Here is a 114047-nt window from a genome sequence, read left to right as displayed (position 1 = left end):
TGGTCGTGATTCCACGAGCGCTGTTTGCCGACATTAGCGGGCTAGAGTCGCCCGCGCAGATGGGTTACATCATGGATTCGCCCAGCACCCCCGCCGTGCTGCCCGATGCCCCCACCGTGGTGCTAGACCGGGTACAAGATGCAGGCAATGTAGGCTCTATTTTACGTAGCGCTGCGGCCTTTGGTTTTATCCAAGTGCTGGCGCTCAAGGGGACAGCGGCATTGTGGGCACCCAAGGTGCTGCGCGCCGGTATGGGCGCGCATTTTGGTTTGCGCCTGATTGAAGGGCTGCAACCCGAGGCTTTAGAGGCTTTGCAGTTGCCTTTGATTGTCACCAGCTCGCACCAAGGCGCTTTGATTCAGCAGCAAACCCTGCCTTGGCCCTGTGCTTGGGCCTTGGGCCACGAAGGCCAAGGCGTGGGCGAGGCCGTGGCGGCCCATGCGGCTTTGTCGGTACGCATTGGCCAACCGGGCGGCGAAGAATCGCTCAATGTGGCTGCTGCTGCCGCCATTTGCTTGCACGCCAGCGCGGTGGCTGCGGTTGCCGCTGCTTCAGCCACTTGAGGCCACGGGTTTTCCCTGAAAGTGCCATTCAGAAACCACGGCCATTGGCTATAATGGGCGGCTTTTACGCATCCTCTACGCCTAGCGCAGCTTCATAGCCGACCCCCACAAGAGCTTTTGCATGAGACTCCATCCTGTCTCCTGCTCCGCTGGGCGTACCCGTAACCAAACCGGAGAACCCAGTGCTATTGTCTCTACAGGGAACCTTCCCGCCCGCCATTCTGGCGCTCGCAGACGGCACGGTCTTTATCGGCAATTCGATTGGTGCCACCGGCACTACCGTTGGTGAAGTGGTGTTCAACACCTCTATCACCGGCTACCAAGAAATCCTGACAGACCCCAGCTATTGCCAGCAGATCGTGACCCTCACGTATCCGCACATTGGCAACTATGGTGTCAATGCCGAGGATGTCGAAGCCGACAAAGTCCATGCCGCAGGCCTCATCATCAAAGACCTGCCCTTGCTGGCCAGCAACTTCCGCGCCACCGAAACGCTGTCACAGTATTTGGTGCGCGAGAACACCGTGGCCATCGCCAATATTGATACGCGCAAGCTCACGCGCTTGTTGCGTAGCCAAGGCGCACAAAACGGTGCTATCGTTGGTTTGGCTGTGGGTGAAGCGGTTACGCAAGCGCGTATTGACGAAGCCATTGCCGCTGCCAAAGCTGCCCCGCCCATGAAGGGCTTGGATTTGGCCCAAGTCGTAACGACAAGCGCCGCCTACCCGTGGGAACAAACCGAGTGGAAACTGGGCCAAGGTTACGGCCAGCAAACCGCGCCCCGCTTCCATGTGGTGGCCTATGATTTTGGCGTGAAGAAAAACATCCTGCGGATGCTGGCCGAGCGTGGCTGCAAACTCACCGTCGTGCCCGCCAAGACACCCGCTGCCGAAGTGCTGGCAATGAACCCCGATGGCGTGTTCCTGTCCAACGGCCCTGGCGACCCACAGCCGTGCGATTACGCCATTGCCGCTGCCCAAACCATCATCGAATCCGGCGTGCCCACCTTTGGCATTTGCTTGGGCCACCAAATCATGGCGCTGGCCTCGGGGGCTAAAACCTTCAAGATGGACAACAGCCACCACGGTGCCAACCATCCGGTCAAAGACTTGGACAATGGCCGTGTCAGCATCACCAGCCAAAACCACGGTTTCGCCGTCGAGCTGGAATCGTTGCCTGCGAACTTGCGCGCCACGCACATCAGCTTGTTTGATGGCACGCTGCAAGGCTTGGAGCGCACCGACAAACCCGCCTTCTGCTTCCAAGGCCACCCCGAGGCTTCGCCCGGCCCGAACGACATCGCTTACCTGTTTGACCGCTTCACCGCGCTCATGCAGGCTGCTCAAGCCACGTCCTAAGGCGCACGCCATTGCACCCAGAGCTGCCCCATGAAACTGTTTAGCTTCCCCACTGCATCGCTGGAGAAAGCCATCTTCAAGCGCATTGCTACCTTGCCTTCGCCGCACAAAGAATGGTTTGTAGAGCGTTGGCAGCAAAAGCCTTACAAAAAGGCTTTCATCGACAACAAGGCCCTGCCTTTGGTGACTTTGGTGGCCAAAGGTAAAACTTGGGATGATGCGACCTTTGCCGAAGCGATGCAAGATTGGGAGGTAGCGTTTTATGAGGCCGAAGCCGAAGTTCTGCGCCCCCTGATCCAAGGCGATGGCCTATTGCAGTTGATGCAAAAGAACCTCCCGCCTGAACGGGCGCAGGCCTTGATAGACAAGTTGAAGCTGCGGCGCGAGGCCGCCCAGCCTCCCTCCAGCCCCCTGGCCGCCGAAACCACGATCGACTGATCGACGCACCATGCCAAAACGTACAGACATAAAAAGCATTCTCATCATCGGCGCTGGCCCGATCATCATCGGCCAGGCTTGCGAGTTCGATTATTCCGGCGTGCAAGCCTGCAAGGCGCTGCGCGAAGAGGGTTACAAGGTCATTCTGATCAACAGCAACCCTGCCACCATCATGACCGACCCGGCCACGGCGGATGTCACCTATATTGAGCCGATTACCTGGCAAACGGTAGAAAAAATCATTGCCAAAGAGCGCCCCGATGCCATTTTGCCGACGATGGGTGGCCAAACGGCGCTCAATTGCGCGCTGGATTTGTGGCACCACGGCGTGCTAGAAAAATACAAGGTCGAGTTGATTGGTGCCACCCCCGAGGCTATCGACAAGGCCGAAGACCGCCTCAAGTTCAAAGATGCCATGACCAAAATTGGTCTAGGCTCGGCCCGTTCTGGCATTGCCCACAGCATGGAAGAGGCTTGGGCGGTGCAAAAGAGCGTCGGTTTCCCGACCGTGATTCGCCCCAGCTTTACGCTGGGTGGCACCGGCGGCGGCATTGCCTACAACCCGGAAGAGTTTGAAACCATCTGCAAGCGCGGTTTAGAAGCCTCGCCCACCAATGAGCTGCTGATTGAAGAATCGCTGCTGGGTTGGAAAGAGTACGAGATGGAAGTGGTGCGCGACAAGGCGGACAACTGCATCATCATCTGCTCGATTGAAAACTTGGACCCGATGGGCGTGCATACCGGTGATTCCATCACCGTGGCCCCGGCCCAAACCCTGACGGATAAAGAGTACCAAATCCTGCGTAACGCCAGTTTGGCGGTGCTGCGCGAGATTGGCGTCGATACCGGCGGCTCCAACGTGCAGTTCTCCATCAATCCCAAAGATGGCCGCATGGTGGTGATTGAGATGAACCCGCGTGTCTCGCGCTCCTCGGCGTTGGCTTCCAAAGCCACGGGCTTCCCGATTGCCAAGGTGGCGGCCAAGCTGGCGGTGGGCTACACGCTCGATGAGCTGAAGAACGAAATCACTGGCGGTGCCACCCCGGCCTCGTTTGAGCCGTCGATTGACTACGTGGTCACCAAGATTCCGCGTTTTGCCTTCGAGAAATTCCCGGCTGCCGACAACCGCCTGACCACGCAAATGAAGTCGGTGGGCGAAGTGATGGCGATGGGTCGCACCTTCCAAGAATCCTTCCAAAAAGCCCTGCGCGGTTTGGAAGTGGGCGTGGACGGCATGAACGAAAAAACCCAAGATCGCGAAATCTTGGAAAAAGAACTGGGCGAACCCGGCCCCGAGCGTATCTGGTACGTGGGCGATGCTTTTGCGATGGGCTTGTCGGTGGATGAAGTCCACGACCTGACCAAAATCGACAAGTGGTTCTTGGTGCAGATTGAAGAAATCGTCAAGATTGAGCTGGAACTAGACCAACTCACCGCCAGCCATGCGGATGCCGCTTTGGCCCAATTGGATGCGGCTACCTTGCTGGCGCTGAAAAAGAAAGGCTTTTCAGACCGCCGCTTGGCCAAGCTGCTCAAAACCACCGAAAAGGCCGTGCGCGACCAGCGCCGCGCCCTGAAGGTGCGCCCGGTCTATAAGCGTGTCGATACCTGCGCCGCTGAATTTGCTACCAACACCGCTTATCTGTATTCGACCTACGAAGAAGAGTGCGAGGCCGAGCCTACCGATAAGAAAAAAATCATGGTACTGGGCGGTGGCCCGAACCGTATCGGCCAAGGGATTGAGTTTGACTACTGCTGCGTGCACGCCGCTTTGGCGATGCGCGAAGATGGTTACGAAACCATTATGGTCAACTGTAACCCCGAAACCGTCTCGACCGACTACGATACCTCCGACCGCCTGTATTTTGAGCCGGTGACGTTGGAAGACGTGCTGGAAATCGTCGACAAAGAAAAGCCGGTGGGCGTGATTGTGCAGTACGGTGGCCAAACGCCGCTCAAGCTGGCGCTGGGCTTAGAGGCCGAAGGCGTGCCGATTATCGGCACCAGCCCCGACATGATTGATGCCGCCGAAGACCGCGAACGCTTCCAAAAGCTGCTGCATGAACTCAACCTCAAGCAGCCGCCCAACGCCACGGCCCGCACCGAAGCCGATGCGCTGGAAAAAGCCGCCGCGCTGGGCTACCCGCTGGTGGTGCGCCCCAGCTACGTGCTGGGTGGCCGCGCGATGGAAATCGTGCATGAGCAACGCGATTTGGAGCGTTACATGCGCGAAGCCGTGAAGGTGAGTAACGACAGCCCGGTGCTGCTGGACCGCTTCTTGAGCAACGCCATCGAGTGCGATGTGGACTGTGTGCGCGACAACACCGGCCAGGTGTTCATCGGTGGTGTGATGGAGCATATCGAGCAAGCGGGCGTGCATTCGGGCGATTCGGCTTGTTCCTTGCCGCCGTACTACCTCAAGGCCGAAACCGTGGCTGAAATCAAGCGCCAAACCGCTGCGATGGCCCAAGGCTTGAGCGTGGTCGGCCTGATGAATGTGCAGTTTGCGATTCAAGAAGCCGACGGCCAAGACATCATCTATGTGTTGGAAGTGAACCCGCGTGCTTCGCGCACCGTGCCGTTTGTTTCCAAGGCTACGGGCATCCAGTTGGCCAAGGTAGCAGCACGCTGCATGGCCGGTCAGACGCTGGCCAGCCAAGGTATCACCAAGGAAGTGACCCCGCCCTATTTCAGCGTGAAAGAAGCGGTGTTCCCGTTCGTCAAATTCCCCGGTGTGGACACCATCCTCGGCCCCGAGATGAAATCGACCGGCGAAGTCATGGGCGTGGGCAAAACCTTTGGCGAAGCCTTCGTGAAAAGCCAACTGGGTGCAGGCACCAAGCTGCCTACCGCAGGCAAGGTGTTCCTCACGGTGCGTAACAGCGACAAACCGCGTGCGATTGCGATTGCGCGCGAACTGGTGGCAATGGGCTTTACCCTGTGCGCTACCAAAGGCACGGCTGCCGCGATTGCCGAAGCCGGTGTGCCGGTGCAAACGGTGAACAAAGTGGCCGAAGGCCGCCCGCACATTGTCGATATGATCAAAAACAATGACATTGTGATGGTGATTAACACGGTCGAAGAGCGCCGCAACGCGATTGCCGACTCGCGCGCTATCCGTACCAGCTCGCTGTTGGCGCGTGTGACTACCTTTACCACCATCTTCGGTGCCGAAGCAGCGGTAGAAGGCATGAAATACATCGACCAGCTGGATGTGATTTCGGTGCAAGAGATGCACGCTCAATTGCAAGCGCAAGCCGCCTAAGTTGCTGCTAACGCGATAAAAAAACCCCGCCAAGCATTTGGCGGGGTTTTTTATGGGCTAAAACCGCACAGCAGGTTTAGGCGGCAATCACCTTGGCGATGGCTTGGCAGACATAATCAATGTTCTTGCTGTTGAGCGCGGCCACGCAAATGCGGCCGGTGTCGGTGCCATAGACACCAAACTCGCTACGCAGGCGCACCATTTGGTCTTTGTTCAGGCCCGAGTAGCTGAACATGCCGATTTGCTGCGTCATGAACGACATATCTTGCTGCACGCCAGCAGCCTTGAGGCCATCGACCAGCGTTTGGCGCATCGCCTTGATACGCACGCGCATTTCGCCCAGTTCCTTTTCCCACAGGGCGCGCAGTTCGGCATTGCCCAGCACGGCTGCCACGACCGCGCCACCGTGGGTGGGGGGGTTGGAGTAGTTGGTGCGAATCACGATTTTCAGCTGCGACAACACGCGGTCGGCTTCTTCTTTGCTTTCGCACAACACGCTCAGGCCACCCACGCGCTCGCCATACAGGCTGAAGCTCTTGGAGAAGCTGGTCGAGACAAAGAAGCTCAAACCGGCAGCGACAAACTTTTGAATTACGGCACCGTCTTCGGCAATGCCGTGGCCAAAGCCTTGGTAGGCCATGTCCAAGAAAGCCGTCAAGCCTTTGGCCTTGACCACGGCCACCACTTGGTCCCACTGCGCGGGGGTGATGTCGTAGCCGGTGGGGTTGTGGCAGCAGGCGTGTAGCACAATGATGGTGCCGGGGGCGGCAGCGTTCAAGCTGGCCAACATGCCGTCAAAGTTCACGCCGCGTTTGTCGGCATCGTAGTAGGCATAGGTGTCCACCACAAAACCGGCGTTGGTGAACAGGGCGCGGTGGTTTTCCCAGCTCGGGTCAGAAATCAATACTTTGGCATCGGGGCTGATTTTTTTCAGGAAGTCGGCACCGATTTTCAGGCCGCCGGTGCCGCCAATGGCTTGCACCGTGGCTACACGGCCATTTTTGACGGGTTCAGAGTCGGCACCAAACACCAGCGCCTTGACACCATTGTCGTAAGCGGCCAAGCCGTCAATGGGCAGGTAGCCACGGGCGGTGGGTTTGGCCATCAGCGCGGCTTCGGCTTGTTGCACGCATTGCAGCAGCGGCAGTTTGCCGTTGTCGTCGAAATACACGCCCACGCCCAAGTTGACCTTGTTGGGGTTGGTGTCGGCGTTGAATTGCTCATTCAGGCCCAAAATAGGGTCACGGGGGGCCATTTCGACGGCGGTGAACAGAGACATGTGAGTCCTTGGAAGGGGGGTAAAAACAGAAAAGTACCAACCCCCGATTTTAGCGATGCAACACAGATTTGCCCAAGCCATGCCCGATGGTTTGCCAAGCGATGTAGAGTGTGTAAGCTTCAGGCCGCCAGTGCTTCTAGCTGGAGGGCGGCTTGGCCGTCGTTGCACGATGTAGCCCGCTGGGTATGGCGCGCTGGCCGTCCTAGCAGCCAGCCTTGGCCATAGGGAATCTCCAGTTCACGCATGGCCTGCAAATCAGCGGTGGTTTCTATCCCTTCGGCAATCAAGGTGGTGCCAAACACTTGGGCAATCCCTTTGATGGCTTGCACCATTTGCCAGTTTTGGGATTGGGCGCTGATGTCGCGCACAAAGTATTTGTCGATTTTGACAAAATCGGGCTTGATTTCAGACCACACGCGCAAGCTGGAGCGGCCATCGCCAAAATCATCTAAAGCCAACTGCATTCCGGCGGCACGCACGCTTTGCACTGCATGGCACAGGCGTGCCATATCGGCGACGCGCTCATGCTCGGTAATTTCTAGCACCACCATGCGCGCTTTAACCCCCCAGCTACGCACTACGCTGGCCAATCTGGGGGTGCTAGACAAGCTAAGCGCTTGTACCAAGGCATTGGCACTGATGTTGACGAACAAACGCCCACCTGTCCCCAGCTGGCCCCAAGTCTGCAAGGCGGTATAAGCGCAAAACAATTCAAACTCTTGCAGCAGCTGCTCGCGCCGGGCCAAGTCCAACAGCACATCGGGGGCGTAGCAAGCGCTGCCTTCGGGGCCGCGAATCAGAGCCTCGTGGGCATGGATGTTGCCGGAGCGTAAATCGACCAAGGGTTGAAAGACACAATGCAGCCGTCCAGAGCGTACCAACTTGGCCAGCAGCCCTTGGCCGTGGCGCAAGGCCGGTGACAGAAAGGTGAGCACTTGTTCACAAGCTATGGGTGCGATAGAAGCCATGTGCTGGTGTCCTGCGTGTTGCCAATACCATACAGCTTAGCGCAGTTGAATGACACGGCTGTTACAGCACAATCATCCCCAGCAAAAGCCGGAAAAGCACGGCAAAACTACCGAATTTCATCCCTTACATGCAAAAAAATTTCAATGATGTGGAGTTGGGTCTGGCTGGCCCGAAGCAGAACTATTGGTTACTGAGGCACTTTGCGGCGTTTTGTGTGCTGTTGGTTCATTCCTTTGCACTGAGCAACAAGCCGCCGCATGATTTGTTGCGAGTGTTTCCGGCCTTGGGTGGCATTGCTGGTTTGGGGGTGATGGTGTTTTTCATCATCAGTGGCTATCTGATTACCCAAAGTTGGCACCGCCACCGCAGTGTGGCCGTTTTTGTTTGGCACCGTTGTTTACGCATCATGCCGGGCATGTGGGGCTGCATGGTGTTTGCCTTGTTGCTGGGGTGGATGGTCTCTGTTTTGCCAACAGCTGCTTATTGGTCGCATCCACAAACGGCCAACTATGTGGTCGGCAATTTGTTGCTGCGTAATGTGCTGGATTTGCCGGGGGTGTTCCAAGGCAATCCGCTGATGGCGGGCGTGACCGGAACCTTTTGGACTTTGCCGATTGAACTGACCTGCTATTTGGGCGTGTTGCTACTCGGGAGCTTAGGGGTGTTGAAATCCCCTCGATGGAGCATTCTGCTAGGTATCGCTGCTTTGCTGGCCGCTACGCTCTGGGGCAGCGCGCTTAATTTGTTTGGTGCAAGCATTTTGTCTGAGGCCCTGCCGCGCTATTACGCGGCTTTTATCTGTGGCATGTTGCTCTACCAAGGGCGGGTCTGGTTGCCACTGGGATGGATGTTGCCCGCCGTGCTGGTGCTGGTGGCCAGCGTTGCCTTGTGGTACACGCCGCCGAGCAGTTTATTTTGGCCTTGGTTGGATTTGTTGCGTGTGGCCACCTTGGCGTGGTTCTTGATCAGTGCGGTGATGGCATTTAGCCCAGTGTGGCCTGAACCAGAGGGATGGCCCGACCTGTCGTATGGTGTGTATTTGTATGGATTCCCGATTCAGCAAGCCGTGGTGCATTTTTATCCCGACTGGAATGGTTGGGCGGTGCTGGCGGCCTCGGGGGTGCTGTCGGTACTGGCGGCCTTGATTTCTTGGTACGCGATTGAATCGAAGGCCCTGCGCTGGAAAAATGCCCTACGCACACACCGATAGAGCTTGTAAGCTGGTGCTGCCGGTAGATACTACCGTCTAGGGGGTAGGGGTGATGGCGCGGCTCAGTTGCGCGGCGTAGTCTTGCAAAATAGCTGCATCGGGGTCTTTGCGCGGCCAGCTCAGGGCGATGCCGTCTTGGGCATGGCGTGGTACCACATGCAAATGGAAGTGGAACACGGTTTGGTCGCCCTCGCGCCCATTGGCCTGCAATAGCGTGATGCCGGGCGGGTCAAAGGTGGCTTGTACCGCACTGGCTACGCGCTGTGCGGTTTGCATCACGGCGGCAGCTTCTTCAGGGGTGATGTCCAGCAGCGTGGCAGCATGGCGTTTGGTGGCTACCAGCACATGACCGGGATTGACTTGGCCGATGTCCATAAAAGCAATCGTCAGGGCATCTTCATAGACACGGGCAGCGGGAATTTCTCCGGCCACCAGACGGCAAAAAATACATTGACCGGGCGGCGAGGTATCGACAAACATTGGCATAAAAGAACTCCTATCAGTGGTTTCAGTGTAAGCATACGCAAAAAACCCGGCACAGAGGCCGGGTTGGTGCGTTAACGCCGCGCAGGGCTTAGTTGGTACGGGCCAACTGCTCCAAGATGTGCGGATTTTCCAGTGTGGAAGTATCTTGCGTCAGGGTCTCGCCCTTGGCAATGCCGCGCAACAGGCGACGCATGATTTTGCCGGAACGGGTCTTGGGCAGGTTTTCGCCAAAGCGGATTTCTTTCGGCTTGGCAATCGGGCCGATTTCTTTGCCCACCCAGTTACGCAGCTCGTTAGCCAAGGCCTTGGCGGCATCGCCGGTAGGCACGGGGCCTTTGAGCACCACGAAGGCCACGATGGCCTCGCCGGTCAGGTCGTCGGGGCGGCCCACCACGGCGGCTTCGGCCACGATGTCGCTCTTGGCAACCAAGGCCGATTCGATTTCCATCGTGCCCATGCGGTGGCCGGAAACGTTCAATACGTCGTCAATACGGCCAGTGATGCGGAAGTAACCTCGGTCAGCACTGCGTACTGCGCCGTCGCCCGCCAAATAATAGCCCTTGAGTTCTTCGGGGAAGTAGCTCTTCTTGAAGCGCTCGGGGTCACCCCAGATGGTGCGAATCATGGAGGGCCAAGGCTTCTTGACTACCAAAATACCACCGGAGCCGTTGGGCACGTCGTGGCCGGTTTCATCGACAATCGCTACTTGGATACCGGGCAGCGGCAGGGTGCAAGAACCGGGCACCAGCGGGGTAGCACCAGGCAGCGGCGTGACCATGTGGCCGCCGGTTTCGGTTTGCCAGAAGGTATCCACAATCGGGCAGCGCTCACCGCCGACGTTCTTGTAGTACCACATCCAGGCTTCGGGGTTGATGGGTTCGCCCACCGAACCGAGGATACGCAGGCTGCTCAGGTCAGAGCGTGCGGGGTGGATGCTCTCGTCGCTGTCGGCGGCCTTGATGAGTGAACGGATAGCGGTGGGTGCAGTGTAGAAAATGGTGCACTTGTGCTTTTCGATCATCGTCCAGAAACGATTGGCCTTGGGGAAGGTGGGCACGCCTTCAAAGATAATTTGCGTGGCACCCGCAGCCAAGGGGCCGTAGGCGACATAGCTGTGGCCGGTAATCCAGCCGATGTCGGCAGTACACCAGAAAACATCGCTGTCTTGCAGGTCAAACGTCCAATCCATCGTGAGCTTGGCCCACAGCAGGTAGCCGCCGGTGCTGTGCTGCACGCCCTTGGGCTTGCCGGTAGAGCCGGAGGTGTAAAGCACAAACAGCGGATGCTCGGCACCGACCATTTCGGGCGGACAATCGGTGGATTGGGCGGCCATTTCTTCGTGCATGAAGGTGTCGCGGCCAGCCACCATGTTGACGGCAGTGGGAGTGCGCTGGAACACCAGCACGCTCTTGACGGACTCGCAACCGCCGGTAGCCAAGGCTTCATCGACGATGGACTTGAGCGGCAGCTCTTTGCCGCCACGCATTTGGTAGTTGGCAGTGACCACGGCCACGGCACCGGCATCATGGATGCGCTCGTGCAGGGCTTTGGAGGAGAAGCCGCCAAACACGACGCTGTGGGTGGCACCGATACGGGCGCAAGCCTGCATGGCAATCACGCCTTCAATCGTCATGGGCATGTACAGGACCACGCGGTCGCCCTTTTGCACACCCTTGGATTTGAGGACGTTGGCAAATTGGCTGACTTTGTCTAACAGCTCTTTGTAGGTCACTTTGGTGACTTCGCCGCCGTCGGCCTCAAAAATGATGGCGGTTTTGTTTTCGGTGGGCGTGCCAATGTGCTTGTCGAGGCAGTTGGCCGAGGCGTTGAGTTCGCCGTCTTGGAACCACTTGTAAAACGGAGCGCTGGACTCGTCCAGGGTTTGCGTGAAGGGCTTGTTCCACACCACGTTTTCGCGCGCCAGACGGGCCCAGAAGCCTTCGTAGTCTTGTTCTGCTTCGGCGCACAGGGCTTCGTAGCCAGCCATGCCAGAAATGCGAGCGGCAGCCACGGTGGCATCAGAGGGCGGGAAAACGCGGTTTTCGACCAAGGTGGATTCGATGGCGTTAGAGGGTGCAGTCATGCGGGTTGTCTCCTGAAGTTGACTGTCGGAAATATCAATCTACTTTGGACGCTTGCACTTACAGGTCACTGACTGACCACGGGCTGACGTCCAGGGTGCTAAGTATGGCACCTCGGTATGATGCCTGCGTCATGCAAACCCCTTATTCTGATTCTGCCTCTGCTGCCTCTGCTGCCTCTGCTGCCCCTGCTGCCCCTGCTTCTTCTGGCTCCTTGGCATCGCCTGCCTTGGTGGTAACCACTGCCGGAGTGCATCACAGCCGCCGCATTGCGGTGGTGAGCCTGTTGCTGCTCATTTTTTTGTGCTTGGCTTGGGAGTTATTCTTGGCCCCGGTGCGTCCTGGGGGTTCGTGGCTGGCGCTGAAGGCACTGCCGCTGTGCATTCCGCTGGCCGGGCTGCTGAAAAACCGGATGTACACCTACCGTTGGCTGAGTTTGATGGTGTGGTTGTATGTAACGGAAGGCTGTGTGCGCGCTTGGAGCGACCGCCCACCCGGCAATTTTTTGGCGCTGCTAGAGGTCATTTTGTGCTTGGTGCTGTTTACCGCCTGCACTGCCCATATCCGTTTGCGTCTGCGCAGTGCCAAGCTGGCCGCTGCCCAGAGCAATCCCCCAGTGCCGAGCTAAACGATGGAGGCGGCCATGTCTTCTGAACTGTTAGCGCAATTGCGCCATGCCGTAGGCCCGGCCCATGTGCTAACGGGTGACGGCCTCGGCGCTTGGGAGCAAGACCGTCGCCAGCGTTGCCCCCCAGGCCAAGCGTTGGCCGTGGTGCGCCCGGCCAATACGGCTGAAGTGGCCGCCGTGGTGCGTAGCTGTGCTGCCACTGGCACGCCCATCGTGGCGCAAGGGGGCAATACCGGCTTGTCTTTGGGTTCGACCCCCGATGCCTCGGGGCGCGAGTTGGTACTCAGTTTGGCGCGCATGAATGCGGTGCGCGCCATCGAACCGCACAACCTGAGCATGACCTTAGAGGCTGGTTGCATTTTGCAAAACGCCCAGCAGGTGGCCGCGCAGGCCGGGTTGTTGTTTCCGCTGTCCTTGGCCTCGCAGGGCAGTTGCACCTTGGGTGGCAATTTGGCTTGCAATGCCGGAGGCACGCAAGTGTTGCGCTATGGCAATGCGCGTGAGCTGTGCTTGGGGCTGGAGGTGGTGACAGCGCAAGGCGAAGTGTGGGACGGCCTGCGCGGTCTGCGTAAAGACAACACCGGCTACGACTTGCGCCACCTGTTCATTGGCAGCGAGGGCACCTTGGGCATCATCACTGCGGCCACGCTCAAACTGTTTCCGCCGCCAGCAGCACAGCTCACGGCATGGGCGGCAGTGCCGACGCTAGAGCAAGCGGTGGTGTTGCTGGATTTGGCGCAGCGCTATTTGGGCGCGGGCCTGACCGGCTTTGAAGTCATGGGTCGCCCAGCGTTGGATTTGGTGGCGCGGCACATGCCGATGTTGCGCGTGCCTTTACTGGCCGAACTGGATGCACCGTGGTTTGTGCTGCTAGAAAATGCCGATAGCGAATCCGAAGACCACGCCCGTGACCGGTTCGAGGCCCTGATGGAGGCCGCCTTGGCGGCAGAGTGCATCCAAGATGCGGTGGTGGCACAAAATCAAATTCAGGCCCTGATGCTGTGGCAGGTGCGCGAGAGCATCTCTGCCGCACAAGCCCGCGAAGGGCTGAACATCAAGCACGATATTGCGCTGCCGATTGCGCGTATTCCGGCCTTTGTGGCCCATACCGACGCTTTGTTGGCGCAAGCGATTGCCGGGGTGCGGGTGGTCAATTTCGGCCATTTGGGCGATGGCAATTTGCATTACAACGTACAAGCCCCGCTGGGCTATGACGCAGCGCAATTTCTGCGCGAACAAGAGCCGCGCGTCAATCAGCTGGTCTATGACGCGGTGGCGCAGTTTGGCGGCAGCTTTTCTGCCGAGCATGGCGTGGGCGCACTCAAAGTGGCGCAGTTAGAACGCTACCAATCGCCGGTGGCTTTGGGGCTGATGCGCTCCATCAAGCAGGCTTTAGACCCGCAAAATTTGTTCAATCCGGGGCGGGTGTTGCGGGCCTAAAATCGCCCTCTTTTGCCCGTTTCCATTTTTTTGTGTCTGTTTGTTCCATGTCCAGCCCTCAGGTTCGCTCCCCATACGAAGACTTTATGCGCCATGTGTATCAACATGGGGTGAGCAAGGCCGACCGCACCGGCACCGGCACCCGCAGCGTGTTTGGCTACCAAATGCGTTTTGACCTGAGTGAGGGTTTCCCACTGGTCACGACCAAAAAGGTGCATCTCAAGTCGATTATTTTGGAATTGCTGTGGTTTTTGCGCGGCGATAGCAATGTCCAATGGCTGCAAGAGCGCGGCTGCACCATTTGGGATGAGTGGGCGCGTGCCGATGGCGATTTGGGGCCGGTGTATGGCGTGCAGTGGCGCAATTGGCCCACGCGCGCTGGCGGCCATATCGACCAAATCGCCCAGGTGCTAGAGCAGCTCAAAACCAACCCTGATAGCCGCCGCATGGTGGTCAGTGCTTGGAATGTGGCCGATTTAGACCAAATGGCGCTCATGCCCTGCCATGCGCTGTTCCAGTTTTATGTGGCCGAGGGCAAATTGTCGTGCCAGTTGTACCAGCGCAGCGCCGATATTTTCTTGGGCGTGCCGTTCAACATTGCCAGCTATGCGCTACTGACGCACATGGTGGCGCAGCAATGCGATTTGCAGGTGGGTGACTTTATCTGGACGGGTGGCGATTGCCACATTTACGACAACCATACCGAACAGGTACAAACCCAGTTGGCGCGCCAGCCCTTTGCCTACCCTAGCCTGCACCTGCGGCGCAAACCCGAGACCTTGTTCGACTACACCTTGGACGATTTTGAGGTGCAAGGCTACCAACACCACCCGGCCATCAAAGCCCCCGTCGCGGTATAAAGCAGCTATGCGCCTGCACCTGATTTACGCCCGCGCCGAGAACGGCACGATTGGCCTGAACGGCCAAATGCCTTGGCATCTGCCCGAAGATTTGGCCCATTTTCGCCAGCAAACCCAAGGTTGCCCAGTGATTATGGGGCGCAAAACCTGGGATTCATTGCCGCCGCGTTTTCGGCCTTTGCCGGGGCGGCAGAACATCGTGATTACGCGCCAGCCAGATTGGTCGGATGCTGGGGCCGTGCGTGCCGCCAGTTTGCCCGAGGCGGTGGCTTGGTGCGCTGAGGCTGCCGTGGTTTGGGTGATAGGTGGCGCGCAAATTTACGCACAGGCGGCCCCCTATGCCCACGCGGCGGTGGTGACCGAAATCCACCAAAATTTTGTCGGCGATGCGCTGGCCCCAGTGTTAGGGCCGGGCTGGCACGAGGTAGCACGCCAGCGCCAGCGTGCCGCCAGTGGCTTGGAATACAGCTTGGTACATTTAGAACAGGCACAACCGCTACCATTACCGGCTTGAGCCTCCCACCCCATCCATGAAATTCATCCACGCCGCCGACATCCACTTAGACAGCCCCCTGCGCGGTTTGGCCGCTTACCCCGATGCCCCAGCGCAGCGCCTACGCAGCGCCACCCGCGCCGCGTTAGAGCAGTTGGTCAGTCGGGCCATCGACGCGGCAGTGGATTTCATGGTGATTGCGGGGGATTTGTACGATGGTGATTGGCGCGACTTTAATACCGGGTTGTTTTTGGTGCGCCAAATGGGGCGTTTGCGCCAAGCGGGCATTGCGGTCTATCTCCTGTATGGCAACCACGATGCCGAGCATGAAATCACCAAACGCCTAGAGCTGCCCGACAACGTGCGGGTGTTTCCTGGCAACAAGGCGCACACTTTTCGCATCGAGGCCCTGCGCGTGGCATTGCATGGACGCAGTTTCAAAACGGCGGTCACCACCGATAACTTAGCCGCCAGTTACCCGCCACCGGTGCCCGGTTGGTTCAATATCGGGGTGCTGCACACCGCCCTAGAAGGCCATGCCGCCCATGCCAGCTACGCGCCGTGTTCCATTGCCGAGTTGGATGCCAAAGGTTACCAGTATTGGGCGTTGGGCCATGTGCATACCCAATGGATACGCCACGGCCAGCCCACCATTGTCTTTGCGGGCAATTTGCAAGGCCGCCATATCCGCGAAACCGGCGCGCACGGCGCATTGCTGGTCACGCTGGAAGACGGCGATTTGCTCGCCATCGAGCCACTTTGGGTGGACGTATTGCGTTGGGCAGAGCTGGCAGTAGATGTCAGTAGCCACAGCGATTGGGCCGCTGCCATGCGTGCCGTCGGTCAAGCCCTGCACCAACTGCTGTTAGAGCAAACTGACCACCAGCGTCCGCTGGCGGTGCGTGTGCGCCTGTGTGGTACTAGCCCATTGCACCACGCCTTACTGGCCCAACAAGCCCATCTGCGCCAAGAAGTGCTGGCCCAAGCCATTGGCTTGGATGCCGAACGGCTGTGGATTGAAAAAGTGCAGATAGCCACCCAAGCCATCGCCCAAACTACGCCAGCATTAGGTGATGCACTGGCCGCCTTAGACACCTTGCACGGCTTGGCCCAAGAAGCCTTGCACGATGCCGAATTTTTGGCCGATGTGCGCCACAGCCTTAGCCCGCTGCTGAGCAAACTACCGCCCGAGGTGCTGGCCGCCAGCCCCGAGCTGCAAGCCGCGCGCGATGGCCCACCCGCTGCTTTGCTGGCCGAGGCCCTGCCGCTGTTGTTGGCACGGGTGCAACAAGCACAGGACTGAGGAAACATCCCCCATGCGTATCCGCCAGCTGCAATTGATTCGCTACGGCAAATTTACCCACCACGTGCTGGACTTGCCCGCACCGCTGCCCGGTACGCTACAAGATGCGCCACAAAATCCCCCCCCCGACATCCACTTGATTGTTGGCCCCAACGAGGCCGGCAAATCCACCACCCGGGCCGCTTTGGGCGATTGGCTGTTTGGCATCAAAACGCACACCAGCATGGCCTTTTTGCACCCCATGCCCGAGTTGCGTTTGGCCGGGGTTTTAGAAGTGCAAAGCCAGCAATTGGCATTTCAGCGCAGCAAAGGCAACAAAAACACCCTGCGCGATAGCAACGACCAGCCGCTGCCCGACACCGCCTTGCAGCCGTGGTTGGGCGATGTGCAGCGCCCGCTGTTCGAGCAAATGTTCTCTTTAGACCACGCCGCGCTACTGGCGGGCGGAGCGGGTATTTTGTCGGCGGCAGACGATGTCGGGCGCATGTTGTTTCAATCGGCCTCGGGATTAGAGCAATTGGGCAAGGTATTGCAAGGTTTAGAAGACGAAGCCGATGGCCTGTGGGCACCGCGCAAATCCGAAAAACGGCTGTATTACCAAGCGCACAGCGATATGGACGCGGCCCAACAAGCCCTCAAGCAAGCCACAACCCGCGCTCATGGCTGGAAAACCCTGCGCGATGCGCTGGCCGACATCGAGCAGCAACTGCTGGCCGTGCGTACCGAACGCGACCAAGCGCAGCGCCAGCGCCAACAACTAGAGCGCGTGCGCCGTGTCGCCCCTTATTTGCAGCGCCTCGATGCTGCCGTGCAGGCGGTGCAAGCACAGGCCAGCTTGCCCGCAGATACCGCTTGTCTGGCCTTGGCTATTGAAATCCAAGAGCTGGACGCGCGCCGGGTGCAATACCGCGCCCATCGCCCCGACATAGAAAAACGCGCCGCCGAGTTGCACAGCCATTGGCTCAAAGTGCAAGCCAGCGCGCACACTTTGGCTTGGCCCAGCAGCAACCCCGAGGCCGTGCGCCAGCGTTTGCCCACCCCGGCCATGCGCGCCCGTTTAGCCGCCTTGCTGCAAAGCCACGGCCTGCTGCAACAACAGTGCCAATTTGCCCAGCAGCAACTGACAGCGCAACAACAAGCCTTGGCCCACACCCAAGCCCAATTGCAAGCACTGACCGTCCACAGCGATACCACCGCCCTGCAAGTGGCGCTAGAGCAGGCCCAGCAAGGCAGCCAGCACGCCAACCAATGGCAAGCCCTGCAAGAGCAATTGGCCGAGAGCCAAAGCGCCTTGGCGTTGGCATGGCAAGCGCTGGGACCGTATGCCCTGCCCTTGCCGCAATTGCAAGCCCTGTTGGTGCCCGATGCCACCGAAGTGCAAGCCCTGCTGCTGGCCCAGCGCCACGACCAAGCCGCGCTAGAGGCCGCCCAAAATCAACAACAAACCCAACAAGCCGAACTAGAGCAGCAGCAAGCCGCACTAGCGCAATCGGTAGCGCAGTGGCAGCCCATTGGCCAGCAACAGGTGCAACAAGCCCGCCAAGCGCGCGATGCCTATTGGCAACAAATCTGCGCCACATCTCTCGCCTCCACCACTCCTACCCCTACTGCCCCCGCTGATGCGCCCCAGTGGCTGCACTACCAGCGCCTACTGCTCCAAGCCGATGCTTTGGCCGATGCCCGCCTAGAGCGCATCGAATACGAAGCCCAATACCAAGCCCAAGCCCAGCACCTAGAGCGCTTGGCGCTAGAGTTGGCGCAGCAAGTGCAGCGCCGCCAACAGCTAGAGCAACGTTTGCAAGCGCGGCAACAACAATGGCAACAACTGGTACAAGCCTGCCGATTGCCCGCTGGCCTGCCCTTGGCCGCTGCTGGCCCTTGGTTAGAGCAGCGCAACCAAGTGTTGGCCTTGCAACAAACCATCGAGCGCTGCCAGCGCCAAAGCCAGGCCACGCAGCAAGCCCAGCAACAGGCCCACAGCGCCTTGCTGGCGCTGTTATGGCCTAGCACGCCAGCAGCAGCACTAGCGCCAGCGCAGCCGCCAGCGGCGGCCCTCCCCAGTTTGGCCGAGTGCATTGCCCAAGCGCGCCAGCGCCTAGCTGCCGCCGAGCGCCTGCACGGCCAGCGCGCCAGCCTAGAGCAGCAAGCCAGCAGCGCTCGTCGTACCTTGCAGCAACTGCAAACCGAGAGCCAACAAGCCCAACAGCAATGGCACGACTGGCAACAGCAATGGCAACAGGCACTGCAAGCGGCCCATTACCCCAGCGACACCCCAGCGGACGTGGTGCGTAGCGCCCTCGACACGCTGGAGCAAATCCAACAAGGGCTAGACAAAATAGACAGCATCCGCACCGAGCGCATCGAAGCCATGCAGGCCGATTTAGATGCCTTGGCCGTGGCCGCGCACGCGCTGTGCCAGCGTTTGGCCCCCGAACTGCAAAGCCAAAGCCCCGAAGACCAAATACTGGCTCTGCACCAGCGTTTAAGCGCCGCCCAAGAAAACCAACGCCAGCAGCAACAGGTCCAACAAACCTTGGCGCAAGTGCAAGCCCAATTGCAGGCCCAAAGCGATGGCCTGCCCCTGGATGCCCTGCGTGCCGAAGTGCAGACGCTGGCCAGCACCGACATCCCGTCGGCCCTGCAAGCACTCGATGCCCAAGACCAACAATGGCAAAGCCGCACCGAAGCCCTTAGCGCCAGCGCCCAAGACAAGCGCAGCCAACTGACCGCCTTTGACGGTGGCGACCGCGCCGCCCAAGCCGAAGGCCAACGCCAAGAGGCTATTACCCGCATGGCCGATGCCGCCCAGCGCTACGTGCAACTGCACACCATGATGCGCTGCCTGCGCTGGAGCATCGCCCGCTTCCGCGAAACCCAACAAGGCCCCATGTTGGCGTTGGCCAGCCAAATTTTTGCCCAACTCACGCTGGGCGCGTTTGAGCGCTTGGTCGTCGATAGCGAAGGCGACAAGCCGCGTCTGTACGGCTGCCGCCCGCTAGGGGGCGGGCCATTGGTGGGGGTAGAGGGCCTAAGCGAAGGCAGCCGCGACCAACTCTATCTGGCTCTGCGTTTGGCCGCCCTGCACATGCACTTGCAGCCGGGCCGGGCCATGCCCTTTGTGGCCGATGACCTGTTCATCAACTTTGACGACCAACGCACCAGCGCTGGCTTGCAAGCCTTGGGCGCACTGGCGCGTAAAACCCAAGTCATCTTCTTAACCCACCACGCGCATTTGGTGCCACTGGCGCGCCAAGCCTTAGGCCCGAACCTCAATGTGCTGCACCTGCCCCCCTGAAAACCCTAGGCCTTGACCTGCATCATGGCCACGCCAAGAGGCTGAACGCACAATCAGTACCTCTTTTTTGTGTGCATCCCCATCACCCCGGAGCTTTGCATTTATGTTGTCTTTATCTTTGTTTTCCCAACTTTCTTCTGGTTCCGGTGTGTCTGCTTTGCCACAAATGCCACGCCGCGACCTCTTGCGCGCAGTGGGGGTTTGGGGCCTGTGTGCGAGCACTGGGGCGGTGTGGGCGCAACTGCCCGGCCCTAACGCCAGCGCTTGGCTGCACCGCGCCAGCCGGGTGGGTGCCTTGGCGCAGCGTTTGGCCAAAATTCACTTGCAACTGCACCTCAAAGTGCAGCCCGACGATGCCAAACTGGCTTTAGAGCCTTCGCAGCGACTGGTGCAGTCCACGCTAGAAGAAATGGCCAAAGTGGCTTGGCCCGCCGATATTGCTGGCCATGTGGCGCAGTTGCGTAAACACTTCGAGGTCGTCGATCAGCTGGTGCAGGCCCCGCCCACGCGCGAAAGCTCTATCACCATCAGCAGCCAAGCCGACCAGATGCTGGCCGCCGCCGAGGTACTGTTTCATGGCCTAGAGCGGCTGGGCAAAGCCGGGATGCACCCGCTGATTCAGGCTTGCGCGGGTTTGCGAATGCGCTCGCAGCGGCTGGCTAAAAATTATTTTTTACAAGCCGCTGGACAAGATATGGCTGCCCTGCGCGAGCAGCGCCAAGCCGATTTGGACGAGTGCAAACGCATCTTCAGCACCTTAAATACAGCCCCGGTGAGCAACAGCAGCTTACGCACCGAACTCATGGCCGCCGATATGCAATGGGTCTTTTTTACTGCCTCCTTTGGCCGCGACCCAGACCCGCGTGGTTTGCGTGCGATGGCTGGGGCCAGCGAGCGTTTGCTAGAAATTGCCGATAACCTGACTTTGCAATACGAGGTAGCCCTGAAAGACCAGCGCAGCCCCAGCACTCTCCCCGCGCCCTAAATTCTCTGTATGCGAACCCTTTTTACTCTCGTGGCTTTGGTGCTGGCGCTGGCGGTGGTCGGGCTGTTGGCGCGTCAACAGCTGGCCCGTGTTACGTCGCCTGTCAACGGGACTATGCCTAGCGCACCGGGTGTAGCTCCGCCTATGCCGGGTGCCGTCTCGGCCCAGCCACCCGCCCAGCAGGTACAGCAAGTACAACAAGCCGTAGAAGTGCTGGTACAACAGCCACGCAGCTTGCCCGACGAGGCCAAATAGCGCTTTCCCTTGAGGGTGCATACGCTGCTTGCAGCAGCCACTGACCGAAGATCGGAGGAGAGATGAATGCCACACCATGCAATGCAGTGAACCCCACCCTTGCTCTGCAATCGGCCATCGCAAGCAAAAAGAACATAAGCACGGTACAGGAGTTACTAGAGCAAGGAGCAGACCCAAACTGTAAAGATTCCTCGGGGTACTCTGTGTTCAACAGAGCTGTGACCAACAAGAGTCTGAAGATTGTTCAACTCATGCTAGAGCATGGTGCCAATCTTCATGTGCACCACAGAAGCTACCCGCATCTGTACGAAGCGTGCCGGTTTGAGGCCCCCAAGATAGTCGATCTACTGCTCAAGCATGGGGCCGACCCGAATGTGCGTGCGCGTAGCACGATGCCTTTGCAGTATCCGATAGAAATAGCCATGTATGTGCGGCACCCAAAAATCGTGCAGTCTTTGTTGGCGCACGGTGCCAAGGTGCGTGATATGCCAGGCATGGGTAATTTGCTAAAAATCAGTGTCGATGGGCTGGGGCACGAGTTTTCCCGCCGCGGCGGTCAACTCGATAAAGTATGCGCTATTCTCAAAATGTTAATAGCGCACGAGCCCACATACCAAGCCATCTTGGCACAGCAGCGCGACCAGCTAGTCAGGTTGATGGTGGATGGTTTTCCGAAAATGCAACGCGACGCTTTTAAGAGCGAAGCAGCCAAGAATCAGAAGGACTTTGAGGCCTTGTTAGACTTCATCGGATGACCCTGCACGATGATGCCCATTGGATGCGCTTGGCCTTGGCACAAGCCCAAGCTGCTGCCCAAGCGGGCGAGGTGCCGGTGGGTGCCGTGGTGGTGCGCGCGGGTCAGTGCATTGCCAGCGCGCACAACGCGCCCATCCACCGCCATGACCCTACGGCCCACGCCGAAATCATCGCCTTGCGCGCCGCAGCGCAGCAATTGGGCAATTACCGGCTAGAAGACTGCACCCTGTACGTAACGCTAGAGCCTTGTGCCATGTGCAGCGGGGCCATGTTGCACGCACGCCTGCCAAGGGTGGTGTTTGGTGCTGCCGATGCCAAAACCGGCGTGGCGGGTTCGGTGCTGAACCTGTTTGCCCAAGCACAACTGAACCACCATACCCAAGTGCAAGGCGGCGTGCTGGCCGACGAATGCACGCAACTGTTGCAAGATTTTTTCCGCCAGCGTCGCCAGCAACAACGCATGGCCGCCTTGGCAGCACATCCCTTGCGTGAGGATGCCCTGCGTACCCCCGATGGGCGTTTTGCCCAGCTGACCGATTGGCCGTGGCCCGCCCAGTATTGCAGCCATTTGCCCAGTTTGGCCGGTTTGCGTCTGCATTATGTGGATGCTGGCCCGCCCGAGGCCAGCACCCTCTGGCTGTGTTTGCATGGGCCACAGCGTTGGGGCTATAGCTACCGCCATCTGCTACCGGCACTCGTCGCTTTAGGGCAGCGTGTGGTGGTGCCCGACCTGATAGGCTTTGGCCGCAGTGACAAGCCGAAAAAAGAGCGCTGGCATACTCCGGCGCAGCACGCGCAGGTGCTGTCAGAATTGCTGCAAGCCCTGTCTTCAGCGCAGGGCGGCCGATGGGTGTTAGTCACCGAAGGTTTTGCGCCCGTGCTGGCCGAATTATCCGGTAGGCTGTCCAGCTTGCACCCTGTGGGGCAATTGCTGCTCGATGAACTTTGTTCCGCAGAAGAGAGTCCCAACCCTTGGCAAGCCCCCTTCCCCGACCGGGGTTTCCAAGCCGGGCCACGGGCTTGGGCGCAGTGGCCTGTGGCAGCCACCTTGCCTGAGCAGCACCGTGGCTTGCGCCTGTTGCACGGCCAGCAGCAACACCGCCAAGCCGAATCCGCCCGCAAATTGGCCGCGCAGGCTGTGGAATACTTTGCCGCTTGATTTTTCTTCTTTTCCTGCGTTTTTACGGAGCAGACCTTTACCGGGTCTGAAAGTTTTTGTCTTCTCACGCTCCTTCTTGCCATTGCGGCCACGACCACGGCGCTGGCCCCAAGCATATTTACATCTATTCGCCCTCTAGCGCGGTGCGCGATAAAGCGGGGTTTCGCCGGGCCATCAAGCGCTTGCAAGCCATGGGCCATCAAGTAGAAATAGATGCCGATGCCTTATCGCGCCAGACCCGTTTTGCCGGAGACGATGCTACGCGCTTGGCTGCGATTGCCCGTGCTGCGGCCAGTGGGGCCGATATAGCGCTGATTTCACGCGGCGGTTATGGTCTCACGCGCATTTTGCCGGGCTTGCCCTATGCGGCCATTGCCCAAGCGATAGAGCGCGGCACCCAGTTTGTCGGGGTGAGCGATTTCACGGCGTTTCAGTTGGCGGTGCTGGCACAAACCGGGGCGACCACTTGGGCGGGGCCAGCGCTGTGCCCAGACTTTGCTGGCACCGAGCCGCCCGACGACATCATGCAAGCCTGTTTTGAAGATTTGTTGTTCGGCCACGGCGAAGGCTCGGGCTGGCGCTTGCCCGCGTGCAAAAAATCGTCCACCGCACCAGCGCCGCTGCCCGATGAACTGCATATCGAGTCGGCCAAACTCTGGGGCGGCAACCTGACGGTGCTGTGCGCCTTGCTGGGCACGCCGTATTTCCCACAGGTTCCCGGTGGCATCTTGTTTTTAGAGGATGTGAACGAACACCCTTACCGTATCGAGCGCATGTTGACGCAACTGCACCACGCCGGGGTATTGGCGCAGCAGCAGGCCATCGTATTGGGCCAATTTACCGGCTACACCTTGGCCGCCCACGACAAGGGCTTCAAGCTGGCCAGCGTGGTGGAGTGGCTACGCAGCCAACTCACTATCCCGGTACTGACGGGCCTGCCCTATGGGCATGTCGAAACCAAGGTGTTGTTGCCTGTGGGGGCCACGGTGGAGTTATCGGTGCAGGGGCGGGATGCACTGCTGTATTGGGGCCACCTCGACTGAGATACCGCCACTGCGGCGATGGTGTGTTAAATATCCACTTCCACGCTATCGCCGTGCAATTCCATCAACTCGCGGCGTGATGCTGCCTCGCCCTTGCCCATTAACTTGGTCAACAAAGCAGCAGTGGCGGTAAAGTCCAGCCCGCCCAACTGCACCGGCATTAAACGGCGGGTATCCGGGTTGAGCGTGGTCTCCCAGAGCTGGTCGGCGTTCATCTCGCCCAAGCCCTTAAAGCGGCTGATGGTGCATTTGTCGCGCGGCACGCCCTCTTTGGCGCATTTGTCCAAAATCGCGCTCAATTCGCCTTCGTCCAGTGCATAGACTTTGCTGGCCGGTTTTTTACCGCGTGCGGGCACATCGACGCGGAACAACGGTGGCCGCGCCACAAACACATGGCCGGTGTCAATCAACTTGGGGAAATGCCGGAAAAACAGCGTCAGCAGCAGCACTTGGATGTGTGAACCATCCACATCGGCATCGGACAAAATACAAATTTTGCCGTAGCGCAGGCCCGACAAATCGGGGGCATCGTCTGGGCCGTGGGGGTCAACCCCAATCGCCACGGCAATGTCGTGGATTTCGTTGTTGGCAAACAGCCGGTCGCGCTCTACTTCCCAGGTATTGAGTACCTTGCCGCGCAGTGGCAGCACGGCTTGGTTTTCTTTGTCGCGGCCCATTTTGGCGCTGCCACCAGCCGAGTCGCCCTCCACCAAAAAGAGTTCGTTGTAGACAATGTCGCGGCTTTCGCAATCGGTGAGTTTGCCCGGCAGCACCGCCACGCCCGAGCCTTTGCGCTTTTCTACCTTTTGCCCGGCGCGTTGGCGTGTTTGTGCGGCTTTAATCGCCAATTCGGCCAGTTTTTTGCCGTATTCGACATGCTCATGCAGCCACAGTTCTAGCGCTGGGCGCACAAAGCCCGACACCAGCCGCACTGCATCGCGCGAGTTCAGGCGTTCTTTGATTTGGCCTTGGAATTGTGGGTCTAGCACTTTGGCACTCAGCACATAGCTGGCGCGGGCAAACACATCTTCGGGCATCAGCTTGACCCCTTTGGGCAGCAGGCTGTGTAGCTCAATAAAGCTTTTTACGGCTTGGAACAGGCCATCGCGCAAACCGGACTCGTGCGTGCCCCCGGCACTGGTGGGAATCAGGTTCACATAGCTTTCGCGCACGGGTGCGCCTTCGTCGGTAAAAGCCACTGCCCAGGCTGCGCCTTCGCCCTCGGCAAAACTATCGTGGCTGCTATCGGCAAAACCTTGGCCCTCCCAGAGCGGAATGACCGTATCAGCCACCAGCGTTTGCAGCAGGTAATCACGCAAGCCGCCTTTGTATTGCCAAGTTTGGCTGTCGCGGGTTTTTTCGTTGGCCAGCGTCACGGTCACGCCGGGCATCAGCACCGCTTTGCTTCGCAACAAATGCACCAATTCGGCCATCGGCAATTGGTTCGATTCGAAGTATTTGGCATCGGGCCAAACGCGCACTGTGGTGCCTTGTTTGCGCTCACCGGCTTGCAAGGGGCGTAGCTGCAAGGCTTCAACCACATCGCCGCCAGAAAAAACCAAACGGGCGCTTTGGCCTTCGCGGTGGCTGGTAACTTCTAGGCGGGTGGACAGCGCATTGGTGACGCTCACGCCTACGCCATGCAGGCCGCCGGAGAAGCTGTAAGCCCCACCTTGGCCCTTGTCAAACTTGCCGCCCGCGTGCAGGCGGGTGAATACCAGTTCCACCACGGGGGCATTTTCTTCCGGGTGCAGGCCAAACGGAATACCCCGGCCATCGTCTTCGACACTGATGGAGCCATCGAGGTGCAAACTCACTTTGATTTTTTTGCCATACCCAGCTAAGGCTTCGTCGGCGGCGTTGTCCAACACCTCTTGCACAATGTGCAGCGGGTTGTCGGTGCGCGTGTACATGCCGGGGCGCTGCTTGACAGGCTCTAGCCCCTTGAGTACGCGGATAGAACTTTCAGAGTAGGCAGGCAGAGCGGTAGAGGGAGTAGGTTTAGCGGACATGGGGGCGGATTCTAGGCGTTGCAGCCTTCAGCAAAATAACGCGCTTGGCGCTACAGTTGCCCCCATGTCTTCTGCTTCTTCTGCTTCTTTGTCGTCTTCTGCTGCGCCACGCCCGCTGTCGATGTTTCAGATACTGGCCTGTGGTGCGGCCATTGTTACCCTGTCGATGGGCATTCGCCACGGCTTTGGTCTGTGGCTGCAACCCATTACCCAAGAAATGGGCTGGACGCGCCAATCCTTTGCCTTCGCCTTGGCGGTGCAAAACTTGTCTTGGGGTTTGATTGGCGTATTCATGGGCATGGCCGCAGACCGCTTTGGAGCCTTCAAGGTGCTGGCCGGTTGTGCGCTGTTGTATACGCTGGGGCTGGCAGGCATGGCTTGGTCGCCCAACCCGACTTGGTTTGCCCTGACTGCGGGGGTGTTGATTGGTGCCGCCCAAGCGGGCACCACCTATGCCGTGATTTATGGTGTGGTGGGGCGACAAATTGCCCCTGATAAGCGCTCGTGGGCGATGGGGGTAGCGGCAGCGGCAGGCTCTTTTGGCCAGTTTTTGATGGTGCCGGTGGAGGGATTTTTAATCAGCAGCTTGGGCTGGCAGCAATCTTTGCTGGCTTTGGGGGTGATGGTGTTGTTCATTGTGCCGTTGGCACTGGGCCTGCGCGAGCCGGGTTTTCAGGGGCATGCGCCAGCACAGCGGCAGCAAAGCATTGCCCAAGCCTTGGGCGAGGCCTTGCGCTACCCCAGCTTTTTGCTGCTGACGGGGGCTTATTTCGTCTGTGGCTTTCAGGTGGTGTTTATTGGCGTACACATGCCCAGCTACCTGCGCGATCATGGGTTTTCGCCCGAGGTAGGCAGCCATGCGCTGGCGCTGATTGGCTTGTTTAACGTGATTGGCTCGTATCTCACGGGTAGCTTGGGCCAGCGTATGCCCAAGCGCCATATTTTGGCGACGATTTATTTCACGCGCTCGGTGGCGATTGTGCTGTTTTTATGGGCACCTTTGTCGGCGTGGTCGGTGTATGTATTCTCGGCGGTGATGGGTACGCTGTGGCTTTCTACCGTGCCGCCCACCAATGCCACAGTAGCGCAAATTTTTGGCGTGCAGCATTTGTCGATGTTGGGCGGCTTTGTCTTTTTTAGCCACCAACTGGGCAGTTTTATGGGCGTGTGGCTGGGCGGCTATTGGTACGATAGCACCGGCAGCTACAACATGGTTTGGAACATTGCGGTGGTGTTGGGCATCGTGGCCGCCTTGGTCAGTTTGCCGATTAAGGAGCAGGCCATTCAACGTCCGGCACTGCAAACACCATGACCTCTTCGAGCCGTAAAAATTGGCTGCGCTGGCTGGCGTGGCCTGCTATCTTGCTGATTTTGCTGGCAGTATTTGCCCTCTATACCCAGCCTGATTTCATGGTCATGGTGGCCGATCAGGTCTGGGCTTGTTTTTGATGAGGTACTTATGGGGTAGATGCGGCTGTCGCACCACCCGGCCTCTAGTTAGAATGCCCTTTTACCCGTTTACCTCTGCGGACATGACCACCTCTAGCGTCTCCCTCACCGGCAGCATTGTCGCCCTCGTCACCCCTATGCACGAAGACGGCAGCGTCGATTACCCCACCCTGCGTAAACTCATTGATTGGCACATTGCCGAAGGTACCGACTGCATCGGCGTGGTCGGCACCACAGGCGAATCGCCCACCGTGAATGTGCAAGAGCATTGCGAAATTATCCGCGTGGCGGTAGAGCAAGCGGCCAAGCGCGTGCCCATCATGGCCGGTTGCGGGGCCAACTCCACCGCAGAGGCGATTGAGCTGGCCAAGTTTGCCAAAAGCGTGGGTGCCGATAGCCAATTGCAAGTCGTGCCCTATTACAACAAGCCCACGCAAGAAGGCCAATACCAGCACTTCAAGGCGATTGCCGAAGCTACGGGTGATTTGCCCATCATCTTGTACAACGTGCCGGGGCGTTCGGTGGCCGATATGCAGCACGACACCGTGTTGCGCTTGGCCCAAGTGCCCGGCATCATTGGTATCAAAGAGGCCACCGGCAACATTGAGCGCGCCCAGTGGCTGATTCGCGATGTGCCCGCAGGTTTTGGTATCTATTCGGGCGATGACCCTACCGCTGTCGCGCTGATGCTGTGCGGTGGGCATGGCAACATCAGCGTCACGGCCAACGTGGCCCCGCGCCTGATGAATGAGCTGTGCGTGGCCGCACTGGCAGGCAACATCAGCCGCGCCATGCAAATCCAATTGCAACTCATGCCGGTACACAAGCACTTGTTTATCGAGGCCAACCCCATCCCAGTCAAGTGGGCCATGCAGCGTATGGGCCTGTGCGGTGGCACCCTGCGCCTACCCATGACCCCCCTAAGCGCCAGCAACGAAGCCGTGGTCGAAGCCGCCTTGCGTAGCGCCAGCTTGCTGTAATCCCTCAGCCTGCCTGCCTGTTGTTTGTTTTCGAGGATTTTGTGAAACCAACCCCTATTGCACGATTGGGCCTGCTGGGCCTGACGATTGCGCTGTCGGCCTGCTCGGCCCTAGAGAGCGACAAAATCAACTACAAAAGTGCCACCAAGGCGGCCTCGCTAGAGGTACCGCCCGATTTGCAGCAACTCGCGCGCGATAGCCGCTATGCCACGCCCGGCGGTGTGGTGTCGGCCAATGCCTTGCAAACCCAACAAACGGCACAACCCGTAGGCCCGACCACCGCCATCAACAGCTTGGGCGATGTGCGTATGGAGCGCGACGGCAGCCAGCGCTGGTTGGTGGTCAAGCGCCCAGCAGAGCAACTGTGGGAGCCAGTACGCGATTTTTGGCAAGAAAACGGCTTTGTGCTGGTGCAAGACGATGCCAAAGTGGGCATCATGGAAACCGATTGGGCCGAAAACCGCGCCAAACTGCCGCAAGACTTTATCCGCTCGGCCTTGGGCAAAATCCTCGATTCGGTGTATTCCACCGGCGAGCGCGACAAATTCCGCATTCGGCTAGAACGCAACGCCAGCGGCGGCACCGAAATTTATGTCACCCACCGGGGCATGGCAGAGGTGTATAGCAACAGCAGCAAAGATGCTACCCACTGGCAACCCCGCCCTGCCGACCCCGAGTTAGAAACCGAGTTTTTGCGCCGCATCATGGTCAAACTGGGGGCCAGCAAAGAGCAGGCCCAAGCCATTACGGCCAATGCAGCACCCCAGCAGCAGCCCAGTGCGCGCATACAAACCATCAACAACAGCCCCGTGCTGCAACTCAACGATGGCTTTGACCGCGCTTGGCGCCGTGTTGGGCTGGCGCTAGACCGCACCGGCTTTACCGTCGAAGACCGCGACCGCAGCCAAGGTTTGTATTTTGTGCGCTATGTGCCCAGCAACACCGGCAAACCCGAGCCGGGCTTTTTTGGCAAACTATTTAAAGGCGACCCTGTCATCGCGCCAGAAAAATACCGCATTTTGGTCAGCAGCCAAGGCGAAAGCTCTAGCGTTTCGGTGCTCAACGCCAGCGGTATCGCCGAGACATCGGCCAGCGCTGCCAGCATGGTGCGCGTATTGGCTGATGAGCTGAAATAAGCCAAAAGCGCCAGCTACAAAAAAGCCCCGTTGCGTTAGCACGGGGCTTTAACTATTTTGTGGTGCCACAGGCACCACAAAAGCATCAATTACTTGGCAGCAGCAGGTGCGGCAGCAGCGGCGGCGGCATCAGCAGCAGCCTTAGCGGCATCGCCCACTGCGGCAGCAGCAGCACCAGCGGCCTTAGCAGCATCGCCAGCAGCATTGGCGGCACCAGCAGCAGCATCGCCAGCAGCCTTAGCGGCATCGCCAGCAGCGGCAGCAGCACCAGCAGCTGCGTCAGCAGGAGCAGCGCCGGGGGCGGCCGCAGGAGCAGCTGCGCCATCAGCGGCAGGGGCAGCAGCAGGAGCAGCTTCAGGGGCTGGTGCTGGAGCAGGAGCAGGAGCGGGTGCTTCTACGGGAGCAGGTGCGGGTGCAGGGGGAGGGGTTTCTTTTTTACCGCAAGCGGCCAGAGCGGCAGCTGCAATCAGCGAAGCGATGACGAGGGTCTTGTTCATTACAGGTTTCCTAGTTGGACAGTCAAAAACGGTTTTGCCACCACGTCAAGCCAAGTTTGGCCAAGATACGCTTTGGCAAAAGAGCGCAAGTTTTTTTGCGCTTACTTTATTACAATCCGCGATTATATTGGGATTTCGTCAATAGTGGCTAACGCTAAGCTGTGGCTCCACATCTGCAACGTTGCAATAATCTGACCGGCCTGTTCGCGGCAAGCCTCGGGGTTGCGCCCGAGGTTCGAGCGAACGGGCCGGTACGGCCTGTGGTTTTTTTGTGCTGCATCGCCTATGACAATGTCCATTGTGAGTACCAGAACCCTTCAACTCCGCATCAAAGATAAGCACGCCAAAGTGCTGCGTCAGATGGCACGCGAGGTCAATCAGGTCTGGAACCACATCAACGAAATATCGGCCAAAGCGGCGCGGCCTTTTCATGGCAAGTCCAAGTATCTGTCGGGCTACGACCTGCAAAAATACACCGCTGGTTATAGCAAGTGTGATGGCGTAAGCGTAGGCAGTGGCACGGTGCAATTGGTGTGCGTCGAGTACGCCACGCGGCGTAAGCAATTCAAGAAAACACGGCTCAATTGGCGCGTCTCCAATCCCAATTCGTCTAAGTATTCGCTGGGTTGGGTGCCATTCAAAGGCGGGCACGCCAACTACAAAGCTGGACAAATCCACTTTGCAGGCCAGAAGTTCAGCCTGTGGGACAGCTACGGTCTGTCCAACTATGAGTTGCGCGCTGGTTCGTTCACGGAAGACAGCCGGGGCCGCTGGTATTTCAACGTCACAGTAGAGCTTCCAGAATTCATTGGCCCCCGACTGCCTGCACCAGCCGTGGGCATAGACCTCGGACTCAAAGACTGCGCCACGGCATCCAACGAACAACAATTGCACGGACGTTGGTATCGTGAGTATGAATTAGAACTGGCCAAAGCACAGCGGGCCAACAAGAAAAAGCGCGTCAAGGCGATTCACGCCAAGATAAAGAATCAGCGCAAAGACGATATGCACCAGTTCAGCACAACGCTGGTGCGAAAAAATGCCGCCATCTTCGTGGGCGACGTGGCCAGTGCCAAACTGGTCAAAACCAAGATGGCCAAGTCCACGCTGGATGCGGGCTGGTCATCACTGAAGACGATGTTGGAATACAAGAGCCATCAGGCCGGTATCGTCTTTATGGAAGTGAACGAAGCGTATTCAACCCAGACTTGCTCGTGCTGCGGGGTCATACCTGCCAGCAGTCCGAAAGGTAGGGCAGGACTTGGAATAAGAGCATGGACGTGCAGCGATTGCGGGGCGGCACACGACCGCGACGTGAATGCAGCACGGAACATTCTCGCGGCGGGCCATCGTCGTCTAGCAGTAGGAATCTCCGGGGTTTAGCCCGGAGAGGATGTCAAAGACTAAAAGCGCCGCTGCCGCTGTTTTGCTTACAAACCCAAGGTGCTGGCCGGAAATCCGGGCGTACTTTTGTTGTATAGCCACTCGTTCAGGCTTTCGCGTAGCAGCACGCGCCGCTCTGGCTCGGCGCCCGTGATGCCATTGCAGCGTTCGGGGTCTAGGCGGTGCAACACCCAAGCGGGCGACCAAATCACGCTGGGCAAATCCAGCCGGTCTGCTGCCGGGCTGCGGCGACAAGTCAGAATGTGGTCCCAAGTGCGCCGCCACTGCACAAAGCGGGCATGGCGGCGCACCACTTCATCGTAGTTGCTGGCCAACACTGTCATGCGCCGCCCACTGCCAGCCCATGCTTGCAAAGAGGCTTGCACAGCCCGCTCGCCCAAGGGCCAATCATGAAAGTCCGCATCACTGAGGATGATTTCACGCCAGCCTTGGGCCGCAGCGGTGGCCAAGGCATCGCGCACCAGTTGCTGAAAGGCTTCGCGCCCGACAAAGCGCCCTTCGGGCAAAGGGGCCAACATGGTTTAACGCTCCGGGGTGATAGTTTGGGGATGCAGCCAACCGGCATCGCACCAAGAGGAGAGCAATTCCAGCGCATCGTCGCTGGCGCTGGCCAAAGCTTGGCCATCTAAACGGCGGGTGTTGGCCAATTGGCGCATTAATTGGGCATCCTCGCCGCCAGCGCGGTAGCTTTCGCCGTTGATAAAGATGTGTTCTGCGTCGTACATCATGCGCGTGCGTCGGTCTAACACCACCTGCTCTAGCATCACGCCTTGGGGGCCGGGTTCAAACCAAACATTCGCTTTGGGTTCGGTCAGGTATTCGCCCAAGGCGCGCTCCAGGGTTTGCGGCTGTTGCAAGGCCCACGCCAGCGCTTGGCGGGCAAAATCGTGCAGTTGGGTTGGAATTTCGGCGGCCTCGGTCACGGCGGCTTGTTTCGGGTCTTGGTACAACAGCCGTTCGGTCTCGCTTTCGTCTTCGTCGGCCAAGCGCACCAGCAGTTCTTGCGCCAAATCGACGCGCTCGGGCACCCGAAAGCCCACCGAATAGGTCATGCAGTCGCCCCCTTCGGCGATGCCATCGTGCGCCCAACGCGGTGGCAGATAGAGCATGTCGCCCGGCTCCAAGATGTATTCTTCTTCTGGCTCAAACTGGGCCAAGATTTTCATGGGTACATCGTCGCGCAGGGTCAGGCTTTTTTGCCGTCCAATGCGCCAGCGGCGACGGCCTTGGGCTTGCAGCAAAAATACATCGTAGCTGTCAAAGTGTGGGCCGACACCCCCACCCGCGCTGGCGTAGCTGATCATCACATCGTCTAAGCGCGCATCGGGCACAAAACGAAATTGCTGCAGCAAGGCATGGATGCCATCGTGGTGCAAGTCCACCCCTTGTACCAGCAGCGTCCAATCTGGGCGTTGCAAGGGGGGTAAAGCGCGCCGTGGCACGGGGCCGTGGCGCAGCGTCCACACCCCGGCTTGTTGCTGTACCAAACGCGATTCAACCCCTTCTTGGGCCGCCAGCGCGAACAATTCGGGGCGTGATAACAGTGCCTTAAAACCCGGAATGGCTTGGCGCACCAGCAGAGGTTTTTTCTGCCAGTGTTGGCGCATAAACTGTGCTGGGGTCAGACCCGCTAATAAGGCAAGGGCTTGCTTGGTATCCATAAAAATTCTCCAGCCCGGTCAGGGCTTGTTGCTCAAACTGCGACAATTCTGCTATGGAAATCACAGAACAATGCGTAGTCGCACTTACTTGGACGCTCACCGACACTTTGGGTGAGGAGTTGGACGTGCTGGACGAGCCAGTAGAGTTTTTGGTCGGTGGCGATGATTTATTGGCCCGTATCGAAGAAGCCTTGCAGGGCCACAGCGTCGGGGCCAGTTTGTCTTTGCACCTAGAACCCGAAGAGGCTTTTGGCGACTTTAATGACCAACTGCTGTTTTTAGAACCGCGCCAACTTTTTCCGGCTGAAATCGAAGAAGGCATGGTGTTTGACGGCAGCGCTTTGCCCTCTGGCTGCAACCCGGACATGCCACAAAATGTAGTCTATACCGTGGCCGAACTCTACCCCGACCATGTGGTGCTGGATGGCAACCACCCGTTGGCGGGCATTGCTATCCGCTTGCAGCTCAAAGTGTGTGGCGTGCGCGAGGCCACCGAAGCAGAAATTGGCAGCGGCACCACCGGCACAGGGTTTTTTCGGGTGCAGCCTTTGGTTCCGGGTAACCCGTTGTTGCACTGAAAAAATTCAATAGCGGGAAATTTCACCCTGATAGACCTGCACCCGGTCTCCGGGGCGCAAATCGCCGGGCGAGCTGACATCAAACGCCCGTGTGGTATTGCGGTCGGTGCGGATGGTGATGCGGTACACCAGCGAATGGCCTGCGCCTTGGTTGCCGCCGCTTTCTACGGCATCGCCCAAGACGGCACCACCGATAAAGCCCAAACCTGCGGCAGCTGCACTGCCACCACCACGGCCCACTTGGCTACCAATCAAGCTACCAAGCACGGCACCGGCCAAAGCGCCTAAGCCCGAACTTTGGCGCTCGGTGGCGTAGTTGAGGCGCTCAATGCGCGTGATGCGCCCAAACTCGGTACCGGGGTTGGGGGCCACGGCAGGCCCATAGCTGTTGGCCGGATCGGCATAGACCGGTTGTCCGGGCGGCGGATAGACCGCACAGGCGGTCAGGGCGGCACAAGTAATGACCAAAACGGCGCTGCTGGCGCGCTGTAACAGGCGGGACATAAACAACTCCTCAACAAAAACAGCATGCAGCCATGCCACTGGATGGATGAACTAGGCGTTTAGGCGTTTAGGCGCTTAGGCGGTGCCAGTGGAGCCATATCCCCCTACGCCACGCACACTGCTGGCCGCAAACTCTGACACCACCTGAAACTGTGCTTGCACCACCGGCACCACGACCAATTGTGCTAAACGCTCCATCGGTGCTATGGTAAACGCCTGCGTGCTGCGGTTCCAAGCACTGACCATCAATTGGCCTTGGTAGTCGCTGTCAATCAGGCCGACCAAATTGCCCAACACGATGCCATGTTTGTGCCCTAACCCTGAGCGCGGCAAAATCAGCCCAGCATAGCCCGCATCACACAAATGGATGGCCAAGCCGGTGGGGATGAGTTCGCAACTGCCGGGCTGCAAAGTCAGGGGGGCCTCTAGGCAGGCGCGCAAATCTAAGCCTGCACTGCCGGGGGTAGCGTAGGCGGGCAATTGCTGCGCTAGGCGCGCATCCAAAATTTTGACATCAATCTTCATGGTGGGAACGGGCCTTTGAGGCAACAAAAAAGCCCCATTGCGTAAACAATGGAGCTTTTGTTGTTTGGTGCCCGGGGCCGGAATCGAACCGGCACTCCTTTCGGAACAGGATTTTGAGTCCAGCGCGTCTACCAATTTCACCACCCGGGCGGGTAATTTGTGTAAGCCCGAATTATGGCACATTTATGGCCATGAAAACATATCCAACCATTGAAAATGTTGTCGGCCACACGCCATTGGTGGTCTTGCAACGCATTGAAGCGGCCACCAACGCCCAGCGTGGCAATGTCGTGCTGGGCAAACTAGAGGGCAACAACCCCGCCGGTTCGGTCAAAGACCGGCCCGCGCTGTCGATGATTCGCCGCGCTGAAGAGCGTGGCACGATTCAACCGGGCGATACTTTAATCGAAGCCACTTCGGGCAACACGGGTATTGCCTTGGCGATGGCTGCGGCAGTCAAGGGCTATCGCATGGTACTTATCATGCCCGAAGACCTGTCGATTGAACGCGCCCAAACCATGAAAGCCTTTGGGGCGGAGTTGGTGCTAACCCCTAAAAGCGGTGGCATGGAGTATGCGCGCGACTTGGCCACCAGCATGGCCCAGCAGGGCAAAGGCGTGGTGTTAGACCAATTTGCCAACGCCGACAACCCGCGCATCCATTACGAAACCACCGGCCCCGAGTTGTGGGAGCAAACGGCAGGGCGCATCACGCATTTTGTCTCGGCGATGGGCACGACCGGCACCATCACGGGGGTGTCGCGCTTTTTGAAGGAAAAAAATCCGGCCATTCGCATCATTGGCGCACAGCCACAAGAAGGCTCGCGCATTCCGGGGATTCGCAAATGGCCAGCGGCGTACATGCCCGCTATTTACGATGCCAAAGCCGTCGATGAGCTGCTGTTGGTCAGCCAAAACGATGCCGAAGAGATGTGCCGCCGTCTGGCGCGCGAGGAGGGCATTTTTGCGGGTATTTCTGCCGCAGGGGCCTGCTGGGTGGCCCAGCAAATTGCCGCGCGTGAGCGCGATGCCACGATTGTGTTTGTGGTGTGCGACCGGGGTGACCGCTATCTTTCTACCGGGGTCTTTCCGGCCTAATACAGGGGTGATAACAAATGATAATCAGTAAAGAAGTAGATGCGCGTGGCCTCAATTGCCCGCTGCCAATTTTGAAGGCCAAAAAGGCGTTGGCCGATATGCAAAGCGGCCAGTTGCTCAAGGTGCTGGCCACGGATGTCGGCTCACAGCGTGATTTTCAGGCGTTTGCCAAGCAAACCGGCAACGAGTTGGTGGAGCAAAAAACGGAAAACAAAGAGTTCATCCATATTTTGCGCCGCCGTTAAACCGCCCAAGCCGTCCAGCGCTGTGGCAGGCGTTCTATGCGCTGTGTCTGCACGGCTTGTAGCTGACTGGCGCTGATGCGCTCGGGCAACAGCTCGGCCAAGGGGTGCAGCACAAAAGCGCGTTCGTGCCAACGCGGGTGCGGCACGGTCAGGCTGGGGGTGGCAATTTGTTGTTCACCAAACCAGACGATGTCCAAATCCAGCGTGCGCGGCGCGTTGCGGTAGGGGCGCTGGCGGCCAGCAGCCAACTCTAGCCCTTGCAAGCACTCTAGCAGGGCTTGGGGGGCCAAAGTAGTGCTTAACTCGGCCACCGCGTTGATGTAATCTGGCCCCGTGGCATCCACCGGCGCACTGCGGTAAAGCGAGGAGGCCCGTTGCACTTGCACGTGTGCTTGCTGGTGCAGTTGCTCTAAGGCCCACGCCAAGGTGGCTGTGCTATCGCCTAGATTGGCCCCTAAGCCAATCCAAGCCAAGCTGGTGGCGAGCGGCTTACTCTGCATGGTTTGCGGGCGGGCGGGCATCAGGGCCGGTGCCGGGTTTACGCCGACGGCGGCGGCGCTTTTTGGGGGCGCTGCTGTCTTCTTCTGGGGGGCTGCTGGCTTGGTCTTCGGGCAGGGTGGGCGCGGCTCCAGCAGCTGCGGGCTTGGCTACGCGGCGCACCAGGGCTTGTTGGGCGCGCTGGAGGGCTCTTTGCTCTTCGCGCGCTTGCTCTAACAGGTCTTGACGGCGGTATTGGTCGGCGCTGCTGTATTCTTGCCACCACTCGGCCAAGGCTTCGTTGACTTCGCCCACTTCGGCGCGCAACCAGAGAAAATCAAAACCTGCACGGAAGCGCAATTGCGCCACCATGCTGTCGGGTATGCGCCCAGCACGTTTTTCAAAACGCGGCTGCATGACCCAAATTTCGCGCATGTCGGCGGCCAGTTTGCCTCGGCCCGAGATGTCGCCAATACGCAGGTTGAGCGTGTCGTCAATTGCATCGTTGAGGGCAGACAGGAGCAATTCGCCGGCTTGCTGGCGGCGGCTCCAGTTGTCACGCACGTCTTCCCACAAGACACAGGCCAGCAAAAAGCTGGGGGCTACCGGCTTGCCTTCGCGGACGCGGCGGTCAGTGTCGCTCAGGGCAGCGTGGACAAAATCGCTGTCAGCGCGTTCTACCACCACATCCAGCAGCGGGTAAATGCCTTTTGATAGCCCCAACTTGTGCAGTTGCTCTATCGTGGCCAAGGCGTGGCCAGTTTGCAGCAGTTTGAGTACCTCGTCAAACAGGCGGCTTTGCGGTATATCGGCCAGCAAGGCTTGTGATTGCACCAGTGGGGCGGCGGTTTTGAGTTCGAGCGCAAAGCCCAAACCACTGAGTTTTGCAGCAAAGCGCACCGCCCGGATGATGCGTACCGGGTCTTCGCGGTAGCGCGGTGCGGGGTCGCCAATCATGCGGAGTAGCTTTTTCTTCGCGTCTTCAATGCCTTGGTGGTAATCGACCAAAATTTGCGTTTCAGGGTCGTAGTACATGGCGTTGAGCGTGAAGTCGCGCCGTGCGGCATCTTCTTCTTGGCTGCCCCAGACGTTATCGCGCAACACGCGGCCACTGGCATCGACGGCGTGCTGCATTCCGGCCAAGGCGCGGCGGCTGGTTTTTTCGTTGCCACTGACTTGCTCGGCGGCAGTGTTGTCTAGCATGGCGCGGAAGGTAGAGACCTCTATCACATCGCTTTCTTTGCCGTGGCCATAGACGACATGCACGATGCGAAAGCGCTTGCCGATGATGAAGGCACGGCGGAATAAATCGCGCACTTGCTCGGGCGTGGCATTGGTGGCGATGTCAAAATCCTTGGGCTGCAAGCCCAGTAGCAAATCGCGTACCGCACCACCGACGATATAGGCTTCAAAGCCCGCATCTTTGAGTACGCGCACCACATCGGCGGCGCGCTCGTCCACCAAAGTGGGGTCAATGCCATGCACTTCGGGGGGGACTTCTACCCGTTTGCCAAACCGGGATTTGGCGTGGCGGCTACTGGAGCTGGCCTTAGAGAGGAGCTGGTCGATAAATTTTTTAATCATGCGTCGTCACCACCAAACAAATCAAGGGTGCGCCAGCCGCGTTGTTGCGCCAAGGCGCGCAGACGGGCATCGGGGTTGGTAGCGACGGGTTCGTTCACCTGCTCTAACAGGGGGATGTCGTTGCTGGAGTCGCTGTAAAAGGTGCTATGCACATCGTCCCAGCCCCATTGTTGCGCTGCCAACCATTGGGCCATGCGGCGCACTTTACCTTCGCGCATATTGGGTTCGCCCAAGATGTTGCCGGTCAACCAGCCATCGGGGCCGCGTTCTAGTTCGGTGGCCAAAATCTCATCCACCCCCAGGGCTTGGGCAATGGGGCGTGTCACAAACTCGTTGGTGGCCGTGATGATGATGACCCGGTCCCCCGCCTGCTGGTGCTGGCGCAGCAGCGCTAAGGCTTGGGGGCGGATAGCGGGGGCAATCACTTCCTGCATAAAGCGTGCATGGGCGGCTGCAGCAGCTTGTGGGCCTTGGCGGCGCACGGCCTCGGTGGCAAAACGCACATAGTCATGGATGTCGAGGGTACCTGCTTGGTAGTCGGCATAAAACGCGGCGTTGCGGCGGCTGAAGGCTTGCGGGTCTGTCCAGCCGATACGGGTGGTGAACTCGCCCCATTCATAATCAGAATCGAGGGGCAGCAGGGTATGGTCTAGGTCAAACAGGGCCAGCCGGGGGCGGGATGGCGAAGAATCAAAAGTCATCAGATTTGTAATAAAGAGAAAGAGTAGAAACAAAAACGCCAAGCTGCCAGCCGCTTATTCGGTATCCAGCATGTCTTTGAGCAGCGGAATGGTGATGGCGCGTTGGGTGCGGAGTGCATGGTGGTCTAGTTTGTCGAGCAGCTCCATCAAGCTGCCCAAATCGCGCGAGAAGCGCCGCAGCATGTAGTCCACCACATCACTGCCCAGCGTCACCCCACGGGCGGCAGCTTCTTGGCGCAGCACCATGCGCCGTTCGGCCTCGTCCAGCAGTTGCAGCTGAAACACATCACCCCAGCCCAAGCGGGTTCGCAAATCGGCGCGCAAGGGCAAATCGGACGGTGGCAAAGTGCCAGCGGCCAATACCCAACGTGGTACGCCATTGGCCGGGCTCATGGCGTTGATAAACCAGTTAAAGGCGACGGCTTGTTGGGCGTTGCTGTACAGGTGGACATCATCCAAAATGATGGCGCTCCAGCGCTCGTCAAAGGCGGGCGCGTACTTGCTGCGGCTATCGCGCCAGCCCACGCTCACCCCTTGCTCGCGCAGGGCCTCGCGCACGGCCTTGAGCAAATGCGATTTACCGCTGCCATGCTCGCCCCACAGGTAGGTGGGCACGGGCGAATGGGCATCGCTGGTGCTGCTGTGTACCGCTTGCAACAGATGCTCTAACGCGGCCGCATTGGGGCCAGGAAAAAAACGCTCTAGCGTCGGCATGGGGGCCAGACCGATGTCTAGGGCGAGTTGCTTCATGGCAAACGCTCCTGCTGCGAAAGACTAGCACATGAAAAATTGAAAAATCGTGGCATGGAGCAGCGGGCAAAGTAACGGGAGGGGCAATTTTGGACAGCGCCATACGCGCAACCCGTAGAATTGGCGCAAATTTTAGTCTGTCAGCACGCTAGTCCGTGTCACGCCCGCCATGAGTTCTTCTGCCTCCCATACTACCCCCCTTTCTTACAAAGATGCTGGTGTCGATATCGACGCTGGCGATGCGCTGGTCGAGCGTATCAAACCCTTGGCCAAAAAAACCATGCGCGAAGGCGTGCTGGCCGGTATTGGCGGCTTTGGTGCGCTGTTTGAAGTGCCCAAGCGCTACCAAGAGCCAGTGCTGGTGTCGGGCACCGATGGCGTGGGCACCAAGCTCAAATTGGCGTTCGAGTGGAACATGCACGACACCGTCGGCATTGACTTGGTGGCCATGAGCGTCAACGATGTGTTGGTGCAAGGGGCCGAGCCTTTGTTCTTCTTGGATTATTTTGCCTGCGGCAAGTTGGATGTGGACACCGCTGCGGCGGTGGTCAGTGGCATTGCCAAGGGTTGTGAACTCTCGGGCTGCGCCCTGATTGGTGGCGAAACCGCCGAAATGCCCGGCATGTACCCGCCCGGCGAATACGATTTGGCCGGTTTTGCCGTGGGTGCGGTGGAGAAATCCAAAATCCTTACCGGCCAAAATGTGCAAGCGGGCGATGTGGTGCTGGGGTTGGCCTCTAGCGGGGTGCATTCCAACGGCTTTAGCTTGGTACGCAAGTGCATTGAGCGTGCCGGGGCCAATGCCCCCGCCACCTTGGATGGCAAGCCCTTCAAGCAAGCCATTATGGAGCCGACCCGTTTGTACGTGAAAAACGTGTTGGCAGCGCTGGCCCAGCACCCCATCAAAGCGCTGGCCCACATCACTGGCGGTGGTTTGCTAGAGAACATTCCGCGCGTGTTGCCCGAAGGTAGCGCCGCCCACCTGCAAAAAGGCAGCTGGCCACAAACCGAGCTGTTTGCTTGGTTGCAAGCCACGGCTGGCATTGACGATATCGAGATGAACCGTACCTTCAACAACGGTATTGGCATGGTGGTGGTGGTGGCCGCTGAACATGCCGAAGCCACTGCTGCCACTTTGCGTGCTGCGGGCGAGCAGGTCTATACCATTGGCGCGATTGCACCGCGTGGCGACGGCGCTGCCGTTGTCGTGCGTTAACGCGGGGCTTGCTTCTGTATGGAGGAGTGGCCGCCGCCCACAGCTGCGCGCAGTGCCGCGCCGTCCACTGTGCCTGCGTTGCTGTCCTCTGCCGACACAGCGCCCCCTTTTACCGCAGAAAATCGCAGTCCACCGGGGGTGGTACTCAGTAGCTACCTGCTGATGGCAGCGGCTTTGCTGCTGATTATGTGGCGTGGCCTGTTGCCGGGTTTGTTGTGTGTCTGCTTGGGTTTTTTGCTCACGCGCTGGTTGGTGCCTCGGTTTGCCCTGTTGGGGCAACGCCCGCATGGGCAGCTTGGCCCGCCACGCTGGGCGCAGGTGCTGGCCGCTGCTTTGGTGATGTTATCGCCGCTGGCCTTGTTGGGCTTGGGCTTGTCGCAATCGCGCGGCTATTTGGTCGAGGCACCCCAGCAATACCGTGAATTGCTCGATTACATGGCGCGCACGGTGCTAGAACTGCGCGACAAACTGCCCCCCGATATTGCCAACCAGTTGCCCGATGGCGCGCAAGAAATCCAGCGTAGCATTGCCAGTTATTTGGGGGCCAAGGCCGGAGCGCTGGCCTTGGCTGGGCGCGTCTGGCTCAGTGGCTTGTTGTTTGCCTATGTGGGTATGCTGATTGGGGCCTTGGCAGCGGTGCGCCACATTCGTGGTGCGCGTGGCCCCTTGGCACAAGAATTGGTATTGCGTATCGCCTTGTTTGGCGAGGCTTTTCGGCAAATTGTGGCGGCGCAGTTTTGGATTGCTGCGTTTAACACCGTGCTTACAGCGTTGTTTTTGCTGATTGTCTTGCCCTTGTGGGAGATGTCACTGCCCTATACGCCGGTGCTGATTACCATCACCTTTGTGGCCGGGCTGGTGCCGATTGTGGGCAATTTACTCTGCAATGCCATCATCACCGTGGTGGGCTTGTCGGTATCGCCTATGGCGGCCTTGGCGTGCTTGGGCTTTCTGATTTTGATTCACAAAGCCGAATATGTGATTAACGCCAAAGTGGTAGGCCAGCGTACCCATATGGGCGTTTGGGAGCTGCTCAGCGTGATGTTTGTCGCCGAAGCGGTGTTTGGCCCCGCCGGTTTGGTGGCCGCCCCCCTGTTTTACGCCTACCTGAAAAAAGAACTCAGCGTGGCCGGGCTGGTGTGATAGCCAGCTGTGCTTTAGCGGCGCAGCGTTTGGCGCAAATTCAGGCCCGCCAAGCGCAGCACGCCAAAATACAGCAGCACCGAGGCGCACAGCAACAAGGCCAGCAGGCCAACCCGTTCTAGGCTCTGGCTACGCAAGCCAATCCAATCAAAATGCTGATTGGCCCACAGCAAAAAAGCTGCCAATAAAGTGCTGGCGCTGCCCACCTGTAAAGCATAGCGTCCCCAACCCGGTTGCGGACAATAGCTCCCCCGGCGCAACAAGCCTGCCAGTAGCCACAGGGCATTGACCAAGGCCCCCAAGCCAATCGACAAGGCCAAGCCCGCATGGGCCAACCACGGCACCAAAGCAACATTGAGCACTTGGGTAATCAGCAGCACCACGATGGCAATTTTGACCGGGGTGCGGATGTCGTGGCTGGCATAGTAGCCCGGTGCCAATACCTTGATGGCTACCAGCCCCAACAGACCGGCACCATAGCCGGTCAGGGCCAAGGCAATCTGTTGCACATCGCTGTTTTTTAAGGCACCGTAATGGAACAAAGTGGCTACCAGCGGTTGGGCAAAAGCCAGCAAGCCAACAGCACAGGGCACGGCCAACAACACCACCATGCGTAAACCCCAATCGAGCATGGCCGAATAGCGTTCCGCATCCCCCGCCGCTTTGGCAGCAGCCAATTGTGGGGTCAGTACCACCCCCAACGCTACGCCCAGCAGTGCCGTGGGAAACTCCATCAGCCGGTCGGCATAAAACAACCATGTTACGCTGCCGGGGGCTAAATAAGACGCAATTTGCGTGTTAATCATCAAAGAGATTTGTGCCACACTCACCCCGAGCAGCGCCGGGGCCATCAGGCGCAAAATACGGCGCACGTCTTCATCTTGAAAAGAGCGGCGCAGCGCGCCCCAAGTGATGCCAATGCGCGGCAGCAAGCCCAAACGGTACAACACTGGCACCTGCACCGCCAATTGCAGCACGCCGCCTAGCATCACGCCAGCGGCCATCGCATAAATCGGCTCGATGCCCTGCGCTTTCAGCCACGGTGCCCCCAGCCAAGCCGCCGCAATCATGCACAGATTGAGCAGCACCGGCGTGGCCGCTGGCACGGCAAAACGCTTCCAAGTGTTCAAGATTCCGGCAGACAGCGCCACCATCGACATACAACCGATGTACGGAAACATCCAGCGCGTCATGTCCACCGCAGCATCAAAACCGGGGCCGGTCTGGCGCAAACCACTGGCCAACATCCAGACCAAAATCGGCGCACCGGCCACGCCCAAAATACACACCAGCACCAATACCCATGCCAACACCGTGGCTACATGCTCAATCAGCTGGCGCGTAGCCTCTTCGCCATGCTGGGTTTTGGCAGCAGCCAGCACCGGCACAAAGGCTTGGCTAAAAGCCCCTTCGGCAAACAAACGCCTAAACAAATTGGGAATGCGAAACGCGACATTGAACGCATCGGTCAGCGCACTGGCGCCAAACATCGAGGCCATGATGAGGTCGCGCACCAAGCCCGTAATGCGCGAGGCCAGGGTGAACAGCGAAACAGTGGAGGCAGATTTAAGTAACGACACCTTGTCAGTGTATGCGCTGCCAAGCCCTTTGTGTTGACTGGGTTACAATCGTGGGCTTTGCTGGCATCATCCTCGAACACAAGGAATACACACAATGGCATCCGCTAAACCCAAGAAAAAGAACCCCCGTCTGGCATCCGGTCGCAAGCGCGTCCGCCAAGACACCAAACTGAACGCCGCCAACACCTCGCTGCGTTCCAAGTACCGTACCGCTGTCAAGAACGTCGAAAAGGCCGTTCTGGCTGGCGACAAGACCAAGGCCGCTGAACTGTTTGCCAAAATGCAATCGGTGGTGGACAACGTGGCCGACAAGGGCATTTTCCACAAGAACAAGGCTGCTCGCGATAAGAGCCGTCTGTCCGCCAAGGTCAAGGCCCTGGCACTGGCTGCCTGAGCCTCATCAGGTAAATCGCCCGGACAGGCTTAGCACCCCCTTCGTTCTGTCCGCCGTTTGCACTGGGTGCGCTGCTGGCAAAATAAAAAAATCGCCTTCGGGCGGTTTTTTTATGGGCGCTTCGGGGGCGCACTGGGTGGATCGGGCAGCAAGCAAGCTTCGGCCACTTGCAGTTCGTTATCGCGGGCAAAGTTCATGACAAAGTCCCAAGCCATAGGCTCGTGCTGGTGCAAGGCGCGATTGACAATCACGCATTTGACACCGTGGATGACCGTGGGCACACACCACGGCGAATAGCTGAGGTGGCTACCGGGCTGGGCACCGCCGGGGCGAAATTGGCTCATGACACCGGCGAGGCGCTCGGCCCAATCGCTGGGACGGAAGGTTTTTCCGCTGTGGGTGATGCCCTGAATGAAAACCTCTTGGGTGGAAGGAGAAGCCATCTGGGTAAAGCAAGGGTTATAAAACGGACGGTGCAGGATCGCTGCGGGAGGGTGCCGTGGTACCTCATTCTAACTCTTATATAAGAGTTAGGCACCGCTTGCACGCCCCCCGATGGATGAGATTGCACGCAACAGCCGTGCCAGACATTTTGCCCCACTAGAATCGACACTCTTTTGACTCGCTCTGTCTGGAGATTTCTGCATGACCGCTTTCATTGAGGCCACCTCGCCCCACGTGATGAACACCTATGGCCGAGTGCCGATTGCGCTCTCGCACGGGCAGGGCTGCCACGTCTGGGATGTGAATGAAAAACTTTATTTAGACGCATTGGCTGGCATCGCCGTCAATACCTTGGGCCACAACCACCCCAAATTGGTGCCCGCGCTGCAAGACCAACTCACGCAGCTGATTCACACCTCCAATTACTACCATATACCCTTGCAAGAGGAGTTGGCTGCCAAGCTCATCAAGCTGACTGGCATGAGCAATGTGTTCTTTTGCAATTCAGGATTAGAGGCCAACGAAGCGGCCCTGAAGATGGCGCGCAAATACGGCCACGACAAGGGCATAGCACGCGCCCAAGTGGTGGTCTATGAAAAAGCCTTTCATGGGCGCTCGATTGCCACCCTGTCGGCCACCGGCAACCCCAAAATCCAAGCAGGCTTTGAGCCGCTGGTGGAGGGCTTTATCCGCGTGCCCAAAGACGACATTGAAGCCCTCAAGCAAGCCACCGCAGGCAACCCCAACATCACCGCTGTCTTTTTAGAAACCATCCAAGGCGAGGGCGGCCTGCACCCGATGCGCTTTGAATACTTGCAGCAAGTGCGCCAACTGTGCGATGAGCGCGGCTGGCTGCTGATGATTGACGAGGTGCAAACCGGTGTCGGTCGCACTGGCAAGTGGTTTGCCCACCAATGGGCCGGTATCGTGCCCGATGTCATGACGCTAGCCAAGGGTTTAGGCTCGGGCGTGCCGGTGGGGGCGGTGGTGGCTGGCCCCAAAGCGGCGCACATTTTGCAACCGGGCAACCACGGCAGCACCTTTGGTGGCAATCCGCTGGCGATGCGCGCTGGCCTAGAAACGCTACGCATCATCGAAGAAGATGCCTTGCTTGACAACGCAGCGAAGGTGGGTGCCTACCTGAAAGAAGGTTTGCAACGGGCGCTGGAGCGCGTCGATGGCGTGAAAGAAGTGCGCGGTTTGGGCCTGATGATTGGCGTAGAACTGGGTAAGCCCTGCGGTGCTTTGGTCGGGGTGGCGGCTGATTCGGGCTTGCTGATTAGCGTCACGGCTGACAGCGTGATTCGTATCGTGCCACCGCTGATTCTGACCGTGGGTGAGGCCGATCTCATCATTGCCTTGCTGACTCCCTTGGTCAAAGCCTTTTTGGCCGCCTAAGCACGCGAAAGAGCGCACACTGATGAAACATTACCTGCAATTCAACGACTTTAGTGCCGACGAGTACGCTTATTTGTTCGAGCGTGCCGCCCTGATTAAAGGCAAGTTCAAAGCCTACGAGAAACACCGTTCGCTGGTGGATCGCACCTTGGCCATGATTTTTGAAAAGGCCAGCACGCGCACCCGCGTCAGTTTTGAGGCGGGCATGTACCAACTGGGCGGCAGTGTGGTGCATCTGACCACCGGCGATAGCCAATTGGGCCGCGCCGAACCGATTGAAGATTCGGCGCGCGTCATCAGCCGCATGACCGATTTGGTGATGATTCGCACTTTTGAGCAAACCAAAATCGAGCGTTTTGCCTCTTGTTCGCGCGTGCCAGTCATCAACGGCCTCACCAATGAGTTTCATCCCTGCCAAATTTTGGCTGACATCTTCACCTTTATTGAGCATCGGGGCAGTATTGCCGGTAAAACTGTGGCTTGGGTGGGCGATGGCAACAACATGGCCAATACGTGGCTGCAAGCGGCGCAGCTGTTGGGCTTCAAAGTGCATGTCAGTACCCCCAGCGGCTACGAAGTGGATGAGAAATTGGCGATGGGCGGCAACGGTATCAGCCCCAGCAGTTACCAATTCTTTAGCAACCCCTTGGATGCCTGCCGGGGCGCTGATTTGGTCACGACCGACGTGTGGACCAGCATGGGCTACGAGGCCGAAAACGAAGCGCGCAAAACCGCTTTTGCCGATTGGTGCGTCAATGCCGACATGATGGCAGTGGCCCAAGCAGATGCACTGTTCATGCACTGTCTGCCCGCCCACCGGGGCGAAGAAGTCACCGCCGAGGTGATTGATGGCCCGCAATCGGTGGTTTGGGACGAGGCCGAGAACCGGATGCACGTCCAAAAGGCGCTGATGGAATACCTGCTGCTGGGGCGACAAGACGCATGAGCCACCCTTGCCTAAGCTGTGGTGCTTGCTGTGCCAGCTTTCGCGTCGATTTTTCGGTGCATGAGTTGCAAGAGCGCGGCGGCAAGGTGCCCGATGGCTTGGCCGATGCCATCACCGATAGCCTGTGCCGGATGCGTGGCACGGATCATCTGCGGGTGCGTTGTGCGGCCCTGACAGGCAAGGTAGGCCAAAAAGTGGCTTGTGGCATTTACGAATGGCGGCCTTCGCCTTGCCACGAGTTTGCAGCCGGCAGCGATGCCTGCCAGCAAGCACGCCAGCGCCACGGCTTGCCAGTGCTGCAAGGCGTAGTGTTTTAAGCGTCGCTATGGTGGGTCAAGGCCAAGCACCGCTTTGGGATATTTCCGCCCCCGTGCATCCGGGCAGTCCGGTCTATCCGGGCGATGCGCCCTATGAGCAGCAATGGTGTACCACCTTGTCGGCCAGCTGCCCGGTCAATTTGAGCGTCGTGCGTTTATCACCGCATATCGGAACCCATGCCGATGCCCCGTTGCACTATGCCAACACCGGCGCAGCCGTGGGTGCGCTGGCGCTGGAGCCATTTATTGGCCCGTGTCGCGTCATCCATGTCATGGGCTGTGGCCCGTGCGTGCAATGGCAACATCTGGCCCATGCCGTGGCCGATGTGCCGCCGCGTGTGCTGCTACGCACCTACCAGCAAGCCCCCAGCCAGTGGGACGAACACCTGACCGCTGTGGCCCCCGAGACCCTAGAGCGCTTGGCCGATGCCGGTGTGGTGCTGGTGGGTACCGACAGCGCCAGCATCGACCCGGCCAACAGCACCACCCTGCCCAGCCACCAAGTATTGCAGCGGCGCGGCCTGCGCGTGCTAGAAAACCTGCTGCTGGATGCCGTGCCCGAGGGCGACTATGAGCTGATTGCCCTGCCGCTGCGCTGGATGCAGGCCGAAGCCGCACCCGTGCGTGCCATTTTGCGTCGCCTACCTGGAAAAAAACCTTGAAAATACGTCATTGACGTATAATTTTCTATGCTTACTGTCATAGAAACCCCCATTTTTCAGCGCATGGTGGTGGAGGTGCTCAACGATGCCGACCGCCAGTTGCTGATTCAGTGGATGGCCGGCAACCCCTTGGCGGGTGATGTTATTCCCGGTGCCGATGGCCTACGCAAGGTGCGCTGGGGCCGCTCTGGCATGGGCAAGCGTGGTGGGGCGCGCGTGATTTACTTCACGCGACTGGCGCATGGTGAGGTGGTGCTGGTGGCTATTTATACCAAAGCCAAGTTCGACAATATGCCCACCGCTGTTCTGAAGATGTGGAAGGATGCTTACGATGCCTAAAACTGTGAAGATGGACGCTGAAATGCAGGCGTTTGCGAATGATGTGCTGGAGTCGATTCAGCAGGCCAAACGTGGCGAGGGGCGTGTGCATCACGTCACCCTGACGGTTGCGGCACAGGCACGGGCCAAGGTGGGGGTTTCGCAGTCTGCATTTGCCAAGCTGCTCGGGGTGAGCGTACGTACCCTGCAAGAATGGGAGCAGGGGCGCAGACAGCCCTCTGGCGCTGCACAATCTTTAATGCGCGTGGCTCAGGCGCACCCCGAGGTGCTGCGAGAGCTGGTAGCGACTTAAACTGCAAAAAAATCCATGAAAATCGCTACTTGGAATGTCAACTCGCTTTCGGTGCGGCTGCCGCAGGTACTCGATTGGCTGGCTGCCAACCCCGTCGATGCTTTGGGTTTGCAAGAACTGAAGCAAACGGAAGACAAATTCCCGTTTGTCGCACTCCAAGCAGCAGGCTACCACGCAGTAGCCCACGGGCAAAAAACCTACAATGGTGTGGCTTGGCTGACACGCCAGCCGGTGCAGGCCGTAGTGCGGAATATCCCCGGTTTGGTGGATGAGCAGGCGCGCATCATTGCAGCCACGCTCGACACCCCCACAGGCCCGTTGCGCCTCATCAATGGTTATTTTGTCAACGGCCAGGCCCCCGGCACGGACAAGTTTGCCTACAAAATGCGCTGGTTGGAGGCTCTGCACGCTTGGGTCAGTGCAGAGTTGGCCCAGCACCCGCGTTTGCTGTTGTTGGGCGATTTCAATATCGCCCCAGAAGACCGCGACTCTTTCGATCCGGAAGGCTTGCGTGGCAGCATCCACCACACGCCGGAAGAACGAGCGCAATTCCAAGCCCTGCTTGGTTTGGGCTTGCACGACGCGTTCCGGCTGTTCGAGCAGCCGGACAAGAGTTTTTCGTGGTGGGATTACCGTATGCTGGGGTTCCAGAAAAACCGGGGTTTACGCATTGACCACATTTTGGTCAGTGCTGCCTTGCGTCCAGCGGTGGCCGCTTGCAGCATTGACCGCACACCGCGCAAAAACCCCCAACCCAGCGACCACGCGCCAGTGGTTTTAACGCTGGCCTGAATCGGCGGCGTGCTGGCGATTACAGCAGCGTCAATCGTCGTGGGCTTTCAGCCCCAATTCTTGGATTTTGCGCGTGATGGTGTTGCGCCCAATGCCCAAGCGCTGCGCGGCCTCCATGCGCCGCCCATGCGTGGCGGCCAAGGCGGCGCTAATCAGGCGCGACTCAAAACGCCGCGCCAGCACATCCCACACTTCGGCTTGGCCGTTGGCGAGCAAGGCTTGGGCTTCGGCTTCTAATAGGGCCTCCCAATGGCTGTCTGCATCGGTGGCAGAAGAGAGGGGCAAAGCCACAGCAGGCAGAGTTGCAGGCGCTGGTATGGTGGGAATTTGGATGGGCGGTTGGCCCAAAGGCGGCACAGGGGCTGGGGCCGGTGCCGTTTCTAACACCTCGGGCGGTAAGTCTTGTACCGAAATCACCTGCGCTGGGGCCATCACCGTGAGCCAGTGGCAGATATTTTCTAACTGGCGCACATTGCCCGGAAAAGCAAACTGTGCCAGCCTAGCCAGTGCCGCATCGGCGATGCGTTTGGGTTCTACCCCCAATTGGCGCGCACTTTGCTGCAAAAAATGGCGCGTCAGCATGGGCACATCTTCGGGGCGCTCGCGCAGGGCGGGCAGGCGCAGCCGAATCACATTCAGGCGGTGGAACAAATCCTCGCGGAAAGCCCCATCTTTCACCCGTTGCTCTAAATTTTGGTGTGTAGCGGCAATCACACGCACATGGGCCTTGACGGCACTGTGTCCGCCCACGCGGTAAAACTGCCCATCCGACAGCACGCGCAGCAAGCGGGTTTGCAAATCGAATGGCATATCGCCGATTTCATCCAAAAACAGTGTGCCGCCTTCAGCTTGCTCAAAACGGCCCCGACGCTGGGTTTGTGCGCCGGTGAAAGCGCCACGCTCATGGCCGAATAACTCGGATTCCAGCAAATCTTTGGGGATAGCGGCGGTATTGATGGCGACAAACGGCCCACTGGCGCAAGGTGAATGCTTGTGCAAGGCGCGCGCTACCAGCTCTTTGCCCGAGCCAGATTCGCCGGTAATTAACACCGTGACCAAACTTTGGCTCAGGCGGCCAATGGCGCGGAACACATCCTGCATGGCTGGGGCTTGGCCCAGCATCTCTGCCGCCGCAGCCGGGCTGTCTTGGGCCACGCTTTCGCGTTCGCTCTCTTGCACGGCGCGGCGGATTAACTCTACCGCTTTGGGCAAATCAAACGGCTTGGGCAGGTATTCAAACGCGCCGCGCTGAAACGCCGAAACAGCGCTGTCCAAATCGGAATAGGCCGTCATGATGATGACGGGCAAGGCAGGCTGCATGGCGTGGACTTTTTCCAGCAACTGCAAGCCGGAGCCACCGGGCATCCGAATATCACTGACCAACACCTGCGGCCCCAACTGGGAAGCATCGCCGGAGCTAATTTCAGCCAGTGCTTCTAGCACTTCGCGTGGGTGGGTAAAACTGCGCGTGGGCAGGTTGTCACGCGCCAGTGCTTTTTCCAGCACAAAGCGGATCGAGGGGTCGTCATCTACTATCCAGATCGGCTTCATGGGTGTTTGTCTCTCGCTGGTTGCCGGTTATTGATCCTCAGGGCAAAGGAATCAGGATGCGGAAATCGGTACGACCGGGTACGCTATCGCACTCAATCATGCCGTGGTGGCGCTGCACAAAGGTTTGTGCCAGCGTCAGGCCCAAACCTGACCCGCCATCGCGCGCCGACACCAAGGGGTAAAAAATGCGCTCCCGAATGGCATCGGGCACGCCTGGCCCGTTGTCTATCACATGCAATTCCAATGCCAGCTTGTAACGCTCGCGTCCCAAGGTAATTTGCCGGGCTACGCGGGTACGCAAAGTGATGCGTGCATCGCCTTGTGCCATTTGTGGCACCAACACCTGCGCGGCGTTTTGCACCACATTGAGTACCGCTTGAATCAGTTGTTCGCGGTCGCCACGAAACTCGGGGATGGAGATGTCGTAGTCTTGCTCAATCTTCAGGCCCTGCGGGTATTCCACCAGCACCAAGGAGCGCACACGTTCACAGACTTCGTGGATATTTACATCGCCCACCAGATGCGGATGGCGGTGTGGGGCCAGCAATCTATCGACCAAACTTTGCAAGCGGTCGGCCTCGTGGATGATGACTTGGGTGTACTCCGTCATCTCGGGGCTGTCGAGTTCCATCTCTAGCAACTGCGCCGCGCCGCGAATGCCCCCGAGCGGGTTTTTGATTTCGTGGGCCAGATTGCGAATCAGCTCTTTGTGCGCTTGGGCTTGGTCGCGCAGACGCTCTTCGCGGTCTTGGCGCGCTTGCTGCTCTAGTGGCCACAGCTCTACCAAGACCTCGCCGGGGCCATCCGCAGGCACCACACTGACATGCACCAGCACCGGCTCTTGGTGCAGGCGCTTGAGGCAACCGTCAAAGCGCACGGCGGAAAAATCTTCGCCACGGTTACCTGCTAAGGCATTTTGCAGCAACGATGGCAGGGTGAAAAATTGGGCAAAGTCCATGCCCTCTAGGGTGCGACGCGATAGGCCCACCGTGTCCTCTAGGGCTGCATTGGCAAATTGCACCGTGCCATCGGCGCGCAACACCGCCACCAGCACCGACAATAAATCCAAAGACTGAAAACGCCCATCTAAGGCGGTGGCTTTCATTTCAAGCGTCCCATTTCGCGCTGGATGCCTGCAATGTCGCTTTCGGTGCGGGCAATGTTGGCTTTGAGTTCTGCGGTGCGCTCGGCGTAGCCTTGTACGTTACGCATTTCGAGGGCGGTTTTTTCGGGGCTGCCGTTGTTGTATTCTTTTTGCAAATCGGCCAAGCGGGCTTGGGTTTTGCGTAATTCGGCTTCCAAGATAGCACGGGCATCGGCATCGCGGCTGCGCTGCTGGCTGTTGTCCACCTTGGGCGCACCAGCGGGGGAACTGGCCGCCGCCGGTTTGCTGGCGCTGGCGGCATTGGCATTGCTGCGCGTGCTGCCGGGGTTGGATTGCAACACCGTGACGTTGCCGCCATCTACCGCCTTGCAGCCGCGCTCGCGGGCGTGGTTGGCGTTGTTGGTGTATTCATTGCCACAGCGATAAATGCGGTCTTGTGCCCAGACTGCCGAACTGCCCAAAGTGGCACACAGCAGACTACAAAGCAGGGTGGAGGAGATTTTTTTCATGAATTTTTTCGCCTGGAACATGCCGGGGAGCTTGTGCCAGAGTATCCGCGAAACACCTTTCGTGTCCAAACAACAAACGCCACCACTACCCCGCAGTTTGTCCGATAGCGTGGCGCGGCGCAGGTTCCATTGCCAGTGGAGCCTCTGACCACACCAAAATGAAAAAAGGCGGTGTATGCCACCGCCTTGTCTTGGAAGCCTTACAGCTTAGCGCTTAGAGGGAGTAGTACATATCGTACTCAACCGGATGCACGGCCATGCGGAAGCGCGTGACTTCAGACATCTTCAGCTCGATGTAGGCATCAATCATAGCGTCAGAGAACACGCCACCCTTGGTCAGGAAGGCGCGGTCTTGGTCCAGATGCTCCAGCGCTTGGTCCAGGCTGTGGCACACGGTCGGCACCAGCTTGTCTTCTTCGGGCGGCAGATGGTACAAATCCTTGGTGGCCGCTTCGCCGGGATGGATTTTGTTTTCCACGCCGTCCAAACCGGCCATCAGCAGGGCGGCAAAACCCAAGTAGGGGTTCATCAGTGGGTCGGGGAAGCGTGCTTCGACGCGGCGGCCCTTGGGATTGGAGACGTAAGGAATACGAATCGAAGCGGAACGGTTTTTGGCCGAGTACGCCAACTTGACCGGGGCTTCAAAGTGGGGCACCAAGCGCTTGTAGCTGTTGGTGCCGGGGTTGGTGATGGCGTTGAGGGCGCGGGCGTGCTTGATGATGCCGCCGATGTAGTACAGGGCAAAATCAGACAAACCGGCGTAGCCGTCGCCAGCAAACAGGTTTTTGCCGTCTTTCCAGACGGATTGGTGTACGTGCATACCGGAGCCGTTGTCGCCGTGGTAGGGCTTGGGCATGAAGGTAGCGGTTTTGCCGTAGGCATTGGCCACGTTGTGGATGACGTACTTTTGCAGCATCGTCCAGTCCGCGCGCTCGACCAAGGTGCTAAAGCGGGTGCCAATTTCGTTTTGACCAGCGCCAGCCACTTCGTGGTGGAACACTTCGACCGGAATGCCCAAAGATTCCAAAATCAAAGACATCTCGGCGCGCATGTCTTGCGTGCTATCGACCGGGGGCACGGGAAAATAGCCACCCTTGGTAGTGGGACGGTGGCCACGGTTGCCGCCATCCAGCTTGGCGTTGGTGTTCCAAGGGGCTTCGTATTCTTCGATTTCGTAGCTGGTATTGTGGGGTTCGGTACTCCAGCGCACGCCATCGAAAATGAAGAATTCGGGTTCGGGACCGAAGAAGGCGGTATCGCCCAAGCCAGAAGCCTTGAGGTAGGCTTCGGCGCGCTTGGCGATGGAACGCGGGTCGCGGTCGTAAGCCTTGCCATCGCTGGGTTCAATCACATCACAGGTCATGACCAAGGTGGACTCTTCAAAGAAGGGGTCGATCACGGCGGTGTTGGGGTCAGGGATGAGTTGCATGTCGGAGGCTTCGATGCCCTTCCAACCAGCAATAGAAGAGCCATCGAACGCATGGCCCGAAGAGAACTTGTCTTCATCAAAATGCGAGATTGGCACCGTAGTATGGTGCTGCTTGCCACGGGTATCGGTGAAACGGAAGTCAACAAACTTGACTTCGTTTTCTTGCACCATGTTCATCACGTCCGCAACGGTCTTGGCCATCAGGTTCTCCTGGAAAAACACTCGTTGAAAAAATCAGATATTCTGGTCAAAGCAGATTACATGCCAGCCCCAGTTTATCGTCTTGCAAAACCGCAAGCGATATATTGTGCCTGTGGAACCCGACACGCGGTTGCACCTGTGCAGTGCAGTTGCACCTATTTGCCAATCGGCTAAAGATGACGCACCAATTCAGGGCCGCAATTGGCACCAAATTGGTGCAACATGGCGCGCAAAGCCTCCCATGCGGCAGGCACGGCAGTGGTCGGGCCTTTCACGCCCAATTCAATATGCCGCCCATGCACCGGGTGGTCCACGCTGGGCAGGCTAAACACGCGCACTTGCGGATGTTGCTGCTCAATTTGCTGCATCAGCGGGGTCAGGGCGGCCTCGATGGCACCATAGACCAGCACGGAATGCTCGGTTTGGGGTGCCGCATGGAACAGGTGGCGGTATTGTTGCTCAAGCACCCACTCCACCATCGGCCAAGCCATCACCGGAAAGCCCGGCACAAAATGCACTGCGGCACCATTGGCGGTGCGGCAGCTAAAACCCGGAATTTTGTTGTAGGGGTTGGGGATGATGGTTGCGCCCAAGGGAAACACGCCCATTTGCAAGCGCTGCACATTGTCGGGGCGTTCGGGTTCAAAGGGCTGGTTTTGTTCGCGTGCGGTGTCTTCGATGCGCTCGCGAATCAGGGCGGCGGCCTCGGGGTGCAGGGCCAGCTCTACCCCCAAAGCGCGGGCGGCACACTGGCGCGTGTGGTCATCGGGCGTGGCCCCAATGCCGCCAGTGCTAAACACCACATCGCCCGAGGCAAAGGCGCGCGCTAGGGTGGCGGTGATGCGTTCGGGGTTATCGCCCACATAATCGGCATACGACAAGGACAAGCCGCGCGCATTGAGCAGCTCGATGATTTTGCCCAAGTGTTTGTCGGTACGTTTGCCCGAGAGGATTTCATCGCCAACAATGATGAGACCAAATTTTTGCATGGTGGTGGCTCTTTCAGGAAATAGACGGAGGCGCAGGGGAGGCAGGCAGCGCAGCGTTGAGGTCGGTGGCCGCTACGGCTGGCAAGGGGGCATCGTTAGGGGTAGGGGTAGCTGCTACGGTAGTGGCAGCGTGCTGCTCGGCACGCAATTGTTGCAAGGCGGCCAAGCCAAAATGGGTAAACCACAAAGACGAAAAGGCAAACACCAAGGTGTAAATCCAAATCGCCAAGGGTATCAAGATAAAAAAGGCGGCCACAAACAGCACCCCCGAAGCCCAGACAATGGCCGGTGCCGCGCCCAAGTAACCGCACACCACGCCCATCAGCAGCAGGGCCATGCGGTGGCGGCGCAGTAGTTCTTCGCGTTCGCTGGGGCTGGCATGGTCGGACAAGGCATCAAAGGCCATCACGCGGTAGGTGAGCCAACCCCAAATCAGCGGCGGCACAATCAGCACCAGCGGTGGCAGCAGCCACAAGGGCATCGACAGCACCAGCAGCAAGAGGGCCATCAGGGTAGAACCCAAAGACCACAGCATACTTTGCCACACCGAACCGCCTTGCAAGCGCTCTAAAGTGGGAAAGCGCCGCTGCCCCACCAAGGCCACCAGCGATGGAGTCATAAGAAAGGCCACCGTGAGCAGCGCTACCAGCACTATCAGGGGCGTGACCAGCACCAACACCAAGGCTGGGGCTAACCAGCTGGTCATATCGGGCAGGCCCTGCTGCTGCCACCACTCCCAAGCGGGAGTCAACCAACCGGGGGCCTGCAAAAACGCCTGCATGGTCTGTACGGCCAGCTCCCAGTAAAAATAGCCTCCGGCCAAGGCCAAGGCTCCTATCAGGAGCAGGGGCAGCAGCGACCAAGCTATCACACGGGGAAACAGGCAATACGCCAAAGCCCGAAAAAAGGAATCCATGAGTAAATTCATGGGTGCAAGCATAGCGCTTACGGGCAGGACCCCCAAGTCAGTAAACTGTTTTGGGGGCGAGGGACTGGGCAATCCGTGCGGTGCGTTAAACGTTTAGGCGCTATCCATATCTTCGGCCCAAGTGAGGGCTTGCAGGTGCGCCAAGTTGACTTGCCGGTTGGACAGGTGCAGCGCCTCGGCATTGAGGGCAAAAGCCACCTCATCGCCGCTTTCGCAGGCTTTGGTCAGGGCCAAGAAAGGGGCAAAAGTGCCGCGTTGGTGCAGCAAAGCATCGACCACGGGTTCGGGCAGCGCCAAGGACTCTAAAGCCTGCGCCATTGGCAGGCCCAGCATGGTATCTAACAAGGAAAATACGCCCACGACAAAAGCGTTGTCGCACTCTTCGGGCGAGAGCATTTCTGCGGCCAACAATTCCATCAGGCGGCCACGCACTACCGCCGTCGTGCCTACGACTGGGGCTGACCCCCCAGCGCGCGAGGTGGTGAGCAACAGGGCGGCCCAACGGAATAATTTACGCAGGCCCAAAATCATCACGGCATGGCGAAACGAGGTAATCTCGCACGACAGGCCAAAGCCGGAGGAGTTGATAAAGCGCAGCAGGTTAAATGACAGCGTGGGGTCTTTTTTGAGCAGCTCTTCAATCTCGGTGGTGCTGGCTTGTTTACGCACCAAATTAATCAGCTGAATCACGGTGGCTTGCGAGGGCCGAATGGTGTGCGATTTGACCAAGACTGGCTTGGCAAACCAATAGCCCTGAAACAGGCGCACACCCAAATCGGCCATCATTTGGTGCTGTTCTGCTGATTCCACCTTTTCCGCCACCAGCCGGGCCGAGCTGTGTTCTTGGGCAAAGCGCACCAAAGGTTTGGCTTGCTCGGGCGGGAACATGGTCAGGTCTAGCTTAACGAAGGCTGCCAGCGCCAACCAACTGAGATAGGCCGGGCACAGCACATGCTCGCTAAAGGCCAGCCGAAAGCCTTGGTGGCGCAACTGTTCTAGCACCGGGCGGGCTTTTTCGATGTCCTCGGCGCTGGCATCTTTGGCCAGCGGGGGTACTTCTAGCACCACCTTGTCGGGGTGGATGAGTTCTAAGTGGCCGCCCGAGAGGCTTTCGTGGGTGCAGTTGATGAACACCAGTTTTTGCCCGACCAAGGATTCGGTATCGGCGTAGGACAGGGCGTTGAACAGCAGCGCGGCATCGGAGGCGGCGTTGTGGGCATCCGAAGCGGTGGAGCGGTCAAACAGCTCATAGCCAAAAACTGCCCGATGCTCATCCACAATGGCTTGGCGGGCAATCACGGCCAGATTGTCCGCAGCATGGTCCTCGGGGGTGGCAGGGGAGGCAGAAGTAGATGGTTCAGTGGACATGGCAATGAGAAGGTTCTGGGAGGTCTGGGGACAATGATGCCATGCGCTTAGGCAATGGCTCAATCACCAAAGTGGTCAGCCCAAGCCAAAGCCTGTAAATGGGCGTTGTTGATTTGCTGGCTACTCAGTTGCAAGGCGGTGGCAGCGTGGTCAAAGGCGGCATCGTCGCCGGTTTCGCAGGCTTTGGCCAGCGTGAGCAAATGACCCAGTACCCCGGCATTGTGCAACAAGGCGGCCTCGGTGCTGGGGGGCACACTGACCAAACCCAAGGCAGCATCCATCGTCATGCCCAGCATGGTATCGAGCAGAGAGAAAATGCCCACCACAAAGGCTTGATCGGTTTCATCTTGTGGCAATTTTTTCTCTAGGGCCAGCAATTCCATCAGGCGCCCGCGCACCACAGCGGTTTGCCCCACCGAGGGCGGGGTGCCGCCGTTGCGTGAGGTGGTAAGCAGCAAGGCTGCCCAGCGGAAAAGTTTTTTCAGGCCCATGAGCATGACCGCTTGGCGAAATGAGCTGATTTCGCGTGCCAAGCCAAAGCCCGAGGAGTTGATCAGCCGCATCAGGTTGAAGGCCAAGCCGGCATCTTTTTTCAGCACCTCTTCGATGGCTTCGGTGCTGGCCTGTTTGCGTACCAGGTTAATCAATTCCAAAATGCTGCTTTGCGCGGGCGATACCAGTTTGGCGCGCACCAAAGCCGGACGGGCAAACCAATAGCCTTGGAACATCTGCACCCCTTGGCTAGAGACCATATCGTATTGCTGGGCAGTTTCTACCTTTTCGGCAATCAGGTGGGCTTGGGTGTGGCGCTTGGCATAGCCAATCAGCACGGCCAGTTGGTCGGCGGCCAGCAGCGATAAATCGAGCTTGATGTAATCGGCCAGCGCCAGCCAGGGCATGTAGGCCGATTGCAGCACGGTATGGTTAAACGCCAAACGGAAACCGCGCGCACGCAAAGCGGCCAAGGTGGGCAAGCGGGCGGCCACTTCTTCGGCGGCGGCGTGGCCCAGCGGCGGAATTTCGAGGACCACTTTTTCAGGGTCCACCAATTCAAGGTGACCGCCGACCAGGCTTTCGTGGGTGCAATTGACAAAAATGAGTTTTTTGCCGACCAACTCGTCGCTGCCTGCGTGCGACAAGGCGGTAAACACCAAGGCTACATCGGTGGCGGCAGTGTGGGTGGTCTCGGGGCGAGAGCGGTTGAACAGTTCATAGCCGATAACCACATGTTGGGCATTGACGATGGCCTGACGGGCAATCATGGTGGCGCTGGTTTGATCGGCGGGTGTGCTCGACATGGTGTGTGCTTTTTCTTTTCTGGTAGGTGCTGCTGGGTGCAGCTAGGTGCCTATTTTAGGAAGTCTGGCTCAGCTTAGTGCAAAGTGCTGGCTTAGGTGCTGCTTAGTCGGTGTATAACAGCCACGCCAACTCGGTATCGGTAAAACCTGCTTGGCGCCGGGCAGCTTCGTTCAGGGGTGGTTTGGGGCGTGGTGCTTGGTATTGTTGTGCCAGCAGGGCATAGTGGCTTTCTGGCTCCAAACCGTCGCGCGCACACAGCCAGCGGTACCAGTGGTTGCCAATGGCGACATGGCCCACTTCTTCGCGCAAGATGGTGTCTAACACCGCCACGGCGGCCAAGGCATCGGGGCTATCCACTTGGCGCAGTTTTTGTTGAATCAGCGGCGTGGCATCTAAGCCGCGTGCCTCTAGGGTGCGCGGCACCAAGGCCATGCGCGCAGTAATGTCATGTTGGGTTTTTTCGCACATCGTCCAAAGTCCTTGGTGCGCCGGAAAATCACCATAATCATGGCCGAGGCTGCGTAATATATCGCGCAGTAGCCCAAAGTGTTGGGCTTCTTCGGCGGCCACGCGCAACCAATCGCGGTAAAACGTGGTGGGCATGGCATCAAAGCGCCAGACGGCATCTAAGGCCAAATTGATGGCGTTCAATTCAATATGGGCAATCGCGTGCAGCAACACGGCCCGTCCTTGGGGCGTGGCGGGCGAGCGTCGCTTCACGGCGGTGTGGTGCAGCAGCACGGGGCGCTCTGGCAAGCCGGGCAAAACTTGGCCCGCCGGGGGCGTAGGTGCGTTGGCGGCAATGCTGCACTGGTCCGCCTGAGCGTGTAAAGCCAAGGTGGCAGCGGCTTTTTCATCGGGGTGGGCAAGGCACAAGACCTGCAAGGCACGGTGGCGAAGTTCCATCTCTACAATTCTAGGCAATCGCATTCAGCAACACGGTAAAAATAAATGGCAATTTATCAATTGGATGGCATCGCGCCGCAGTTGGCAGCATCTGCTTGGGTGGCCGATAGCGCCCAAGTCATCGGCCAAGTCACTTTGGGCGAAGATGTCAGTATTTGGTTTGGTAGCGTGGTGCGTGGCGATACAGATGCCATCACCCTAGGTGCCGGTAGCAATATCCAAGATGTTTGCGTGCTTCATGCCGATGCTGGTCAGCCCTTGCTGGTGGGTGAGCGCGTGACGGTGGGCCACCAAGTCACGCTGCATGGCTGCACGATTGGCGATGAATCCTTGATTGGCATTGGCGCGGTGGTGCTCAATGGCGCGCGCATTGGTAAAAACTGCCTGGTGGGTGCAGGCGCTTTGGTGACCGAGGGCAAGGAGTTTCCCGATGGCTCCATGATTATGGGCAGCCCGGCCAAGTTGGTGCGCCAGCTGACACCCGAGCAAATCGAGGGCTTGCGCCGCAGCGCCCAGCATTACATCGAGAACGCGCGCCGCTTTCGTGCTGGCTTGCAACAAATCGGCTAATCCACCGAGTCCTTTTTTGATTTTAGGAAATTTTTTGCGTGTCTGAACTACATAAATTTTTGTTTGACGGCCAGCCGGTGCGCGGTGCTATCGTGCGCCTGACCGATGCTTGGACGGATATGTTGCAGCGCCGTGCCGCCAACACCGCAACTGGTCCCTACCCGGTGCCGGTGCGTGAATTGTTGGGCGAGATGGCCGCTGCGGGCGTGCTGATGCAATCGGGCATTAAATTTAACGGCGCTTTGGTGCTGCAAATTTTTGGCGATGGCCCAGTCAAGGTGGCCGTGGCCGAGGTGCAATCGGACTTGCAATTGCGCGCTACCGCTACCCTCAAGGGCAGCGTGGCCGAGGATGCCACGCTGAGCAGTTTGGTCAATCTGCATGGCGCTGGGCGCTGCGCCATCACCTTGGACCCGAAAGACAAATTTCCGGGCCAGCAACCTTACCAAGGCGTGGTGCCGCTGGTCGATGCCCAAGGGCGCAAACTAGAGCGCCTGAGCGATGTGCTATCGCACTACATGCTGCAATCGGAACAATTGGATGCCACGCTGGTGCTGGCGGCCAACGATAGCGTGGCCGCTGGATTGCTGGTGCAGCGTATGCCCATCAAGGGCGAGGCCAATCTGGCCCAAAGCCATGCCCACAGCGCTGATGCCGACCAAATCGGCCTGAATGAAGATTACAACCGCATTGCCCATCTGGCGGCCAGCCTGACACGCGATGAGCTGCTGACGCTGGATGTGGACACCATTTTGCGCCGCCTGTTTTGGGAAGAAAAACTGCTGCGCTTTGAACCCCAGCAAGGCGCACAAGGTCCGCGTTTTGCTTGCTCTTGCAGCCGCGAGCGCGTCGCCCGCATGTTGCAAAATTTAGGCGTGGCCGAAACCGAAAGCGTACTGGCCGAGCAAGGGCAAATTGAAGTCGGTTGCGAATACTGCGGCCAGCAATACCGCTTTGACCCGGTAGATGCGGCGCAGATTTTTGCTGCCCCGGTGCAACAAGCACCCAGTTCCGACGCGGTGCATTGAGCGCATCAGCGCGGGGTGTATTGCACAAAAATCTCACCCTGCTTGACCATACCCAGCTCGCTGCGCGCTTTTTCTTCCACCATGTCCAAGCCTTCTTTCAGGTCTTTGATTTCAGACAGGAGGCGCTGGTTTTCGGCCAAGGCTTTGGCGTTGGCTTCTTTTTGTACTGCAATTTTTTGGCGCATCTCCTGCACATAGGGGATGCTGCCCCGCCCTTGCCACAGCTGGGCATGCAGCATGGCCAGCAAGGTGAGCAAAACCACCGGAACGACAATGCGCGGGCTCATAGCGTTGTTGGCAGCTTAAGGTGTGCGAAGGGCGGGTGCATGGGCGGTTTAGCGCAGGTTGTAGAACGCGCGACGGCCTGGGTAGTAAGCCACTTCGCCCAAGTCTTCTTCAATGCGCAGCAGTTGGTTGTACTTGGCCATGCGGTCGGAGCGGCTCAGGCTGCCGGTTTTAATTTGACCAGCGTTGGTACCCACAGCAATATCGGCAATCGTGCTGTCTTCGGTTTCGCCCGAGCGGTGGCTAATCACGGCGGTGTAACCGGCGCGCTTGGCCATTTCGATGGCAGCGAAAGTCTCCGACAGGGTACCAATTTGGTTGATCTTGATGAGGATCGAATTGGAGATGCCCTTGTCGATACCCTCTTGCAAAATCTTGGTGTTGGTCACGAACAAATCGTCGCCCACCAATTGCACGTTTTTACCCAAGCGCTCGGTGATGTGCTTCCAGCCGTCCCAATCGCCTTCGTGCATCGCATCTTCAATGCTGATGATGGGGTACTTGTCGCACCAAGTGGCCAGCATATCCGTCCATTGCTGGGCCGTGAGCTTGAGGCCGCCTTCACCGGCCAGCACGTAGTGGCCGTCGTGGTAGAACTCGCTGGCGGCGCAGTCTAAGCCCAGAGCGATTTGTTCACCAGCGGTGTAACCGGCGGCATCGATGGCTTGCAAAATCAACTGGATGGCGGCTTCGTGGTTCTCGACGGAAGGTGCAAAACCGCCTTCGTCGCCCACCGCGGTGCTCATGCCCTTGTCGTGGATGATTTTCTTCAGGGCGTGGAATACTTCAGCACCCCAACGCACGGCTTCGCGGAACGAAGGTGCGCCCACTGGAATGATCATGAACTCTTGGATGTCGAGCGAGTTGTTGGCATGCGCGCCACCGTTGATCACGTTCATCATGGGCACGGGCATTTGCACCGCACCCATGCCGCCAAAGTAACGGTACAGGGGCAGACCAGCTTCTTCTGCGGCGGCACGTGCCACGGCCATCGATACGGCCAAAATAGCGTTGGCACCCAAGCGGCCCTTGTTGTCGGTGCCGTCCAAGTCGAGCAGCGTTTGGTCTAAGAAGGCTTGCTCAGAGGCATCCAAGCCCAATACGGCTTCGGCGATTTCGTTGTTGATGTGTTCAACGGCTTTCAGTACGCCTTTGCCCAAATAACGGCCCTTGTCGCCGTCACGCAGTTCAATCGCTTCGCGCGAGCCGGTGGAGGCACCCGAGGGCACGGCGGCACGGCCCATCACGCCCGATTCCAGCAGCACATCACATTCAACGGTGGGGTTGCCACGGCTGTCCAGCACTTCGCGGCCTACGATATCAACAATTGCACTCATGGTTGTTTTCCATTTCTAGCTAATAAACAGGGAGAGGAGGAGGTTTCAGGCGTTGAAGCGGTCTTCCAAAAAACCGTGTTTTTTGGTCACGCTATCGAGGGCTACCAGCGTCTCTAGCAGCGCCTGCAGGTGTTGGAGCGGCACGGCATTGGGGCCATCGCTCAGGGCTTGGGCTGGGTTGGGGTGGGTTTCCATGAACAAGCCCGCCACGCCTACGGCTACGGCAGCGCGGGCCAACACCGGCACCATTTCGCGCTGGCCGCCGCTGCTGGTGCCTTGGCCGCCCGGCAGTTGTACGCTGTGCGTGGCATCGAACACCACCGGCGCGCCGGTTTCGCGCAAAATGGCCAAGCTGCGCATATCCGAGACCAAATTGTTGTAGCCAAAGCTGGCCCCACGCTCACAGGCCATAAAGTTGTCTTCGGGCAGGCCCACTTCGCGTGCAGCAGCGCGGGCCTTGTCGATGACGTTTTTCATGTCATGCGGTGCTAAAAACTGGCCTTTTTTGATATTCACCGGCCGACCCGACTGCGCCACCGCGCGGATAAAGTCGGTTTGGCGGCACAAAAAGGCTGGGGTTTGCAGCACATCGACCACCGCGGCCACGGGGGCCACTTCGGCCTCGCTGTGTACATCGGTCAGCACTGACACTTGCAATTCGCGCTTGATTTTGGCCAGAATCTCTAGTCCCTTTTCCATACCGGGGCCACGGAAACTGGTGCCTGAAGAGCGATTCGCCTTGTCAAAGCTGCTTTTGAAGATGAACGGAATGCCCAAGCTGGCCGTGATTTCTTTCAATTGCCCGGCCACATCCATTTGCAATTGTTCCGATTCAATCACGCAGGGGCCAGCAATCAGGAAAAAACGCTGGTTCAGGCCAATGTCAAAACCGCACAGCTTCATACACTGGCCTCTGGGGTGGGTGCGGGAGCGGCGCTGGCTGCTTGGCGCGCTTGCTGGTGTGCAATCGCCGCCTTGATAAAGGCATTGAACAGCGGATGGCCGGCCCATGGGGTCGATTTGAACTCGGGGTGGAACTGCACGCCCACATACCACGGGTGTACGCTTTGCGGTAGCTCGACAATTTCGGTCAGGTGTTCGCGTTGCGTCAGGGCAGAAATCACCAAACCGGCTTTGCGTAATTTGTCCAGATAATTGACGTTGGCCTCGTAGCGGTGCCGGTGGCGCTCCGTGACGACATCGCCATAAATGCTATGGGCCAAGGTGCCGGGGGCGACATCCGAGCTTTGTGCGCCCAAACGCATGGTGCCACCCAAATCGGAGCTGGCATTGCGCTTTTGGATGCTGCCGTCGGCATCTTTCCATTCGGTGATGAGGGCAATCACTGGGTGTTTGGTTTGTGGGTCAAACTCGGTGCTGTTGGCCCCAGCTAAGCCCGCTACATGGCGTGCGTATTCGATGGTGGCTACTTGCATCCCCAAACAGATGCCCAGATAGGGTACTTGATGCTCACGCGCATATTGCGCGGTGCAAATTTTGCCCTCTACGCCCCGTTGACCAAAACCACCGGGCACCAAAATCGCATCGTATTGGCCCAAGCTGGCTACGCCTTCGGGGGTAATGGTCTCAGAATCAATGTGGTCAATTTTGACGCGCACATGGCTTTGCATACCGGCGTGGCGCAGTGCTTCATTGACCGACTTGTAGCTGTCGGACAAATCTACATACTTGCCTACCATCGCAATACGCACTTCGCCCTGCGGGTTCTCGGTTTCATGCACCAAGGCATCCCAGCGCTTGAGGCTGGTGGGCGGGGTGTGCAGGCGCAGGCGGTCGCAAATCAGGCCATCCAAGCCTTGCTCGTGCAACATGCGCGGCACTTTGTAGATGGTGTCCACATCCCACATGCTAATCACGCCCCACTCGGGCACGTTGGTAAACAGCGAGATTTTTTCGCGCTCTTCGGCGGGCACTTTGCGCTCGGCGCGGCACAAGAGTGCATCGGGCTGGATACCGATTTTGCGTAGTTCTTGTACCGTGTGCTGGGTGGGCTTGGTTTTAAGCTCACCGGCGGTGGCAATCCAAGGCAGGTAGGTCAGATGCACAAAGGCGGCGTTGTTCGGGCCTAGCTTCAGGCTCAATTGGCGCACCGCCTCTAAGAACGGCAGTGATTCAATATCGCCCACCGTGCCGCCGATTTCGCAAATCGCCACATCCACGGCATCGGGGGTGCCGATGCCCGCACCGCGCTGGATGTACTCTTGGATTTCGTTGGTGACATGCGGAATCACCTGCACGGTTTTGCCGAGGTAATCACCCCGGCGTTCTTTTTCTAGCACCGACTGGTAAATTTTGCCGGTGGTAAAGTTGTTGGACTTTTTCATGCGCGTTTCGATGAAACGCTCATAGTGGCCCAAGTCGAGGTCGGTTTCGGCACCGTCGTCGGTCACAAAAACTTCGCCATGCTGGAATGGCGACATGGTGCCCGGGTCGACGTTGATGTAGGGGTCGAGCTTGATGAGGGTGACTTTGAGGCCCCGCGATTCGAGAATCGCGGCAAGGGAGGCTGAGGCGATTCCCTTGCCCAGGGAAGACACCACACCGCCGGTGACGAAGACAAATTTGGTCATGTCATGAATAGGGGGTGGGAAAGCGGGATTATAGGTGTCCTGTTTTGCGCTGTGGTGTCTGTTAAATTGCAGCCCTATGAAAGAGCTTGCTGGCAAACATATCGTGCTGGGCCTCAGTGGGGGCGTAGCCTGTTACAAATCGGCGGAATTGTGTCGCCTGTTCATCAAAGCGGGGGCCACCGTACAGGTGGTCATGACGGAGGCCGCCACGCAATTTATCACCCCGGTGACGATGCAGGCGCTGTCCAATCGGCCGGTGTATGGCTCGCAATGGGATGCGCGTGAGGCCAACAACATGCCGCATATCAACCTAAGCCGCGAGGCCGATGCGATTTTGATTGCACCGTGTAGCGCCGACTTTATCGCCCGACTGGTGCAAGGTCGGGCCGATGAGCTGCTCAGTTTGCTGTGTTTGGCGCGCCCCATCGAGCGCGTGCCGCTGCTCTTGGCCCCGGCCATGAACCGCGAAATGTGGGCGCACCCGGCCACACAACGCAACTTGGCCCAAGTGGCCCAAGACGGCGCGCTGGTGTTGGGTGTAGGCCACGGCGACCAAGCCTGTGGCGAAACCGGCGAGGGCCGCATGTTAGAGCCTGCCGAGCTGCTAGAAGAAGTGATTGCCTTCTTCAGCCCCAAATGCTTGACTGGGCGCAAGGTGCTGATTACCGCTGGCCCCACCTTTGAAGCGATTGACCCGGTGCGCGGCATTACCAACCACTCTAGCGGCAAAATGGGCTTTGCCATTGCCCGCGCTGCGCGTGAGGCTGGGGCGGAAGTGACTTTGGTGGCCGGGCCAGTGCATTTGCCCACACCCCGAGGGGTACGGCGCATCGATGTGCAATCGGCACAGCAAATGTTGGAGACGGTGCAGGCCCATGTCGAGCTGGCTGAGGTATTTGTGGCCACGGCAGCGGTGGCCGATTGGCGACCAGCCCAGTCCGCCGAGGAAAAAATCAAAAAAGATGGTTCTGGGGCCGTGCCCACGCTGGCATTTGTGGAAAATCCAGATATTCTGGCCACGGTAGCGCAGTCGGTGCGCGCGCAAGCTGGCGCTTTGTTTTGCGTGGGTTTTGCGGCGGAAAGCCACGACCTGCTGCAACATGCCACGGCCAAACGGCTACGCAAACAGGTGCCTCTGTTGGTGGGCAATATCGGCCCAGCTACCTTTGGCCGCGATGACAATGCACTATTGCTGGTTGATGCCAACGGCCACCGCGAACTGCCCCACGCCTCCAAACGGGTGCTGGCGCAGCAGTTGGTGGCGGAGATAGCCCAACGCCTGCCCGTGCATTCCTAGATGGTTTTTAGCTGTTGTTGGAGGTGATACATGGCGCTCGATCCTTACAAAAACGATTGGGACACACCACCCGATGGGGATTTTGTGCGCTATGTAGAGCGCTTGAATGCACAGCCGCCTGTGCCCGTCCCGGCAACAGCCGCCGCTCCAACTAGCGCGCGCAAAAAAACGGCTACCACTTCTAAAAAGACTGTCACTCCAACCCCTGTGGCTATTTCGCCCACCGCCTCGGGCGGCCTGTGGCCTCTGTTGCAGCAACTGCGCCAACTGTGGGTGGAAGCCGCAGAGCAACAACGGCAAAATCAGCACAAACGTTAAATTTTTGATGAGGAACATTCCATGAGCGTTTACGACCAACTGCAAGCCCTGAACATCACCCTGCCCCCAGTGGCCACGCCTGCCGCTGCCTATGTGCCGTTTGTGCAAAGCGGCAACCTGTTGTTTTTGAGCGGCCATATCGCGCGCAAAGATGGCCAAGTCTGGACCGGCCAATTGGGGCGCAATGTGGACACCGCCGAGGGCAAACTGGCCGCCCGTGCCGTAGCCATTGATTTGCTGGGCACGCTGCACGCGGCCACGGGTGATTTGAACCGCATTGCACGCATCGTCAAAGTGATGAGCTTGGTCAACTCTACCGCTGATTTTACCGAGCAGCATTTGGTCACCAATGGCTGCTCGGAGCTGTTGGGCCAAGTGTTTGGTGCCAAGGGCATCCATGCGCGCAGCGCTTTTGGCGTGGCGCAAATTCCGCTGGGCGCTTGTGTCGAAATTGAGCTGATTGCCGAATTGGCCTAAATTGACCGCCAGCGCCCAGCGGATTCAGGCCGACAAACGCGGGCGCTGTGCGCGCTGCGGCCCGTCGGTGTGAAACACCGACAAAATCCGCGCCAGCTGGTCGGCCTGTTCGCGCAGGCTTTGGGCGGCAGCGGCGCTTTGTTCGACCAAGGCCGCATTTTGTTGCGTCATTTGGTCCAGGCTGCCCACGGCATGGTTGACTTGGCCAATACCGGCATTGGCTTGGGTGGCGGCGGCGCTGATTTGGCCAATCATGTCATTCACACGCTGCACCGCTTGCACAATATCTTGCATGGTGCTGCCGGTTTCTTGCACCAAGCGTGAGCCAGCTTCCACCCGGTTGACCGAAGCCTCAATCAGGATTTTGATTTCTTTGGCTGCTTGGGCGCTGCGCCCGGCCAGACTACGCACTTCCGAGGCCACCACGGCAAAGCCCCGGCCTTGTTCACCGGCACGCGCGGCTTCTACCGCTGCATTGAGCGCCAAAATGTTGGTTTGGAAAGCGATGCCATCAATTACGCCGATGATGTCGGAAATTTTGCGGCTGCTGTGGTTGATTTCTTCCATCGTCGAAACCACATGGGCCACCATCTCGCCGCCGCGTTGGGCTACGTCCGAGGCACCCGCTGCCAGACGGCTGGCCTCTTGGGCGCTGCTGGCGCTGTGGTTCACTGTGCCTGCAAATTGCTCCATCGAGGCAGCGGTTTTTTGCAAATCGCTGGAGGTTTGTTCTGTTCGCATCGACAAATCTTGGTTGCCAGTGGCAATTTCGGCGCTGGCGGTGGCAATATTGCTGGCGCTGTCGCGCACCTGTTGCACCACTTGGGCCAAAGATTGCCCCATCGCTTGCAAGGAGCGCAACAAAGCACCAAACTCATCCTGACGCGCTACCTGCACCGAGGCGGTTAAATTGCCTTGGGCAATGCGCTCGGCCAAGGCCACGGCTTGGGCCAAAGATTGCTGCATGTGGCCGATGAGTTTCCATGCGCCCAACACCATCGCGGCCACAATGAACAGCAGCGCCACCCCGACCAGTTGGATGGTGTGCAAACGTGTTTGCGATTGTTCGCGTTGCCAGCTTTGCAGGGCATCACGCTGCAATTGGACAAACTCTTTCAGGGTTTGCAGATAAGCCGCTGTGGCCGGGTTGTAAGACTGGCTAATCAACGCCACTGCTGGCTCGTGCTGGCCCTCCGCCTTGAGCTGGCGTGCCTTGGCGCGCAAGTCCAACATGGTTTTGCGCGCTGTTGCCACTTTGGCCATGTGTTCGCGGTCTATCGGGCGCAAAGACATGGCTTCGAGGGATTTTTGCAATTCCGAAATTTGCGCCGAAGTGGCGGCAATGCTTTGCTTGAAAGTTTCCTCCACCACCGGGTCACTGCTGGTGATGATGGCTTGGGTGCGTACTGCGTTGGTTTCGGTCAGGCCCATCCAGCGTGTGGCGGTGTCCAAGCGGCTGCCTAGTTCGGTGGTCATCGCATCGTCCTGGGCCTGTTGTGCGATGACATGCCGGCCTATCAAGCCCATCGCCAGCAGCAGCAAGACGACGATTGCGCCTACCGTGAACCACAATTGGTGTGCAATTTTTGCTGTTTTGCCCATGTTGTCTCCTTGCGTAGCGATTGGCATGGCTTATTGGTGGCGCAAAACGCTGGCTGGCTTGAAGCCAAAATTGACTTCTTTGCCTTTGCGTCCGCGTGGGGCTTGGGCATTGTGCAGGCTGCGCCATTCCAGTAGCTCTTCACGCGGCTTGCTGCCCCGGCCTACGCCCATGATACGCACGCTGCGGCTGTAAGCGGCAGCACCTACCAAACGGTCGGGGGCTTCTAAGGCCAGCAGCATCAGGCCACGCCCACCGCGTTCTAGGGTTTTGAGTTCGGACAGTTCAAAGGTGAGCAAGCGCCCGTTGGCGGACACACAAGCCACATGGGTGGCTTCTGCCACCAGTGCAGGTGGGCATACGGTCTCCTGGTCGGCCAAGGTGATAAAGGCTTTGCCGCCCTTGTTGCGTGCCACCAAGTTGTCTATTTGGGCTAAAAAGCCATAGCCGCCACTGCTGCTCAATAGCAGTTGTGTGGAGGCGGGGCCAGCAAAGTAATGGGCAATCTGGGTTCCGGCTTCTAACTCAATCAGCGTGGTGACTGGTTGGCCATCGCGGCGCCCGCCCGGCAGTTGGGCCACAGGCACTGAATAGACCCGGCCATTGTTACCGAACAGCACCAGCGTATCCACCGTGCGGCATTCAAAGGTCGCCAGCAGGGCATCACCGGCCTTAAAGGCCAAACTGCCCACTTCGTGGCCGTGCCCGTTGCGTGTGCGTACCCAGCCTTTTTCTGACACCACCACCGTGACGGGTTCATCGACCACTTTGACCTCGACCACGGCTTTTTTCTCGGCTTGGATCAGGGTGCGGCGCTCGTCGGCAAATTGTTTGGCATCTTGCTCAATCTCGCGCACCATCAGGCGGCGCAAGCTGGCCGGGTTACCCAAAATATCTTCCAGCTTGCCTTGGCTGTCGCGCAGTTCTTGCAACTCTTGCTCAATTTTCAGGGCTTCCAGCCGGGCCAATTGGCGCAGGCGGATTTCCAAGATATCGTCCGCTTGGCGCTCGCTCAGGGCAAAGCGGGCTATCAGGGCGGGTTTGGGTTCGTCCGATGTGCGGATGATGCCTATCACCTCGTCGATGTGCAGCAGCACCACATGCCGCCCTTCCAAAATATGGATGCGGTCCAGTACCTTGTTCAGTCGATGCCGACTGCGGCGGTTGATGGTGGTTTGGCGAAAGCGTATCCACTCTTCCAACATGCAGCGCAAGGACTTTTGCACTGGTTTGCCATCCAAGCCGACCATCGTCAGGTTGATGGGGGCGGAAGTCTCTAAGCTGGTGTGGGCTAACAAAGCCGTGATGAGTTCTGCTTGCGGTGTTTTGCCAGTTTTTGGCTCAAACACCAAGCGCACGGCCGCTTCTTTGCTCGATTCATCGCGCACCACATCCAGCACCGCCAACAGGCTGGCCTTGAGCTGGGTTTGTTCTTGGCTCAGGGCTTTTTTACCGGTTTTGACCTTGGGGTTGGTCAGTTCTTCAATTTCTTCCAGCACCTTTTGCGTGCTGACACCGGGTGGCAACTCTGTGACTACCAATTGCCACTGGCCGCGTGCCAAGTCTTCAATTTTCCAGCGCGCCCGCACTTTCAGGCTGCCGCGCCCGGTGCGGTAGGCTTCGGCAATATCACTGGCGCTGCTGATGATTTGGCCGCCGCCGGGGTAATCGGGGCCGGGAATCAGTGCTTGCAATTCTTCTGCCGAGAGTTGTGGGTTTTTCACCAGCGCCACACAAGCATCGGCTACTTCGCGCAGGTTGTGGCTCGGAATTTCGGTCGCCAAACCCACGGCAATGCCACTGGCCCCATTCAGCAAAGAGAACGGGAGCCGTGCGGGCAACTGGCTTGGCTCGACGGTAGAGCCATCGTAATTCGGGATGAAATCGGCGGTGCCTTCGTCCATTTCATCCAACAGCAAACGGCTAATTTTGGACAAGCGCGCTTCGGTGTAGCGCATCGCGGCGGCACCATCGCCATCGCGGCTGCCAAAATTGCCTTGGCCGTCAATCAGCGGATAGCGTTGGGCAAAATTTTGCGCCATGCGGACCAAGGCATCGTAGGCCGATTGGTCGCCATGCGGGTGAAAACGCCCCAGCACATCGCCCACCACCCGTGCGCTTTTGACGGGCTTGGGGGCAATATTGCCGTTGGGGCCAGAGTAGCTCAGGCCCATGCGGTCCATCGCGTACAAAATACGCCGCTGCACCGGCTTGAGGCCATCGCACACATCGGGCAAGGCCCGGCCTTTGACTACGCTTAAAGCATATTCCAGATAGGCGCGTTGGGCGTAACCGCCTAGGCTTTCGGGGTCGGCCACGGGTGTGGTTGCCAGAGAATCATCGGAAGGAATCAAGAAATCAGTGCTCATGGTCGCTATTGTCCCCCGATAGGCCCAGTGCTTGCTGCTTCCGTGTGGCCAGCTATTGGGCGTAAACTGGTTTACTCTCCGTCGCCGTGGCGCTGCCAGGCGTTTTTTGTCTGAACGATTTTTTTTATGACATCCATCTACGAGCAAGACCTGCCACGCAACCCTGCCAACTTTGCCCCGCTGTCGCCCTTGGGCTTTATCGAGCGCACCGCCGAGGTGTACTCGGAGCGGCTGGCGATTGTGCATGGCGAGTTGCGTCAAACTTGGGGCCAAACTTATAGCCGCTGCCGCCAATTGGCCAGTGCTTTGCAGCGTGCAGGCATTGGTAAAAATGACACCGTGGCCGTGATGCTGCCCAACACCCCCCCGATGGTAGAAGCCCACTTTGGTATTCCGATGGCCGGGGCGGTGCTCAATACCCTGAACACCCGCCTTGACCCCGAAGCCATCGCCTTTATGCTGGACCACGGCGAGGCCAAAGCGCTGATTGTGGACCCCGAATTTTCTACCGTGGTGGCCAAAGCACTGCCCTTGCGCCAAAGCCAAACGCCGCTGTTGCTGATTGACGTGGAAGATGCCCTGTATGGCCCAGCAGCGCAACGCTTAGGCAGCACCACCTACGAAGAATTTGTGGCCAGTGGCGATGCCCAGTTTGCTTGGGAACTGCCCAGCGATGAATGGGATGCCATTGCCCTGAACTACACCAGCGGCACCACCGGCAACCCCAAAGGCGTGGTGTATCACCACCGGGGCGCGGCGTTAAACGCTATCTCCAATGTGCTGGAATGGGATATGCCCAAACACGCCGTTTATCTGTGGACGCTGCCCATGTTCCACTGCAATGGCTGGTGCTTCCCTTGGACGGTGGCAGCCCGTGCTGGCGTGAACGTCTGCCTGCGCCGTGTCGATGCCCAGTCGATTTTTGATGCGATTCGCAACCACGGTGTGACGCACTATTGCGGTGCCCCGATTGTGCAGAGCCTGCTGGTGAATGCCCCTGCCGCCATGAAAGAAGGCATCCCTGCCGGAGTCAAAACGATGGTGGCCGGTGCTGCACCCCCCGCATCTATGATTGAAGGCATGGAGAAAATGGGCTTTGACCTGACCCATGTCTATGGCCTGACCGAGGTGTACGGCCCGGCTACCGTCTGCGCCAAACACGACGATTGGAACGCCCTCGATATTGGTGAACGCGCGCGCCTCAATGCCCGCCAAGGGGTGCGCTACCACCTGCAACGCGCTGCAATGGTGCTCAATCCAGAAACCATGCAGCCCGTGCCACACGATGGCGAGACGATGGGCGAAATCATGTTCCGGGGCAACATCGCCATGAAAGGCTACCTGAAAAACCCCAAAGCCACCGAAGAAGCCTTTGCGGGCGGCTGGTTCCACAGCGGCGATTTGGCGGTGCAATACCCCGATGGCTACATCAAAATCAAAGACCGCAGCAAAGACATCATCATCTCGGGCGGCGAGAACATCTCATCGATCGAAGTAGAAGACGTACTCTATCGCCACCCCGATGTGCTGGCCGCTGCGGTAGTCGCCAAGCCTGACCCCAAATGGGGCGAAACCCCCTGCGCCTTTATTGAGCTGAAACTGGGCGCACAAACCACGGTTGAAGACATTGTGGCGCACTGCAAGCTGCATTTGGCCGGTTTTAAGGTGCCACGCCATGTGATTTTTGGCGAAGTGCCCAAAACCAGTACCGGCAAAATTCAAAAATTTGCCCTGCGCCAACAAGCTGGCTCGCAAAGCGCCATCAACGTCTAAGCGCAGTGCAACGTCATGGCCATTTACTGTATTGGCGATGTGCAGGGCTGTGATGAAGCACTGCAACGCTTGTTAGAGCAGATAGATTTCTCTCCGAGTCGAGATACGGTTTATCTGCTGGGTGATTTGGTCAACCGGGGGCCAGCTTCGGTGCAGGTGCTGCGCCGTTGCTGGGCCGCTGATGGGGCCATCCTCAGCCTGCTCGGCAACCACGACCTGCACCTGTTGGCCGTGGCCCACGGAGCGCGCAAGCCATCAGTGCGCGACACCTTGGCCCCGGTGCTGCAAGCTCCTGACCGCATGGTGTTGCTTGATTGGTTGCGCCAGCAACCGCTGGCGCGCACGCTAGAGCATGGTGGCCAGTCTATGCTGATGGTCCATGCTGGGGTGTTGCCCCAGTGGGATGTGGCGCAAACCTTGGCCTTGGCCCAAGAGGTGCAAATGGTATTGTCTAGCCGTGATTTGCCGCTGTTTTTGCGCCAGATGTACGGCAACGCCCCAGACCACTGGAGCTACCAACTGCAAGGCATGGACCGATGGCGTATCGTCGTCAATGCCCTGACGCGCCTGCGCTTCTGTTCTGCCGTCGGGGTGATGGACTTTGCCAGCACCGAAAGCGCCACCGCCACGCCGCCGGGCCTGCTGCCGTGGTTTGAGGTGCCGGGGCGGCGCAGTGCGGGCCAGTTGGTGGCGTTTGGCCACTGGTCCACGCTGGGCTGGCTCAACCGGCCCGACGTGCTGGCGCTGGATACCGGCTGCGTCTGGGGGGGTTGCCTGAGTGCAGTGCGCTTTGGCAATAGCTTGGCCGAGCGCGAACTGCTGCAAGTGCGCTGCCCACAGGCGCAAAAGCCGGGCTGAAGGGCGCTTTAGGCGCTTATTTCGGGCTGGGTGGTGGCCGCTGTTGCGGCTGCCGGTGCTGCCCTTGGCTCGCTGGGCTTGAACAAAGCCGCCAGTTTGCGCCGGGGTTTGATATTGCCCAAGAGGCCGCCACGCGCCGCCGGGTTGGGGCTGACCGAGTCCCAAGAGGGCACGGCAGCAGTGGCTGGGGCCTCGTAGGGCTTGTCAAAAAATGGGTCGCGCGAGGGCATGGCGGGCCGAAAACCGCCGCGCTGCATCGGACGGGCTGCTGCACGGTCAAAGCGTTCGGGACGTTCATAGCGCTCGTAGCGACCTTCGGGGCGGGCTTCGCTGTAACGGCTGCGCTCGGAGGCTACTTCGTCTAGCGGCAGAGTCTCTACCTTGAGCTTGGTGTTGAGCAGTTTTTCAATGTCGGCCACCAAGCGGGCATCACTGCCCGATACCAAGGTGACGGCCAAGCCCGAAGCGCCTGCACGGCCCGTGCGGCCAATGCGGTGTACGTAGTCTTCGGCGTTGAAGGGCACATCAAAGTTGAACACAGCGGGCACGTCTTTGATGTCCAGACCGCGCGCGGCCACATCGGTACAGACCAGTAAATCTACCTCGCCCTGTTTGAAGGCTTCTAGGGCCTTGAGGCGTTCGTCTTGGCTTTTATCACCGTGCAGGGCGGTGGTTTTGAGGCCCTCGCGCTCTAGGCTGCGTGCCAAACGGCCACAGCCCAATTTGCTATTGACGAAAATAAACGCCTGCTTGATACCCCGGTTTTTTAGCACTTGGTGGATGACGCGGCGCTTGTCCTCGTCGGTGGCGCTATAAAAGCGCTGCTCTACCGTGGAGGCGGTAGCGTTGGAGCGGGCCACTTCGATGGTGACGGGGTTTTGCAAGTAGCTATTGCCCAAGCGCTTGATTTCGGGCGAGAAGGTGGCACTAAACAACAAGGTAGTGCGCTGTTTGGGCAGGTAGCTGAGGATGCGTTGCAAATCGGGCAAAAAGCCGATGTCTAACATGCGGTCGGCCTCGTCCAGCACCACATACTCTACTTGGTTGAGGACGGTATTTTTGGCCTCGATATGGTCGAGCAGGCGGCCCGGTGTGGCTACCAGCACTTCTACGCCTTTTTTCAGCTCCAGCGTTTGGGGTTTCATGTCCATGCCACCAAACACCACGGCGCTACGCAGTTTGGTGTATTTGGCGTACAGGGCGATTTGCTGGGCGACTTGGTCGGCCAGCTCGCGCGTGGGTAGCAGCACCAAGGCGCGCACCGGGTGGCGGGCTGGCGAGGTGGAGGCGTTTTCGTGCTGCATTAGGCGTTGCAGCAGTGGCAACGAGAACGCGGCGGTTTTGCCAGTGCCGGTTTGGGCGGCCCCCATCACGTCTTGCCCCGTGAGTACCACCGGGATGGCTTGGGCCTGAATGGGGGTCATGGACTCGTAGCCCATTTCGGCCACGGCACGCGCCAGCGGCTCGGCCAGCGATAAATTAGAGAAGGAACTTGTCATTGGTGTGCAATTGTCGCACCAGCGCCGCCAAAACGGTATAGCTTAGAGGCTACGCGCTGAAAAAGTGTCGCAAGCTTGCACATTCCCCTTTTTTAGGCCCAGCTCAAACCAGCGCACACGTTGGGCGCTGCTGCCGTGGGTAAAGCTGTCAGGCACCACCCGGCCTTGGCTGCGTTGTTGCAGCGCATCGTCGCCAATTTTGGCAGCGGCGTTCATGGCGGCTTCGATGTCGCCTTGCTCCAAAATTTGCCTTGAGGCGTGGGCATGGTGCGCCCAAACGCCAGCAAAGCAGTCGGCTTGCAACTCTAGGCGCACCGAAAGTTGGTTGTATTGCACTTGACTGACGCGCCCGCGTTGGCGGTCCACTTGGTCGCTGATGCCCAACAAGTGTTGCACGTGGTGGCCGACTTCGTGGGCTATAACGTAGGCTTGGGCGAACTCGCCGGGTGCGCCCAAATCGCGCTTGAGGGTTTCGTAAAAACCCAAGTCAATATAGACTTTTTGGTCTGCCGGGCAATAAAACGGCCCCATTGCTGCTTGACCGGTGCCGCAAGCGGTGCCGGTAGCGCCACGAAACAGCACCAGCGTTGGCTCTTGATAAGCCGCACCGCTACCTTGGCGAAACTGGTCTTTCCAGACATCTTCGGTGTCGGCCAGCACGGTAGAGACAAATTGGGCCATGCGGTCGTCGGCGGGTGGGCGGTGTGCCGTGGGTGCGTGTGGTTGTACCTGTGCTGGTGGGTGGCCGCCACCACTGAGTACGCCCAGCACCGTGAGTGGGTTGATGCCCAGCAACCAGCTTGCCAGCAGGGCAATCACGATAGTGCCTAGGCCAATTTTGCGCCCACCCAGCACTGGCTGGCTACCGCCGCCGGAGTCAGTACCACGGCGGTCTTCGACATTGTCTGACTGGCGGTTGCCTTCCCATTTCATGCAGTTTCTCCGGTGGTGGCTAGGGGCAGGATTAGGCGCGCGGCAGCGTCACGCCATGCTGGCCTTGGTATTTACCGCCCCGGTCTTTGTAGCTGATTTCGCACACGTCGTCTTTGTCGCTTTCAAAAAACAGCACTTGGGCGCAACCTTCGCCAGCGTAAATTTTGGCAGGTAAGGGCGTGGTGTTGCTAAATTCCAGCGTCACGTAGCCTTCCCATTCCGGCTCGAAGGGCGTCACGTTGACGATGATGCCGCAACGGGCATAAGTGCTTTTACCCAAGCACACCGTGAGTACATTGCGCGGAATGCGGAAGTATTCCATCGTGCGCGCCAAGGCAAAACTGTTGGGCGGGATGATGCAAGAATCGCCATAAAAATCGACAAAACTTTTTTCGTCGAAGTTTTTGGGGTCCACCACGGTGCTGTGGATGTTGGTAAATACCTTAAATTCTGGCGCGCAGCGGATGTCGTAACCGTAGCTGCTGGTGCCGTAGCTGATGACTTTTTGGCCATCGACTTGGCGTACTTGGCCGGGTTCAAAGGGGGAAATCATGCCGTACTCGGCTGCCATGCGGCGTATCCATCGGTCGCTTTTGATGCTCATGGATTGTGTCCTATAAAAATGCCGGTAGTGTGGGCAAGGGTGCTATTTTGCTGGAAAAAAGGCGTTGCCTTGGCCTAAGAACGGTTCTTGGCACCATTGTTCTATCGCGGCAGCCACGACAGGGGCGGGCAAAAATTCTTGCTCTAGTCGCCCCTTTTTGAGGCTACGCAGATGGTGCAGCAACTGGGCTTGTGCTGCCGGTAGGGCGTTGGGGGCCAAATCGGTGGCATGGACGGGTTCTGGTACCGCCAAATGGGCATGGGCCTCAAAGCAGGCTGCATCCATCAGCAGGGGCTGTAATTGCGGCAATTGTTGGCGGGCGATGCCCAACATGGCCAATCCCCAAGTGTCCAAATCGCCCCAATAAGCGACTTGGCGTTGTTGCAGCCACGGTGCCGCCAGCCAACTCAAGTTGAGGCCACTGCCCAAGATGGCGATGGTGCCCGGCACGGGCATGGGCAACTGGTGCAAACTGCGTTCATTTTCTACCAATAAGATGCGCTGGCAGGGCAAGGCGGTCGTTTGTAGCTCGGTGGTGGTGACGCGCTGGCGGCGAAATGGCAGTAAGCCCTCATTGAGGGGGGCCACCAAGACCCAATGTTCCCCCTCGGGGCTGGCCCCCAAAAAAGCGTTCAGCCCTTGCTGACTGACTTCGCCAGCAAAGCGCACGTCCAACAAGGCTTTGAGCAGGCTGTGGTGGCGCTCAAAAAATTTGCTGTCGTTGCCCGCCAGCGCCAGCAGGCGCAGCGGTTTGCCGCCAGCACAGCCCGGTTCTAGTTGCAAGGCCATGCGGGTGGCCATCATCACTTGCTCGATGGGCAAATGCCGCCACAGCGTGAGCCGTCGCAGCAGCAGGCCATGAAATTGCTCGTCCACTTGTGGCAACACCTGGGCCAGAGCATGGTAATCGGCGGCAATCTCGGTATGCTGGGGCGCGGCAAATTGGCAGATGGCTGCAAGGTACTCCGATGGCCGCGACAATACCCAGTGTGTGGGCACCTCCAGTGCTGTGAGTGCGCCACGGTAGCTACGCGCCTCCCATTGCACGCTGCCGGGGCCGGTTGGGTGCAGGGCTTGCCATTGTTGCAGGTGTTCACGCAATGCGCTGCCCGCGTGGCGAAAGGTTTGGGCATCTGGGACACCAATCGCCAAACGCAAAGGCCAAGCGCCCGTGCCGGGCAACAGGTGCTGCGCGCGCCAGTGGCTGCTTTGCCATTGGCGCGCCAACTGCACGGCCAGTTGCTGGGGGGATTTCATGCAGGCGGCACCTCACCTGCTGGGTCGGCTTGGCGTTGGCGTGCGTGGGCTTCTAATTCTTGCCAACTGAGGCAGGTTAAGCTGGCCTGTGCGCCGCGCCGATGCACCACCACGGCAGAGCGCGTATGGTCGCGCAGTAGGCGTAGTTCTTTGTTGGGCGTGACAAACAGGGCGTGCAGGCCAAACTCGTGCAGTGCCTGAATGATGCGCGCTGCCACCGCCTGCGAGCTTTTAGAGAAGGCTTCATCCAGCACGATGCTGGCAAACAGGGGATGCTGGCGCCCCGGTGGGCACAGCGCGTAGCTGAGCGAGGCGGTCAGTACATAGCTGGCAATGATTTCTTTCTCGCCGCCGCTGCCGCCTTGCGAGCCAGTGCGCCGCTCTAGCACTTGGCCGCTGGCCCGGTCTAAAACATGTACCGCAAATTGCAAACGGTAGCGCGCATCGAGTAGCGCTTGGGCAGCCTTGGTGCGCCGGTTGTTGGCGTGTTCGCGCAGCAATTCGACCATCGCGCGCAGTGCCACATAGTGGCTGTGTCCGTTGTCGTCACGCAAGCGCTCGACGCGCAATTGTGCCATCGCTTGGTTCAGGGTTTGCAGGCTTTGGTGTACCACGGTTTGCGGGGCCAGCTGCAAGTAACGCCCCGGCTGAAAATCTACCCGTTGTAGGGTTTGATTGAGCGCATCCAGGCGCTCGGTAATCTCTGCCACTTGGGCTTCAATGCCATTGAGTAAGGTGCTTACGCCTTGTTCCGAGGCGGTATTGAGGTAATCCTGAAAGCGCTGGCGTTTGTCGGGCAGGGCTTCTTGCTCTAGCACGCGCAGGCGCTCTAGGTAGTGGGGCAGAGCGATTAAATCTTCGGTTTGCTCGACCAAGGCCCCCCGGTCTTCTTTTTGCGCTTTGCCCATTTGGCGCGTGATGTCGTTTTGTAGCTGGTTGTGCTGTTTGGTTTGTTTTTCTAATTTAATGCCCAACGCTTCGCGCACTTGGAGTTCTTGGCGGTCCAGCTGCTCGCAATCCAACACCGGCAGGGTCAGCGATAAGCGCTGTGCCTGTGTTGGCAGGTCGGGCAAGGTGCTTGGTGCGGACAGTGAGGCCAGTCGGGTTTGGTAGTCGGCCTGTTTTTTCGTGGCTTGGGCTTGGTCTTTTTGCAGCGTGCTTTGTTGTTGCAGGGATTGGCGCACTAGCGCATCGACCTGCTCTCGGTGCGCTGTGGCTGCCTCCCAGCGTTTTTGCGCCTGTGCGGTGTCTGATTGGGGCGCAAGCAGGGCTTCTAAGCGCTGTTGTTGCTGCTGCCGCTGGGTTTGAATGCTGGCCACGTCGAGTTCGTCAAAGCGCAGGGTTTGCAGGCTGTGCCACAGACGGCGTTGGTTGTCGGCGCTGTCGGCGGCTTGGAGGGCGGCCTGTTTTTGTTGCACCAGCGTTTGCCAATGTTCTTGTGCCTGTGTGATGTGCTGCGCCAGTTGTGTGAGCAGGTCGGTGTTGTCAAAACCGGTCATCCAGTCTTGGTCTAGGCGTTTTTGGTCTTGTTTGTCAAAGTGCAAAGCTTTGCCCGACATCAGCCCTTGTGCAGTCATGGCGTGCGGGGTCTGGTGCAAGGCTTCGGCGCTGGCGACACAATGGCGGTCTAGCTCGGACAACAATTTACGCAGGGCATTTTGGTAGGGCTGCGGCTTGAGGTTGAGCTTTTGGCAAAAGCCATCCGGCCAAAAAGTGACTACCGGCTGCTCTTGCACCTCTAGCAAACGCACATGCAAACGGTGCTGGCGCTGGTTCACCCACGCTAAGGCGGCGCGCATGGCGGATGCGGGCACCAAAATACGCAAACGCTGGCTGCCCAAGGCCCGCTCGATGGCTCCGCGCCAAGCGGCTTGGTCTTTGCGTACTTCGACCAGTTCGGCCACAAAGGGCAGTGCCTCGGGCGAGAGTTGCAATTGCTCGGCCAGTGCAGCGCGAAACTGTTGAAACTCGGGCGGCACATTGGAGCCGGGACGCTGTTGCACCGTTTGGCGCTCGGCTTTGAGGCGCTCTAGCTGGGCGTGGGCGTTGCGCTCTTGCGTTACGGCCTCTTCGGTGGCGGCTTTTTGCGCCTCTTGCTGTGCGTTGAGTTGTTGTAGCGCACTGACGGCTTGGCTTTGGTGTGTGCTGAGCAGCGCCGCATTGCACAGGCCATCGGCAGGCCATGCCAAGGCCAAGTTGCGGGCTAATTTTTGGTAATCGGCCAGCATTTTTTGGCGTTGGCTTAGCACTTGGCCTAAGGCGGCAATGCTGTCTTGTAGCGATTGGATGTCGCTGCCGCCGGTACGCAGGTAGGCTTCTAGGTGGAGTTGTTCTTCGGCGCGGGCCTGGCCCAAAGCACTTTGGGCTTCAGTGAGCTGTGCTTGCAGGGGCTTGAGTTGGGCATCTAGCTGGGCGCTGCGCTGTTGCCACAGTTGTTGCCCTTGGTGTGCAAACCAAGCGGGCAGTGCGGTTTGTAGGGTGTGCAGCTCTTGAAGTTGGCGCTGCTGTTGCCGCTCTTTTTCTGCCAGCTCACGCAGGGGCAGCAGTGCCAGATACTGCCGATTGGCCAACTCTAGCTCAGCATGGATGCTGGCCAGCTCGTCAAAACTGCTCACCACTTGCAGCGCATCGTCAAAGGCCGATTCATCATCCAGCACCAATTCACGGAAAATCTCGTCAATGCTGTTGAGCTGTTTCAATCCTGCTGCGCGATTGAGCAGGGTGAAGGCATTGGGCCCGACTTCAAAAAAGCGCTGTAAGCGTGCTAAATAGGCTGATTTGCTGTTGAAAATTTGCAGCCTGTCGGTGTTTTTTTCTAGCCGCCCCAAAGCACGCGCACCACCGCTGTGGTGCTCTTCTAGCCAGATGTCCATATCGTGGCCAGCACCTTGGGCAAAGAACCAGCGTTTTTGTAAATCACTGGCCGAGGAGCTGCTGCCGTCAAACCAAAACAGTCCCCCCAGCAACACGCTAGGGCTGGCTGCCGTGCTGTGCTTAGTGTGGTTATCATCATTACCACCACGCACCAGCCGCGCTGCAATCGCCGTGACACAGCGCCCAGAGCGTGCCAAATGCTCACTGTCGGGGCCAGCATGGCCGGGGCCGGTAGCACCGCGCACATACGAGACCAAATCGCGGTCGCTTTCGTGGCCGCCGGTAGAGGCCAAGTTGTAACGTGGGTTTTGGCACAGCAGCGTCATGAGCGCATCCATCAGCGTGGTTTTGCCGCTGCCGGTGGGGCCTATGATGGCGGTGTTGCCGTTGTCTAAACGGGCTTGGTGGCGACCTGCAAAAGCACCCCAGTTGTACAGGTGCAGTTCTTGCACATGGTAGCCGTGCTGGGGTGTGCTGGCGTTGGCGCTGGGGCTGGTGGGGGATGCTGTCATGGGGCACTACTTTGGGGTGATGCTGCTGCCGTGTCCCCTTGGGCCAAGGCTTGCAGGTGTTGGAGCAAGGCTTGTAGATTTTGTGGATTGGCCAGATGCACAATCATGGGTCGGATGGTGATGCTTTCTTGGGCATCTACTTCAGAGACCACGCCATGCCCGCGCAGGCTTTCGAGCAGCGTCCCTAGGCGTTTGCGCTCTTGCATATCGCTGCCAGTAGCGCCTAAATAAATCTCCAGTTGTGGCAACAAGCCATCTACCGCCAACTGCACTGGCACGCCCAAGCCGCTTTCTTGTTCGCGTTGTAAAAATTCGCGCCGCAAAATAGCCAGCAGCAGCGATTGCTCTAGCGTGAGGCGTTGGCGGCGCACCAAGGGGTGTGTCCATTCGTCTTCGTCTTCGGCCTCACCGTAATAATCGGGCGCAACCAGCACAAAGGCCAAGCCGCGCACATCATCGACGCGCACTTGCAAATCGAATGGCTCTAACTGGGCGTTGATGCGTGCGGTATCGTTGGCAATCTGTCGGAACAACTGCGGCTTGGCGCTTTGCTCTAGCAGGCCATTTTTGAGCAGCTCTTGCACCGCGCGGCGCAGGGCCAGCGGCGTGGCATGGGCCAGTTCGGTGTTGGCGGGTGTTGGCTCTGTGGATGGTGCAGCCTGTGCGGCATCGGCGGCATCGGGTTGTTGCGGCGCTGGGGCGGGTGCGGCACCGGCCCACTGGTCAAAAATGTCAGGCGTAGCGTTTTTACGTGGCATAAGTGTCGTCAATATAAGCGCAAGCCTAAAACGCATGGCCCACAGCGCGCACCGAGGCTGCATCCAAGGCCACGCGCGGCACGGTAAAGCGCCAGTGTGGGTGATGATTGCCGGGTGCTGCTGCATCGTTGCTGCGGTCTTCGGTGGTGATGTGTTCTGTGTCAGTGGCTTCGGGTTGTGTCCCTGCTTCGCGTGCTATTGATAGCCAGAAGGTCAGGGTTTCTAAATCGTGTTCGCCCGGCGGCAAGGCTTGGGCCAAGGCGGCCAAGGTCATGGGCTGGCCGTTTTGCTCTAGCACGGCCAAGGTTTGCTCTAGCAGGGCTTGGCGGTCTAGGCCACCGAAGGCTTGCCAAAATTCATCTTCCACTTGGCTCAAGTCGGCATAGTGGCTGGTCAGTAGCAGTGCTTGGCTTTGCGTGCTGCCGTCCAATGATTTGATGCGTAAACGCTCAATCAAGGGCAGGCCCCCCAAGGCAATGCCCACCGGGGGCAAGGGTGCAGGCTGGCGGCGCACCGCTTGGCGTTGCCAATCTATCTGCAAAGCCTGTTGCAAGATGGCATTGAGCAGCTGGCCGACGCGCTGGTTCTCGGCGGCTTGGCCGGTTTTCATGAACTGGCCCACTTCGCGCTCGCTGCGCGCGCGCACGGCCTGCACCACTTTGGCTTCTTTAATCAGCTGGGCTACCAGCAGTTGCAGCTCGCTGCGCTGCAAGTCGTCTAAGGCTTGGGCTGCGGCTGGGTGCGCCAAAATGCCACGGATACGCGCACGCATTTGCGCCAGTTCTTGCTGGTTGTCAAGTTGCTGCTGAAAATTTTCAAACACCCGGCCTTCTTGGGTGTTGAGCAGCTGGGCGTGGCCATCGAGCAATTGGTCCATCACCGCGCCCCGGTGGTGTTCGGCACTCAAAATGGCTTGGCGCAAAGTGCGGTCGGCCTCGCGCCAAGAGTCTTCTACGCGCCGAAAATCTGCGCGCAAGCTGGTGGCCAAGGCGTACACCTCGCGGATACCCTCAACAGTCAGCTCATCGCTGAGCAAGGGCACATGGCCGGCCTGCACCTGCTCCAACTGCTGTTGCAAGTCTTGGATGCGCCGCTGGAGCTGTTCAGCCCGGCTTTGTGGATTGGGGTCTAACGCCGTGGCCAGGTTGTCGATTTCGCGCTGCACCACCGCCAAACGCGAGGCAGTGGAGGTCATGAGGCGCTGGTCGAGTTGTGCCACAAAACGCAAGGCGGTTTTGAGGGCATCGGTTTCAAACACCCGGCCTTCGCGCTCGGTCACCAAGGCACGCCGAATCCAATCGCGCAGTTCGCGCCGCGCTTGCGCTTGCACGTCGGCGGGGTCAATCTCGTATTCGGGCTGGTTGGCGTGCGCCAACAGCATCTCGGCCAGTGCTTGCACCGCTTGGTCAAACGGCACGCCATCGCGCTGGTGTTCAAACAGCGCATCGAGGCAACTGAGCATCAAGGGCGCTCGGCGCGAGGCCAGCAGCAACCATGCAGGGTGTTGCTGGCGGGCGTGGATGTATTTTTGCGTGCGTTGCTGGTTGAGGCTGGACATGGGTGGCAAACCAAGTTTTGTTCGCCACTATGCCACGGTGTCAGATAATGCTCTCGACAATCCCACCCTCGACGCGCAAAGCCGCCCCGGTGGTGGCACTGGCTTGGGTAGAAGCCGCATAAACACACAAATTGGCTACTTCTTCGGGCGTGGCAAAACGGCCAATCAGGCTAGAGGGGCGATTCTCGCGGAAGAAGCGCTGCTCCATCTCGGGCACCGAAATACCTTGCTCGCGCGCCAAATTGGTAAAGAAAGTCTCTACGCCCGCAGTACGGGTGGGGCCGGGCAAAATGGTATTCACCGTCACACCCGTACCCGCCAACACCTTGGCCAAGCCGCGCGACAAACCTTGCAAAGCCGACTTACTGACACCGTAATGCACCATATCGGCGGGGATATTGACGGCAGACTCGCTAGAAATAAATTGAATCCGGCCCCAACCGCGTGCCTTCATGCCTTGGGCATAGTGGCGCGACAGGCGCAGGCCACTCATGACATTGGTTAGGAAGAAAGTTTCCCAATTTTCATCAGAAATGGCAAAAAAATCTTGCGTGCCGTAAATACCCAAGTTGTTCACCAAGATGTCAGTTTGCGGCACAGCAGCGATCAGCGCTTGGCAACCCGCTGCACTAGCCAAATCTGCGGCCACCCCTTGCGCTTGCAAGCCTTCGGCCTGTAAAGCAGCCACGGCAGCGTTCAGGCGTTGGGCATCACGAGCGCACAGAGTGACGCTGGCCCCAGCTTGGGCCAGACCACGGGCAATCGCTAAACCAATACCAGCGCTGGCACCGGTAATAATGGCAGTTTTTCCAGAAAGATGGATGTGCATGATAGTATTTTTAAGGTAAAGAAAAATGGAGAGATGTGCAACAAGGTGATGTGCATTAATCAGTGATTAATTCAAAATCATGGACGGCTCAAACAAAACCACTCTATCGCGTCCGCGCTCTTTGGCTTGGTACATGGCGGCATCGGCGTGGCGCGATAGCTCCATTTGTGTTTGTCCGTGTTCTGGATACAAAGCCACGCCAATGCAAGAAGAAATGGATAAAGTTTTGTCTTGTAGCTGGATGGGTTCATTCAGGGCGCTGCGGATTTTTTCTGCCACCATCATGGCATCAGCGGCATTGCTCAAGTTGAGCAGCAACACCACAAATTCATCGCCGCCCACACGGCTGACGGTGTCAGACTCGCGCACACAGCTTTGCATTCGTTGGGCCACTTCTTGCAATACCAAATCGCCCACCGCATGGCCCCAGGTGTCGTTGATAGGCTTGAATTTGTCTAAATCAATAAACAGCAGTGCCAATGGTTTATCGTGGCGCTTGGCCAGAGTTAAACCACGTTCTACCCGGTCCATAAACAAACTACGGTTGGGCAGATTGGTCAATACATCGTAGTGGGCCAGGTGGTCTAGCTTTTCTTGGGCGTGTTTGCGCGCCGTAATATCGAGTTTAATGGCCACATAGTGCTGGCGCTGGCCGGTGGCATCTACCACCGGGGCAATATGGGTTTCTTCTATATAAGTGCCACCGTCTTTGGTACGGTTGATAATTTCGCCCACCCACGAGCGCCCTTGTTTAATTTGCCGCCACAGGTCGGCATAAACAGTTTGGTCGGTCAGGCCCGATTTGAGCAGCGAGGGCTTTTGCCCTTGTGCCTCGGTAAAGGTGTAGCCGGTAATGTGGGTGAAATGCGGGTTGACGTACTGAATATGGCCCTCTAAATCGGTCACCATCACCGTTAAAGGGCTTTGCTCAATCGCGGTAGAAAGTACCAACAATTGGCTTTGCGCTGCCTTGATTTGCGCCAAAGAATCTTGCAGTTGCTGGTTGAGTTCGGCCAAATCGGCCCGTTGCTGCGCCCGCTCTAGGTGGGCCGAGACGCGCGCTTTGACTACCTGTGGGTTGATAGGCTTGTGAATAAAATCTACCGCGCCCGCTTCAATGCCTCGGGTTTCACTGTCAGAATCAATGCGGGCGGTGACAAAAATAACCGGCACTTTGCGCGTGCGTGGGTCACTTTGCAAAATATCTAGCACTTCGTAGCCAGTCATGTCTGGCATCATCACATCCAGCAAAATCAGGTCGGGCAATTGCGCGGCTACTTGGGCTAAACCTTCGGGGCCAGACAGGGCAAAACCTACCTCGCAGATATGGGCTAAGGTTTCACCCAGCACTTCGATGTTTTCGGGTTGGTCATCTATGATTAACACTTGCGGCATACGGCGGGGCATAGGCGGGTGCTCCTTATTCTTGGTTTACGCGGTGGGCTGGGGCCTGCGCGGTGAGCCAGTGTTCCCAGATGTCAAGGGCATCTAGGGCTTCTTTGAACTGCAAGCGCCGCACCGCTACCATCACGGGCACAAAAGCCGTGGCTGCCACAGGGGTGTCTTGCAGCAAAGCCTCGATTTGCTCGCCTACCCGCTTGGCGGCCAATCGGTTGCCTGCCAGCAGTTGTTGTAGCTGTGGCAAAAGAACTTGCAATTGCGCCATAGGCCAGACTTGCTCGTTGATAGCGGGCGCTGGCGCAGTAAGCGCTAGTGGAGGTGGTGCTGGCTCTGGGGAGATGTCTGGAGGGGAGGCGGGCTGTTGGTTGGAATAGCCCAACACCACCTCAAAGTGAAAGGTGCTGCCTTGGCCCAAGGTGCTTTCTACCCAAACTTTCCCGCCCATTAGTTGGGCTAAGCGTTGCACAATCGACAAGCCCAAGCCGGTGCCGCCATATTTGCGCGCAATCGAGCTATCGGCTTGGGTAAAGGCAGAAAACAGGCGCGCTATTTGTTCTGGCCCCATGCCAATGCCGGTGTCACTGACGCTGCCTTGCAGGGTGATGCAGTTGGCGTTGCGTGCTTGCTGCACCAAATGCAGGCTGATGCGGCCTTGTTCGGTAAATTTGATGGCATTGCCGACCAAGTTGGTCAAAATTTGGCCCAAGCGTAAATCGTCGCCCACCAGTTGGGGCGGCAGTTGGGGGTCTAGCTCGACCTGCCAATCGAGTTTTTTTTGCTCTAGCTGGTAAGCAAAAATATCGTTGACACGGTGCAACACGGTGGCCAGCGTGAAAGGCGCTTGTTCTAGTTCTAGCCGTCCGGCCTCAATTTTAGAAAAATCGAGCAAATCGTTGAGCAATTGCAATAAAGTTTTGGCCGAGCCAGAAACTTTGCTGAGGTGGTCGCGTTGGCGCGGGGTGAGTTCAGAGTCTAGCACCAAGGCCGTCATGCCGATGATGGCGTTCATGGGGGTGCGGATTTCGTGGCCCATGTTGGCCAAAAAATCGCTTTTGGCGCGGTTGGCGGCCTCGGCCTCTTCCTGCATTTGTTTCAGGTGGGTAATGTCCACCCGAAAGCCCACGGTGTAGCCCGCCGGGGTTTTGCGGTCCACAATGCGTAGCCAGCGCCCATCTTCTAGTTTTTGCTCTAGGGCTTGGTTGCAGTGGCGGTGAACCTTCATGCGTTGCTCAATCCAGGCTTCGCGTTCGGCCTCGGTGGCGTGGCTTAGCTCGGCGTAATAGCAGCCAGCCTGAATCCGCAAGCGCAGCAACTCTTCGAAGGTTTTGCCTTGCAATTGCAGTGGTTCGCCTGCCACGGGCACCAAGGTGCGGTATTTTTCGTTGCAAAACACCAAGCGGTCTTGGGGGTCAAATAGCACGAAGGCTTCGTCGATGGCATCAATGGCCGTACGCAAGGTTTGGGCGTGTTCTAGCCGCTCTTGCTCGGTGCGGCGCAGGGCGGCGGCGGCTTGGTGCTGCTCTTGCACCGTCTGTAAATAGGCATTAAAACCACGCACCAAATCGGCAATTTCGTCGTTGGCTGTGGGCGCTGGCAGTGGCGCATGAACTGCCTGCGGCGCTTGGGTCAGTTGCTGAAAACTGCGCGCCAGCGCTTGCAGTGGGGCCACCACTTGGCGCGTATAACGGCGCACCAACAAGGCCATGACCACCAAACACAGCAGCAGCAAACCCAAGGCGACACTGGCCACCTGCATCACGCTGGCCGAGTGCTGGTGCCAAGGCGAAATCAGCACCAAGTAGCCGCCCACCTTCGGCAGCGACAGGGAAGATAGCATCACTTGGCGGCCATCTAACACCAAATGTTCGTCGTTTTGGTTTTGGTTTTGGCGCAACAAAGTGAGCAAGCCCGGTGCCAGCGCTTGGCCTACATGCCCTGGGTCGGGGTGGTGCATAAAGCGCCCTTGGCGGTCCACGGCCAAGAGCTGGGTGTCTGGATGGGCTTCTGCTTGTAATTGGTGCTTTTGAAAAATCGTATTGTCGATGCTGATGAGCAGCAGCCCGACCACGGTATGGTGATGGAGCGCTTCGTCGTAGTGGCTGATGGGGCGCACCAAGGTATAAACCTTGCTGGAAGTCATGCCCAAATTGGCCCCATCGTCCATGCCGCGCCAATAGGTGCTTTGCCCCGAGGCTTGGGCCTCTTGCAGTAAGCGGCGCACGGTGGGCGGTGGTAAGTCGTGGGTGTCTAGCGTGGCCCCGACATGAAAATGGCGTCCATTGAGTGCCACCACATTGAGCGACACCAGCCCGCGCGTGCTTAAAAAATGGTTCAGGATGTAGCCAATTTGTGCCTTGGTGTGCAGGCGGTTGTAGTCATCATCGCCAGCGGCATTGGCATGGTACAGGGCGTGGGCAATGGTGTCGTTGCCAGCAATATTGGCGGCCAAGTCTTCTAGTTGCTCGGCATACAGGTCCAAAAATTGGCGTGTTTCGCTCAGGGTGCGGTGGTTGTTGATGGACACTTGCTCGCTGACAAAGCCATGCCCTATCCAGAAGGCACTGAAACCAAACAACAACAGAGGCACCACGCCCGTGAGCAAGAAATACAGCACCAGCTTGCTGGTGATGTTGTTGTGCCAGCGGCTCCAGGGCATACAGCTAGAACGCTTTAGCGCAGGGTTTGCGCCGTGACCAGTTCGGCATTGATGAGGGTCACGTCGGGCACGGTCTCGCCACGCAACAGGCGATCGGCCAGCATCATGCCCTGAAAGCCTTGCTCAGTGGCTTGCTGATCTACCGTAACGTGCAACCAGCCTTGGCGCAGGGCGGTTTGGGCTTCGGCAATGGCATCGAAACCGCCCACCTTGACATCGCGGCGGCCCTGCTCTTGCAGGTAGCGAATGGCCCCCAAGGCCATCATGTCGTTGGCGGCATAGATGAGTTTGGCTTGGGGGTGGCGTTGTAGCAGCTCTTGGGTCAGGGTGTAGCCTTCGTCAATTTTCCAGTGGGCGCTCTCGCTGGCCAGTAGGCGCATGGCAGGGGCTTCAGCCAAGGCACGCACTGCGCCTTGGCTGCGCTGGCGTGCATTTTCGGCACTGCGAATGCCCTCTAAGAGCAACGCTGGGGTGCCCGCTGGCAAACCTTGGCGCAACCAGCGCACAGCAGCATAGGCGGCTTGTTCGTTATCGACACTGACAAATGGAATTGGGGCTAGGCCCATTTGTTGCACGGTTTTGGGGTCCAATTGGTTGTCTAAATTAACCAGCTTGATACCTGCATCAGCCGCTTTTTTTAATACCGGCACCAGCCGGTCGGAGTCGCCGGGGGCAATAATAATGGCATCGACTTTGGCCTCAATCAGCTCGTTGACGATTTGAATTTGCTGCTCAATCGAGGTTTCTTGCGCCGCTGCCTTGACCAATAAACGCATCCCCAATTGGCGCTCGGCGCGGCGTGCGCCCTGCTCCATCGCAATAAAAAAGGGATTGGTCAGGGTTTTCATGACCAAGGCAATGGTTTTTTGCGCTTCTGGCGGCGGGTTTGAATCTGCTGGCTGCGCTGGCGAGGTATTGCCGATGCTATTGAGTTGCGGCAATGAACGCTCGTCCTTGCAGGCCGATAAGGGGAGCAATAACAGCAGCGTGAAAAACAAAGAAAAAAGGCGACGCATAATCAATGGAGGAACTCGATGGCTAAACGGGCTGCTTTAGGGCGGTGCAGAGTGCAGTTATCGTCTATGGTAACTGCTTAATTTTTGTTTTGGCAGGCCCGCTGGCTTATTCGGCTTGGGCGGCTTGTTTCCACGCGGCACTGGCGGCTGCGGCATCGCCGCGCTGCTCGGCCAAGTGGGCCAAGTGCAGCCAAGCGCGTCGGCGCAAACTGGCATCGGGTAGCTGCTGGCTGCAAGCAGCCAATAGTTGTTGGGCCTTGCCCCAGAGTTGGCGCTGCATACAGGCCACACCGGCCAAGTATTGCAAATACACCTGTTGCGGATGGGCTTGGGCGGCGGCCTCGATGCGGGCTAACCAAGCGCTGTCAATGTCGTGCAAGCTGGCCTCTAGGCTACGCACTAGCTTTAAGGCCCAAACATCGCTCAGGGTGCTGGGGTATTGTTGCAGCAAGGGCCATGCAGGCAGCAGCCACTGGCGCACTTGGGTGGCTTCGCCGCCCAAACCCATCAGGCGTTGGGCGGCATGGATGGCCAACTCGGGCAGGGCGCGTTCTGCGGGTTCTAGGCTTTGCCAAATTTGCTGCAATTGCAGCGGGTCGTGGGCGCTGTCGAGCAACTCGGTGGCCAGTCCGCGCACGATGCTTTGTGCGGCGGTGGCAGAAAACGCCCGGTGCTTGGCCAGCAGGCGCGCGGTCTCTAGTGCTTCTTGGGTTTGTTGGTTGTGGCGCGTGGCTTTGAGGCGCAGGCGCAGGGCCAAGGTGCGCCGCGCGGCACCTTGGGGCAGCGCGGCCAGCCACGCTAAGCTGCTGCGGGCATCGCGCCCTTCTAAGGCCCAGCGGGCAGCACGCAGTTGAATGCCCTCGCGCAGGGCTTGCTCATGTTGGTTGCCGTGCTTGGGGGCTTGCTCTAGGGCTTGCTGCAAGTGCAGTTCACGCTGGCGTTGGTCTTGCAGGGCGTGCGAGTCTTCGGCGGCAATCAGGTGGGCTAAGGCGCGCAAAGGGCGGCTGTGCGGTAGTTGTTCTCCGGCTTGGCTCAGGGCGGCTTCTTGTGCCAAGGCCAACAGCGCTGCCTTGCGCGAGCGCAAAAAACGCCCGGCCATAAACTGTGCCAGTGCATCGAGCAGCGCGGCGTGCGTAGCGCGTTCTTTTTGCTGCAAGCGCCAGCGTTGCGCTTCGTGGGGCAAAGCCAACAGGGCGGCCAAACCGCGCAAAGCGGCATAGACGATGGCAAAACCCAGCGCCAGCAGCAGCAGCACCAAATTGAGCGATAAATCCAGCCGATAGGGCGGCCAAAACAGGGTGATGGTGCCTTGGTTGTTGCCCGCAAACAGTGCCGAAGCCGCTGCTACCGCAAACAAGGCCAAAAGCCAAAGAACAGCACGCATGGAGGGAGCGCTTTCTGGGCCGCTTTAGCGGCCTGCTGCTGCACTACCCAGGGCAGCAAAGGTTTCGTCTAGGCGCGGCAGCTCGTTGTTTTTAAGGTGCAACTGCGATTGCTGCAACAAAGTAAGCACCTGCTGGGTGCGCCGCGAGCTGGGGTCAAAGTATTTTTGGATGGCGGTATGGGCAGCGGCCAAATCGGTGCGGGCAGAATCTAATTGCCGCGCCACAATGCCCAAACGCGCATTAAGCAGTTTGAGCTTGAGGTTTTCGCGCAGGAAGAAGGCTTGCTCTGGGGCCAACAAAATGGCCTCGGGCTGGTCAATGCGGCTCACACGTACCAAGCTGCGTACCTCATCCCACACCACTTCGCCCGCTTGCAGCAGGGCGGTTTGCCACCAAGGCGCATCGCTGGCAGTTTCTGGGCTGCTGGCGCTGCTGGGGTGGTTGGCGCTGGCGCTGGAGGCCTTGCTGGTTTGGGCCTGCAAACGACGCGTAGCAGCGGTGGTAGCGACGGCATTTTGCAAGGGCAACTCATCGACTTGGCGCACCGCATCATCCAAGCGCGCCAGCAAACCAGCGGTATCGGTGACTTGGGCGGTGCGTAAACGTTCGGCATCGCGTCCTATGGCGCGCTGCACGGGCACTAGCCGGGGTTGGGCGGCGCGCTCTATGCGTTGCTGGGCGCTTTTGAGGGCTGCCAGCAGCGGCTCCAGTTGGCCGGTAAATTGCGCTTGCTGCTCGGCCAAGCGCAGGGCGGCTTCTATATCGACCACCAAGGTTTCATCGCGCGAACGCGACAGGCTACGCATCAGCTCTTCTAATTGGCCGCGCTGCAAGGCGACTTCATTGAGGCGGGTCTCGGCCACCGTCAGGCGGGTAGCGGCATCACCGGCTTGTTCTTGCGCTTCGCGCGCCAGAGTGCGCGCCTCTACCGCTTGGGTGCTGGCATCGGCGCTTTGGCGCGCCAGTTGTTCTTGGATGGTGTTGAGCTTTTGCCACAGCAAGGTGCTGCTGGTCAGGCCGACAACGGCCACGGTAGCCACAGCGCTGAAGCCATACATCCACAGTTTGCTGCTGGCAGCGCTGCTGCCCCCCGCTGGGGCCGCAGAGTCCAAACCCGGTGGTGCGGGGCTGGCAGCGGACAAATCAGGGGCGGGCGCAGAACTCATAGCATCGATTCTATCGAGATGGCCACATCCTCTAAAGTAGGACGGCATTCTGTCACCGTGCCAAAGCCCGCCGCCTGCGCGGCAGCAGTAATGCGCGGGTGCGTGGTTAAAGCACGGGCTGGTTGCCAAGATTGGGCAGGCAGTTGGGCCTGCAAGTTGGCAATGGCCTGTGAGCTGCTCAACAGCCACAGCGTGCCATCGCTGGCGGCCTGTTGGGCCAAAGCCCGTTGCGCGTCTGAAAACTGCGCGGCTTGGCGTTGGTAGGCCACCACTTTATCCACTTGGGCACCGGCACGCTGGAGTTGCTGCGCCAACCAATCGCGCCCGTGGCCCTCGGGCTGGGGTGCGGTGCCATCACGGCCACGCACGATTAACACCCGGTTGCCGGGCTGGATTTGTGACTCCACCCGTTGCCACAGGGCTTCCGAATCAAATTGGCTGGCCTCGGCGGCGGGTTGGTCAATGCAGTGGGCGGGCAAACCGCATTGCTGCAAAGTACGCGCGGTGCCGGGGCCGGGTGCCCACCAGCGCGGTGCGGTGTCACTGGCGGCCAAAGCCTGAAACGCTGCCACGACGGACGCACTAGCAAAAAAGCGTGCCGCCTGTCCACTCACCAGCATAATGGCTTGGTAGCTGGCCAAGGCTTGTTGCGCTTGTTGCAAAGCGGCCACGCTGGCGGCATCGCTGGGGGGGCTTATTTGAATGAGCGGCAGCGCTTGCGCCAGCAAACCACGCCGCTGCAACGCCGCTACCCAGTGTGCAGCTTCGGGGGCTGGGCGGGTAATCAGAATGCGCGCTGGCATGGGCGGCCTGATTTAGCCCGCACCACCGGCACGCAATTGTGCCGCCACGGCTTGGCCCAGGGCATCGGCATCGGCCAAACAGGTGACGCTGGCGCTGGCACGGGCGCGCACCAGCGGCGCATGGGCTTGCTCGGGGTTGCCCCAAGCGGCCTCTAATTGCAACTGTTGGCCTTGTAAGGTGGCATGGGCGGCCAACGGCATGGAGCAACTGCCGCCCAAGCAGCGGCTCACGGCGCGCTCTGCCGTGACGCGCAACCAAGTCGGTTGGTGCGCCAACGGGGCGAGGGCATTTATTAAATCTTGGCGGTCATGGCGGATTTCAATGCCCAACGCACCTTGGCCCGCAGCGGGCAACATTTGGTTTGGCGCAAAAATTTGGCGGATGCGCTCTTGCAGGTGCAGGCGCTTCAGGCCCGCTGCTGCCAGCACAATCGCATCGTATTGGCCCTCATCGAGCTTGCGTAGCCGGGTGTCCAAATTGCCGCGCAAGGGCTGGATGTCCAAATCCGGGCGCAGGGCTTGCAGCAGCACCTGACGGCGCAGGCTGGACGTGCCGACCACCGCGCCAGCGGGCAAGTCTTGCAAACGGGCGTAGTGCGGCGAGACCAACGCATCGTGCGCGTCTTCGCGCTCTAACACACAGGCCAAGGCAAAGCCCTCGGGCAGCTCCATCGGCACATCTTTGAGCGAATGCACGGCAATATCGGCCCGACCATCGTGCAGCGCGGTTTCTAACTCTTTGACAAACAAGCCCTTGCCGCCCACTTTGCTCAGGCTACGGTCCAAAATTTGGTCGCCCAGCGTGGTCATGCCCAATAAAGAAACCGCATGGCCGCGTGCTTGCAACAAGGCTTGCACATGTTCGGCTTGCCACAAGGCTAAACGGCTTTCGCGCGTGGCAATGACGATGGAGGGAAGAGAAGAGTCAAGGGAAGTCATTGCAGCAAACAGGGCAAAAATAACTGCTGATGCTAGCATGACCCCATTTCAAAACCATTGAGCCGGAGACTCCCCCAAAATGACTGCGCCCAGCACCAAGACCGAAGCCGCACCCGCGCGCAAAATCGACAAAGATGCACCGCTGATTCAAGACATTCGCCTGCTGGGGCGCATTTTGGGTGATGTAATACGCGAACAAGCAGGCGTGGCCGCGTTTGAACTGATTGAACAGGTGCGCCAGCTGTCGGTGGCTTTTCGGCGCGATGCCGACCACGATGCCGACAAAGCCCTAAAAAAACTGCTCAAGGGTTTGAGCGGTGACCAAACCGTGAGCGTGATTCGCGCCTTTACCTACTTTAGCCACTTGGCTAATTTGGCCGAAGACCGCCACCATATCCGCCGCCGCACCATCCGCGAGCGCGCTGGCGACACCCAAGAAGGCAGCATTGCCGTGGCTTTGTCGCGCTTGCGCTGGGAAGGCATTGCCCCGAGTGCGATTGCCGAAGCCTTGGCCAGCAGCTACGTGGCCCCGGTACTCACCGCCCACCCGACCGAAGTGCAGCGCAAAAGCATTTTGGATGCCGAACGCGGCATCGCCCAACTGTTGGCCGTGCGCGACGACATCGTAGAACGCGCCCAGCTGTACAACAGCGCCAAAGATGCCCTGACTCCGCGTGCTTTGGCGGCCAATGAGGCCCAATTGCGCGCGCGCGTGGCCCAGCTGTGGCAAACGCGCCTGCTACGCTACAGCAAACTGACCGTAGCGGATGAAATTGAAAACGCCCTGTCCTACTACGAAGCCACTTTTCTGCGCGAAATTCCGCGCATTTATGCCGATTTGGAACGCGAACTGGGCGACCAACCCATCCACAGCTTTTTACGCATGGGCCAATGGATTGGCGGCGACCGCGACGGCAACCCCAACGTCAGTGCCAGCACCTTGGCCCAAGCCCTGCGCCGCCAAAGTGAAGTCGCCTTGCGCCACTACCTGACCGAAGTGCATTTGTTGGGCAGCGAGTTGTCTATGTCAGCACGGTTGGTAGAGCAAACCCCGGCCATGCAAGCCTTGGCGCAAAGCTCGCCCGACAGCAACGAACACCGCCAAGACGAGCCGTATCGCCGCGCCCTGACCGGCATTTATGCCCGTTTGGCCGCCACATTGCAGCACTTAACTGGCACCGAAGCCGCACGCCATGCGGTAGTGCCGCAAAATCCTTATAACGATGCCGCTGAATTTTTGGCCGAATTGCGTACCATTGCCAGCTCCTTGCAAGCGCACCACGGGGCCGCCTTGGTGCCAGAACGCCTGAACCCCCTGATGCGCGCCGTGGAAGTGTTTGGCTTTCATTTGGCTACGGTGGATTTACGCCAAAGCTCCGACCAGCACGAGCGCGTGGTGGCCGAACTGCTGGCCGTGGCCCACATAGAGCCAAACTATGCCGCATTGGACGAAGCCAGCAAACGCACCGTGCTGATGCAGTTGTTGCAAGAGGCGCGCCCCCTGCGCGTGCAGGGCGTGGCCTATTCTGAACACACACAACACGAGCTGGCTATTTTTGAAACTGCGCGCCAGATGCGCCAGCGTTACGGCAGCGAAGCCATCCGGCACTACATCATCAGCCACACCGAAACCGTGAGCGACTTGCTCGAAGTGCTGCTGCTGCAAAAAGAAGTCGGGTTGTTGCGTGGCACTTTGGGGTCAGCATCGCCGCTGTTGGGGCCAGCGACCACCGATTTAATCGTGGTGCCACTGTTCGAGACCATCGAAGACCTGCGTAATGCCCCCAACATCATGCGCGAGTTCTACCAACTGCCCGGCATTGCCGATGTGGTGCGCCGCAGTGGGGCCGAACAAGACATCATGCTGGGCTACTCCGACAGCAACAAAGACGGCGGCATTTTTACCAGCAATTGGGAACTCTACCGCGCCGAAATCGCGCTGGTGGCCTTGTTCGATGAACTCTCGGCGGGCAGCACACCGATTCGGTTACGCATGTTCCACGGGCGTGGCGGCACCGTGGGCCGGGGCGGTGGCCCCAGCTACCAAGCCATTTTGGCGCAGCCACCGGGCACGGTGCGCGGCCAAATTCGCCTGACCGAGCAAGGCGAAGTAATTGCCTCTAAATACGCCAACCCCGAAATTGGCCGCCGTAATTTAGAAACCTTGGTCGCTGCCACCCTAGAGGCCACCTTGTTGCAACCGACCAAACCAGCCACAGCCGCCTTTTTGGCCGCTGCCGCCCAGCTATCGCAGGCCAGCATGGATGCCTACCGCGCCTTGGTCTATGAAACGCCGGGCTTTACCGATTACTTTTTCAACTCCACACCCATCCGCGAGATTGCCGAACTCAACATCGGCTCACGCCCTGCATCGCGCAAGCCCTCGCAACGCATTGAAGACCTGCGCGCGATTCCGTGGGGCTTTAGCTGGGGCCAGTGCCGCCTGACGCTGCCGGGTTGGTATGGTTTTGGTTCTGCCGTCGAAGCCTTTTTGCAGGCCGAAGGCACCGACCCCAAAGCCCAGCTGACGCTGCTACGCAAAATGTACCGCCAGTGGCCATTTTTTAGCACCTTGCTCTCGAACATGGACATGGTGCTGGCCAAAAGCGATTTGGCCTTGGCCTCGCGTTACAGCGAACTGGTGGACAACGCCCGGTTACGCAAAAAGATTTTCAGCACCATCGAGGCCGAATGGCACCGCACCGCCGAGGCGCTGGCACGCATCACGGGCGAAAAACAACGACTGGTGAATAACACGGCGCTGGCGCGCTCCATTCGCCACCGCTTTCCGTACATTGACCCGCTGCACCATTTACAAGTCGAGCTGGTGCGCCGCTGGCGCGAGGGCGAAGTCGATGAGCGCGTGCAAACCGGCATTCATATCTCTATCAACGGCATTGCGGCGGGCTTACGCAATACCGGCTAAATCGTCGCCGCCACCTTATAAAACAACGAAACAACGTTTCTAAAATACCCACCATGCCCCTGTCTTGGAACGAAATCAAATCGCGCGCCTTAACGTTTAGCCGCACTTGGGCCGATGCCAGCAATGAAGATGCCGAGGCCAAGCCATTTTGGCTGGCCTTCTTTGAAATTTTTGGCATTACCGATAAGCGCGTGGCCACTTTTGAACTCAACGTGAAAAAGCTGGGGCAAGCCCAAGGTTTTGTTGATTTATTCTGGCCGGGCATGTTGCTGGTAGAACACAAATCGCGCGGCAAAAACTTAGACCGAGCGTTTCAGCAAGCGCTGGATTATGTTCCCGGTTTGCCCGAGCGCGACTTGCCGCAGCTGATTATCGTGTGTGATTTTGCGCGTTTTCGGCTGTACCGGCTGGCCACCGGCGAGAGTATCGAGTTTGCGTTGGCCGATTTACACCAACACATCCAATGGTTTGGTTTTATTGCTGGTTATCGGGTGCAGCAAATTCGGGCGCAAGACCCGGTCAACGTCAAGGCCGCCGAGCGCATGGGCCAGCTGCACGATGCCTTGCACGCCAGTGGCTATACCGGCCACCATTTAGAACTGCTGCTGGTGCGCGTATTATTTTGCCTGTTTGCCGACGATACCGGCATTTTTCAGCCCGCGCAATCGTTTCGGGCCTTTATCGAAGAGCGCACCAGCACCGATGGCTCCGACCTTGGTTTGCGTTTGGGGCACCTGTTTCAGGCGCTCAATACACCACCGGCGCGGCGCAGTGCGGCACTGGATATGCAGGTAGCGGCGTTTCCGTACATCAATGGCAAGCTGTTTGAAGAAATTTTGCCCTTTGCCGATTTTGATTTTAAGATGCGCGAGGTGTTGTTGAATGCCTGTGCTTTAGATTGGTCGGCCATCAGTCCGGCTATTTTTGGTAGCCTGTTTCAAAGCATCATGGATAGCACAGCGCGGCGCAATTTGGGCGCGCACTATACCAGTGAAGAAAATATCCTCAAGCTCATTGGGCCGTTGTTTTTGGATGATTTGCGCGCCGAATTTAACCGCGTCAAAGGCCAGCGCCAGCGGCTGCAAGAGTTTCACCAAAAACTGCGCCAAATCACCTTTTTTGACCCCGCTTGTGGTTGTGGTAATTTTTTGGTGATTAGTTACCGCGAATTGCGTTTGTTAGAATTAGAAGTGCTGCGCGCCAGCCATGCGCTGCTTGGCAAAGCTGGGCAACAGAGTGTGGATGTGCATAATTTGATTGGGGTAGATGTTGACCAATGTTATGGCATAGAGATTGAAGAATTTCCGGCGCAAATTGCCCAAGTCGCCTTGTGGTTGATAGACCACCAAATGAATTTGCGTGTGAGTGAAGAATTTGGCTTGTATTTTGCGCGCATTCCCCTGAATACCAGCCCACATATTGTGCATGGCAATGCCTTGCAATTGGATTGGCAGGAAATATTGCCCGTGCAGCGGTGCAGTTTTGTTTTGGGTAATCCGCCGTTTCTTGGTAAAAAAGAGCAATCTCTGGCACAAAAATCCGATTTTGAGCCTGTGACGCAGCAAATTCCAGGTTTTGGGGTGCTAGATTTTGTGGCTGCTTGGTATGTGAAGGCGGCGCAGTATTTGCACGCCGAAGCCAGAGACGGGGGCGTGAATACGCCGGTTCGTTGTGCTTTTGTTTCCACCAACAGCATTGTGCAGGGCGAGCAGGTAGGCGTACTCTGGAGTTGGATGTTGGCGCAAGGGATAAAAATTCAGTTTGCCCACCGTACTTTTGGCTGGAGCAACGAGGCCAAGGGCAATGCTGCCGTGCATTGTGTCATCATTGGCTTTGGTTTGCACGATGTACCAAACAAAGTTATTTTTGAATACGATGATGTGAAAGGCCCACCCCATGCAGTGCCTGCTCATCATATTAATCCTTATTTGGTAGATGCCCCTAATGTGCTTTTGACAAAAAAAGCGCATAGCATTTGTCATGCTCCGAGTATCAGTTATGGCAGCATGGCCAATGACAACGGGCATTTACTATTGCTGGATGAAGAAAAGCAATTATTGCTTGCAAATGAACCAGAACTCGCACCATTTATCCGCCCTTACATGGGCGCGCAAGAATTTTTGAATGGAGAAAAGCGTTGGTGTTTTTGGCTGGAAGATGCCTCCCCTGTGCTGATACGGGATTCGCCTGAATTAAAACGCCGCATTGCAGCAGTGCAAGCCTTTCGCCATCGCAGCAACCGTAAAGCCACCCAAAAATTGGCCATGAAGCCTACGCTTTTTGGTGAAAATAGACAACCAAAAAATCCCTATCTTCTGTTGCCCAAGGTTTCATCAGAACGTCGATTTTATCTGCCAATTGGTTATATACAGCCAGAAGTGATTGCCAACGGCAGTGCCTTAACCATTGAAGGTGCTGGTTTGTTTGAGTTTGGTGTTTTGCAATCTTCCATGCACGCCGCTTGGATGCGTTTAACGGCAGGGCGATTGGAAAGTCGTTATCAATATTCTGCGGCCATCGTTTACAATAATTTTCCGTGGCCTGATTTGCCCCATGCTTCGGCCAAAGCCCCAGTGCAAAAAGTTCAAGCCGCGATTGAGCAAGCCGCCCAAGCGGTATTGGATGCGCGCGCCCAGTTTTCAGAGGCATCGCTGGCCGATTTATACGACCCGCTGGCCATGCCGCCCGCGCTGGTCAAGGCGCACCAACGCTTGGATGCGGCGGTGGACAAAGCCTATGCGCTGTGCGGTGGCCCCAAAAGTTATGCGTCCGACGCGCAGCGCGTGGCTTTTTTGTTCCTGCGCTATCAGCAACTGACCAGCTTGCTACCGGCCACGCCAGCCAGCAAACCCCGTCGGACGCGCTTGGCTTAACGTTGTCAACGCGGCAGCCGCGTGAGTGGGCGTGGCTGTTGCATCTCTTTGCGTACCGCCTGCCCCAGCTCAATCACCGCCAAAGCGTAGTAGCTAGACCAGTTGTAGCGCGTCACGGCATAAAAATTGTCGGTGCCAGCGACATAGCTCGGGGGCTGGGGGCCATTTTTTAGCTCAATCAGGGCCAGCAGTCCGTTGTGGTTTTGCCCGGCGGGGTCTAACTGCACCCCATGCTCGGCCAGCTCGTGGGCGCTAAAGCTGGGCCGAATATCCGGGGCCAGCAAGGTGGATAAATCAACCCCTGCTGGGTCTAGCTGCAATGGGTAGTGTGTGGGCAAACCCGGCTGCCAGCCGTGCGCGATAAAGTAATTGGCCACCGAGTGGATGGCATCTTGTGCATTGCCAAACAGGTCGATTTGGCCATCGCCATCGCCATCGACGGCATAACGCACCCAGCTAGAGGGCATAAACTGCCCCAAGCCCATCGCCCCAGCATAGCTGCCGCGTGGCTGCAAGGGGTCTATGCCATTTTGTTGCGATAAGGCCAGCAATTGCTCTAGCTCGCCCTGAAAATAGGCTTGCCGTGCTGCTGCCCGTGGGTGCGCTGCCGGAAAATCAAAGGCCAAGGTGGCCAGCGCATCTATCACCCGAAAATTGCCCATTTGCCGCCCATACAGGGTCTCTACGCCCATGATGCCCACGATGATGTCGGCGGGCACGCCATAGCGGCGCTCGGCTTGGGCCAAGCTGGCGCGGTGTTGCTGCCAAAAGCGCACGCCAGCACGGATACGCACCGGCTCGACAAAGCGGCGGCGGTAGGCTTGCCAGTTTTTTTCTCCGCTGGGGCCAGAGGGCAACATCAGCGGCGGGATGCGCGACAAAAAACGCGCTTGGCCAATCGTGTGGCGTACCCAATCGGCATCCCATTGGCGGCGCTCGGCCAGCGCTTGGGCAAACTGCATGGCCTCGTGGCGTTGGGCATAGCGTGGGCTGTCGGGTGCCGTTGCACTGCCCGCACGGGCTGGTGCTTGTGCCAGCGTGCTGCTGATGGGCCAACTGCTCAGCGTCAGGAGCAACAAACAATGGGGGGCAAAAAATCGAGGGTGCATTGAGAAAGAAAAAATTAGGAAGAGCGCACCGCCGCAGGCCACGGCAGTTGGCGCCAGCGCCGTTGCAGCTCGCGCAGGGAGGGTGTGGCTTGCGCCGCTGGGGCATAGCGCAATTGTTCCAGTTCTAGCAGCCAAGCGCACAGCGGCTGGGCAGGGTCGCCAAAATGGGCCTGCACTTGCGCGGCGATGGCGCGTGGTGGGGTGCTGTCGGGCAGCTGCAAGCCCGCTTGGGCCAAGCGCTGGCGGGTGCGTTGCAACAAACGCAGCCAAGGGTTGTGCTGGCGGCGCTCCCACAGCGTCCAAGCAGCGCCCAGCAGCGCTGCCACCCCGAGCAAGCTGGCCAAAATACGCACCAAATCTTGCCAACTGGGGGCGCTAAAGCCCAGCGTTTTGAGTAAATCGAGCTGGCGGCTTTGCGTGTAATTGAGTACCCATTGGTTCCAGTGGTTGTTGGTGGCCTCCCAAATGGCGCGCAGTTGTTGTGCCATGCCGGGGCTAATCATGGTGCCTACCGCCGCCCCCAAAATGCCTTGGGGGGCGGCCAAGCGTTGGAACAGGCCCACCCGGCCAGGGGCTACGGACCCGGTGGGGTCCACACGCACCCAGCCGCGCCCTTCTTGCCAGACTTCGGCCCAAGCGTGGGCATCGCTTTGGCGCACCGTCCAGTAGCCATCGACGTTGTTCAAATCGCCACCTTGGTAGCCGGTGACGATGCGTGCGGGTACTCCAGCGGCGCGCAGGGCAATCACAAACGAAGACGCAATATGCTCGCAAAACCCCGCTTTGCGGTCAAACCAGAACTCATCGGCACTGTGCTGGCCATACAGGCCCGGCTCTAGGGTGTAGCTGTAACCGCCCGTTTTCAGGTGTGCCAACAGCGCTGCGACCAAAGCTGGGGTGCCACCGGCGGCAATGGTGGGGTCGGCGCGCAATTGTTGCGCCCAAGCTACGGTGCGCGGGTTGGATGTCGATGGCAGGGCGCTCATGGCCTGCAAAGCTGGGGTTAGGCGCGTGGGGCCATGCTCAAATTGGGGGTAGCTCTCGGCAGCGTAGCGCACCACATCGGTAATGGGGCGGTTAGACAGCCATTGCAAATCCGGACTCATCACGCTCTGAAAGCCGTTGAGTGCTGGTTTGTCTTTGGCCGCTTCCATCACCAACAGCCAAGGCCGTTGGTGCGGCTCCAGCGTCACGGTGTAGCGCACCGGCTCGCCTTGCACGCGCAAATTGGCAGGCAGGCCCCATTGTCCTGCCCAAGGGTCATGGCGTGAGGCGGGCGCACGCCATTGGCGGCCATCAAACTCCGATAACACCGGCCCGCGAAAATACAGCTGTGAGGCCGCTGGCGCTTTTTGCGCTGGGGTATCAAACCGAACGCGCATCACCACGCTATCGTCTAGCGCCAGTTTGGCCACATTGCCCACTTCCATCGTGCCCGAGAGGCCACTGCGGCCGGTCAGGGCATCGCTAGGCAAGCCCCACAGCGGTGCCATGCGCGGAAAGAACATAAACAGCGCCAGCATGATGGGCGCGCCCAGCAGCGCCATCGTGCCCGCCGTGCGTAGTGCCAGCAGCAGCGGTGGGCGGCCTACCGGCATGTGGGCGTTGACCAGCGCGGTCAGTAAGCCCATCAGGGCTATCAACATGGCCACGGCAGTCAGTAGCGATTGCGAAAAGAAAAAATTGCTCAGCAGGGTAAAAAAGCCCAAAAAGAACACCACCAGCGCATCGCGCCGGGCGCGCAGTTCTAGCGTTTTGAGCGTAAGCAGCAGCACAATCAACGTGACACCGGCATCGCGGCCCAAAATAGTGCGATAGGTGAGCAACGTGGCCCCCGTGGCCACCACCACCGCCACCAGCAGTAACCAGCGCTGCGGCAGCGGCCCGCCTTGCCAAGACAGCACGCCGCGCCAGAGTAAAAAGCCAGCGGCCAAGCTGCTGGCCCACCACGGCAATTGGGCGATTTGTGGTGCAATCACCCACGCAATCACGCCCAACATAAACAGGGTGTCGCGCGCATCGCGTGGCAGGGTGGCCAAGGTTTGGCGCAGGCTGGTGGGCTGATGGCTTGCAGTGGCGTTCATCAGAAACTAGCTCCGGTTTGAAACCTCCCCCTTCAGGGGGATAGAATTCGTTTGGGAGAGGGGTAACCTCTTCCAAAGTGGCCCCGCTAGGGGTGTGGATTGAAACATAGGTTTTTTTTTGATTTTTTGGCTTTTTGGCGATTTAAGCCAGCGCCAGCGCTTGCAAACAGCGCTGGCGCTGGGCAGCACCACTGCCGGGGGCAATCTCTAATCCCGGCAGGCGCAGGCCATAGTCCAGCCCCAAGCGGTCGGCTTGCAGCACCCAAGCCGTCAGGCGCGACAGGCGCGCTTCGGGGTTACTCAGGCCGGTACGCTCTGGGGTCAGCCACAGCTCGTGGCGCTGCATTTGCAGGCTATCGCGGCTGACGAGGTTATCGCTGCCGCTGGCCAAGGCTTGTGCGGCTTTTTTCCAAACAATCAATTGCTGCGGGTCACCCCGGCGGTAGGCGCGCACGCCTTCAAAATCGCCCATGCCTTGGCTGTGCGTGCTGCCGATGCCGCTGGCATGGGGTTCACCGGGGGGCAAAGGGGGGGTGGGCACTTCGGGTGCTGGATAGACCAACACCTGCGCCGCCGGTCGCCACAAGGCCCAAACACGAAAGGTACCCAGCGGAAAGCGGGTTTCTGCCGTGAGCAGCGGCAATGAATGCAGCCCCCGGTGGCTGGGCGCAAAAGCCACCTGCACCTTAGAGGAGCCTTGGGCGGGCACATCCGTCCAAGCCCATTGTTGGCTGCCATGCACTGCCACAGCGATACCAAAGCGCGTGCTGCGCCGCTCGCTGCTCAATTGCACATCCAACACGGCACTTTGGCCCAAAAAATGCGCTTCGGGCGGTTGTAAGTGCAAGGTCAGGCCACGCAATGTGCCGTGGCAGAGGTGCATCCCCACCACGGCACTACCGGCCAGCAAAAAGGTGAGCAAATAACCCAAATTGAGTTGGTAATTGATGGAGGCCACCAACAACACCAGCAGCGTCAGTGCCAACATCCAACCGGGGCCGGTGGGCAAAATATACACATTGCGCTGCGTGAGCGTTAGGGTATCGGTGGGCTGCAAACGGGCCAGCCACCATTGCTGCCAGCGCTGGCGCAAAAAGGACAAAGGGCCACGCATGGCTTCAGGGCAGCGGGACGCTATCGACCATTGCCTGCACCTGCTCCACCGCGCCGCGCCCGGCATTGCCTACCGGCACCAAGCGGTGGGCAATGGTTTGCGCGATGATGGCTTGCACATCATCGGGGGCGACATAATCGCGCCCGCTAATCAATGCTTGCGCTTTGGCGGCGCGCACCAAGGCAATGCCCGCGCGTGGCGACAAGCCCTGCACAAACCAACGCCCGGAGCGCGTGGCGGCAATCAAATCTTGCACATAGTCCAACAGCGGGTCAGCGGTGTGAATCGCCAACACGGCTTGTTGCAGCGCGGCCAGCTCCAGCGCTGACAACACCGGGGCCACGCTGGTGGCCATGTGGCGCCGGTCACTGCCTGCCAGTAGCAAACGTTCGGATTGCCGGTCGGGGTAGCCCAAGGAAATCCGCATCAAAAAGCGGTCTAACTGCGACTCTGGCAGGGCGTAAGTACCCAACTGGTCTTGCGGGTTTTGTGTCGCAATGACAAAAAATGGCTGCGGCAAGGGGCGGGTTTCGCCTTCCGCCGACACCTGTTTTTCTTCCATCGCCTCTAGCAGCGCGCTTTGGGTTTTGGGGCTGGCGCGGTTGATTTCATCGGCCAACAGCACCTGGGTAAACACCGGGCCGGGGTGGAACACAAACGCCTCTTGCCCGCGCTCGTACACCGAAACCCCAATCAGATCGCTGGGCATCAAATCGGCGGTAAATTGCACGCGGGTAAACTGCAAACCGAAGGTATGGGCCAGCGCGTGCGATAAAGTAGTCTTACCGACACCCGGCACGTCCTCAATCAGCAGATGGCCCCCCGCCAACAGGCAGGCTACACAATCTTGAACGCGGGCAGATTTACCCACAATCACCGTGTTAAGCTGATCTAAAAGTGATTTAATTTTTTGCTGTGCTTGCATGGCGTAACGTTATCCGAAAAAAACCGACCACCGGAGACACCCTATGGGAAAGACAGGTTATTACACCCACCGCGATTGCTGGAAACACGAAATGGGCCCCGGCCACCCCGAGTGCCCCGAGCGCCTTGATGCCATCGAAGACCGCCTGCTCATCACTGGCGTGATGGATGCCTTGGAGCGCTACGATGCCGACGAGGCCGCTTTGGGCGACATTGAGTTGGCGCATGGGCGCTTGCATATTGCCTCGATACGCGGCCTGACCGATTGGTTGCGTGAAGAAGTCGCCGCTGGTGGCCCCGCGCACACCCAAGTGGACCCCGACACCTCCATCAATGTGCATACTTGGAAGGCCGCTTTGCGCTCTGCGGGTGCTGCTTTGGCCGCCACCGATGCCGTGATGGCCGGCGAGCTAGAAAACGCCTTCTGCGCCGTGCGTCCGCCCGGACACCATGCCTGCCGCGACAAAGCAATGGGCTTTTGCTTCTTCAACAACGTGGCTATTGCTGCTAAGTATGCCCTAGACCGCTACAACCTCAAGCGCGTGGCGGTGATTGACTTTGACGTTCACCACGGCAACGGCACGGAAGATATTTTGGCCGGTGATGAGCGCGCACTGATGGTCAGTTTTTTCCAACATCCGTTTTTTCCGTACAACGGCGATAAAAACCCAGCACCCAACATGCTTAATGTGCCGGTAGCCGCCTACACCAAGAGCATGGACATCCGCGAGATGATTGAAACGACGTGGATTCCGCGCCTAGAGGCGTTCCAGCCCGAAATGATTTTCATCAGCGCCGGTTTTGATGCCCACCGTGAAGACGACATGGGCCAGTTGAGTCTGGTAGAGCAAGACTACACTTGGATTACCCTGCGGATTAAAGACATTGCCCGGCGTTTCTCGCAAGGGCGCATTGTCTCTTGCCTAGAGGGGGGCTATGTGCCCAGTGCCTTGGCGCGCAGCGTCGAAGCCCATTTGCGCGTCTTGGCCGACCTGTAACATGGGCAGCAGCATGGTTTCTGATGTCTCTGACACCCCCTCGGGCCTGCTGCTGGTGCAGCAAGATGTGCGGGGTGTGGTTACGCTCACGCTCAATGACCCAGCGCGCTTTAACGCCTTGGGGGCCGAAATGCTGGCCGCTTTGCAAAGCGCACTCGACAGCATTGCCCAAGATGAGCGTGTGCGTGTGGTGGTGCTGGCGGCCAACGGCAAGGCTTTTTGTGCTGGGCACAACCTCAAGGAGATGGCAGCGCACCCCGAGTTGGCTTGGTACCAAGCCCTGTTTGCCCAGTGTAGCAAGGTGATGTTATCCATCCAGCGTCTGCCAGTGCCCGTGATTGCCAAGGTGCAAGGCATGGCGACTGCGGCGGGCTGCCAATTGGTGGCCCAATGCGATTTGGCCGTGGCGGTCGAGCAGGCCACCTTTGCCACCAGCGGTATCCATTACGGCCTGTTCTGCGCCACCCCCAGCGTGCCCTTGGTGCGTAATTTGCCCATCAAGCAAGCGATGGAAATGCTCCTGACGGGCGACTTTATGGATGCCGCCACGGCACGGCAACAAGGGCTGCTCAATCGGGTAGTCACCGCGCAAACGCTGGATGCCGAAGTAGAGCAACTGGTGCAAGCCATTGTACAAAAACCGCGTACCGCCATCACAATGGGCAAAGCCTTGGTCTATCAGCAACGCGAATTGGGCCTCGATGCCGCCTACCAACTGGCAGGCCAGACGATGGCCGTCAACATGATGGACGCTGCCGCCCAAGAGGGCGCACGCGCCTTTGCCGAAAAGCGCACCCCCGCCTGGAAGCAGCCCACCACTCCTTAAAACACCCCTCAAAAGGAAATACAGCAAACAATGGCCAAAGCAAACCCTTCGCCAGTGATGTTCGATGATGTAGGCAACTGGTTCCAATCGTTCCTACAACCCACCGTGTTGATTGAATTGGGTTCGCTGGCGTTGTGTGTGCTGCTGGCTTGGTTGCTGGTGTCCGGTTTGCGCCGTGCCATCGGCCAAAGCGATGGCCCTTCTATTTTGTTTGGGCAAAAAATACTCGATGGGGCTTTGTTTCCGCTGCTGTTGTTGGGCTTAGGCTATGTGGCCCAAGCGCTGCTGACGCAATGGCTGAACTTGGCCGTGTTCAAGGTGGCCATTCCGGTGCTGATGGCCTTGGTGGTGATTCGCATTGGCGTGAAGGTGTTGCAGGTGGCGTTTCCACGCGCCACTTGGGTGTTGCCGATGGAGCGCAGCATCTCTTGGCTGGCTTGGGGCTGTATGGTGCTGTGGGTAACAGACCTATTGCCCTTGGTGTTGCAAGACTTGGAAGACATCCGCTGGAAGGTGGGTGGCTCTACCCTGTCTTTACGCACTATTTTAGAGGGCATCCTCACCTCGGGCGCAGTGCTGATTTTGACCCTCTGGGTCTCTGCCGCCATTGAGGCCCGTTTGCTGCGTTCGGCCAGCGGCAGTGATTTATCGGTACGCAAAGCCCTGAGCAACGTAGCGCGGGCGGTGTTTGTTTTTATCGGCCTGATTTTTGCGCTCTCTACCGTTGGCATTGACTTGTCGGCCCTCTCGGTGTTGGGCGGGGCCGTGGGCGTGGGCATTGGTTTTGGCTTGCAAAAATTAGCGGCCAACTATGTCAGTGGTTTTGTGATTTTGGCCGAGCGCAGTGTCCGCATTGGCGACAACGTGCGTATCGACAATTTCGAAGGCCGCGTCACCGACATCACCACGCGCTACACCGTGATTCGCTCCGGTGCTGGGCGCGAGTCGATTGTGCCCAACGAGATGCTCATTACCCAGCGCGTCGAAAATTTCTCGCTGGCCGACCCACGGGTTTGGCACTCTACCGTGGTCAGTGTGGCCTACGAAAGCGATGTCGATTTAGTGATGCAACTATTGCAACAGGCTGCCTTGGTCAGTGAGCGCGTATTGCGCGACCCGCCGCCCAGCGTCGCCCTATCGGCCTTTGGTGCCGATGGCCTAGAGTTCACGGTGGGCTTTTGGATTGCCGACCCGGAAAACGGCCTGCTTGGCCTGCGCTCTCAAATCAACTTGGCTATCTTGCGTGCTTTGCGCGACAACGGCATCGAAATCCCCTATCCACAGCGGGTAGTGCAGTTCAACGGGCCACTTCCAGCCGATGCGCCAGCCGCTTCTGTGCTGGCCGGTGCTGCCTAAGTGCGCCGTACAGCATAGAATGTTGCATCTTACGTAAACGTCAACTTAATCAACAACCCTCCTAGGAGCCGCAGTTATGAAGGTATTGGTCCCAGTCAAGCGCGTGGTGGACTACAACGTAAAAGTCCGTGTGAAGTCTGATGGAACGGGCGTAGACATCGCCAACGTCAAAATGAGCATGAACCCGTTTGACGAAATCGCGGTAGAAGAGGCAGTGCGCCTGAAAGAAAAGGGTTTAGTCACTGAAGTGGTGGCCGTCTCTTGCGGCGTGGCCCAATGCCAAGAAACCCTGCGTACTGCGATGGCCATCGGTGCTGACCGTGCCATCTTGGTCGAAACCGATATGGAGCTGCAACCGCTGGCCGTGGCCAAGCTGCTCAAGGCGCTGGTGGACAAAGAACAACCCGGCCTCATCATTTTGGGCAAACAAGCCATCGATGATGATGCCAACCAAACCGGCCAAATGCTGGCCGCTTTGGCCGGTCTGCCGCAAGCTACCTTTGCCAGCAAAATCGAGCTGGCCGATGGCAAAGCCCAAGTCACGCGCGAAGTCGATGGCGGCTTAGAAACCCTCTCCCTGAGCTTGCCTGCCGTCATCACCACCGACCTGCGCCTGAACGAGCCGCGCTACGTCACCCTGCCCAACATCATGAAGGCGAAAAAGAAGCCGCTGGAAAACGTCAAACCGGCTGATTTGGGTGTCGATGTGGCCCCCCGCCTCCAAACCCTGAAAGTGAGCGAGCCACCGCAACGCGGCGCGGGTGTCAAGGTGGCCGACGTGGCCACTTTGGTAGCCAAACTCAAGACCGAAGCCAAGGTACTGTAAAAAACTGCGAAGCATCAAGGATAAAAACATGACGACCCTCGTTATTGCAGAACACGACAACGCCAGCCTCAAGGGCGCAACCCTCAACACCATCAGCGCTGCCGCTGCTATCGGTGGTGACATCCATGTGTTGGTCGCTGGTCATAACGCAGGTGCTGCGGCCCAAGCAGCCAGCCAAATCGCTGGTGTGAGCAAGGTATTGCACGCCGATGGCCCCGCACTGGCCCATGCTTTGGCTGAAAACGTAGCTGCCCAAGTGCTGGCAGTCGCCAGCAACTACAGCCACATTTTGTTTGCCGCCACTGCCAACGGCAAAAATGCCGCCCCGCGCGTCGCTGCCCTGCTGGATGTGGCGCAAATCAGCGAAATCAGCAAAGTGGTGTCGACCGACACCTTTGAGCGCCCGATTTACGCTGGTAACGCCATTGCCACCGTACAAAGCAGCGACAGTGTGAAGGTGATTACCGTGCGCGGTACCGGCTTTGATGCCGCTGCTGCCACGGGTGGCAGCGCCGCTGTAGAAAGCATTGCTGCTGTGGCCGATGCCGGCAGCAGCAGCTATGTGGGCAGCGAAATTGCCAAGAGCGACCGCCCTGAACTGACCGCCGCCAAAATTATCGTTTCGGGTGGCCGTGCCTTGGGCAGCGCCGAAAAATTCCAAGAAGTCATCACCCCCTTGGCGGACAAGCTGGGCGCAGCCATCGGTGCCAGCCGCGCCGCTGTCGATGCAGGCTACGCCCCCAACGATTGGCAAGTGGGCCAAACCGGCAAAATCGTTGCGCCCCAACTGTATATCGCCTGCGGTATCTCGGGTGCCATCCAGCACTTGGCGGGTATGAAAGACAGTAAAGTCATTGTCGCCATCAACAAAGACCCTGAAGCACCTATTTTTAGCGTGGCTGATTATGGTCTGGAGGCCGACTTGTTCCAAGCCGTGCCCGAGCTGGTGAAACAGCTCTAAGCCCTCCACCGCAACCACGGTCAAAGGGGGGCAGTGCGCCCCCTTTCGTGTTTTCGCTATGTCTCTTTTTTCAAGAAAAATTAAGCCATGAGTTACACCGCTCCCGTCAAAGACATGCTGTTTGCCATCGAGCATTTGGCACACTTAGAGCAAATCGCCCAAATCCCCGGTTTTGAAGATGCTGGTTTGGACACTGCCCAAGCGGTGCTAGAAGAATGCGCCAAGTTCAATCAAAACGTGGTGGCTCCGCTCAATTGGGAAAGCGATAAAAATCCCTCTAGCTGGCAAGATGGCAACGTCACCACCTCGCCCGGCTTCAAAGAAGCCTATCGCCAATTCACCGAGGCCGGTTGGCAAGGCTTGCAACACCCGGTAGATTTTGGCGGCCAAGGCTTGCCCAAAGCCATTGGCGCTGCCTGTGCCGAAATGGCCCACAGCGCCAGCATGAGCTTTGCCCTGTGCCCTATGCTGACCGATGGCGCGATTGAAGCCCTGCTTACCGCCGGTTCGGACGAACTCAAAGCCACTTATTTAGAAAAGCTGGTCAGCGGCGAGTGGACAGGCACCATGAACCTGACCGAACCCCAAGCAGGTTCGGATTTGGCGGCCGTACGCAGCCGCGCCCAGCCGCAAGACGATGGCAGCTACAAGGTATTTGGCACGAAAATTTTTATCACCTATGGCGAACACGACCTGGCTGAGAACATCGTCCATCTCGTGCTGGCACGGGTGCAAGGTGCGCCCGAGGGCGTGAAAGGCATCAGCCTGTTTGTGGTGCCCAAGTTCCTCGTCAACGCTGATGGCTCTTTGGGCGCGCGCAATGATGTCGAATGCGTCAGCATCGAGCATAAACTGGGCATCAAGGCCAGCCCTACTGCCGTATTGCAGTTTGGCGACCACGGCGGCGCTATCGGCTATCTGGTGGGCGAAGAAAACCGGGGCTTAGAGTACATGTTCATCATGATGAACTCGGCCCGCTACGCTGTCGGGGTGCAAGGCATTGCCGTGTCTGAGCGCGCCTACCAAAAGGCCGTGCAATACGCCAAAGACCGGGTACAAAGCCGCCCCGTGGATGGCAGCATTAAAGCCAGCGCTGCCATCATCCACCACCCCGATGTACGCCGTATGCTCATGACCATGCGTGCCACCACCGAGGGTTGCCGCGCCTTGGCGATTGTGGCCGCAGGTGCCTACGATGCCGCACACCATCACCCCAACGCCGATACCCGCGCACAAAACACCGCTATCTATGAGTTTTTAGTGCCTTTGGTCAAAGGTTACAGCACCGAGGCCAGCATTGAAGTGACTTCGCTCGGCGTGCAAGTGCATGGCGGCATGGGCTATATCGAAGAAACCGGCGCCGCCCAGTATTTCCGCGATGCCCGTATCCTGACCATTTACGAAGGTACCAGCGCTATCCAAGCCAATGATTTGGTGGGTCGTAAAACCGTGCGCGATGGCGGCCAAACCGCACAAAACATCGCCACGCAAATTGCCCAAACCGAAGTGGACTTGCAAGACAGCGGCACCCCCGCAGCGCTGGCAGTAGCACAAAACCTGCAACAGGCTCGCCAAGCGTTTACCGACGTGGTCGAGTTCATTTTGGCCAACGCCAAGAGCCAGCCCAATGCCGTCTATGCCGGTAGCGTGCCCTACATGATGTTGGCCGGTAATTTGGTTGCTGGTTGGCAATTGGGCCGCAGCCTGTTGGTAGCGCAAGAGCAATTGGCCCACGGCCAAGATGCTGCCTTTATGCAGGCCAAGATTGCCACTGCACAGTTTTACGCCGAGCATATTTTGGTCAAAGCCAGCAGCTTGCGCGATAGCATCGTGCGCGGCGCTGCCAGCGTGACGGCACTGGCCTTAGACGCTTTCTAACGCCAATCGGTTTGGGTGGCACTAGAAAATCAGAAACTGTCTGCTCAAACATTGGATTGCCGGGTTAGCCCAAGAGGTGCAAAGTTTGATTTTGTATCTCATGGGCTACAATCAACCATGCGTGTACGAACGACCGAGCTATACCGGGATTGGATTAACCATCTGAAGGATCGCACAGCTCGGGCGCGGATTCAGGTGCGGGTGGATCGTCTTGCCCACGGCAACCCCGGCCAACACCGCCATCTTAGCCAAGGTCTGTCTGAACTAAAAATTGATGTTGGCCCCGGTTACAGGGTGTATTACACCCAGCGCGGCGACGAGTTAATCATCCTCCTCGTAGGTGGCGACAAATCAAGCCAGCAGGAGGACATTGCGCTTGCCCAAGAACTTGCGCGCAACCTTCAGGAGGAATAAACATGCCCACATCGCACAAAAGCATACCCACTGCTACCAAGACAGTAGCCTACGATATTGCAGAACAGCTGCGTAGCCCTGAAGAAATGGCCGCCTATCTGGATGCTTGGCTCACAGAAGCGCCCGACGACATCACCGGCATTGCCCGTGCTTTAGGCGACATTGCGCGCGCCAAGGGCATGGCCCAAGTGGCCAAAGAAGCCGGGTTGAGCCGCGAAAGTCTCTATAAGGCACTCAGCGAGCATGGTAACCCCAGCTTTGCAACCGTTCTTAAAGTGACCAAGGCACTTGGGGTGCAGTTGCATGCTGGAGTGGCATAAAGGCTGCTTTTGAGGAAAACTCTTAGCCCAGAGGCTGCACCGCTGGTGCGGCCTCTAACATGCGGGCCACATAGCGGGCAATCAAATCCACTTCCAAATTGACTTGGCTACCCACGCGCAAATACTGCAAAGCGGTGTTTTGTACCGTGTGCGGAATCAGATTGATACTCACTTCGCAGCCTTGGGCGCTATCGCTGGTGCGGTTGACCGTCAAGCTTACGCCATTGATAACAATCGAGCCTTTGTAGGCCAAAAAGCGCCCTAACTCTGCTGGGGCCAGTACGCGCAACTCCCAACTTTCGCCCACTGGCCCAAAGTGGGTGACTTGGCCCAAGCCATCCACATGGCCGGACACCAAATGCCCGCCCAGCCGGTCATTGGCGCGCAGGGCTTTTTCTAGGTTGATGGGGCCTTCGGCCGCTAAGCCGGTGGTTTTGTCCAGCGATTCTGCCGAGATGTCGATGGTGAATTGCTGCCGTGCCACGTTGAGCGTGGTCACCGTCATGCAAGCACCATTCAGGGCGATGCTATCGCCCAAGCCTACATCGTCTAAATAGCCCGCTGGGGCGGTAATAGTGAGGCGTTTGCCATGCGATGGCAAATCGCCCAAGGGTTGCACGGCGGCAATCTGCCCCATGCCGGTGATAATTCCAGTAAACATAGGGCCAGATTGTGCCTAAAAATTGGCTCTGCCGGGTGGTCGGGCCAGCAAGCGCATATCAGGCCCCACGCGCTCCACAGCGGTAAACTCCAGCGTTTGCCCCTGTGCCAGTGCCTCCAGTGGCCCCAAATCGCTCATGCCTCTGCCCTGCCCGAGGAGCAACGGTGCCAAATACAGCAACAACTCATCGACCAGCCCAGCACGCAGCAAAGCGCCATTGAGCCGCTGTCCGGCTTCTACATGCAGCTCATTGATGCCGCGCTGGCCCAAGTTGCACAGCATGGCTGCCAAATGGACCCGCCCTTCCGTGTTGGGCAAGGCCACCACCGTGGCCCCTTGCGCTTGCAGCGCCGCTTGGCGTTGTAAAAAATCAGCATCTTGGCTGGCGCTGGTGTAAATCAGCACCGGGCGCGCGGTGGCAAACAGCCGCGCATTGGCGGGCGTTTGCAATTGGCTGTCCACCACCACCACCTGCGGCTGCCGTGGCGTGGCCAACTCGCGCACATCCAAACGTGGGTTATCGGCCAAAATGGTGCCGCTACCGGTGAGGATGGCACAGGCACGCGCGCGCCAAGCGTGGCCGTCGGCGCGCGCTTCGGGCGAGGTAATCCATTGGCTGGTGCCATTGTGCAGCGCCGTGGTGCCATCCAACGAGGCCGCCACCTTCAGGCGCACCCAAGGCGTGCCGCGCACCATGCGGCTTAAAAAACCAATGTTCAGCGCGCGCGATTCAGCGGATCCCGGTCCCACTTCTACCTGTACGCCCGCCGCGCGCAGCCGGGCAAAACCTTGGCCACCCACCAAGGGATT

Annotated in this window: 103 protein-coding genes and 1 tRNA gene (2 of these 104 only partly in view); 51 read left to right on the top strand and 53 right to left on the bottom strand. The window is 58.6% G+C overall.

Annotation, left to right across the window (positions count from 1 at the left end; all coding sequences use genetic code 11):
- The 4 genes from PHX60_RS05290 to carB all read left to right on the top strand — a co-directional run.
- Window positions 1–563, top strand: the 3' portion of a protein-coding gene (locus tag PHX60_RS05290; RefSeq protein WP_300075553.1) for an RNA methyltransferase. 229 nt of this gene lie to the left of the window's left edge; only the last 563 of its 792 coding nucleotides appear in the window; its start codon lies beyond the left edge, outside the window; it ends in the stop codon at window positions 561–563.
- A gap of 182 nt (window positions 564–745) precedes the next feature.
- Window positions 746–1921: a glutamine-hydrolyzing carbamoyl-phosphate synthase small subunit gene (carA, locus tag PHX60_RS05285; protein ID WP_300075552.1), complete on the top strand. Its 1176-nt coding sequence runs from the start codon at window positions 746–748 to the stop codon at window positions 1919–1921.
- Window positions 1922–1951: 30 nt separating this feature from the next.
- On the top strand, window positions 1952–2359 hold the full coding sequence (locus PHX60_RS05280; protein WP_300075550.1) for a hypothetical protein: 408 nt from the start codon (window positions 1952–1954) through the stop codon (window positions 2357–2359).
- A gap of 10 nt (window positions 2360–2369) precedes the next feature.
- Window positions 2370–5624: a carbamoyl-phosphate synthase large subunit gene (carB, locus tag PHX60_RS05275; protein ID WP_300075548.1), complete on the top strand. Its 3255-nt coding sequence runs from the start codon at window positions 2370–2372 to the stop codon at window positions 5622–5624.
- 76 nt (window positions 5625–5700) lie between these two features.
- Here the strand turns inward: carB and PHX60_RS05270 are convergent, their stop codons facing one another.
- Window positions 5701–6903 carry an amino acid aminotransferase gene (locus tag PHX60_RS05270; protein WP_300075546.1) on the bottom strand — a complete coding sequence of 401 codons (1203 nt, stop codon included), beginning with the start codon at window positions 6901–6903 and terminating at the stop codon, window positions 5701–5703.
- 119 nt (window positions 6904–7022) lie between these two features.
- Window positions 7023–7871, bottom strand: a complete 849-nt coding sequence (locus PHX60_RS05265; RefSeq protein WP_366144334.1) for an EAL domain-containing protein — start codon at window positions 7869–7871, stop codon at window positions 7023–7025.
- A gap of 128 nt (window positions 7872–7999) precedes the next feature.
- Between PHX60_RS05265 and PHX60_RS05260 the strand changes: the two genes are divergently transcribed.
- Entirely contained in the window at window positions 8000–9082 is a 1083-nt protein-coding gene (locus PHX60_RS05260) for an acyltransferase (RefSeq protein ID WP_300075544.1), read from the top strand.
- A gap of 36 nt (window positions 9083–9118) precedes the next feature.
- On the opposite strand, the gene PHX60_RS05255 is transcribed toward PHX60_RS05260, so the two are convergent.
- Complete coding sequence (locus tag PHX60_RS05255) at window positions 9119–9568, bottom strand: HIT family protein (protein ID WP_300075542.1); 450 nt, start codon at window positions 9566–9568, stop codon at window positions 9119–9121.
- 88 nt (window positions 9569–9656) lie between these two features.
- Window positions 9657–11651, bottom strand: coding sequence for an acetate--CoA ligase (gene acs, locus PHX60_RS05250; RefSeq protein ID WP_300075540.1), 1995 nt, complete (start codon window positions 11649–11651; stop codon window positions 9657–9659).
- Window positions 11652–11755: 104 nt separating this feature from the next.
- Here acs and PHX60_RS05245 point away from each other — a divergent pair, with 104 nt between their 5' ends.
- The 11 genes from PHX60_RS05245 to PHX60_RS05195 all read left to right on the top strand — a co-directional run bounded on the left by PHX60_RS05245 (window position 11756) and on the right by PHX60_RS05195 (window position 23866).
- Window positions 11756–12277, top strand: coding sequence for a DUF2069 domain-containing protein (locus PHX60_RS05245; protein ID WP_300075538.1), 522 nt, complete (start codon window positions 11756–11758; stop codon window positions 12275–12277).
- A gap of 15 nt (window positions 12278–12292) precedes the next feature.
- Window positions 12293–13717 (top strand): FAD-binding oxidoreductase, encoded by a 1425-nt coding sequence (locus PHX60_RS05240; RefSeq protein ID WP_300075536.1) that lies wholly within the window; start codon window positions 12293–12295, stop codon window positions 13715–13717.
- A gap of 47 nt (window positions 13718–13764) precedes the next feature.
- Window positions 13765–14577, top strand: a complete 813-nt coding sequence (locus PHX60_RS05235; RefSeq protein WP_300075534.1) for a thymidylate synthase — start codon at window positions 13765–13767, stop codon at window positions 14575–14577.
- 7 nt (window positions 14578–14584) lie between these two features.
- Window positions 14585–15091 carry a dihydrofolate reductase gene (locus PHX60_RS05230; protein WP_300075532.1) on the top strand — a complete coding sequence of 169 codons (507 nt, stop codon included), beginning with the start codon at window positions 14585–14587 and terminating at the stop codon, window positions 15089–15091.
- Between the two features lie 16 nt (window positions 15092–15107).
- A complete protein-coding gene (locus PHX60_RS05225) occupies window positions 15108–16373 on the top strand; it encodes a DNA repair exonuclease (protein WP_300075530.1) in 1266 nt (421 codons plus the stop codon).
- A 13-nt stretch (window positions 16374–16386) separates the two neighbouring features.
- A complete protein-coding gene (locus tag PHX60_RS05220; protein WP_300075528.1) occupies window positions 16387–19668 on the top strand; it encodes an AAA family ATPase in 3282 nt (1093 codons plus the stop codon).
- A 103-nt stretch (window positions 19669–19771) separates the two neighbouring features.
- Window positions 19772–20653 carry a hypothetical protein gene (locus tag PHX60_RS05215; RefSeq protein WP_300075526.1) on the top strand — a complete coding sequence of 294 codons (882 nt, stop codon included), beginning with the start codon at window positions 19772–19774 and terminating at the stop codon, window positions 20651–20653.
- Window positions 20654–20662: 9 nt separating this feature from the next.
- Window positions 20663–20908: a hypothetical protein gene (locus PHX60_RS05210; RefSeq protein ID WP_300075524.1), complete on the top strand. Its 246-nt coding sequence runs from the start codon at window positions 20663–20665 to the stop codon at window positions 20906–20908.
- Window positions 20909–20970: 62 nt separating this feature from the next.
- Entirely contained in the window at window positions 20971–21663 is a 693-nt protein-coding gene (locus tag PHX60_RS05205; protein WP_300075522.1) for an ankyrin repeat domain-containing protein, read from the top strand.
- Window positions 21660–22823, top strand: a complete 1164-nt coding sequence (tadA, locus tag PHX60_RS05200; protein ID WP_300075520.1) for a tRNA adenosine(34) deaminase TadA — start codon at window positions 21660–21662, stop codon at window positions 22821–22823. The genes PHX60_RS05205 and tadA overlap by 4 nt, the downstream gene beginning before the upstream one ends.
- Before the next feature lie 56 nt (window positions 22824–22879).
- Window positions 22880–23866 (top strand): LD-carboxypeptidase, encoded by a 987-nt coding sequence (locus PHX60_RS05195; protein ID WP_300075518.1) that lies wholly within the window; start codon window positions 22880–22882, stop codon window positions 23864–23866.
- Window positions 23867–23892: 26 nt separating this feature from the next.
- Here the strand turns inward: PHX60_RS05195 and PHX60_RS05190 are convergent, their stop codons facing one another.
- On the bottom strand, window positions 23893–25878 hold the full coding sequence (locus PHX60_RS05190; RefSeq protein WP_300075516.1) for a DNA topoisomerase IV subunit B: 1986 nt from the start codon (window positions 25876–25878) through the stop codon (window positions 23893–23895).
- A gap of 64 nt (window positions 25879–25942) precedes the next feature.
- Here PHX60_RS05190 and PHX60_RS05185 point away from each other — a divergent pair, with 64 nt between their 5' ends.
- From PHX60_RS05185 to bamC, 4 genes are all read left to right on the top strand, one after another.
- Window positions 25943–27190, top strand: a complete 1248-nt coding sequence (locus tag PHX60_RS05185) for an MFS transporter (protein ID WP_300075514.1) — start codon at window positions 25943–25945, stop codon at window positions 27188–27190.
- The gene (locus PHX60_RS05180) at window positions 27187–27327 is read left to right on the top strand and encodes a hypothetical protein (protein WP_300075512.1); all 141 of its coding nucleotides are present in this window, start codon (window positions 27187–27189) and stop codon (window positions 27325–27327) included. The genes PHX60_RS05185 and PHX60_RS05180 overlap by 4 nt, the downstream gene beginning before the upstream one ends.
- An 83-nt stretch (window positions 27328–27410) precedes the next feature.
- Window positions 27411–28307, top strand: a complete 897-nt coding sequence (dapA, locus tag PHX60_RS05175) for a 4-hydroxy-tetrahydrodipicolinate synthase (RefSeq protein WP_300075510.1) — start codon at window positions 27411–27413, stop codon at window positions 28305–28307.
- Window positions 28308–28348: 41 nt separating this feature from the next.
- Window positions 28349–29443: an outer membrane protein assembly factor BamC gene (gene bamC / locus PHX60_RS05170; RefSeq protein WP_300075508.1), complete on the top strand. Its 1095-nt coding sequence runs from the start codon at window positions 28349–28351 to the stop codon at window positions 29441–29443.
- 89 nt (window positions 29444–29532) lie between these two features.
- Here bamC and PHX60_RS05165 read toward each other — a convergent pair whose 3' ends face one another.
- Window positions 29533–29940: a hypothetical protein gene (locus PHX60_RS05165; RefSeq protein ID WP_300075505.1), complete on the bottom strand. Its 408-nt coding sequence runs from the start codon at window positions 29938–29940 to the stop codon at window positions 29533–29535.
- Between the two features lie 285 nt (window positions 29941–30225).
- On the opposite strand from PHX60_RS05165, the gene PHX60_RS05160 reads away from it, so the two are divergent.
- Window positions 30226–31323, top strand: a complete 1098-nt coding sequence (locus tag PHX60_RS05160; RefSeq protein WP_300075503.1) for a transposase — start codon at window positions 30226–30228, stop codon at window positions 31321–31323.
- Window positions 31324–31370: 47 nt separating this feature from the next.
- On the opposite strand, the gene PHX60_RS05155 is transcribed toward PHX60_RS05160, so the two are convergent.
- Both PHX60_RS05155 and PHX60_RS05150 read right to left on the bottom strand, forming a co-directional pair.
- Window positions 31371–31862 (bottom strand): hypothetical protein, encoded by a 492-nt coding sequence (locus tag PHX60_RS05155; RefSeq protein WP_300075501.1) that lies wholly within the window; start codon window positions 31860–31862, stop codon window positions 31371–31373.
- A gap of 3 nt (window positions 31863–31865) precedes the next feature.
- Complete coding sequence (locus tag PHX60_RS05150) at window positions 31866–33005, bottom strand: cupin domain-containing protein (RefSeq protein WP_300075499.1); 1140 nt, start codon at window positions 33003–33005, stop codon at window positions 31866–31868.
- Window positions 33006–33058: 53 nt separating this feature from the next.
- On the opposite strand from PHX60_RS05150, the gene PHX60_RS05145 reads away from it, so the two are divergent.
- Window positions 33059–33583: an FKBP-type peptidyl-prolyl cis-trans isomerase gene (locus PHX60_RS05145; RefSeq protein ID WP_300075497.1), complete on the top strand. Its 525-nt coding sequence runs from the start codon at window positions 33059–33061 to the stop codon at window positions 33581–33583.
- 6 nt (window positions 33584–33589) lie between these two features.
- Here PHX60_RS05145 and PHX60_RS05140 read toward each other — a convergent pair whose 3' ends face one another.
- The 3 genes from PHX60_RS05140 to PHX60_RS05130 form a co-directional block, all read right to left on the bottom strand.
- Complete coding sequence (locus PHX60_RS05140) at window positions 33590–34087, bottom strand: hypothetical protein (RefSeq protein ID WP_300075494.1); 498 nt, start codon at window positions 34085–34087, stop codon at window positions 33590–33592.
- A 75-nt stretch (window positions 34088–34162) separates the two neighbouring features.
- A complete protein-coding gene (dut, locus tag PHX60_RS05135; RefSeq protein ID WP_300075492.1) occupies window positions 34163–34612 on the bottom strand; it encodes a dUTP diphosphatase in 450 nt (149 codons plus the stop codon).
- Window positions 34613–34677: 65 nt separating this feature from the next.
- Window positions 34678–34762: transfer RNA gene (locus PHX60_RS05130), tRNA-Leu, on the bottom strand.
- A 41-nt stretch (window positions 34763–34803) separates the two neighbouring features.
- On the opposite strand from PHX60_RS05130, the gene cysM reads away from it, so the two are divergent.
- Both cysM and PHX60_RS05120 read left to right on the top strand, forming a co-directional pair.
- Window positions 34804–35709: a cysteine synthase CysM gene (cysM, locus tag PHX60_RS05125; RefSeq protein WP_300075490.1), complete on the top strand. Its 906-nt coding sequence runs from the start codon at window positions 34804–34806 to the stop codon at window positions 35707–35709.
- A gap of 17 nt (window positions 35710–35726) precedes the next feature.
- Window positions 35727–35954, top strand: a complete 228-nt coding sequence (locus PHX60_RS05120) for a sulfurtransferase TusA family protein (RefSeq protein WP_300075488.1) — start codon at window positions 35727–35729, stop codon at window positions 35952–35954.
- Here the strand turns inward: PHX60_RS05120 and folK are convergent.
- The 4 genes from folK to hda are packed head-to-tail and all read right to left on the bottom strand — an operon-like array spanning window position 35951 to window position 39466.
- Window positions 35951–36475 carry a 2-amino-4-hydroxy-6-hydroxymethyldihydropteridine diphosphokinase gene (gene folK, locus PHX60_RS05115; RefSeq protein WP_300075486.1) on the bottom strand — a complete coding sequence of 175 codons (525 nt, stop codon included), beginning with the start codon at window positions 36473–36475 and terminating at the stop codon, window positions 35951–35953. The two genes, PHX60_RS05120 and folK, sit on opposite strands and share 4 nt — an antisense overlap.
- Window positions 36444–38015: a polynucleotide adenylyltransferase PcnB gene (gene pcnB / locus PHX60_RS05110; RefSeq protein WP_300075484.1), complete on the bottom strand. Its 1572-nt coding sequence runs from the start codon at window positions 38013–38015 to the stop codon at window positions 36444–36446. The genes folK and pcnB overlap by 32 nt, the downstream gene beginning before the upstream one ends.
- On the bottom strand, window positions 38012–38716 hold the full coding sequence (locus PHX60_RS05105) for an HAD family hydrolase (RefSeq protein ID WP_300075482.1): 705 nt from the start codon (window positions 38714–38716) through the stop codon (window positions 38012–38014). The genes pcnB and PHX60_RS05105 overlap by 4 nt, the downstream gene beginning before the upstream one ends.
- Before the next feature lie 54 nt (window positions 38717–38770).
- Window positions 38771–39466 (bottom strand): DnaA regulatory inactivator Hda, encoded by a 696-nt coding sequence (gene hda / locus PHX60_RS05100; RefSeq protein ID WP_300075480.1) that lies wholly within the window; start codon window positions 39464–39466, stop codon window positions 38771–38773.
- Between the two features lie 169 nt (window positions 39467–39635).
- Here hda and purM point away from each other — a divergent pair, with 169 nt between their 5' ends.
- Both purM and PHX60_RS05090 read left to right on the top strand, forming a co-directional pair.
- The gene (purM, locus tag PHX60_RS05095; RefSeq protein WP_300075478.1) at window positions 39636–40682 is read left to right on the top strand and encodes a phosphoribosylformylglycinamidine cyclo-ligase; all 1047 of its coding nucleotides are present in this window, start codon (window positions 39636–39638) and stop codon (window positions 40680–40682) included.
- An 81-nt stretch (window positions 40683–40763) separates the two neighbouring features.
- Window positions 40764–41825 (top strand): AI-2E family transporter, encoded by a 1062-nt coding sequence (locus tag PHX60_RS05090; RefSeq protein WP_300075650.1) that lies wholly within the window; start codon window positions 40764–40766, stop codon window positions 41823–41825.
- 14 nt (window positions 41826–41839) lie between these two features.
- Here PHX60_RS05090 and murJ read toward each other — a convergent pair whose 3' ends face one another.
- Entirely contained in the window at window positions 41840–43405 is a 1566-nt protein-coding gene (murJ, locus tag PHX60_RS05085) for a murein biosynthesis integral membrane protein MurJ (RefSeq protein ID WP_300075476.1), read from the bottom strand.
- Window positions 43406–43499: 94 nt separating this feature from the next.
- Here murJ and rpsT point away from each other — a divergent pair, with 94 nt between their 5' ends.
- Window positions 43500–43799, top strand: a complete 300-nt coding sequence (rpsT, locus tag PHX60_RS05080) for a 30S ribosomal protein S20 (protein ID WP_091454156.1) — start codon at window positions 43500–43502, stop codon at window positions 43797–43799.
- Window positions 43800–43909: 110 nt separating this feature from the next.
- On the opposite strand, the gene PHX60_RS05075 is transcribed toward rpsT, so the two are convergent.
- Window positions 43910–44242 carry a DUF3579 domain-containing protein gene (locus PHX60_RS05075; RefSeq protein WP_300075472.1) on the bottom strand — a complete coding sequence of 111 codons (333 nt, stop codon included), beginning with the start codon at window positions 44240–44242 and terminating at the stop codon, window positions 43910–43912.
- Window positions 44243–44444: 202 nt separating this feature from the next.
- On the opposite strand from PHX60_RS05075, the gene PHX60_RS05070 reads away from it, so the two are divergent.
- Genes PHX60_RS05070 through xth form a run of 7 tightly spaced genes read left to right on the top strand, consistent with a single transcriptional unit; the run spans window position 44445 to window position 48989 of the window.
- Window positions 44445–45641: an aspartate aminotransferase family protein gene (locus PHX60_RS05070; RefSeq protein WP_300075470.1), complete on the top strand. Its 1197-nt coding sequence runs from the start codon at window positions 44445–44447 to the stop codon at window positions 45639–45641.
- A 22-nt stretch (window positions 45642–45663) separates the two neighbouring features.
- Window positions 45664–46587 (top strand): ornithine carbamoyltransferase, encoded by a 924-nt coding sequence (argF, locus tag PHX60_RS05065; RefSeq protein ID WP_300075469.1) that lies wholly within the window; start codon window positions 45664–45666, stop codon window positions 46585–46587.
- Window positions 46584–46904: a YkgJ family cysteine cluster protein gene (locus PHX60_RS05060; protein WP_300075467.1), complete on the top strand. Its 321-nt coding sequence runs from the start codon at window positions 46584–46586 to the stop codon at window positions 46902–46904. Before argF ends, PHX60_RS05060 begins: the two co-directional genes overlap by 4 nt.
- Window positions 46905–46912: 8 nt before the next feature.
- Window positions 46913–47566 (top strand): arylformamidase, encoded by a 654-nt coding sequence (gene kynB, locus PHX60_RS05055; RefSeq protein ID WP_300075465.1) that lies wholly within the window; start codon window positions 46913–46915, stop codon window positions 47564–47566.
- Between the two features lie 27 nt (window positions 47567–47593).
- Window positions 47594–47905, top strand: a complete 312-nt coding sequence (locus PHX60_RS05050; RefSeq protein ID WP_300075464.1) for a transcriptional regulator — start codon at window positions 47594–47596, stop codon at window positions 47903–47905.
- A complete protein-coding gene (locus PHX60_RS05045; RefSeq protein WP_300075462.1) occupies window positions 47898–48197 on the top strand; it encodes a helix-turn-helix domain-containing protein in 300 nt (99 codons plus the stop codon). Before PHX60_RS05050 ends, PHX60_RS05045 begins: the two co-directional genes overlap by 8 nt.
- Before the next feature lie 15 nt (window positions 48198–48212).
- A complete protein-coding gene (xth, locus tag PHX60_RS05040) occupies window positions 48213–48989 on the top strand; it encodes an exodeoxyribonuclease III (RefSeq protein ID WP_300075460.1) in 777 nt (258 codons plus the stop codon).
- Window positions 48990–49019: 30 nt separating this feature from the next.
- Here the strand turns inward: xth and ntrC are convergent, their stop codons facing one another.
- The 9 genes from ntrC to PHX60_RS04995 all read right to left on the bottom strand — a co-directional run bounded on the left by ntrC (window position 49020) and on the right by PHX60_RS04995 (window position 59274).
- Complete coding sequence (gene ntrC / locus PHX60_RS05035; RefSeq protein ID WP_300075458.1) at window positions 49020–50540, bottom strand: nitrogen regulation protein NR(I); 1521 nt, start codon at window positions 50538–50540, stop codon at window positions 49020–49022.
- A 37-nt stretch (window positions 50541–50577) separates the two neighbouring features.
- The gene (glnL, locus tag PHX60_RS05030; protein WP_300075456.1) at window positions 50578–51645 is read right to left on the bottom strand and encodes a nitrogen regulation protein NR(II); all 1068 of its coding nucleotides are present in this window, start codon (window positions 51643–51645) and stop codon (window positions 50578–50580) included.
- The gene (locus tag PHX60_RS05025; RefSeq protein ID WP_300075454.1) at window positions 51642–52154 is read right to left on the bottom strand and encodes a hypothetical protein; all 513 of its coding nucleotides are present in this window, start codon (window positions 52152–52154) and stop codon (window positions 51642–51644) included. The genes glnL and PHX60_RS05025 overlap by 4 nt, the downstream gene beginning before the upstream one ends.
- Window positions 52155–52368: 214 nt before the next feature.
- Window positions 52369–53784, bottom strand: a complete 1416-nt coding sequence (glnA, locus tag PHX60_RS05020) for a type I glutamate--ammonia ligase (protein ID WP_300075452.1) — start codon at window positions 53782–53784, stop codon at window positions 52369–52371.
- 170 nt (window positions 53785–53954) lie between these two features.
- Window positions 53955–54773, bottom strand: a complete 819-nt coding sequence (locus tag PHX60_RS05015) for a molybdopterin-binding protein (RefSeq protein WP_300075450.1) — start codon at window positions 54771–54773, stop codon at window positions 53955–53957.
- A gap of 13 nt (window positions 54774–54786) precedes the next feature.
- Window positions 54787–55713 (bottom strand): EI24 domain-containing protein, encoded by a 927-nt coding sequence (locus PHX60_RS05010; RefSeq protein ID WP_300075448.1) that lies wholly within the window; start codon window positions 55711–55713, stop codon window positions 54787–54789.
- 81 nt (window positions 55714–55794) lie between these two features.
- Window positions 55795–57069, bottom strand: a complete 1275-nt coding sequence (locus tag PHX60_RS05005; protein ID WP_300075446.1) for an HDOD domain-containing protein — start codon at window positions 57067–57069, stop codon at window positions 55795–55797.
- A 59-nt stretch (window positions 57070–57128) separates the two neighbouring features.
- Entirely contained in the window at window positions 57129–58367 is a 1239-nt protein-coding gene (locus PHX60_RS05000; RefSeq protein WP_300075444.1) for an HDOD domain-containing protein, read from the bottom strand.
- A gap of 103 nt (window positions 58368–58470) precedes the next feature.
- Window positions 58471–59274 carry a ferritin-like domain-containing protein gene (locus PHX60_RS04995; RefSeq protein WP_300075442.1) on the bottom strand — a complete coding sequence of 268 codons (804 nt, stop codon included), beginning with the start codon at window positions 59272–59274 and terminating at the stop codon, window positions 58471–58473.
- Between the two features lie 45 nt (window positions 59275–59319).
- On the opposite strand from PHX60_RS04995, the gene PHX60_RS04990 reads away from it, so the two are divergent.
- Window positions 59320–59844 carry a gamma carbonic anhydrase family protein gene (locus PHX60_RS04990; protein WP_300075441.1) on the top strand — a complete coding sequence of 175 codons (525 nt, stop codon included), beginning with the start codon at window positions 59320–59322 and terminating at the stop codon, window positions 59842–59844.
- Between the two features lie 38 nt (window positions 59845–59882).
- Window positions 59883–60872 (top strand): Hsp33 family molecular chaperone HslO, encoded by a 990-nt coding sequence (locus tag PHX60_RS04985; protein WP_300075439.1) that lies wholly within the window; start codon window positions 59883–59885, stop codon window positions 60870–60872.
- Between the two features lie 5 nt (window positions 60873–60877).
- Here PHX60_RS04985 and PHX60_RS04980 read toward each other — a convergent pair whose 3' ends face one another.
- Genes PHX60_RS04980 through PHX60_RS04965 form a run of 4 tightly spaced genes read right to left on the bottom strand, consistent with a single transcriptional unit; the run spans window position 60878 to window position 65085 of the window.
- Window positions 60878–61159, bottom strand: a complete 282-nt coding sequence (locus PHX60_RS04980) for a septum formation initiator family protein (protein ID WP_300075437.1) — start codon at window positions 61157–61159, stop codon at window positions 60878–60880.
- A 48-nt stretch (window positions 61160–61207) separates the two neighbouring features.
- On the bottom strand, window positions 61208–62494 hold the full coding sequence (gene eno, locus PHX60_RS04975) for a phosphopyruvate hydratase (RefSeq protein WP_300075435.1): 1287 nt from the start codon (window positions 62492–62494) through the stop codon (window positions 61208–61210).
- Between the two features lie 45 nt (window positions 62495–62539).
- The gene (kdsA, locus tag PHX60_RS04970) at window positions 62540–63397 is read right to left on the bottom strand and encodes a 3-deoxy-8-phosphooctulonate synthase (protein WP_300075433.1); all 858 of its coding nucleotides are present in this window, start codon (window positions 63395–63397) and stop codon (window positions 62540–62542) included.
- Window positions 63394–65085 (bottom strand): CTP synthase, encoded by a 1692-nt coding sequence (locus PHX60_RS04965; protein WP_300075432.1) that lies wholly within the window; start codon window positions 65083–65085, stop codon window positions 63394–63396. Before PHX60_RS04965 ends, kdsA begins: the two co-directional genes overlap by 4 nt.
- Before the next feature lie 76 nt (window positions 65086–65161).
- Here PHX60_RS04965 and coaBC point away from each other — a divergent pair, with 76 nt between their 5' ends.
- The 3 genes from coaBC to PHX60_RS04950 are packed head-to-tail and all read left to right on the top strand — an operon-like array spanning window position 65162 to window position 67177.
- Window positions 65162–66382 carry a bifunctional phosphopantothenoylcysteine decarboxylase/phosphopantothenate--cysteine ligase CoaBC gene (gene coaBC / locus PHX60_RS04960; RefSeq protein WP_300075431.1) on the top strand — a complete coding sequence of 407 codons (1221 nt, stop codon included), beginning with the start codon at window positions 65162–65164 and terminating at the stop codon, window positions 66380–66382.
- 30 nt (window positions 66383–66412) lie between these two features.
- Window positions 66413–66700 (top strand): hypothetical protein, encoded by a 288-nt coding sequence (locus tag PHX60_RS04955; RefSeq protein WP_300075429.1) that lies wholly within the window; start codon window positions 66413–66415, stop codon window positions 66698–66700.
- A gap of 21 nt (window positions 66701–66721) precedes the next feature.
- A complete protein-coding gene (locus PHX60_RS04950; RefSeq protein WP_300075427.1) occupies window positions 66722–67177 on the top strand; it encodes a RidA family protein in 456 nt (151 codons plus the stop codon).
- A gap of 24 nt (window positions 67178–67201) precedes the next feature.
- On the opposite strand, the gene PHX60_RS04945 is transcribed toward PHX60_RS04950, so the two are convergent.
- Together PHX60_RS04945 and parC are read right to left on the bottom strand one after the other, a co-directional pair.
- Window positions 67202–68806, bottom strand: a complete 1605-nt coding sequence (locus PHX60_RS04945; protein ID WP_300075425.1) for a methyl-accepting chemotaxis protein — start codon at window positions 68804–68806, stop codon at window positions 67202–67204.
- 3 nt (window positions 68807–68809) lie between these two features.
- Window positions 68810–71146 carry a DNA topoisomerase IV subunit A gene (gene parC / locus PHX60_RS04940; RefSeq protein ID WP_300075424.1) on the bottom strand — a complete coding sequence of 779 codons (2337 nt, stop codon included), beginning with the start codon at window positions 71144–71146 and terminating at the stop codon, window positions 68810–68812.
- Window positions 71147–71272: 126 nt separating this feature from the next.
- On the opposite strand from parC, the gene PHX60_RS04935 reads away from it, so the two are divergent.
- Together PHX60_RS04935 and PHX60_RS04930 are read left to right on the top strand one after the other, a co-directional pair.
- Entirely contained in the window at window positions 71273–72919 is a 1647-nt protein-coding gene (locus PHX60_RS04935; protein WP_300075422.1) for an acyl-CoA synthetase, read from the top strand.
- 15 nt (window positions 72920–72934) lie between these two features.
- A complete protein-coding gene (locus PHX60_RS04930; protein ID WP_300075421.1) occupies window positions 72935–73777 on the top strand; it encodes a symmetrical bis(5'-nucleosyl)-tetraphosphatase in 843 nt (280 codons plus the stop codon).
- Between the two features lie 8 nt (window positions 73778–73785).
- On the opposite strand, the gene PHX60_RS04925 is transcribed toward PHX60_RS04930, so the two are convergent.
- The 15 genes from PHX60_RS04925 to hemC form a co-directional block, all read right to left on the bottom strand.
- On the bottom strand, window positions 73786–75276 hold the full coding sequence (locus PHX60_RS04925) for a DEAD/DEAH box helicase (protein WP_300075419.1): 1491 nt from the start codon (window positions 75274–75276) through the stop codon (window positions 73786–73788).
- A 42-nt stretch (window positions 75277–75318) separates the two neighbouring features.
- On the bottom strand, window positions 75319–76209 hold the full coding sequence (locus PHX60_RS04920) for a neutral zinc metallopeptidase (RefSeq protein ID WP_300075418.1): 891 nt from the start codon (window positions 76207–76209) through the stop codon (window positions 75319–75321).
- A 31-nt stretch (window positions 76210–76240) separates the two neighbouring features.
- Window positions 76241–76813: a dCTP deaminase gene (gene dcd / locus PHX60_RS04915; protein WP_300075416.1), complete on the bottom strand. Its 573-nt coding sequence runs from the start codon at window positions 76811–76813 to the stop codon at window positions 76241–76243.
- Between the two features lie 42 nt (window positions 76814–76855).
- Window positions 76856–78070: a Wadjet anti-phage system protein JetD domain-containing protein gene (locus tag PHX60_RS04910; RefSeq protein WP_300075414.1), complete on the bottom strand. Its 1215-nt coding sequence runs from the start codon at window positions 78068–78070 to the stop codon at window positions 76856–76858.
- On the bottom strand, window positions 78067–81456 hold the full coding sequence (locus PHX60_RS04905; RefSeq protein WP_300075412.1) for an ATP-binding protein: 3390 nt from the start codon (window positions 81454–81456) through the stop codon (window positions 78067–78069). The genes PHX60_RS04910 and PHX60_RS04905 overlap by 4 nt, the downstream gene beginning before the upstream one ends.
- Entirely contained in the window at window positions 81453–82214 is a 762-nt protein-coding gene (locus PHX60_RS04900; protein ID WP_300075410.1) for a DUF4194 domain-containing protein, read from the bottom strand. Before PHX60_RS04900 ends, PHX60_RS04905 begins: the two co-directional genes overlap by 4 nt.
- A gap of 25 nt (window positions 82215–82239) precedes the next feature.
- Window positions 82240–83772, bottom strand: a complete 1533-nt coding sequence (locus tag PHX60_RS04895) for a DUF3375 domain-containing protein (RefSeq protein ID WP_300075408.1) — start codon at window positions 83770–83772, stop codon at window positions 82240–82242.
- Window positions 83773–83812: 40 nt separating this feature from the next.
- On the bottom strand, window positions 83813–84601 hold the full coding sequence (locus PHX60_RS04890; RefSeq protein WP_300075406.1) for an SDR family oxidoreductase: 789 nt from the start codon (window positions 84599–84601) through the stop codon (window positions 83813–83815).
- 66 nt (window positions 84602–84667) lie between these two features.
- A complete protein-coding gene (locus PHX60_RS04885; RefSeq protein WP_300075404.1) occupies window positions 84668–86008 on the bottom strand; it encodes a diguanylate cyclase in 1341 nt (446 codons plus the stop codon).
- A 13-nt stretch (window positions 86009–86021) separates the two neighbouring features.
- A complete protein-coding gene (locus PHX60_RS04880) occupies window positions 86022–88658 on the bottom strand; it encodes an ATP-binding protein (RefSeq protein WP_300075402.1) in 2637 nt (878 codons plus the stop codon).
- Between the two features lie 14 nt (window positions 88659–88672).
- Window positions 88673–89674, bottom strand: coding sequence for a substrate-binding domain-containing protein (locus PHX60_RS04875; protein WP_300075400.1), 1002 nt, complete (start codon window positions 89672–89674; stop codon window positions 88673–88675).
- 106 nt (window positions 89675–89780) lie between these two features.
- On the bottom strand, window positions 89781–91058 hold the full coding sequence (locus tag PHX60_RS04870; protein WP_300075398.1) for a heme biosynthesis HemY N-terminal domain-containing protein: 1278 nt from the start codon (window positions 91056–91058) through the stop codon (window positions 89781–89783).
- Window positions 91059–91082: 24 nt separating this feature from the next.
- Window positions 91083–92225, bottom strand: coding sequence for a uroporphyrinogen-III C-methyltransferase (locus tag PHX60_RS04865; RefSeq protein ID WP_300075396.1), 1143 nt, complete (start codon window positions 92223–92225; stop codon window positions 91083–91085).
- Complete coding sequence (locus tag PHX60_RS04860) at window positions 92222–93028, bottom strand: uroporphyrinogen-III synthase (protein ID WP_300075394.1); 807 nt, start codon at window positions 93026–93028, stop codon at window positions 92222–92224. The genes PHX60_RS04865 and PHX60_RS04860 overlap by 4 nt, the downstream gene beginning before the upstream one ends.
- Window positions 93029–93040: 12 nt before the next feature.
- The gene (hemC, locus tag PHX60_RS04855) at window positions 93041–93967 is read right to left on the bottom strand and encodes a hydroxymethylbilane synthase (RefSeq protein ID WP_300075392.1); all 927 of its coding nucleotides are present in this window, start codon (window positions 93965–93967) and stop codon (window positions 93041–93043) included.
- Window positions 93968–94046: 79 nt separating this feature from the next.
- Here hemC and ppc point away from each other — a divergent pair, with 79 nt between their 5' ends.
- Both ppc and PHX60_RS04845 read left to right on the top strand, forming a co-directional pair.
- Window positions 94047–96893 (top strand): phosphoenolpyruvate carboxylase, encoded by a 2847-nt coding sequence (gene ppc, locus PHX60_RS04850; RefSeq protein ID WP_300075391.1) that lies wholly within the window; start codon window positions 94047–94049, stop codon window positions 96891–96893.
- A gap of 53 nt (window positions 96894–96946) precedes the next feature.
- Window positions 96947–99766: a DNA methyltransferase gene (locus PHX60_RS04845; RefSeq protein WP_300075389.1), complete on the top strand. Its 2820-nt coding sequence runs from the start codon at window positions 96947–96949 to the stop codon at window positions 99764–99766.
- A gap of 5 nt (window positions 99767–99771) precedes the next feature.
- Here PHX60_RS04845 and mltB read toward each other — a convergent pair whose 3' ends face one another.
- The 4 genes from mltB to PHX60_RS04825 form a co-directional block, all read right to left on the bottom strand.
- Window positions 99772–100875 carry a lytic murein transglycosylase B gene (gene mltB / locus PHX60_RS04840; RefSeq protein ID WP_300075387.1) on the bottom strand — a complete coding sequence of 368 codons (1104 nt, stop codon included), beginning with the start codon at window positions 100873–100875 and terminating at the stop codon, window positions 99772–99774.
- A 14-nt stretch (window positions 100876–100889) separates the two neighbouring features.
- Window positions 100890–102959 (bottom strand): DUF3488 and transglutaminase-like domain-containing protein, encoded by a 2070-nt coding sequence (locus tag PHX60_RS04835; RefSeq protein ID WP_300075385.1) that lies wholly within the window; start codon window positions 102957–102959, stop codon window positions 100890–100892.
- 142 nt (window positions 102960–103101) lie between these two features.
- The gene (locus PHX60_RS04830) at window positions 103102–104073 is read right to left on the bottom strand and encodes a DUF58 domain-containing protein (RefSeq protein ID WP_300075384.1); all 972 of its coding nucleotides are present in this window, start codon (window positions 104071–104073) and stop codon (window positions 103102–103104) included.
- 4 nt (window positions 104074–104077) lie between these two features.
- Entirely contained in the window at window positions 104078–104998 is a 921-nt protein-coding gene (locus tag PHX60_RS04825; RefSeq protein ID WP_300075382.1) for a MoxR family ATPase, read from the bottom strand.
- A 43-nt stretch (window positions 104999–105041) separates the two neighbouring features.
- Between PHX60_RS04825 and PHX60_RS04820 the strand changes: the two genes are divergently transcribed.
- The 8 genes from PHX60_RS04820 to PHX60_RS04785 all read left to right on the top strand — a co-directional run bounded on the left by PHX60_RS04820 (window position 105042) and on the right by PHX60_RS04785 (window position 112576).
- Window positions 105042–105995 (top strand): histone deacetylase family protein, encoded by a 954-nt coding sequence (locus PHX60_RS04820; RefSeq protein ID WP_300075381.1) that lies wholly within the window; start codon window positions 105042–105044, stop codon window positions 105993–105995.
- Window positions 105996–106008: 13 nt separating this feature from the next.
- Window positions 106009–106821 (top strand): enoyl-CoA hydratase, encoded by an 813-nt coding sequence (locus tag PHX60_RS04815; RefSeq protein WP_300075379.1) that lies wholly within the window; start codon window positions 106009–106011, stop codon window positions 106819–106821.
- Window positions 106822–106851: 30 nt separating this feature from the next.
- Window positions 106852–108177, top strand: coding sequence for a mechanosensitive ion channel domain-containing protein (locus PHX60_RS04810; RefSeq protein ID WP_300075377.1), 1326 nt, complete (start codon window positions 106852–106854; stop codon window positions 108175–108177).
- A gap of 76 nt (window positions 108178–108253) precedes the next feature.
- Window positions 108254–109003, top strand: coding sequence for an electron transfer flavoprotein subunit beta/FixA family protein (locus PHX60_RS04805; protein WP_300075376.1), 750 nt, complete (start codon window positions 108254–108256; stop codon window positions 109001–109003).
- A gap of 28 nt (window positions 109004–109031) precedes the next feature.
- Window positions 109032–109964: an FAD-binding protein gene (locus PHX60_RS04800; protein ID WP_300075375.1), complete on the top strand. Its 933-nt coding sequence runs from the start codon at window positions 109032–109034 to the stop codon at window positions 109962–109964.
- An 87-nt stretch (window positions 109965–110051) separates the two neighbouring features.
- Window positions 110052–111842, top strand: a complete 1791-nt coding sequence (locus PHX60_RS04795) for an acyl-CoA dehydrogenase (RefSeq protein WP_300075373.1) — start codon at window positions 110052–110054, stop codon at window positions 111840–111842.
- A 117-nt stretch (window positions 111843–111959) separates the two neighbouring features.
- A complete protein-coding gene (locus PHX60_RS04790; protein WP_300075648.1) occupies window positions 111960–112256 on the top strand; it encodes a type II toxin-antitoxin system RelE/ParE family toxin in 297 nt (98 codons plus the stop codon).
- 2 nt (window positions 112257–112258) lie between these two features.
- Complete coding sequence (locus tag PHX60_RS04785) at window positions 112259–112576, top strand: addiction module antidote protein (protein ID WP_300075371.1); 318 nt, start codon at window positions 112259–112261, stop codon at window positions 112574–112576.
- Window positions 112577–112598: 22 nt separating this feature from the next.
- On the opposite strand, the gene PHX60_RS04780 is transcribed toward PHX60_RS04785, so the two are convergent.
- Both PHX60_RS04780 and ribD read right to left on the bottom strand, forming a co-directional pair.
- On the bottom strand, window positions 112599–113237 hold the full coding sequence (locus tag PHX60_RS04780; RefSeq protein ID WP_300075369.1) for a riboflavin synthase: 639 nt from the start codon (window positions 113235–113237) through the stop codon (window positions 112599–112601).
- A 15-nt stretch (window positions 113238–113252) separates the two neighbouring features.
- Window positions 113253–114047: the 3' portion of a bifunctional diaminohydroxyphosphoribosylaminopyrimidine deaminase/5-amino-6-(5-phosphoribosylamino)uracil reductase RibD gene (ribD, locus tag PHX60_RS04775; RefSeq protein WP_300075367.1), read on the bottom strand. 327 nt of this gene lie beyond the right edge of the window; only the last 795 of its 1122 coding nucleotides appear in the window; its start codon lies beyond the right edge, outside the window; the stop codon is at window positions 113253–113255.

The sequence above is a fragment of the Giesbergeria sp. genome (assembly GCF_028686475.1).
Taxonomy (GTDB): Bacteria; Pseudomonadota; Gammaproteobacteria; order Burkholderiales; family Burkholderiaceae_C; genus Simplicispira.
This window is presented reverse-complemented; position numbering and strand designations above follow the sequence as displayed.

Excerpts from the sequence above, each read along its gene's own strand:
- PHX60_RS04795 (WP_300075373.1), top strand. The coding sequence starts at position 110,052 with ATGAGTTACACCGCTCCCGTCAAAGACATGCTGTTTGCCATCGAGCAT.
- PHX60_RS05120 (WP_300075488.1), top strand. The coding sequence starts at position 35,727 with ATGATAATCAGTAAAGAAGTAGATGCGCGTGGCCTCAATTGCCCGCTG.
- PHX60_RS05165 (WP_300075505.1), bottom strand. The coding sequence starts at position 29,940 with ATGAACAAGACCCTCGTCATCGCTTCGCTGATTGCAGCTGCCGCTCTG.
- PHX60_RS04990 (WP_300075441.1), top strand. The coding sequence starts at position 59,320 with ATGGCAATTTATCAATTGGATGGCATCGCGCCGCAGTTGGCAGCATCT.
- PHX60_RS04815 (WP_300075379.1), top strand. The coding sequence starts at position 106,009 with ATGGTTTCTGATGTCTCTGACACCCCCTCGGGCCTGCTGCTGGTGCAG.
- dapA (WP_300075510.1), top strand. The coding sequence starts at position 27,411 with ATGACCACCTCTAGCGTCTCCCTCACCGGCAGCATTGTCGCCCTCGTC.
- kynB (WP_300075465.1), top strand. The coding sequence starts at position 46,913 with ATGGTGGGTCAAGGCCAAGCACCGCTTTGGGATATTTCCGCCCCCGTG.
- glnA (WP_300075452.1), bottom strand. The coding sequence starts at position 53,784 with ATGGCCAAGACCGTTGCGGACGTGATGAACATGGTGCAAGAAAACGAA.
- folK (WP_300075486.1), bottom strand. The coding sequence starts at position 36,475 with ATGCCCGCCCGCCCGCAAACCATGCAGAGTAAGCCGCTCGCCACCAGC.
- ppc (WP_300075391.1), top strand. The coding sequence starts at position 94,047 with ATGACTGCGCCCAGCACCAAGACCGAAGCCGCACCCGCGCGCAAAATC.
- PHX60_RS04955 (WP_300075429.1), top strand. The coding sequence starts at position 66,413 with ATGGCGCTCGATCCTTACAAAAACGATTGGGACACACCACCCGATGGG.
- purM (WP_300075478.1), top strand. The coding sequence starts at position 39,636 with ATGAGTTCTTCTGCCTCCCATACTACCCCCCTTTCTTACAAAGATGCT.
- dut (WP_300075492.1), bottom strand. The coding sequence starts at position 34,612 with ATGAAGATTGATGTCAAAATTTTGGATGCGCGCCTAGCGCAGCAATTG.
- coaBC (WP_300075431.1), top strand. The coding sequence starts at position 65,162 with ATGAAAGAGCTTGCTGGCAAACATATCGTGCTGGGCCTCAGTGGGGGC.
- PHX60_RS05075 (WP_300075472.1), bottom strand. The coding sequence starts at position 44,242 with ATGGCTTCTCCTTCCACCCAAGAGGTTTTCATTCAGGGCATCACCCAC.
- eno (WP_300075435.1), bottom strand. The coding sequence starts at position 62,494 with ATGAGTGCAATTGTTGATATCGTAGGCCGCGAAGTGCTGGACAGCCGT.
- PHX60_RS05225 (WP_300075530.1), top strand. The coding sequence starts at position 15,108 with ATGAAATTCATCCACGCCGCCGACATCCACTTAGACAGCCCCCTGCGC.
- PHX60_RS05060 (WP_300075467.1), top strand. The coding sequence starts at position 46,584 with ATGAGCCACCCTTGCCTAAGCTGTGGTGCTTGCTGTGCCAGCTTTCGC.
- PHX60_RS04910 (WP_300075414.1), bottom strand. The coding sequence starts at position 78,070 with ATGAAATCCCCCCAGCAACTGGCCGTGCAGTTGGCGCGCCAATGGCAA.
- PHX60_RS05205 (WP_300075522.1), top strand. The coding sequence starts at position 20,971 with ATGAATGCCACACCATGCAATGCAGTGAACCCCACCCTTGCTCTGCAA.
- PHX60_RS05015 (WP_300075450.1), bottom strand. The coding sequence starts at position 54,773 with ATGCAAAAATTTGGTCTCATCATTGTTGGCGATGAAATCCTCTCGGGC.
- PHX60_RS04835 (WP_300075385.1), bottom strand. The coding sequence starts at position 102,959 with ATGAACGCCACTGCAAGCCATCAGCCCACCAGCCTGCGCCAAACCTTG.
- PHX60_RS05045 (WP_300075462.1), top strand. The coding sequence starts at position 47,898 with ATGCCTAAAACTGTGAAGATGGACGCTGAAATGCAGGCGTTTGCGAAT.
- PHX60_RS05255 (WP_300075542.1), bottom strand. The coding sequence starts at position 9,568 with ATGCCAATGTTTGTCGATACCTCGCCGCCCGGTCAATGTATTTTTTGC.
- hda (WP_300075480.1), bottom strand. The coding sequence starts at position 39,466 with ATGAAGCAACTCGCCCTAGACATCGGTCTGGCCCCCATGCCGACGCTA.
- PHX60_RS04920 (WP_300075418.1), bottom strand. The coding sequence starts at position 76,209 with ATGAAATGGGAAGGCAACCGCCAGTCAGACAATGTCGAAGACCGCCGT.
- PHX60_RS05210 (WP_300075524.1), top strand. The coding sequence starts at position 20,663 with ATGCGAACCCTTTTTACTCTCGTGGCTTTGGTGCTGGCGCTGGCGGTG.
- PHX60_RS05005 (WP_300075446.1), bottom strand. The coding sequence starts at position 57,069 with ATGTCCACTGAACCATCTACTTCTGCCTCCCCTGCCACCCCCGAGGAC.
- dcd (WP_300075416.1), bottom strand. The coding sequence starts at position 76,813 with ATGAGCATCAAAAGCGACCGATGGATACGCCGCATGGCAGCCGAGTAC.
- cysM (WP_300075490.1), top strand. The coding sequence starts at position 34,804 with ATGAAAACATATCCAACCATTGAAAATGTTGTCGGCCACACGCCATTG.
- PHX60_RS04860 (WP_300075394.1), bottom strand. The coding sequence starts at position 93,028 with ATGCCAGCGCGCATTCTGATTACCCGCCCAGCCCCCGAAGCTGCACAC.
- rpsT (WP_091454156.1), top strand. The coding sequence starts at position 43,500 with ATGGCATCCGCTAAACCCAAGAAAAAGAACCCCCGTCTGGCATCCGGT.
- PHX60_RS05260 (WP_300075544.1), top strand. The coding sequence starts at position 8,000 with ATGCAAAAAAATTTCAATGATGTGGAGTTGGGTCTGGCTGGCCCGAAG.
- PHX60_RS05230 (WP_300075532.1), top strand. The coding sequence starts at position 14,585 with ATGCGCCTGCACCTGATTTACGCCCGCGCCGAGAACGGCACGATTGGC.
- PHX60_RS05010 (WP_300075448.1), bottom strand. The coding sequence starts at position 55,713 with ATGCTTGCACCCATGAATTTACTCATGGATTCCTTTTTTCGGGCTTTG.
- PHX60_RS04865 (WP_300075396.1), bottom strand. The coding sequence starts at position 92,225 with ATGAGTTCTGCGCCCGCCCCTGATTTGTCCGCTGCCAGCCCCGCACCA.
- tadA (WP_300075520.1), top strand. The coding sequence starts at position 21,660 with ATGACCCTGCACGATGATGCCCATTGGATGCGCTTGGCCTTGGCACAA.
- PHX60_RS05160 (WP_300075503.1), top strand. The coding sequence starts at position 30,226 with ATGACAATGTCCATTGTGAGTACCAGAACCCTTCAACTCCGCATCAAA.
- PHX60_RS04820 (WP_300075381.1), top strand. The coding sequence starts at position 105,042 with ATGGGAAAGACAGGTTATTACACCCACCGCGATTGCTGGAAACACGAA.
- PHX60_RS04950 (WP_300075427.1), top strand. The coding sequence starts at position 66,722 with ATGAGCGTTTACGACCAACTGCAAGCCCTGAACATCACCCTGCCCCCA.
- PHX60_RS05220 (WP_300075528.1), top strand. The coding sequence starts at position 16,387 with ATGCGTATCCGCCAGCTGCAATTGATTCGCTACGGCAAATTTACCCAC.
- PHX60_RS05270 (WP_300075546.1), bottom strand. The coding sequence starts at position 6,903 with ATGTCTCTGTTCACCGCCGTCGAAATGGCCCCCCGTGACCCTATTTTG.
- pcnB (WP_300075484.1), bottom strand. The coding sequence starts at position 38,015 with ATGATTAAAAAATTTATCGACCAGCTCCTCTCTAAGGCCAGCTCCAGT.
- PHX60_RS04825 (WP_300075382.1), bottom strand. The coding sequence starts at position 104,998 with ATGCAAGCACAGCAAAAAATTAAATCACTTTTAGATCAGCTTAACACG.
- PHX60_RS04945 (WP_300075425.1), bottom strand. The coding sequence starts at position 68,806 with ATGCCAATCGCTACGCAAGGAGACAACATGGGCAAAACAGCAAAAATT.
- PHX60_RS05025 (WP_300075454.1), bottom strand. The coding sequence starts at position 52,154 with ATGAAAAAAATCTCCTCCACCCTGCTTTGTAGTCTGCTGTGTGCCACT.
- PHX60_RS04905 (WP_300075412.1), bottom strand. The coding sequence starts at position 81,456 with ATGACAGCATCCCCCACCAGCCCCAGCGCCAACGCCAGCACACCCCAG.
- carB (WP_300075548.1), top strand. The coding sequence starts at position 2,370 with ATGCCAAAACGTACAGACATAAAAAGCATTCTCATCATCGGCGCTGGC.
- PHX60_RS05000 (WP_300075444.1), bottom strand. The coding sequence starts at position 58,367 with ATGTCGAGCACACCCGCCGATCAAACCAGCGCCACCATGATTGCCCGT.
- PHX60_RS05050 (WP_300075464.1), top strand. The coding sequence starts at position 47,594 with ATGCTTACTGTCATAGAAACCCCCATTTTTCAGCGCATGGTGGTGGAG.
- PHX60_RS05190 (WP_300075516.1), bottom strand. The coding sequence starts at position 25,878 with ATGTCCGCTAAACCTACTCCCTCTACCGCTCTGCCTGCCTACTCTGAA.
- mltB (WP_300075387.1), bottom strand. The coding sequence starts at position 100,875 with ATGCACCCTCGATTTTTTGCCCCCCATTGTTTGTTGCTCCTGACGCTG.
- PHX60_RS04805 (WP_300075376.1), top strand. The coding sequence starts at position 108,254 with ATGAAGGTATTGGTCCCAGTCAAGCGCGTGGTGGACTACAACGTAAAA.
- PHX60_RS04870 (WP_300075398.1), bottom strand. The coding sequence starts at position 91,058 with ATGCGTGCTGTTCTTTGGCTTTTGGCCTTGTTTGCGGTAGCAGCGGCT.
- PHX60_RS04780 (WP_300075369.1), bottom strand. The coding sequence starts at position 113,237 with ATGTTTACTGGAATTATCACCGGCATGGGGCAGATTGCCGCCGTGCAA.
- PHX60_RS04875 (WP_300075400.1), bottom strand. The coding sequence starts at position 89,674 with ATGCGTCGCCTTTTTTCTTTGTTTTTCACGCTGCTGTTATTGCTCCCC.
- PHX60_RS05265 (WP_366144334.1), bottom strand. The coding sequence starts at position 7,871 with ATGGCTTCTATCGCACCCATAGCTTGTGAACAAGTGCTCACCTTTCTG.
- PHX60_RS05180 (WP_300075512.1), top strand. The coding sequence starts at position 27,187 with ATGACCTCTTCGAGCCGTAAAAATTGGCTGCGCTGGCTGGCGTGGCCT.
- PHX60_RS04785 (WP_300075371.1), top strand. The coding sequence starts at position 112,259 with ATGCCCACATCGCACAAAAGCATACCCACTGCTACCAAGACAGTAGCC.
- PHX60_RS04900 (WP_300075410.1), bottom strand. The coding sequence starts at position 82,214 with ATGCCACGTAAAAACGCTACGCCTGACATTTTTGACCAGTGGGCCGGT.
- parC (WP_300075424.1), bottom strand. The coding sequence starts at position 71,146 with ATGAGCACTGATTTCTTGATTCCTTCCGATGATTCTCTGGCAACCACA.
- PHX60_RS05145 (WP_300075497.1), top strand. The coding sequence starts at position 33,059 with ATGGAAATCACAGAACAATGCGTAGTCGCACTTACTTGGACGCTCACC.
- PHX60_RS05235 (WP_300075534.1), top strand. The coding sequence starts at position 13,765 with ATGTCCAGCCCTCAGGTTCGCTCCCCATACGAAGACTTTATGCGCCAT.
- argF (WP_300075469.1), top strand. The coding sequence starts at position 45,664 with ATGAAACATTACCTGCAATTCAACGACTTTAGTGCCGACGAGTACGCT.
- xth (WP_300075460.1), top strand. The coding sequence starts at position 48,213 with ATGAAAATCGCTACTTGGAATGTCAACTCGCTTTCGGTGCGGCTGCCG.
- PHX60_RS04810 (WP_300075377.1), top strand. The coding sequence starts at position 106,852 with ATGGCCAAAGCAAACCCTTCGCCAGTGATGTTCGATGATGTAGGCAAC.
- PHX60_RS04880 (WP_300075402.1), bottom strand. The coding sequence starts at position 88,658 with ATGCCCTGGAGCCGCTGGCACAACAACATCACCAGCAAGCTGGTGCTG.
- PHX60_RS04890 (WP_300075406.1), bottom strand. The coding sequence starts at position 84,601 with ATGCACATCCATCTTTCTGGAAAAACTGCCATTATTACCGGTGCCAGC.
- PHX60_RS04980 (WP_300075437.1), bottom strand. The coding sequence starts at position 61,159 with ATGAGCCCGCGCATTGTCGTTCCGGTGGTTTTGCTCACCTTGCTGGCC.
- PHX60_RS05105 (WP_300075482.1), bottom strand. The coding sequence starts at position 38,716 with ATGACTTTTGATTCTTCGCCATCCCGCCCCCGGCTGGCCCTGTTTGAC.
- PHX60_RS05155 (WP_300075501.1), bottom strand. The coding sequence starts at position 31,862 with ATGTTGGCCCCTTTGCCCGAAGGGCGCTTTGTCGGGCGCGAAGCCTTT.
- PHX60_RS04830 (WP_300075384.1), bottom strand. The coding sequence starts at position 104,073 with ATGCGTGGCCCTTTGTCCTTTTTGCGCCAGCGCTGGCAGCAATGGTGG.
- PHX60_RS04965 (WP_300075432.1), bottom strand. The coding sequence starts at position 65,085 with ATGACCAAATTTGTCTTCGTCACCGGCGGTGTGGTGTCTTCCCTGGGC.
- PHX60_RS05245 (WP_300075538.1), top strand. The coding sequence starts at position 11,756 with ATGGCACCTCGGTATGATGCCTGCGTCATGCAAACCCCTTATTCTGAT.
- PHX60_RS05140 (WP_300075494.1), bottom strand. The coding sequence starts at position 34,087 with ATGTCCCGCCTGTTACAGCGCGCCAGCAGCGCCGTTTTGGTCATTACT.
- PHX60_RS05150 (WP_300075499.1), bottom strand. The coding sequence starts at position 33,005 with ATGGATACCAAGCAAGCCCTTGCCTTATTAGCGGGTCTGACCCCAGCA.
- PHX60_RS05215 (WP_300075526.1), top strand. The coding sequence starts at position 19,772 with ATGTTGTCTTTATCTTTGTTTTCCCAACTTTCTTCTGGTTCCGGTGTG.
- PHX60_RS05240 (WP_300075536.1), top strand. The coding sequence starts at position 12,293 with ATGTCTTCTGAACTGTTAGCGCAATTGCGCCATGCCGTAGGCCCGGCC.
- PHX60_RS04935 (WP_300075422.1), top strand. The coding sequence starts at position 71,273 with ATGACATCCATCTACGAGCAAGACCTGCCACGCAACCCTGCCAACTTT.
- PHX60_RS04930 (WP_300075421.1), top strand. The coding sequence starts at position 72,935 with ATGGCCATTTACTGTATTGGCGATGTGCAGGGCTGTGATGAAGCACTG.
- glnL (WP_300075456.1), bottom strand. The coding sequence starts at position 51,645 with ATGAAAGCCACCGCCTTAGATGGGCGTTTTCAGTCTTTGGATTTATTG.
- PHX60_RS04845 (WP_300075389.1), top strand. The coding sequence starts at position 96,947 with ATGCCCCTGTCTTGGAACGAAATCAAATCGCGCGCCTTAACGTTTAGC.
- ntrC (WP_300075458.1), bottom strand. The coding sequence starts at position 50,540 with ATGAAGCCGATCTGGATAGTAGATGACGACCCCTCGATCCGCTTTGTG.
- PHX60_RS04800 (WP_300075375.1), top strand. The coding sequence starts at position 109,032 with ATGACGACCCTCGTTATTGCAGAACACGACAACGCCAGCCTCAAGGGC.
- PHX60_RS04790 (WP_300075648.1), top strand. The coding sequence starts at position 111,960 with ATGCGTGTACGAACGACCGAGCTATACCGGGATTGGATTAACCATCTG.
- kdsA (WP_300075433.1), bottom strand. The coding sequence starts at position 63,397 with ATGAAGCTGTGCGGTTTTGACATTGGCCTGAACCAGCGTTTTTTCCTG.
- acs (WP_300075540.1), bottom strand. The coding sequence starts at position 11,651 with ATGACTGCACCCTCTAACGCCATCGAATCCACCTTGGTCGAAAACCGC.
- PHX60_RS04925 (WP_300075419.1), bottom strand. The coding sequence starts at position 75,276 with ATGACAAGTTCCTTCTCTAATTTATCGCTGGCCGAGCCGCTGGCGCGT.
- PHX60_RS04995 (WP_300075442.1), bottom strand. The coding sequence starts at position 59,274 with ATGGAACTTCGCCACCGTGCCTTGCAGGTCTTGTGCCTTGCCCACCCC.
- PHX60_RS04885 (WP_300075404.1), bottom strand. The coding sequence starts at position 86,008 with ATGCCCCGCCGTATGCCGCAAGTGTTAATCATAGATGACCAACCCGAA.
- hemC (WP_300075392.1), bottom strand. The coding sequence starts at position 93,967 with ATGACTTCCCTTGACTCTTCTCTTCCCTCCATCGTCATTGCCACGCGC.
- PHX60_RS05070 (WP_300075470.1), top strand. The coding sequence starts at position 44,445 with ATGACCGCTTTCATTGAGGCCACCTCGCCCCACGTGATGAACACCTAT.
- PHX60_RS04895 (WP_300075408.1), bottom strand. The coding sequence starts at position 83,772 with ATGTCCAGCCTCAACCAGCAACGCACGCAAAAATACATCCACGCCCGC.
- PHX60_RS05185 (WP_300075514.1), top strand. The coding sequence starts at position 25,943 with ATGTCTTCTGCTTCTTCTGCTTCTTTGTCGTCTTCTGCTGCGCCACGC.
- PHX60_RS05280 (WP_300075550.1), top strand. The coding sequence starts at position 1,952 with ATGAAACTGTTTAGCTTCCCCACTGCATCGCTGGAGAAAGCCATCTTC.